Here is a 112,423-nt window from a genome sequence, read left to right as displayed (position 1 = left end):
GATCCTGACCATTAATTCTGCATATTTGCCTGAACTTTGAGCGGATCTTCGATGAGCAAAACGAACCCCCTGAAATACGCGGCCGTGGCCGACCTGATGGAACAGCACGAGCTGATGGCAACGGCTGTAGAGGCCCATGGCGTGATCTGCGGTCTGGTGTGCGGTGGTGTGGCTCTGGACGACAAGAGCTGGCTGCCCCATTTCAACGATCTGGTCAACGACGGTTTCGGTCTGCCGGCCCCGGTGCGCCAGGTGATGACCGATCTCTATCATGAGGTGATCGAGAGCCTGATGGCCCAGAAAGGGGTCGAGCTGCTGCTGCCAAGCGACGAAGCGCCCCTCGACGAGCGCATCGATTCGCTGGTGGACTGGTCCCAGGCCTTTCTGGCCGGTTTCGGCGTGGTGCAGCAAGAGCTCTCCAAGGCCTCCGAAGAGCTGCAGGAGATGATCCAGGACATCGCCAGCATCACCCAGGTCTCCGCCGAGTTCGATCAGGAAGATGAAGAGAACGAAGCCTCCTTCCTGGTGCTCTACGAACACGTGCGCCTCGGGGTCATGATGGCGTTTGAAGAGTTTGGCAAGCGGCCGGATGCTCCGAGCACCCCGCCGACCCTGCACTGAGTCGAGCAAGCTTGAAAAAGAGCGCCTGGTGGCGCTCTTTTTACATCTGGATGTTGCCCGCGCCGGCCGGCCGTGATGAGGCAAGTAACGACAGGGACTGCGCTTTTTTGCCCGTGGCTTCGCATCCCGACCCCACGCTTTGTGTTAGCATGACCCCACGTTTTCAGCTTTTCCCCTGATCTCATGTCTCAATCTGATCTGAACCACGTCGATGTGGCCATCGTCGGTGGTGGAATGAGCGGCGCCGTGCTGGCGCTCTCCCTCGCGGCCCTGCCAGGGCCCAAGCCCCTGCAGATCCTGCTGCTGGAGGCGAGCGCCCCCGAGCTCAATGCACACCCCGGCTTCGATGCCCGCGCCATCGCGCTCTCCGCCGGCACCTGCGAGGCGCTGGCCCGGCACGGGCTCTGGCCCCGCTTTGCCCCCCATTGCAGCCCCATCACCCGCATTCATGTGTCGGATCGGGGCCACTTCGGCCAGGCCGGATTGACGGCTGCCGAGTATGGCCTGTCTGCCCTCGGCCAGGTGATCGAGCTGTCGGCGGCGGGCATCGAGTTGCAACAGGCGATCGCCGCCTGCCCGCAGATCCGCATGCTGTGCCCGGCTCAGCTCGAACGGGTGGAGCCGCTGACGGAGGGGGTGAACTTGATCCTGGCGGACGGCGAGCGTTATCAGACCCGTCTGCTGGTAGCGGCCGATGGCGGCAACTCCTTCGTGCGCCAGCAGTGCAAGCTGGCGGTGAGCCGTCACGACTACGGCCAGAGCGCCATCATCGCCACCGTCAAGACGGCCGAGGATCCGGCCGGTCAGGCATTCGAGCGTTTCACCCAAGGGGGGCCGCTGGCGCTGCTGCCGATGCAGGGGGGGCTCTCCTCCCTGGTCTGGAGCGTGGCGCGGGATGAGGCGCCGGCCTTGATGGCGCTCGATGACGCCGCCTTTCTGGCCCGCCTGCAGCAGGCTTTCGGCTGGCGCCTCGGTCGCTTCCTGCAAACCGGCCAGCGCCACGTCTATCCGCTGGTGCTGACGGTGGCCGACTACCCGTTGGCCCAGCGCACCGTGCTGGTGGGCAACGCCGCCCATCTGCTGCATCCCATCGCCGGCCAGGGCTTCAACCTCGGCATGCGCGACCTGGACCTGCTCACCCGCGCCGTCGGTCAGGCCCTGGTGGCGGGGGAGGATATCGGCAGCTTCAAGGTGCTAAACGGTTACTGGCAGCAGCGCAAGGGGGATCAGGCGCAGACGGTCTGGCTTACCTCCTCGCTGGCCCAGCTCTTCTCCAATGATCACGCCCCGCTGGTGGCGGGCCGCAACCTGGCGCTCTCCCTGATGGGGCGGCTGGCTTGCCTCAAGGCGCCGCTGGCCTCCCGCACCCTGGGCTTTGTTGCCGACCTGTGCCGCCCCTGAGGCGGGTCACAGCTTGCGTATTGAAGGGGTCTGCCTGCGGGCGTGCCCTCGCTGATCCCGGCGATCAGCCCTGAAAGGATATAAAACGATGCAGATGCAAAACGTGGATGTGGTGATTGTGGGGGGCGGCATGGTGGGCCTGGGGCTCGCCGCTGCGCTCAAGGGGAGTGCGCTCAAGGTGGCCGTGGTCGAGGGCCAGTTGCCGGCCCCCGCGCTTGACGAGGCGCCGGACAACCGGGTCAGCGCCCTGAGTCTGGCCAGCCAGCGCATCCTGCAGCAGGTGGGGGCCTGGCGCGGCATTGAGGCCCGCCGCCTGCAGCCCTACGTGCAGATGGAGGTGTGGGAGCAGGACAGCTTTGGCCGGATTGCCTTCGATGCCGCCAGCCTGCGTCAGCCCGAGCTCGGCCACATCGCCGAGAACCGGGTCATCCAGCTGGCGCTGCTGGACGCTATCGAGGGGGCCAACAACATCCAGCTGCTGAGCCCAGCCCGGGCGAGCAGCCTGCAAAGCGGCGAGGCGGGCTCCCTGCTGCTGCTGGAAGATGGCCGCGCGCTGTCGGCCAAACTGGTGGTGGCGGCCGATGGCGCCCACTCCTGGGTCCGTCGGCAGGCCGACATTCCGCTCACCAGCTGGGATTACGGCCACCATGCCCTGGTGGCGACGGTGCGTTGTGCCGAGCCCCACGAGGCGGTGGCGCGTCAGATCTTCACCCCCGAGGGGCCGCTCGCCTTCCTGCCCCTGTGGCAACCAGATCTCTGCTCCATCGTCTGGTCGCTGCCGGCCGCTCGTGCCGAGGCGCTCTGTCAGTGTGACGACGAGCAGTTCAACCGCCAGCTCACCACCGCGTTCGACGGCCGCCTCGGCCTGTGCCAGGTGGAAGGGGCGCGCAGCGCCATCCCGCTCACCGCCCGCTATGCCCGTGACTTTGCCCGCGAGCGGCTGGTGCTGGTGGGGGATGCCGCTCACACCATACACCCGTTGGCGGGGCAGGGGGTCAACCTGGGGCTGCTGGACGCCGCCGCCCTGGCCGAGCAGATCCTGCGCAATCAGGCGGCGGGCAAGGATATCGGTCTGCTCGCCAACCTGCGCGGCTACGAGCGCTGGCGCAAGAGCGAGGCGGCCAGCATGCTGGCTGCGATGGAGGGGCTCAAGCGGCTGTTTGCCGGTGCCAACCCGCTCAAGAAGCTGGTGCGCGGGGCGGGCCTGTGCGCCTTCGACCTGTTGACGCCGCTCAAGCAAAGCGTGATCCGGGCCGCCATGGGGTTAGAGGGTGAGTTGCCGGCCTTGGCCAAGGGGAACAATTTGCCGACCCGGCCGAAGTAAGAGGATGATCCGGGCCGCCATGGGGCTGGAAGGAGAGCTGCCCGCGCTGGCCAAGGGTGAAAAAATCTAATAATACTCGGGTGTTTTCACAACAAAACTAATGTGAGGAGGCTGATGACCCGGTTTGGGCATCAGCCTTTAATCTGGGCTGGTGGCGAAACGTTTTTCTCCAAATTGTGACGAAACGGTAAAAATCGAAATTTAATATCGTCATTACCGAGTTTGGTCTGTTTTTATCACTGTTTTTACCTTAGTGTCTGGAGTCTGTTGACTGGCGGTGGATTAGTTTTTTTTGAGCGGCATGCGCGTCCGCTTGGCATATAATCCGCTGCGTTCAAGGAATCACTCCGGCCTTGTGGGCCGGAACGAGCACAGACTCAGGCACTCTCTGCTCTTGCTGCGACCCCGGTGAACCGCCGGAGGGCGGCCGGGCGGGGCGGATCGTGAGTGTTGTCGCGAACGCTTAAGGAAACACAGCGATGATCCAGACTACAGTACTGCATCCCAAGCACCTGGAAGCCGGCGCCAAGATGGTGGACTTCCACGGTTGGGAAATGCCCATCAACTACGGCTCACAGCTGGAAGAGCACCATCAGGTGCGCACCGATGCCGGCATGTTCGACGTCTCCCACATGACCATCGTCGATTTGACCGGCGAGCGGGTCAAAGCCTTCCTGCAACATCTGCTGGCCAACGACGTGGCCAAGCTCACCCTCTTCGGCAAGGCCCTCTACAGCGGCATGCTGACCCCGGAAGGCGGTGTCATCGATGACCTCATTACTTATTACCTTGGCGAGACCTTCTACCGCCTGGTGGTCAACTCCGCCACCCGCGAGAAGGATCTGGCCTGGATCCGCCACCATGCCCAGGACTTCGGGGTGACCGTGACCGAGCGCCCAGAGCTCGCCATGATCGCGGTGCAGGGGCCCAACGCCAAGGCCAAGGCGGCCAAGGTGTTCAGCGCCGAACAAAATGCCGCCGTGGAAGGCATGAAGCCCTTCTTCGGTGTGCAGGCCGGCGAGCTTTTCATCGCCACCACCGGCTACACAGGTGAAGACGGTTACGAGATCGTGGTGCCGCAAGAGCAGGCGTGCGATCTGTGGCAGGCGCTGCTGGACAACGGTGTGGCCCCCTGCGGCCTGGGTGCCCGTGACACCCTGCGCCTCGAGGCTGGCATGAACCTCTACGGCCAGGACATGGACGAAACCGTCTCTCCGCTGGCCGCCAACATGGCCTGGACCATCGCCTGGGAACCGAGCGATCGCCAGTTCATCGGCCGCGCCGCGCTGGAAGCCCAGAAAGCCGCCGGCAGCCAGCCCAAGCTGGTGGGCCTGGTGATGGAAGAGAAGGGCGTGCTGCGCAGCGGCATGTCGGTCACCTTCACCACCGCCGGTGGAGAAGAGCGGGAAGGTGTGATCACCTCCGGCTCTTTCTCGCCCACTCTGGGCTACAGTATTGCCCTGGCGCGGGTGCCCCGTGATATCGGCGAGCAGGCCTCGGTGGAGATCCGCAAGAAGCTGGTCACCGTGAAAGTGACCAAGCCGGCTTTCGTGCGCAACGGCCAGAAGCTGGTGTAACGACCCCATTGCGGCGAAGGGGTTGCCCTTCGCCAGACCCCCTTGCCCCGGCAACGCCTGTCGAACGCGCCGGGGACAAGTGATCCAAGTGAATAAAGGAAGCACAAATGAGCCATATCCCGAGCGAACTGAAATATGCCACCTCCCACGAGTGGATCCGTGTCGAAGCCAACGGCGAGGCCGTGGTCGGTATCACCGAGCACGCCCAGGAGCTGCTGGGTGACATGGTGTTCGTCGATCTGCCGGAAGTGGGCAAGCAGGTCGGTGCCGGTGATGACTGCGCAGTGGCCGAGTCGGTCAAGGCCGCCTCTGACATCTACAGCCCGGTGAGCGGCGAGATCCTGGCCGTCAACGAAGAGCTGGAAGGCAGCCCCGAGCTGGTCAACTCCGACCCCTACGGTGCCGGCTGGCTGTTCCGCATCAAGCTGGACGACGCGGGCGAGCTCGCCAACCTGCTGGATGCCGAAGGCTACCAGAACGTGGTGGACGAAGAGTAATGCCCCCGGGCCCTGCCAATCGCGCAGGGCCCGTTTGTATGCATGCCCGTCGGCCAGGAGGCCGGCCGGTGAGGGTGAAGTCGTCCGTCCCGGTTTGCCCACGGCCAACCGGACAGCCACAAGACGACCCCCTGTCGCTATGAGCGACATCCGGTGCCGGCAGGGGCCACCCTGCCAGCCGAACATGAGTGAAGCCGGCCGAGGCCGGCTGTCAGGCACTTAGTTATCAGGACTTTTTATCAGGAATAGGGAAATGACCCAGTCACTGTTTGAACTCGAGCAAAAAACCGATTTCATCCGCCGTCACATCGGGCCGGGTGAGGAAGATCTGCGCGCCCTGCTGGCCGTGGTGGGCGCCGAGAGCCTGGACGATCTGATTGAGCAGACGGTCCCCGCCGCCATTCGCCGGCCGGGCCCGCTCGGCATCGGTGCCTCCATGACCGAAGTGGAAGCGCTGGCCAAGCTCAAGGGCTATGCCGCCCAGAACAAGGTGGCCAAGAGCTACATCGGCATGGGCTATCACGACACCCACGTGCCCCACGTCATCCTGCGCAACGTGCTGGAAAATCCGGGCTGGTACACCGCCTACACCCCGTACCAGCCGGAGCTGGCACAGGGCCGTCTCGAAGCCCTGCTCAACTTCCAGCAGCTGACCCTGGATCTCACCGGCATGGATCTGGCCAGTGCCTCCCTGCTGGATGAGGCGACCGCCGCCGCCGAGGCGATGGCGCTGGCCAAGCGGATGGCCAAGTCCAAATCCCACCTCTTCTTCGTGGCCGACGACGTGCACCCGCAGGTGATCGACGTGGTCAAGGAGCGGGCGGTCCACTTCGGCTTTGACGTGGCAGTCGGCCCGGCCGAGCAGGCCTGCGCCGAAGAGGTGTTCGGTGCCCTGTTCCAGTACCCCACCACCACGGGGGAAGTGAAAGATCTGCGGGCGCTTATCGCCGCGGTGCAGGCCCAGAAAGGGCTGGCCTGCGTCAGTGCCGACCTGCTCTCCCTGCTGTTGCTCAAATCTCCGGGTGAGCTGGGTGCCGACGTGGTGCTGGGTTCGGCCCAGCGCTTCGGCGTGCCCATGGGCTACGGTGGCCCCCACGCCGCCTTCTTCGCCACCCGTGATGCCTACAAACGCTCCATGCCGGGCCGCATCATCGGCGTCTCCAAGGATGCCCGCGGCAAGGCCGCCCTGCGCATGGCGATGCAGACCCGCGAGCAGCATATCCGCCGCGAGAAGGCCAACTCCAACATCTGTACTGCTCAGGTGCTCTTGGCCAACATGGCGAGCTTCTACGCCGTCTACCACGGCCCGGTGGGGCTGAAAACCATCGCCTCCCGCGTGCACCGTCTGACCACCATTCTGGCGCTCGGTCTGAAGGCCAAGGGCGTGGCCCTCAAGCACGCCAGCTGGTTTGATACCCTGACCGTACAGACCGCCGAGAAGGCTGAGCTGATCGCCAAGGCCGAGGGGCTCGGCATCAACCTGCGCGCGGATCTGGATGGTGCGGTGGGTGTCTCCCTCTCCGAGACCACTACCCGTGGCGATGTGGCCGAGCTGTTCGAACTGTTCCTGGGCACAGGGCACGGTCTGGACATCGAGGCCCTCGACAAGGCGGCCCAGGCCCATCACGCCATCCCGCAGGATCTGCTGCGCACCGACGCCGTGCTGACCCACGAGGTGTTCAACAAGTACCACTCCGAGACCGAGATGCTGCGCTACATCCACCGTCTCGAAGCCAAAGATCTGGCCCTCAACTACGCCATGATTTCGCTCGGCTCCTGCACCATGAAGCTCAATGCCACCGCCGAGATGATCCCGGTGACCTGGCCCGAGTTCGGCAAGCTGCACCCGTTCGCCCCGCTGGCCCAGGCCAAGGGTTACCAGCTGCTGCTGGCCGACCTCGAGAACTGGCTGGTGAAGGTGACCGGCTACGATGCGGTCTGCATGCAGCCCAACTCCGGCGCCCAGGGCGAATACGCGGGCCTGCTCGCCATCAAGAAGTACCACGAGTCCCGCGGCGAGGGGCATCGCGACATCTGCCTCATTCCGGCGTCTGCGCACGGCACCAACCCGGCCTCCGCCCAGATGGCGGGCCTGCGGGTCATCGTGACCGCCTGTGACAAGTCGGGCAACGTGGATCTGGACGATCTGCGCGCCAAGGCCGCCGAGGCGGGGGATCAGCTTAGCTGCCTGATGGTGACCTACCCCTCCACCCACGGGGTGTACGAGGAGACCATCAAGGAGGTGTGCGACATCGTTCACCAGCGCGGTGGTCAGGTTTACCTCGACGGCGCCAACATGAACGCGCAAGTCGGGCTGACGGCGCCAGGCTTTATCGGGGCGGACGTTTCCCACCTCAACCTGCACAAGACCTTCGCCATTCCTCACGGCGGTGGCGGCCCGGGCATGGGCCCCATCGGCGTGAAGAAACACCTGGCGCCGTTCGTGGCCGGTCACGCCGTGGTCAAGACCGACAAGGAGAGCCGCAACAACGGCGCCGTGTCGGCGGCACCGTTCGGCTCGGCCAGCATCCTGCCCATCAGCTGGATGTACATCGCCATGCTGGGGGACGAGGGGCTGAAGAAATCCACTCAGGTGGCCATCCTCAACGCCAACTACCTGGCCAAGAAGCTGGGTGAATCCTTCCCCGTGCTCTACTCCGGTCGCAACGGTCGAGTGGCCCACGAGTGCATCCTGGATATCCGTCCGCTCAAAGAAGCCTCTGGCATCAGCGAGATGGATGTGGCCAAGCGCCTGATGGACTACGGCTTCCACGCGCCGACCATGAGCTTCCCGGTAGCGGGCACCCTGATGGTCGAGCCGACCGAGTCGGAATCCAAGCGTGAGCTGGACCGCTTCGTGGAGGCGATGACCGCCATCCGTGCCGAGATCGCCAAGGTGCAGGACGGCCACTGGAGCCTCACCGACAACCCGCTGGTGCATGCCCCGCATACCCAGGATGACGTGATGGACGCTGAGTGGAATCGTGGCTACAGCCGCGCCGAGGCAGTGTTCCCGTCGGACGCCGTGCGCGCCGCCAAGCTGTGGCCGTCGGTCAACCGCATCGACGACGTCTACGGCGATCGCAACCTGTTCTGCTCCTGCATCCCGACCGAGGACTACGCCAAGTAAGCGCAGGTGCTCAGCGTGATCTGGGAAACAATGACCTGGTAAAAGAGGCCCTGCATCGGCAGGGCCTGGTCGGGCAATAGGGCTGAGCAGAGCTATCAAGGTGTCAAAATCCGAAACCCGTTGGCGGGTTTCGGATTTTTTTATGGGCATTTGGCAGACCCGGAGCCGGGGCCTGCCGGCTTATCTGCCCTGCTGCTGCGTCGTCAACACCTGGGCTATGCCTGCCAGTATGGGGGCGGCATAGTCGAAGAAGTGCTTGATCCCGGGGCAGAGGTAGTTCAGGCCAAGCTCGCCATCCGGGGCCCTGACCAGGCGATTCTTGGGGCATTCGCCCCAGCAGATCGTCAGGTAGGGGCACTGGCGGCAATATTCGGGCAGGCTGTCCCGCTTGGACATGCCAAAGGCCTCCTGGCGGGTGGAGAAGGCCATGTGGCTCAAGGGGCGCTGTTTGATATCCCCCAGCCGGTACTCCGGATAGACGAAGTGATCGCAGGAGAAGACGCTGCCATCGTGCTCGATGGCCAGCGCCTTGCCGCAAAACTCGGCGGTGACGCAGAGCTGGGAGGGGTATCCCATGGTCTGGGCCACGGCGGTTTCGAACAGATTGACCAGTACGCGCCCCAGGTCGTTGTTGACCCACTCCTCGAACACGGTTGCCAGAAAGGTGCCCCAGTCATCGGGATCCACCGACCAGTCAGTGACGATCGACATGGGGTGGCCGGGTTTGCTCAGCTCACTGCCGACCAGGGGCAGCATGCTGTCGTTCCAGAATTGCGGGGCCGTGCGTTTGAAGTCGCTGGCCTCGACGCAGGGGGTGAACTGGATGTAGCTGGCCCCCAGCTCCCGGGTCAAAAAGCGATACACCTCGAGGGGATGTTTCGCATTGTGCCGGTTGATGACGGTCAGGGCATTGAAGGGAACCTGATGCTGGCGCAGCAGCGCGGCCGCCGCCATCACCAGATCGAAGGTGGGTTTGCCGCTGCGGGTTACCCGGTATTTGTCGTGCAGTGCGCGGGGCCCGTCGATGGAGAGACCGACCAGAAAGCCGTGCTCCTTGAGAAACCGGCACCACTCGTCATTGAGCAGGATGCCGTTGGTCTGCAGGTCGTTGCGGATGCTGACCCCGGGCGGGCAATGCTGTTGCTGCAGCGCCACTATCCGGCGAAAGTAGTCGATGCCGAGCAGGGTCGGTTCACCGCCCTGCCAGGAGAAGACGATCTCGTTGCCATCCTGCCCCTCTATGTAGCTGCGGATGAAGGTCTCCAGCGTCTCTTCATCCATCCTGGGTTGTCTCGGTTGATGGAGCAGCTCTTCCTTGTGCAGGTAGAAGCAATATTGGCAATCGATGTTGCACTTGGAGCCCCCCGGTTTTGCCATGACGTGGAAGCGGCGGGCATAGGCGCCGCTGCTGTCACGGCTGGCGGTTTTGAGCGGGGTGACGTCCAGGTGCGTGGTGTCACGGGTCCGGATCTTGTTCATCGTTACTCTGCTGGTGGCGGCGGGCGAGGTCGGTCCGGGGTGGGTGCCTGACGAGGTGCCCAGCTCTGCCGCATGAAGAAGATGGCGGAGGGATAACCCTCCGCCGCGTGGTTTACTGCTGAGTTTTCTGCATGGCTTCCTGAATGACCTTGGCCATGTCGAAGGTGGTACTCCCCTGAACCGGCGGATACTTGACCAGGGTGTTGACGTGCTCGCCGACCATCTCGCTGACCGGTGCCAGCATCCAGGACATCTTCTGCAACAAGTGGCCGTTGGCATCGACGGAGTCGTAACTCTCGAACGGATCGGCTCTCAGGTTGTAGAGCTTGGGCTTGGAGAGCGGGGTGAGGTTGTCATAGTAGTTTTCGGCCACCGCGAAGTGGAACTTCCAGGGGCCGACTCGCACCGCAGAGAGCTTGTCCTCAAAGTAGTAGAAGATGGAGTCGCGAGCCGACTCCTTGCTCTTGCCTTCCCAGTAGGCGAGGTTGTTGACGCCATCTATGTACTGTTTCTTCTCGTCCATCATCTTCTTGCTGACGTCAGGAACGCCAGCAGCCGCCGCCAGGGTGGTAAAGAGATCCTGGTGACCCTGGATACCGTTGAGCACGCCACCCGCCGGGATCTGGGCCGGCCAGCGCGCCATCATGGGCACCCGGACGCCCCCTTCATAGGTGGTCATCTTCTCGCCTCGAAACGGCGTGGTGGCGCCATAAGGCCAGGAGGAGTGTTCCGGACCGTTGTCGGTGGTATAGATGACGATGGTGTTCTCTTTCAGCCCCCGTTTTTCCAGCTCGTCGAGCAGATAGCCGATGTCGCTGTCGTGCTGCATCATGCCGCTGCCATGGTAGTCGTATTCGCTGGTGTACTGCTCGGCTGCGTAGCGCCACTTGTCGTTGAGACGGGTATAGAGGTGCATGCGGCTGGTGTTGACCCAGGTGAAGAAGGGCTTGTCTTCCTTGAGCGAGCCGTCGATGAACTTGAGGGCGGCCGGGATCATCTCGGCGCGGTCGAACTCCTTCATCCGCTCCTGACCCAGCGGGCCGGTATCAGTACATTTCTGTTTGCCGACTTCGCCGAAACGCGGGTCAACCGTCTTGTCTTCGGTCTCGGTGGCATAGCAGTGCAGGACGCCGCGGGTACCGAACTTCTTGCTGTACGCCTCGAGCGAGCCTGAATACTGCTTGGCAAAATTCTGGTAATCCCGTTGCTCGTGTTCTTCTTGGGTATTGAGGTGATAGAGGTTGCCGAAGAATTCGTCGAAGCCGTGGACGGTCGGCAGGGCAAAGTTGTGATCCCCCAGGTGGTTCTTGCCGAACTGGCCGGTCTTGTAGCCGACGGCTTTGAGCACTTCGGCCAGAGACGGGGACTCTTTCTTCAGGCCCAGGGCGCCACCTGGCATGGCCACCGTCGTCATGCCGGAACGAATGGGGTACTGGCCGGTCAGGAAGGCGGCGCGGCCCGCCGTCGAACTCGGCTGGGCGTAGTGATCGGTGAACTTGATCCCCTCCTTGGCGATCCGGTCGATGTTGGGGGTGGTGTAACCCATGGTGCCCATGCCATAGGCGCTGACGTTCTGCCAGCCGATGTCGTCACCGAAGATGACCACTATGTTCGGTTTATCCGTTTTTGCCATGACGCCGGCAGAGAGGATCATGCTCACCGCTGCCGATATTTTCCCTAGTTGCATCTTTTCGCTCCGTGTAGGCTCAGAAAAAACCTCGTTGGCCGAACGACTTGAGCATTCATGACACGGCGGCCCGTTGAGCCCGGGGGGCCCCATGCGAAGAATGACGCGGCAAGCCCCAGCTTATTACTTAACTGCCGACTAATAACCTGAATGTCAGTTGTGCCGTGTGCAGAGTGTGATGGCGATCTCATGTCGCCGAGCAGACCTGCGCGATCGAACAGTGCGTGACAGGGAAAGGGTGAGAGGCCTCTTTATTCCGGTGCAATGACAGGTCAATCTGGTCAGGTCGATGATGTGCCACCCGCTCAGAAGGAGGGGGGGCGCGTGGGTCTGTGCCCGCGCGGCGACCGGATGACCACGAGGTGCATCGGTATGGAGGCGCTGGCGAGCAGCGCCATCAGGTGGCGACATGGCAGGAGAGAGGAATGGACAATACCGAACGATTTTCAGCTCGCGTTGAGGCTTATGTGAAATACCGCCCCGGCTACCCGCCGGCCATGCTGGACTTTCTGGCCGATGAGCTGGCCATGGGACCCGCTAGCCAGGTGGCCGACATAGGAGCGGGCACCGGCATCCTGACGGCGCTGCTGGCCCCTCGGGTGGCGCGGGTCTGGGCAGTGGAGCCGAATCAGGAGATGCGCGAGGCGGCGCAGCAGTTGCTGGCCGGGGTTGCCAATGTCGGCTGGTCTGACGGCCGGGCCGAGGTCACCGGTCTGCCGGATGGCTGTGTGGATCTCATCACGGTGGCCCAGGCGTTTCACTGGTTCGATCGTCCTGCCTTCAAGCAGGAGTGTCGGCGGCTGCTGAGGCCAGGTGGCAAAGTGGCCCTTATCTGGAACGACAGGCTGACTGACACCCCGTTTCTCAAGGCCTACGAGGCGGGGCTGCGCACCTATTCGGGGGACTATGAGGAGGTCAATCATCGCAACCTGGGGGAGGTGGATTTTGCCGCCTTCTTCGAGGGAGATTACCGGCTCGAGCGCTTCGCCAACCGTCAGCTGTTCGATCTCGACGGGGTGCTGGGGCGGCTCAACTCCTCCTCCTATGCCCCGGTGGCCGGTTCGCAGGCCCATACCGGGTTGACGGCGCTGATTGCCCGGGAATTTGAGCGCCATGCCGTCAACGGTGTGATTGCCTTCAACTACAACACCCTGCTCTACAGCGGTCGGGTGTAGCCGGGTCAGATAAAAGCGGCCCCTCGCATCGGGGACGAGGGGCCGCAAGGGGGCAGTGCAATCGGCTCGCTGCCAGTGGATTGCCGCCGGGCTAACCCTTGTTCAGGCTCAGCATGGCCATCGCCTTGGCCAGAGTATCGACGGATTCCTGATGCTTGCCCGCATTGTGCAGTGCTTCGCCTTCGGCACGCAGTTTCTTCACCTGTGCCAGTTGCTCGGTGCTCAGCGGCGGGGACTTGGCCAGGGCATCGTCAATCTTCTTCATGTCGGCGGGACAGTGAAAGGCGAGCACGCTGCCGGTAAAGAGCAGGGTTAACAGAAACAGGGCTGGTTTCATCTTGATTACCTCACTGGTGGACATCTGCAAGGATAGACCTCACCGCCGCCCTTGTGTTGGCCGGCATCGCCACTCGATTCACTCGGCGAGAGGGGCTGAGTTCTGCCTCTCAGACGCGGCCAGGGGCGATGCGGGGAAAGGAGAGGGTAAAGCAGCTGCCTTTGCCCGGCGCCGAGCGAGCCGTCAGACCGCCACCCAGCACCGAGGTGGCGATGCGGCGGCAGATGGAGAGCCCCAGTCCGGAGCCCCCCTTGCCCAGGGTGGTGGTAAAGAAGGGATCGAAGATGTGGGCCAGTACGTTGGGCGCCATGCCGCGACCGTTGTCCAGCACCTCCAGATGGATGGATTGTTGGTCCTGATGAGCCCGGATCTCGATGCGTCCATCCTGGCGATCCCCGATGCCATGGAGGAGGGCGTTGTGGATCAGGTTGAGCAGCACCTGGCTCAGGGGGCCCGGGTAGCTGTCGCAGAGCAGCTCCTCGTCGATGAGATTGTGCAGCACGACCTGCTCAAACCCGGGACCGGCCTTGAGGTTGGCCAGGTTGTCGTCGATGAGGCGCCTGAGATCGAAGCTGCGCCGGCTCTCCGAGGTCTGCTCGATGGCCACCTGCTTGAAGCTGCTGATCAGCTTGGCCGACTGGGTGATGGCCTGCAGGGCCAGCTCGCTCATCTCCTGGCTGGCGTGCACAAACTCCTCCAGCGTGGTGCGACGGATAGTCTGAGCCCCCAGCTGGGCGGCCAGCTGCCGGGTTTGCTCCTGCAGGGCCGTGGTGGCGATCAGGGCGTTGCCGATGGGGGTGTTCAGCTCATGGGAGATGCCGGCCACCATGGCCCCCAGCGCCGCCAGGGTTTCGGTGTGGATGAGATCCTCCTGGGTTTTTTTCAGACTGTCGAGGGTGTGGGTCAACTGCGACTTGTGCTGTTCCAGCTCTTCTTGCGTCTCCTGCAGACGAATATTGTCGTAGAGGGTGTGCATGCCCTGCTGCACCGAATCACGAAACTGCAGGAGCAGTTGCCGGTAGAGGCCGCCGTAGTCGTTCTCCTCCCGGCTCAGCACGCAGATGGTGCCGAAGAGTCTGCCATCGGGCCAGCAGAGCGGCAGACCGCAATAGGAGATCATGCCGACTTTGATGTCCGGATTGTGCTGCCATTCGGGATCCTTGAGGGCATTGGGCACCAGAAGCTCCTGGCGGGTATCCATGACCCGTTCGCAATAGAGGCCGGAGTCGAGGTGTTCGCGGGCCCCGGCCGGATAGCAGTTGTCCGGCGTCTGGCTGGTGATGAACACTTCTATCTCGCGAGGGTGTACCCGCATGATGAGCCCGGCCGGCACGTGAAACAGCTCAGCCATCAGGTTGACGGTCTTCTGCCAGGAGAGACGCAGGGAGTCCGGGATCTCGAACTCGGGGGAGATCGGGTATTTGGATAGGCTCGCAGACATGAAGGCGTTCCTGTTTGCTGGGGCTGGGGTGAATGGACTGTATTCCCATTCTAGTTGTCCGGCGCGGGCCCTGCGTGTCATGCGTTGACTGATCCCGCGGGGTTGAAGCGAGCGGGAAGCAAACGGTACCATGACTGTTTTGCTCACAATTGCGCCAACCAGGGAGACCCCATGACACTCGCAAGGTTCCTCTCACCCCTGACCAGTCTGGTGATCTTCATTCTGGGTCACGGCATGTTCAACACCCTGCTGACGGTGCGCCTCTCTGCCGAGCAGGTATCGGCCCAGGCCATCGGCCTGGTCTCGGCCGCCTATTTCGGCGGTCTGGTGCTGGGGGCCTTCGTCAACGCCCGCCTCATCATCCGGGTGGGCCATATCCGGGCCTATGCGGCCTATGCCTCCCTGCTCTGCTTTCTGTTTCTGCTGCACGGCATGGTGGTGGAGCCGCTCAGTTGGGCGGCGCTGCGGCTGGTGGGGGGCTTTGCCACCGGCGGCCTGTTCGTGGTGCTGGAGTCCTGGATGCTGGTCTCCAGCACCCCGGCCAACCGGGGCCGGCTCATGTCCCTCTACATGATCCTGCTCTACGGCTCCCTGGCGCTGGGACAGCTGCTGCTCAAGTGGGTGGATCCCATGGTGCTGACCCCGTTCGCCCTGTGCGCCATGGCGGCGACCCTGTCGGTGATCCCGCTGGCTATCTCCCGGGTGGCGACCCCGGCCATGGTGGCGCCCCAGCCGGTCGGCGTCTTGGAACTGGTGCGGCTCACTCCGGCGGGGATGGGCAGCAGTTTTACCTCCGGTCTGGTGCTGGGGGCCATCTATGGCCTGTTGCCGCTCTATTTCACCGACAGCGGCTCGTCCCTCTCCCAGGTGGCGGAGATGATGGCGCTGGTGATCCTGGGGGGCATGTGCCTGCAGTACCCCATCGGTCGCCTCTCCGATCGCCACGACAGGCGAGGGGTGATCCTGCTGCTCGGCGCCATTTTGGCGCTGCTGGCCCTGTTGATGGTGCTGCTGCCGGATGCCTGGCGCGGCACCGCCGAGGGGGGGCTGGTGTTCCTGCTGGGAGGGATGGCGTTCTCCATCTATCCCCTGAGCCTCAGTCACGCCTGTGACGAGCTGCGCCCGGATCAGGTGCTGGGGGCCAATCAGGGGCTGCTGCTCGCTTACAGCCTGGGGGCCATGACCGGGCCGCTGCTGGCACCGTTTGTCATGGCGCAGTTCGGGCCAGAGGGGCTGTTCGTCTACTTTGCCCTCTGCGGTCTGCTGCTGGCGGGTTATCTCGGCTGGCGCAGGCGGCAGCGGGCACCCATCCCCTTGGCCGAGCACCAGGTCTTCATCCCGGTGCCGCCCAATACCCCCATGACGGCGGAGCTGGAACCGAGAACGGATCTGGACGGGGAGGCGGTGCCCGCCAGCTACGCCACGCCCGGGCCGGATGAGGGCCAACCGTCGAAAGCCGGCTGAGCCTTTTCGCACCAATAAAAAAAGCCGACTCTGTGAGTCGGCTTTTTGTCTATCTGGTCGCTATCAGGCGGTCACGGCGTCGGCCTTGGTCGCAGCGGCTTCTGGCGCCGGGTTGCGAATGAGGTAATCAAACGCCCCCAGCGCGGCGGTCGCCCCTGCGCCCATGGAGATGATGATCTGCTTGAACGGCACTGTGGTGGCATCCCCTGCGGCATAGACGCCGGGCAGGGAGGTGGCGCCCTTGGTGTCGATCTCTATTTCGCCGAAGCGGGTCAGGGCCACTTCGCTCCCTTTCAGGAACTCGGTGTTCGGCACCAGACCGATCTGCACGAAGATACCCGCCACCGCCAGATGCTTGATCTCGCCTGTGGTGCGATCTTCGTAATCCATGCCCACCACCTTGCTGCCGTCACCGATCACCTCGGTGGTGCGGGCGCTCATGATGATGTCGATGTTGCTCATGGAGCGGGCCTTCTTCTGCAGCACCTCGTCGGCACGCAGGGTATCGGCGAACTCCACTACGGTGACGTGTTCGACGATGCCAGCCAGATCGATGGCCGCCTCGATGCCGGAGTTGCCGCCACCGATCACCGCAACCCGCTTGCCCTTGAAGAAGGGGCCGTCACAGTGCGGGCAGTAGGCCACGCCCTTGGTGCGGTACTCGAGCTCGCCCGGCACGTTCAGATCGCGCCAGCGGGCACCGGTCGCCAGGATCACGGCGCGGCTCTTCAAGGTGGCGCCAGAGGCGAGATCCACGTTGACGTAGCCATCACGGCTGATGGCGGCGGCGCGCTGCTCGGTGATCACTTCCACGCCGTACTGCTTGACGTGCTGCTCCAGGCTGGCGGCCAGCTTGGGGCCTTCGGTGTAGGGCACGGAGATGAAGTTTTCGATGCCGACGGTGTCCATCACCTGGCCACCGAAACGCTCGGCGACGATGGCGGTGCGAATGCCTTTGCGAGCGGCATAGATGGCCGCTGCGGCACCGGCCGGGCCACCACCGACAACCAGCACGTCGTAGGGGGCCTTTTCGCTCAGCTCTTGCGCCTTGCGTTCGGCGGCGCCAGTGTCGAGCTTGGCGACGATCTCTTCCAGCGAAATGCGGCCCTGGCTGAACGGCTGACCGTTCAGGTAGACGTTCGGTACTGCCATGATCTGACGCTCGTTGACCTCGTCCTGGAACAGGGCGCCGTCGATCATGGTGTGGGTGATGCCGGGGTTCAGGGTCGCCATCAGGTTGAGGGCCTGCACCACGTCCGGGCAGTTGTGGCAAGAGAGCGAAATATAAGTCTCGAAGTGGAACTCGCCCTTCAGATTCTTGATCTGCTCCTGCACGGCCGCATCGGCCTTGGAGGGGTGACCGCCGCTTTGCAGCAGGGCAAGCACCAGGGAGGTAAATTCATGACCCATGGGGATGCCGGCAAAATGAACGCGCGGGGCTTGGCCCTTCGGCGCGACGCTCATGGAAGGCTTGCGGGCATTGGTGCCAGAGGTCTGGGTAATTTTGGGGGACATCTCGGCGATCTCGCTGGCCAATGCCAGCAGTTCGGCGGATTTGTCGCTGTCGTTGCCGGACACGCTGATCTCGATGGGATTGACGATGTACTGCAAGTAACCGTTGAGTTGTTGTTTGAGGTTGGTATCTAACATGGTCGAATTCCTTCTTGTTGAATGCGGGTCGGCGTTTTGTCAGGCCAGAAAGCAGACCGGCGCCTTTTCTGAGGTCCGTAAACAAAACCGGCCCTTGAACGGGCCGGTCTTCAGAGCGGGGAGGCTTAGATTTTGCCTACCAGATCCAGGGACGGGGCCAGGGTGGCGTCGCCTTCTTTCCACTTGGCCGGGCACACTTCACCCGGGTGAGCGGCAACGTACTGGGCAGCCTTGACCTTGCGCAGCAGCTCCAGAGCGTCACGGCCGATGCCGCCAGCGTTGATTTCAACGATCTGGATGATGCCCTGCGGGTCGATGACGAAAGTACCGCGGTCAGCCAGACCAGCTTCTTCGATCATCACGCCGAAGTTGCGGGTGATGGTGCCGGTGGGGTCGCCGATCATCGGGTACTGGATCTTCTGGATGGTGTCAGAAGTGTCGTGCCAGGCCTTGTGGGTGAAGTGGGTGTCGGTGGAGACGGCGTAGATCTCGACGCCCAGCTTCTGAAATTCGGCGTAGTTGTCAGCCAGGTCGCCCAGCTCGGTCGGGCAGACGAAGGTGAAATCAGCCGGGTAGAAGAACACCACGGACCACTTGCCTTTCAGGTCAGCGTCAGACACCTGAACGAATTTGCCATTGTGGTAGGCGGTGGCGTTGAACGGCTTGATTTCAGTGTTGATGTAGGTAGACATGTATTTGCTCCTTGGTGATGTACATGTGCTCGTCCGGTAGTGAAGAGTCGTGCCAGACGAGGCGTTTAACTTTCGATGGAGTCATCATAGGGGCTTTTCCTAATCGGTCAAAGCCGCAATTTTGAATCACTTAAATCGACTTATTAGATAAACCACCTCTGCTGTACCTAACATGAATATCGCCAGCATGCAGAGATAACTCCTTGTCGAGATTCAACATCTGTGCGCGACCTCGGCTTTTCAAGGGGGAGAGGGGAGAGTGCCGGCCAAGTCATGGCACAGAGGGGCGTCGGGGGTGAGCGAACGGGCGGCGAGAGCGTGCCAGGTGAAGGGGAGGGGGTAAAACGCGGATAAAAAAATCCCGGCGTCGTCGCAAGGACAAGGCCGGGTCATCAAACAAGGAATGGCTATATAAACAAAAGCTTTACAGCAAAGACTAACTACGGGGTGTGCAAACTTGCAGACAAATGAGAGGAAGAAGATGGGTGCACAATCCCTCGTCTCCCCCTCGGCAACTATTGCATGGCGGTCATGATAGTGTGATGCAGATCACAAAGCAAGCTAATGGTGTAATTTTTCAGTCAAAATGAAAGTGTTTCACTATTTATGCCGATAATTCAGGCTGAGAACGCTTTTATTGTAATTTAATTACATTCTTAGCAGATCAAAAGTCATCAGATGGCTCCTGCTCTTCCATCAGCTCCAGCAGATTGATGGCCACGGCAATGAAGTCCGACTCGGTGACTATGCCTACCAGCTTGTGCCCTTTGAGTACCGGCAGGCAGCCATATTTGTGGCGCTGCAGATAGAGGGCCGCCTCCTTGATGCCGGCATGGGGATCCACGCTCGCCACCTGGCGGGTCATGATCTCGTCGAGCTGTACGCTGTCGGTGAACTCCGCTTCCCGCTCCGGATTGATCAGCAGCAGCTTGGATTCGCGGGTGGCCAGGATATCGGAGAGGGTGACCAGGCCCAGCAGATGATGGTGGTCGTCAACGATGGGTATATGGCGGATCCGCTCTTGCTGCATCAGATCCATCGCCTGTTTGACGCTGTTTTCCGGACCCAGGGTGAAGGGGTGTTCAGTCATGATCTCGGATAGGGTCATCATGGTGGGCCTCCTTGTGTATCTGCTTTCACCCTAGCCCAGCCCCCCTCGGCAAAACATGATCAGGGTCAATACAAAACCTTAAAGGTTTCTTAACTGGCCCTGCTTCACATAATTGCTCGCTATCCCTTGTCTCTCTTGGGTTTTTGGTCTTTTGGGTTGCCTTGCAAGAGGGGGATAACTAGACTAGCCGCCGATTCCCCCGAGGTGAAAGATGCAAGTATCCGATTTTCATTTTGATCTGCCAGACGAGCTGATTGCCCGCTATCCGATGGCGGAGCGTACCGCCAGTCGTCTGCTGCAGCTCGACGGTCAAACCGGCGCCCTGCGCCACGGTCAATTTGTCGATGTGCTGGACCAGCTCAACCCCGGTGATCTGCTGGTGTTCAACAATACCCGGGTCATCCCCGCGCGCATGTTTGGCCAGAAGGCCAGCGGCGGCAAGCTGGAGGTGCTGGTGGAGCGCATCCTGGACGAGCACAGCGTGCTGGCGCATGTGCGCTCATCCAAGTCGCCCAAGCCAGGTACCCGCCTGATCCTGGATGCCGGTGCCGACGGTGTGCCCGTCGAGGCCGAGATGCGCGCCCGCCACGACGCCCTGTTCGAGATCCACTTCCTCGATCCGCGCCCGGTGCTGGAGATCCTGGAAGCCATCGGCCACATGCCGCTGCCCCCTTATATCGATCGTCCCGATGAGGATGCCGACAAGGAGCGCTACCAGACCGTCTACAACCAGAAGCCGGGCGCCGTGGCGGCGCCGACTGCCGGCCTGCACTTCGACGAGCCGCTGCTGGAGAAAATTCGTGCCAAGGGCGTGGAAACGGCCTTCGTCACCCTGCACGTGGGGGCGGGCACCTTCCAGCCGGTGCGGGTGGACAAGATTGAAGATCACCACATGCACTCGGAATACGCCGAAGTGCCGCAGGAGGTGGTGGACGCCATCGCGGCGACCCATGCCCGCGGCGGCCGGGTGATTGCGGTGGGGACCACCTCGGTACGTTCGCTCGAGAGCGCGGCCAAGGTGACCCTGGCCCAGGGCAAGCCGCTGGCGCCGTTTTTCAGCGATACCGACATCTTCATCTTCCCGGGTTACCAGTTCCAGGTGGTCGATGCCATGGTCACCAACTTCCATCTGCCCGAGTCGACCCTGATCATGCTGGTCAGCGCCTTTGCCGGCTATGACAACGTGATGGCCGCCTATCAGGCCGCCGTGGCCGAGCAGTATCGTTTCTTCAGCTACGGGGACGCCATGTTCGTTACCCGTCGCCGGGCAGCAGCTTAAGCGGCTGCCCTTCAGAAGCCGTTCAGGACCTGATCGTCAGGATCCCGGCCGGCTTCTTGTACCGGGCCGGTGCGGCCCTACTATTTGTCAGACTGTTTCTCTGACTGAAACCGAGGTAGCAATGAAATTTGAACTGAAAACCACCGACGGCCGTGCCCGTCGCGGTCAGCTGGTATTCGAGCGCGGCACCGTGCAGACCCCGGCCTTCATGCCGGTCGGCACCTACGGCACCGTCAAGGGGATGACCCCGGAAGAGGTACGTGAAACTGGTGCCCAGATCCTGCTTGGCAACACCTTCCACCTCTGGCTGCGCCCGGGTCAGGAAGTGATGCGCGCCCACGGCGATCTGCATGACTTCATGAACTGGCAGGGCCCGATCCTGACCGACTCCGGCGGTTTCCAGGTGTTCAGCCTGGGGCATATCCGCAAGATCACCGAGGCGGGGGTGCACTTCCGTCACCCCATCAACGGCGAGAAGATCTTCCTCGACCCCGAGAAGTCCATGGAGATCCAGTACGATCTGGGCTCCGACATCGTGATGATCTTCGACGAGTGCACGCCGTACCCGGCCACTTACGAAGAGGCGCGCAAGTCGATGGAGATGTCCCTGCGCTGGGGCAAGCGCTCGCGCGACAAGTTCGATGCGCTGGGCAACAAGAACGCCCTGTTCGGCATCATCCAGGGCTCCGTGTACGAAGATCTGCGGGATGTGTCGCTGGACGGTCTCTTGGAGATCGGTTTCGACGGCTACGCGGTCGGCGGTCTGGCGGTGGGTGAGCCCAAAGAGGACATGCATCGCATCCTCGAGCACGTCTGCCCGAAAATTCCGGCCGACAAGCCACGCTACCTGATGGGGGTGGGCAAGCCGGAAGATCTGGTGGAAGGGGTGCGCCGCGGCATCGACATGTTCGACTGCGTGATGCCGACCCGCAACGCCCGCAACGGTCACCTGTTCACCACCGACGGGGTGGTCAAGATCCGCAACGCCAAGTATCGCGAGGACACCAGCACCCTGGATGCGGACTGCGACTGCTACACCTGCAAGAACTACACCCGCAGTTATCTGTACCATCTGGACAAGTGCAACGAGATCCTCGGTGCCCGTCTGAACACCATTCACAACCTGCGTTATTACCAGCGTGTGATGCAGGGTTTGCGGGACGCGATCGAGCAGGGTAAATTAGACGACTTTGTAACTGAGTTTTACCGTCGGCAAGGGAAGCCCGTGCCTCCGTTAGCTGAAAATGACGTGAAATAACAACGATTTATAAGCTAGTTATCAAATTTACATCAATAAGAGGTTGTTAAATGAGCATTATCTCCAAGGCATATGCAGAAGGCGCGGCTCCGGCGGCACAGGGTGGTGGCATGGAAATGATCATCATGCTGGCCGTGTTCGGTCTCATCTTCTACTTCATGATCTATCGTCCCCAGGCCAAGCGTGCCAAGGATCACCGCAATCTGATGAGTTCCCTCTCCAAGGGTGACGAAGTGCTCACTTCCGGCGGCCTGGTCGGCAAGATCGCCAAGGTTTCCGCCGACAGCGAATACATTGTGCTGTCCCTGAACGATCAGACCCAGGTCACCATCAAGCGTGATTTCGTCTCTGCCGTTCTGCCCAAGGGTTCTATCCAGTCCCTCTAATCTCCCGAGGAGCACAGCGTGTTAAATCGCTATCCGCTGTGGAAATACCTGATGGTGATCGTGGTGATCGCCATCGGTTTTCTATATGCAGCCCCCAATCTTTACGGCGAAGACCCGGCCTTGCAGATCTCTGCCAGCCGGGGTGCCGAAGTCAAGCTTGATACCCTTGACCTGGTGAAAGCGACCCTCGACGAGGCGAAGATCCCGGTCAAGCATGCGGCGTTCGAACACGGCTTCATTCTGATTCGTTTCAAGAACACCGAAGAGCAGCTCAAGGCGCGCGATCTGGTCGCCAACAAGCTGGGTGACAACTTCATCACCGCACTCAACCTGGCGCCTTCCACTCCTGCCTGGCTCGAAGCCATTGGTGCCAACCCGCTCAAGCTGGGTCTGGACCTGCGTGGCGGCGTGCACTTCCTGATGGAAGTGGACATGGCCGAAGCGCTGGCCAAGCAGCAGGAGCAGATGGTGCAGGATTTCCGCTCCGAGCTGCGTACCCAGAAGATCCGTTACTCCGGCGTGCGCCGAGTCGGTGATCAGGTGCAGGTGGTCTTCCGTGATGAGGCCGACCAGAGCAAGGCGGTCTCCTTCCTGCGTCGTCAGAACCCGGATCTCACCTTCACCACCGAGCAGAAGGGAGACGAGTTCGTCCTGCTGGCCTCCTTAAGTGAAGCCAAGGTCAAGGAGGTGAAGAAGTACGCCCTCGAGCAGAACATCACCATCATCCGCAACCGGGTGAACGAACTGGGCGTCGCCGAGCCGCTGGTACAACAGCAGGGTGCCGAGCGCATCGTGGTGGAACTGCCTGGTATCCAGGACACCGCCCGTGCCAAGGAGATCCTGGGCGCGACCGCGACCCTGGAATTCCACATGGTCGATGAGACCGCCGACATCCAGGCTGCGGCCGACGGTCGCGTACCGCCGAGCTCCAAGGTCTACAACGACCGCAACGGTCGTCCGGTGGTGCTGCAAAAGCGCATCATCCTGACCGGTGACCACATCGTGGGTGCCCAGTCCGGTTTCGACGAATACAGCCGTCCCCAGGTCAACATCAAGCTCGATGGCCAGGGTGGCAACAAGATGGCCAACTTTACCAAGGACAACGTCGGTAAGGGCATGGCCACCGTATTCATCGAATACAAGCCGGTCGGTCAGCCGGGTCCGGACGGCAAGCGCAAGTTCCGCAAGCAGGAAGAGGTGATCAACGTCGCCACCATCCAGTCGCGCCTTGGCAGCCAGTTCCGCATCACCGGCATCGACAACGCCAACGAAGCCCACAACCTGGCGCTGCTGCTGCGTGCCGGTGCGCTGATCGCCCCGATCCAGATCGTGGAAGAGCGCACCATTGGCCCGAGCCTGGGTCAGCAGAACATCGACAGCGGTATGGAAGCCATCGGCTGGGCCATGCTGGTGATCGTGCTGTTCATGGGGATCTACTACCGTGCCTTCGGTTGGGTGGCCAACATTGCTCTCTCCATGAACCTGGTGCTGATCGTCGGCATCATGTCGATGATCCCGGGGGCCACCATGACCCTGCCGGGCATCGCCGGTATCGTGCTGACGCTGGGCATGGCGGTGGACGCCAACGTGCTGATCTACGAGCGCATTCGTGAAGAGATCCGCAACGGTCGCGGCGTGCAGCAGGCGATCCACCTGGGCTTTGATCGGGCATTCTCGACCATCGCCGACTCCAACATCACCTCGCTTATTACCTGTGTGATCCTGTTCGGTATCGGTACCGGCGCCATCAAGGGCTTCGCCCTGACGCTGGGGATTGGTCTGAGTGCGTCCATGTTTACCGCCATCACGGTATCCCGCGCCATCATCAACCTGGCCTGGGGTGGTCGGCGCCTCGACAAGCTGCCGATCTAAGGAAGAGACATGTTTCAGATTCTACATTTTGAAAAGCCCATCCCTTTCATGCGCTTTGCCAAGCCGGGTGTGGTCTTCTCTACCCTGCTGATGGTGATCTCCCTGTTCTTCCTGTTCGATCGGGGTCTGAACTGGGGTCTGGACTTTACCGGCGGCACCACCATCGAGGTGGGCTTCCAGCAGTCGGTGAGCCTGGAGAAGATGCACGAGGTGCTGGACGAGCAGAAGATTGAAGGGGCGACCCTGCAACACTTCGGCTCCAGCCGTGACGTGCTGGTGCGCCTGACCCCGAAAGAGGGGGTCAAGGTGGAGCAGCAGGGCAACGAGGTGCTGGCGGCCGCCAAGGTGATCGATCAGGGCGCCGTGCTCAAGCGCGTGGAGTTCGTCGGCCCCTCCGTGGGTGACGAGCTGGCGACGGACGGTGCGCTGGCCATGCTGGCCTCCATCATCTGCATCATGATCTACGTGGCGGTACGCTTCGAGTGGCGTCTGGCCATGGGCGGCATCCTCTCCCTAGTGCACGACGTGGTGATCACTCTGGGCGTCTTCGCCTACTTCCAGTACGAATTCGACCTGACCGTGCTGGCGGCCTTGATGACGCTCGTGGGTTACTCCTTGAACGACACCATAGTGGTGTTCGACCGCTTGCGGGAGAACTTTCGCAAGGTGCGCAAGGGGGATACCGAGTACATCCTGGATCTCTCCATGACCGAGACCCTGAGCCGGACCATCATCACCTCCGGCCTGACCTTCGTGGTGGTGCTGGCGCTGCTGCTCAAGGGCGGTCCGCTGATCCACGGTTTCTCGGTGGCCATGGTGATCGGTGTGGCGTTTGGTACCTACTCCTCCATCTATGTGGCGAGCTCGTTCGCCATGTTCTTCGGGGTTAAGCGGGAGCACATGCTGCCGACCCAGGTGGAGAAAGAGGGGGCGGATCAGCAAGAGATCCTGCCGTAAATGACAAGGGCGCCACGAGGCGCCCTTTCTCTTATCATCCGGGTGAGCCATTATGACGGTTTCACCCACGGCCATTGGCCAAGAGGCAAGGAGCAAGCCATGCAACACAATCCCCGTTTTCTGGCGCTGGTAGAGGCCATTCGCCCCCATGTGCAGGAGAGCGACGTGCACCAGATCAAGCGCTGGCAGGAGGAGGGGCGTACCTTTCACCTGGTCGACGTGCGGGAAGAGAGCGAGTGGGCCAGGGGCCATCTGCCGGGCGCGACCTACCTCGGGCGCGGGGTGATCGAGCGGGATATCGAGACCCGTTATCCGGATCCCGACACCGAGCTCTACCTCTATTGTGGTGGCGGTTTTCGCTCTATTCTGGTGGCGGAGAACCTGCAGAAGATGGGCTACGGCCGGGTGGTCAGCGTGGATGGTGGCTTTCGGGGCTGGTGTGATGCCGGATACCCTGTCGAATCCTGATTTATTTGAGGGAGAGAGGCTCAGCCACATGACAAAGTGTCGGCTGACCTTTACCATATGCCGGGTCAAGCGTAAGCGTCGGAGTGTTCATTGAACGTCAGGAAAGGGATTGGATACCTCCTTGGTATCCTGTTGCTGCTCCCCATGTGGGGTTGCAGCAGTAGCAGTCAGGTTCAAACGCCTCAAGTTCCCAAGCCGCAACCCGCTTCACTGGTATTGGCGACCCCCCTGCAGGTCTCTTACCAGAGCGAGTTGGCGTTGGCGCGACTCGGGCAGATGCTCAGTGAGATGGAATTGACCACCGAGCAACGGGCCGAACTGTTTTATGAGCGTGCTGTCGTGTTTGACCGGGTAGGCTTGCGCTCTCTGGCGCGGCTGGATTTCAACCGTGCCCTGCGGGAGAAGCCGGATTTCGCCGAAGCCTACAACTTCATCGGCGTCTATCTGGTGCAGCAGCAGAATTATGACGAAGCCTACGAGGCATTTGATTCCGCTCTCGAGCTGGCTCCCGATTATGACTATGCCTATCTGAACCGTGGTATTGCGCTCTATTACGGCAATCGCCCCGAGCTGGCCGCGGCCGATATGAAGCGCTTCTACGAGGCGCAGCCGGAAGATCCCTACCGGGTGATCTGGCTCTATCTGGCCGAGCAGAAGCTAAATGCCCCGGCCGCCATGAGCCGGATGCGCGAGCGGCTCAACAAGTATGACGACGACGCCTGGAACTGGGATCTGGTGCGCCTCTATACCGGTGAACTCAACGCCACCCAGTTGATGGGCAATGTGGTGAAAGGGGTGAAGGACAACCGGGAGCTCGCCGAGCGCCTGTGCGAAACCTACTTCTACCTCGGTAAGTTCGAGCTGGCCAGGGGCAATCGCAAGGAGGCCATCAGCTACTTCAAGCTGGCGCTGGCCAACAACGTGTATGACTTCATCGAGCACAGATATGCCCTGCTCGAGCTGGAGCTGATGGCGCGCAAACCCCTGCCGCCCGGCGCCCAGAGTGTCCAGGGCAAGAGCAGCAAGCAGGCATCCTGAATCTTGCTGGCTGTCGCCGCTTTGAACGATATGGAAAAGGCCTCATAGCGAGGCCTTTTTGCTGTTTGGGTGTCAGGCTTTACGGTGCCATTGCATCGGAATCGGCCAGTGACCACCGTGCCCGCCCGCCAGTAAGGCCGCAATTACTGCGCCAGCATCATGCCGGGGATCTGGCGCCAGTAGCCGTTGCAGTCCCGCTCTTGTTGCAGGGGCAGGGGGGCCTGACCCAGTTCATTGGCCTTGAAGCGATCCAGCATCGTCAGGGTATCCAACCCCTCAGGGGAGAGCCGTACCACATCCACCAGTCCTTCCATGCCGGCCAGATCGTTGCCCAGGTTGTAGCAGTAACCGGACTGGGTCTGGATGCCGTTGAGGTTGAACACCTTCTGCCCCTCGCGGCTGCTGGCGAGCCGGCCGGTGGGGTAGTCGATGCAGGCCAGTTCACAGTTGTCCTTGGGCCGATCGAGGGAGCGGGCGGTGAAGCAGCGCGCCGAATAGGCGAGCGGCAGGTGGCCGTAGGCGAACACCTCCACCTCGAACTGCTGGCGGACGCGGCCGAGATCCTGATTGAGCTGCACCAGCCAGTCGCGCGACAGCTCCACCGGCATCACCCAGCGCTGCATCCCCTGTTTGAGCAGCATGCGCAGCACGTCGGCGTTGTAGGCGTTGATGGCGGGGCCGCAGACGAACGGCAGCCCGGCCTCGTTGGCGAGCTGGACCGCGCCCAGATCGTTGGCCTCGATCATCAGCTCGCCATTGTCGACCAGCCGCTTCACCTCCTTGAGTTCGGACGGGGCGGAGATGAGCGCCAGGGTGGAGAGCACCGCCTGCTTGCCGGAGCCGGCCACCTGGCGGGCGAGGGCAATCCAGTCATCCGCTTTCAGTTCGCGGCGCTTGCTGCAGACGGTTTCCCCCAGATAGACGATGTCGGCCTGGCTTTGGGCGGCCGCCTGATAGAAGCCATGGGTGTCGGCCTTGGGCCAGTAGAAGAGCAGGGGGCCGAGAGAAAATTTCATGAACAGGGCTCCTTATTGCCACTGGCGATGATAGGCACCGAGGGTGGTCTGGCTCCCCTCGGAGACGCGGGCGAGCTGGGCATCCCACTCGGCCTTGACCCGATAGGCCTCGGGGTTGGCCTGATAGGCGTCGATGGCGGCGCGCCAGACCCGGGTCACCTGCTCCACGTAGGCGGGGCTGCGCTGGCGCCCCTCGATCTTGACCGACTGGATGCCGGTCTGGAACAGCTCGGGCAACAGACCCAGGGTGTTGAGGCTGGTGGGCTCCTCCAGCGCGTGGTAGGTCTGACCGTCTACCTCGAAGCGCCCCTTGCACAGGGTCGGGTAGCCGGCGTTCTCCCCCGGGCCGTAACGGTCGATGAGCACCTCGTTGAGGCGAGACTCGAGGCCGCTTGGGGTCTCCTCCCAGCGCACGAACTTGGCCGGTGAACAGGCACCGACGGTGTTGGGGCTCTCGCCGGTCATGTAGGAGGAGAGGTAGCAGCGCCCCTCCGCCATGATGCAGAGGCTGCCGAAGGCGAAGACTTCGAGGCCGACGTCGGTCTCGCGGGCCAGCTGTTTCACCTGGTGCATGGAGAGCACGCGCGGCAATACCACTCGTCCGACGTTGAAGTGCTGCTGGTAGAAGCGGATGGCGGCGGCGTTGGTGGCGCTGGCCTGCACCGAGACGTGCAGCTCCAGATCCGGGTAGCGGCGGCTGGCATAATCGAGCACGGCGAGATCGGCGATGATCAGGGCATCGGCACCCAGTGCGGCGCCCTTGTCCACCGCCTGCTGCCAGCGGGCATCGGAGCCCGGGTGGGCGAAGGTGTTGATGGCGATGTGCAGCTTGCGGCCATGTTGATGCACGTAGTCGACCGCTTTCTCCAGCTTGCTGTCGGTAAAGTTGAGCCCGGCGAAATGTCGGGCGTTGGTGTCATCCTTGAAGCCGATATAGACGGCATCGGCCCCGTTATCCACGGCTGTTTTCAGTGCCGGCAGACTGCCTGCCGGACAGAGTAATTCCATCGGTACGCTCCGAGAGGGCAAAAATGCAAAAAAGTGGCCCGATTGTATTCACCGGCGTCCTTCCACTTTTTGACCTGAGGCAGCTTTGTGTGGCTTTACCCTTCTTGAGGTAAGTGGGCACAAGTTTGATTTCCAACAGGATCATGGCGCTGACCCTGTGTTTGAATGCGCAAAAAACTGGGAGTTCATCGTGTTCAAACAACTGCAGCATCGCCTGGTCGAACAGGCCCCCCGCTTCTTGCGCCATCCCCTCAAGCTGGTGCCCTTTGCCCTGCAACAGCATTTGATGGAGCGCCTGCTGGCCAGCGTCTTCAAGGAGGCCATCGCCGATGGCGACTTTGCATTTCTGGCCGGCAAGTGGCTCAAGGTCGAGGTATCGGATCTCGAGCTCTGCTGGTTCATCAGCGAGCAGGAGGGCAAGCTGGTGGTGGCTCGTCACTGTGAACAGGCCGATGTCTGCTTTAGCGGCAGCAGCAACGATCTCATCCTGATCGCCGGTCGCAAGGAAGACCCCGATTCCCTCTTCTTCCAGCGCAAGCTGAAAATAGAAGGCAATACCGAGCTGGGACTGGAGGTAAAAAACCTGATGGACAGCCTGGATCTGGACGGGTTGCCGAGCCTGGTGCGCTATCCGCTGATGGATCTCGCCACCTTTATCGAGCAGGCCAGAGCCAGCTCAGCGCAAGAGGCGCATTCTGCGCCGGCGGGTGGGGTGGCGTCTCAGCTGTGAGGCTAGCCCCTCGGCATGATGGCGATAGTGGTTGCGGGCCCACAGGCAGCGCAGGGCCCAGAGGCAGGGCAGCAACGCCAGCAGGGCTCCGGCGCCTTGCTGGCGTGACAACAGCAGACCCAGCACCAGCCAGAGGAAAGGTTGGGCCTCATAGAGCCACTCCGGCTGCAGCCAGACCTTGTTTGGGAAGATGACCAGATCGGTGCGCCGATAGCTGGAGCGCATCATCCAGCTGGCGGCCCCGGCGACAAACAGCAGGCCTCCCGCCAGCCAGAGCAGCGGGGAGTGGCTGAGAGCGATGATGCCGATGGCTGCCAGCAGATAGCAGGCCGGCAGCTTCTCATAAAGCCAGCGCGGGCACATGTGGTCTCCTCTCTTTCACCTTCCCATCCTCCAAGTTTAGCCTGCCCTTATGCCCGCCTCATGCCGCTTTGTTCTACAAACCGGCGCGATAGTTGTGAAATGGAGCGCCATTTACGGTGCCAAAATAGCGATTGGCTATGTTACAATTGCGCGCCATTTTTGACTGAAGATTGACTGGGCATGTTGGATCAGATTCGTATCGTGTTGGTAAACACCTCTCACACCGGCAACATGGGGTCTGCGGCACGCGCCATGAAGACCATGGGCTTGAGTCAGATGGTGCTGGTTGATCCACAAGCCCTGCCTGATGGCAATGCCAATGCATTGGCCGCCGGTGCCAGCGACATCCTGGCCAATGCCCGTGTCGTGGCGACGCTGGATGAAGCCATCGCCGACTGCGGCCTGGTGATCGGCACCAGTGCACGTTCCCGCACCCTGAGCTGGCCCATGCTGGATCCCCGCGAAGCGGGCGAGAAGCTGGTGGCCGAGGGGATGCAGCATCCGGTGGCGCTGGTGTTTGGCCGTGAACGTACCGGCCTCACCAACGACGAGCTGCAAAAGTGCCACTACCACGTGGCCATCCCGGCCAATCCCGAGTACAGCTCCCTCAATCTGGCCATGGCGGTGCAGACCCTCTGCTATGAGGTGCGCATGCACTGGCTGCAGCGGCAAGAACAAGCAGGCGACAGCGGGATGGCAGTGGAGTACCCCAGTGCCGGGCAGCTGGAAGGTTTCTATCAGCATCTGGAGCAGACGCTGCTCAAGACCGGTTTCATCACCGATGACCACCCGGGGCAGGTGATGAACAAGTTGCGTCGCCTGTTCAACCGGGCGCGTCCGGAGGCGGTGGAGCTCAACATTCTGCGCGGCATTCTGACCTCGGTGCAAAAACCCAGGCCGCAGGATTAAACCCGACTGAATTACTCAACCATATACTTGACTGATTTAGTCGGGTATGTGACCATATGCCCATATTGATTGGTTCGCAAGACGGTAAGGCATATGAGACTGACCTCAAAAGGACGTTACGCTGTGACTGCCATGCTCGACGTGGCGTTGCATGCAGAGCAGGGGCCTGTGCCCCTGGCTGATATTTCAGAGCGCCAGGGCATCTCCTTGTCCTATCTGGAGCAACTGTTTGCCCGCCTGCGCAAGCATGGCCTGGTAAGCAGCGTGCGTGGCCCCGGTGGCGGCTATCGCCTCGGTCTGGCCCCGAATGCCATCTCGGTCGGTCAGGTGATCACTGCGGTGGATGAATCGGTGGATGCCACCAAGTGCCTCGGCAAGGGCGGCTGCCACGGCGGCACCCAGTGTCTTACTCACTCCTTGTGGCGAGACCTGAGCGAGCGGATCTCCAGCTTCCTGGGGGATATCACCCTGGCCGAGCTGGTTGATCAGGCGGATGTGCGCCGTATTGCCGGCAAGCAAGACGAACAGATGAAAACCGTGTTGTCCTTGGTTGATCGGGCAGAACGCGGCGATGTGAGCTTGAAAGTCCAACTATAAACAAACGTGCTTTCCACAGCCGGTCGATGTGTGACCCAGGCTGTAACGGAGAAAAACATGAAACTGCCTATTTACCTTGATTATTCGGCAACCTGTCCGGTGGACCCGCGTGTCGCAGAAAAAATGATGCAGTGTCTCACCATGGATGGCCTGTTCGGCAATCCAGCTTCCCGTTCCCACCGTTTCGGCTGGCAAGCCGAAGAGGCGGTCGACCTGGCCCGTAATCAAGTGGCAGAGCTGATCGGTGCCGACCCGCGCGAGATCGTCTTCACCTCCGGCGCCACCGAGTCCAACAACCTGGCCATCAAGGGCGTCGCCCACTTCTACGCCGGCAAGGGCAAGCACATCGTTACCTCCAAGACCGAGCACAAGGCGGTACTGGATACCTGCCGCCAGCTGGAGCGCGAAGGCTATGAGGTGACCTACCTCGAGCCGATGCCCAACGGCCTGTTCACTCTGGAGCAGATCGAAGGCGCATTGCGTGATGACACCATCCTGGTCAGCATCATGCACGTCAACAACGAGATCGGCGTGGTGCAGAACATCGCCGCCATCGGCGAGCTGTGTCGCTCCCGCAAGATCCTGCTGCACGTGGATGCAGTACAGAGCGTGGGTAAAATTCCGGTGGACGTGGAAGCGCTCAAGGTTGACCTGCTCTCCATGTCTGCTCACAAGGTATATGGCCCGAAAGGCATTGGTGCTCTCTACGTGCGCCGCAAGCCGCGTGTGCGCCTGGAAGCCCAGATGCACGGTGGTGGCCACGAGCGCGGCATGCGTTCCGGCACCCTGCCGACCCACCAGATCGTCGGCATGGGCGAAGCCTTCCGTATCGCCAAAGAAGAGATGGTGAGCGAAGGTCAACGCATCATGGCCCTGCGTCAGCGTCTGTGGGACGGCATCAAGGATATCGAAGAGGTCTACATCAACGGTGACCTGGAACAGCGTGTACCGGGCAACCTCAACGTCAGCTTCGCCTATGTGGAAGGGGAATCCCTGATCATGGCGCTCAAGGATCTGGCGGTCTCTTCCGGTTCTGCCTGTACCTCGGCCAGCCTGGAGCCCTCCTACGTGCTGCGCGCACTGGGCCTGAACGACGAGCTGGCGCACAGCTCCATCCGTTTCAGCATGGGTCGCTTCACCACCGAAGAAGAGATTGATTACGCAATCAAGCTTATCCGTGACTCCATCGGTCGTCTGCGCGAGATGTCTCCCCTGTGGGAGATGTACAAGGACGGCGTCGATCTGAACACGGTCGAATGGGCTCATCACTGATCCTTGCCAAGAGAGCAAGTGTTTGGTGAACAACGGAATTAGCAGGAGTTAGATATGGCTTACAGTGAAAAAGTAATCGACCACTACGAGAACCCCCGTAACGTAGGTGGCTTCGACAAGAACGATCCCAGCATCGCTACCGGCATGGTCGGTGCGCCGGCCTGTGGTGACGTGATGAAGCTGCAGCTGAAGATCAGCGACGACGGCATCATCGAAGATGCCAAGTTCAAGACCTATGGTTGTGGCTCCGCCATCGCCTCCAGCTCCCTGGTGACCGAGTGGGTCAAGGGCAAGACCCTGGACGAAGCAGCCGGCATCAAGAACACCGACATCGCCGAAGAGCTGGCGCTGCCGCCGGTGAAGATCCACTGCTCCATTCTGGCCGAGGATGCCATCAAGGCCGCCATTGCCGATTACAAGCAGAAGAAAGGTCTCTAAGGTCAGGAGCGCAGTATGGCCATTACCATGACAGATGCCGCAGCGGCACGGGTTTCCTCTTTTCTGGCCAACCGGGGCAAGGGCATCGGCCTGCGCCTCGGCGTCAAGACCACCGGCTGTTCCGGTCTTGCCTACGTGCTCGAATTTGTCGACGAGCTGGCGGATGAAGATCAGGTATTCGAGCAGGACGGCGTCAAGATCATCGTCGATGCCAAGAGCCTGATCCACCTGGATGGTACCCAGCTGGACTTCGTCAAGGAGGGCCTCAACGAGGGCTTCCAGTTCAACAACCCCAACGCCAAGGGCGAGTGTGGTTGCGGCGAAAGCTTCAGTGTCTGAGATGTTTGCTACACCTGATTACGCATGTGTTGAACCGGCCGGCCACGGCCAGTTCAACCACGCCGTCCCGTTTGCCGAGGGCGAGCAGGACGGCGGTCGCATCAGGGTCTAAGAGGTCTGCATGAATCATTTCGAGCTGTTTGGGCTGGTGGAAGGCTTCGAGCTCGATACCCGTCAGTTGGCGGATACCTACCGTCAGTTGCAAACCCAGTTCCATCCCGATCGTTTTGCCACGGCTTCCGAGCGGGAACAGCTGGCCGCGGTGCAACGTGCCGCCCAGATCAACGATGCCTTCACTACCCTCAAGGCGCCCCTGCGCCGAGCCGAGTACCTGCTCTCCCTGCGTGGTACCGATATCCGCGGCGAGCAGCAGACGCTGCAAGATCCCGCTTTTCTGATGCAGCAACTGGAGTGGCGCGAGCGGCTGGCCGATCTGAAAGGCGAAGCCGACCCTGAGCGGACCATCAAGGATTTTCGCCAGGAGATCAGGCATGATCACCAGCAGTTGATGCAGCAGCTGACCCTGAACCTCGCCACCGGCGATGATCAGAAGGCCGCTGACTGCGTTCGCAAGCTCAAGTTTGTCGACAAGCTCCTCGAGGAGCTGGAACGATTCGAAGACTCCCTGTTCGAGTCTTGATCCTTTAACGCTGGAAGTTTGATTACCCATGGCATTACTGCAAATCGCCGAGCCCGGCCAGAGCGCCGCACCTCATCAGCACAAGCGTGCCGTCGGCATCGACCTTGGCACTACCAACTCGCTGGTCGCCGCCGTGCGCAGCGGTCAGGCCGACACCCTCTGCGACGAGCAGGGGCGTGATCTGCTGCCCTCCGTCGTGCATTACCAGGCCGATACCATCCGGGTCGGCTTCGATGCCAAGCGCGAGGCCGCCCTCGATCCCCACAACACCATCGTCTCCGCCAAGCGGATGATGGGCAAGGCGCTGGCCGACATCGATACCCGCCAGCAGCCCTACGAATTCGTGGCGGCCGACAACGGCATGCCGCAGCTGCAGACCCGTCAGGGGTTGGTCAACCCGGTGCAGGTCTCGGCCGAGATCCTCAAAAAACTGGCCGAGCGGGGCGCCGCCGCCCTGGGTGGCGATCTCGACGGCGTGGTGATCACAGTGCCCGCCTATTTCGATGACGCCCAGCGTCAGGGCACCAAGGATGCGGCCAGACTGGCCGGTCTACACGTGCTGCGTCTGCTCAATGAACCGACCGCCGCCGCCATCGCCTATGGCCTCGACTCCGGTCAGGAAGGGGTGATCGCCGTCTATGACCTGGGTGGCGGTACCTTCGACATCTCCATTCTACGTCTGCATCGCGGGGTGTTTGAGGTGATGGCCACCGGCGGTGACTCGGCCCTCGGTGGCGATGATTTCGACCACCTGCTGGCGGACTGGCTCAAAGAGCAAGCCGGGTTGTCCGGTCAGCTCGATGCCCGAACCCAGCGCGAGCTGCTGGACGCTGCCGCCGCCGTCAAGCACGGCCTGACCGATGCCGATACCGTTGCCTGCGTCTTTGCCGGCTGGCAGGGCTCTGTCACCCGCAACCAGTTTGACGAGCTGATCCAGCCGCTGGTCAAGCGCACCCTGCTGGCCTGTCGCCGCGCCCTGCGCGATGCGGGTCTCGAACAGGAGGAGGTGTTGGAAGTGGTGATGGTCGGCGGCTCGACCCGGGTGCCGCTGGTGCGCGAGCTGGTGGGGGAGTTCTTCCTGCGCTCGCCATTGACCAGCATCGACCCGGACAAGGTGGTAGCCATCGGTGCCGCCATCCAGGCCGACATCCTGGTGGGCAACAAGCCCGATGCCGAGATGCTGCTGTTGGACGTCATTCCGCTCTCTCTTGGTCTTGAGACCATGGGGGGCCTCGCCGAGAAGGTGATCCCGCGCAACACCACCATTCCGGTGGCCCGCGCCCAGGAGTTCACCACCTTCAAGGATGGCCAGACTGCGATGGCGATCCACGTGGTGCAGGGCGAGCGGGAGCTGGTGGCGGATTGCCGCTCGCTGGCCCGCTTCACCCTGACCGGCATTCCGCCCATGGCGGCAGGGGCGGCCCATATTCGCGTCACCTTCCAGGTGGATGCGGACGGTCTGCTGTCGGTCAGCGCCATGGAGAAATCCTCCGGCGTGCAGGCCGAGATCCAGGTCAAGCCCTCCTACGGGCTGGGGGAAGACGACATCCTCAACATGCTGAGCGCCTCCATCGCCAATGCCCAGCAGGACATGGACGCCCGCATGCTGGCGGAGCAGCAGGTCGAGGCCGACCGGGTGGTCGAGAGCCTCAACGCCGCCCTGGCCACCGATGGCGAGGCGCTGTTGAGCGCCGCCGAGCGGGCCGAGCTGGATGCTGCCATCGCCTATCTGCTGACCATGCGCAGCACGGGTACCACCAACCAGATCAAAGAGGCCATCGAGGCGGCGGACGCTGCCAGTGGCGAATTTGCAGCCCGCCGGATGGATGCCTCCATCCGCAAGGTGCTGACCGGACAAAACGTCAACAAGGTGTAATATGCCAAAACTGATTATTCTGCCCCATCCCGAGCTCTGTCCGGACGGTGCGGCCCTCGAAGGCGCGACCGGTGAAACCATTCTGGACATCGCGCTGCGCAACGGCATCGAGATCGAACACGCCTGCGAGAAGTCCTGCGCCTGCACCACCTGCCACTGTGTGGTGCGGGAAGGGTTCGACTCCCTCGAGCCGAGCGACGAGCTGGAAGATGACATGCTGGACAAGGCGTGGGGACTGGAACCGGAATCCCGTCTCAGCTGCCAGGCCAGACTGGCGGACGAGGATCTGGTGGTGGAACTGCCCAAGTACACCCTGAATCTGGCGTCTGAGCGCCACTGATGACCCCTTAATTACACATGAGTGAATTGCGCGTGCAGCATCTCGTGGTGCAGTAATGATATGGTGAAGGCCGTGACCCTTGAGGGCGCGGCCTTTTTTGTGCCCGCGATCTCCCTATTCGTTGATGAAAGTGCCAATAAAAAGGAAGCAAGAGAACATGGCTGACATGATGAACGTACGGTTGTCTTCCCAGGCTGCTGCCGCCCACTGGGGCGAGGGTGCCCTGCTCAGTTTCAACGGCGACGAAGCCCATCTCCATCTGGGCAGCGGCGACCAGGAGAAGGAGGCGCTGCGCGCCATCCAGCGTGGGGCCAGACGCCTCGAGTCGAGCGGCATCAAGCGCGTCAAGCTGGTGGGTGAGGGCTGGGATCGGGAGCGTCGCTACGCCTTCGCCCAGGGCTTCTATGCCGCTAAGGGGGGGCGCGAGCTCGACTTTGGTGAGCAGTCAGCACAGGAGGCCCGTGAGCTGGAAGCCCTGCTCAAAGCGGCTCGCTGGGTGCGCGAGGTGACCAACGGCTGCCCGCAGGAGATCTATCCCATGAGCCTGGCGGAGTCCGCCCTGTTGCTCATTCGCAGCCTCGCCGGTGACAAGGTGACTGCCCGCATTACCGCCGGGGAGGCGCTGCAGGAGGCCGGTCACATCGGGATCTGGTCGGTGGGCCGTGGCAGCGAGCGCGAGCCGGTGCTGCTCGAGCTCGACTACAACCCGACCGGGGATGCCAACGCTCCCGTGCTGGCAGCGCTGGTGGGCAAGGGGATCACCTTCGATTCCGGTGGCTACTCCATGAAGTCCTCCGACAACATGCTGCCGATGAAATCCGACATGGGTGGCGCCGCCATGGTGACCGGCGCGCTGGCGCTGGCCATCAGCCGTGGCCTCGACAAACGGGTCAAGCTGATCCTCTGCTGCGCCGAGAACCTGGTCTCCGGCCACGCCTTCAAGCTCGGCGACATCCTCACCTATCGCAACGGCATCTCGGTCGAGATCCAGAACACCGACGCGGAAGGCCGTCTGGTGCTGGCCGATGGCCTGCTGGCCGCCAGCGAAAGCGGGGCAGCCTATATCCTCGACGCCGCTACCCTGACCGGCGCCGCCAAGACTGCGCTGGGTCGCGACTACAACGCCGTGTTCGCCCTCGATGAGGCCGAGCAGGCGCGCGCGCTGGCGGCCGCCAAAGCCGAAAACGAGCAGGCCTGGGCGCTGCCGCTGGAGCCCTGGCACGCGGGCCAGCTCACCTCTGCCTTTGCCGAGCTGGGCAACGTGGCCTCTGCCGAAGGCACCGCTGGCGCCACCACGGCAGCCGCCTTCCTGTCGCGCTTCGTGCGTGACGAAGGCAAGGGCTGGGTACACCTGGACTTGGCCGCCTCCTATCAAAAATCGGGCAACGATCTGTGGGCGACCGGGGCCAAGGGCCACGGTCTGCGCACGATTGCTCGCTGGTTGCAGGAGGTGGGCGCATGAACGTCTGGTTGAGCCGAGAGTTTGCGCCGGCCGAGTGGGGGGAGGGGGCGCTGCTCTCTCACCGCGCCGATGGCATGGTGATCCATCTGGTGACCGCCACCCCCTTGCTGGACATCCAGCAGGCGGCGCGGCGCCTGTGCAGCCAGGGGATCCAGAAGGTGGTGCTGGCCGGTCACTGGGAGCGCGAGCAGCAATGGGCCTTTGCCCAGGGGCTGCAGACACCCAAGGCGGAGGTGGCGCTGCAGTGGGCTACCTCGTCCGAGGAGGACAGGGAGGAGCTGGAAGCGCGCTGGCTGTGCGGGCGCTGGGTGCGAGAGATGACCAATGCCACTCCCGAGCAGCTGGGACCGCTGGAGCTGGCGGTCGAAGCTGCCGCCTTCCTCACCGAGCTGGCCCCCGACAAGATCAGCCATCGCATCCTCAAAGGGGAGGCGCTGCAACAGGCGGGCTGGGTCGGTCTCTACCAGGTCGGTCGTGGCAGCGAGCGCGAGCCCGTGATGCTGGAGCTGGGCTTCAATCCAGGCCGGGATCCCAAGGCCCCGGTGGCCGCGGCCCTGGTGGGCAAGGGGATCACCTTTGACTCCGGCGGCTACTCCATGAAGACCTCCCAGGGCATGCTGACCATGAAGCACGACATGGGGGGCGCCGCCATCGTCACCGGCGCGCTGGCGCTGGCCATCCTGCGCGGCCTCGACAAGCGGGTGAAGCTCATCCTCTGCTGCGCCGAGAACCTGGTCTCGGGTCACGCCTACAAGCTGGGTGACATCCTCACCTACAAGAACGGCACCACGGTGGAGATAGTCAACACCGACGCCGAGGGGCGCCTGGTGCTGGCCGACGGCCTGCAACTGGCCGGCGAATCCGGCGCGCCGCTGGTCATCGACGCCGCCACCCTGACCGGGGCGGCGGTGATGGCGCTGGGTGGACGCTACAACGCCCTGTTTGGCCTCGACAAGGGGCTGGTGAGCCGCGCCATGGCCTATGCGGATGCGGAGCAGGAGCCCGCCTGGCCGCTGCCGCTGGAGCCCTGGCACAGTCAGCAGTGTCCGTCCCACTATGCTGACACTGCCAACAGCCGCCCCGTGCCGGGCGGTGGCCCGGGCGGCGCCTCCAATGCGGCAGGTTTCCTCTCCCGCTTCGTGGGCAACGAAGGGCGAGGCTGGTTGCACGTGGATCTTGCTGCCTGCTTCAGCGACAACGGCGACAATCTGTGGGCTCCGGGGGCCAATACCCTGGGGATGCGCACCATCGCCCACACCCTGCTGGCGGAAACCCGCTGAGAGAACCACATCAAGGGCACCTGAGGGTGCCCTTTCCCATATTGCAGAAGATGGGCAATAGCCAATGTTTCAGGGGGTTAGCATGGTGATCGTGTGCAAGCGCACATTTTTTCCTGCCGGCCTGGGCCAAGATGAGTGGTGATGTTGTTTTAGGGATGGAATTGTTTAATAAAAAGTTGCTTTTCTGTGTGTTATTTCGGTTTTTGTTTACGTATAATCGCCGCCGAACATGGATTCTAACAATAAATCTCTGTAGTTAAGGAAAGATCTCAATGGCCATCGAACGTACCTTCTCCATCATCAAGCCGGACGCCGTCAGCAAGAACCTGATCGGTGCCATCTACAACCGTTTCGAGAGCGCTGGCCTGAAAGTCATCGCCGCCAAGATGCTGCACATGAGCAGCGAACAAGCCGCCGGTTTCTACGCCGAGCACCAGGGCAAGCCTTTCTATGACGGTCTGGTCAGCTTCATGACCTCCGGCCCCGTCATGATCCAGGTGCTGGAAGGCGAAGAAGCCATCCGTCGTCACCGTGAAATCATGGGCGCCACCAACCCGAAAGAGGCCCTGGCCGGCACCCTGCGCGCCTGCTACGCCGAGAGCATCGATCGCAACGCCGTGCACGGCTCCGATGCGCCGGCCTCTGCCGCTCGTGAAATCGCCTACTTCTTCTCTGACGCCGAGATCTGCCCGCGCGGTTGATTTTCGTCAGCAGAATCTCAAGGGAGCCTCGGCTCCCTTTTGTTTTTTGGTCATTCGGTCAATATCCCCTTATTCTCCAGGTGGAAAGCCGGACCCATAATTTGTACAATGCCGCCCCCTGACGTAGGTCAGCCGATAATTTATGAAGTGTGTGAGCTGAGGCCCTTGATGAGCGAAACAAAAACCAACCTGCTGGATCTCGATCGGGATGCCATGCGTGCCTTCTTCGTCGAACTGGGCGAGAAGCCGTTCCGGGCAGATCAGGTAATGAAGTGGATTTATCACTTTGGTTGTGATGATTTCGATCAGATGAACAACGTCAACAAGGTGCTGCGCGAGCGTCTCAAGGAGATCGCCGAGATCCGGGCGCCGGAAGTGAGCCGCGAACAGCGCTCCTCCGACGGTACCATCAAGTGGGCGCTGCAGGTTGGCGGCCAGGAGGTGGAGACCGTCTACATCCCCGAGGACGATCGGGCGACCCTGTGTGTCTCCTCCCAGGTGGGCTGCGCCCTGGAGTGCAAGTTCTGCTCCACTGCCCAGCAGGGCTTCAACCGCAACCTGAAAGTCTCCGAGATCATCGGTCAGGTGTGGCGCGCCGCCAAGATCGTCGGCGGCAAGCGTCCCATCACCAACGTGGTGATGATGGGCATGGGCGAGCCGCTGCTCAACCTCGCCAACGTGGTGCCGGCCATGCGCCTGATGATGGATGACTACGGCTACGGCATCTCCAAGCGCCGGGTCACCATCTCCACCTCCGGCGTGGTGCCGGCACTGGACATGCTGGGCGACCAGATCGACGTGGCGCTGGCCATCTCCCTGCACGCTCCCAACGACAAGCTGCGCTCCGAGATCATGCCGATCAACGACAAGTACAACATCGAAGCCTTCCTGGCCGGTGTGCGTCGCTACCTCGGCAAGTCCAACGCCAACGGCGGCCGGGTCACGGTGGAGTATGTGCTGCTCGATCACATCAATGACGACATGCAGCATGCCCATGAGCTGGCCAAGGTGCTCAAGGACACTCCGAGCAAGATCAACCTGATCCCGTTCAACCCCTTCCCGGGCAACCCCTACGGCAAGCCGAGCAACAGCCGCATCGACCGTTTCTCCAAGGTGCTGATGGAGTACGGCTTCACCGTCATCGTCCGCAAGACCCGTGGTGACGACATCGATGCCGCCTGCGGCCAGCTGGTGGGGGAGGTGATCGATCGCACCAAGCGCACCATGAAAAATCGGATGCAACAGGATGGGATTTCCGTCAAAATGGTTTAACTTGCTAAGCCATTGTATAGTCAGGGAATGGATACACGTACATTGATCGTAGTGGCAGCGCTCTGTGCGCTGCCAGGCTGTGTTACCGAGACCACTTACGCTGGCCAGAATTCCACCCAGCGTGAGGTCGGTCCCGACCTCAAGGCGGCAGCCCAGACCCGTCTGGATTTGGGCATCCAGTATCTGCAGCAGGGCAACGCCGAGCAGGCCAAGTTCAACCTTGATCGCGCCCTCCAGTACGACGCCGCCAATCCTCAGGTTTACATCGGTTTTGCCTACTTCTACCAGCAGGTGCAGGATTACAAGGCGGCCGAAGCCAGTTACCAGAAAGCCCTTGCCGTGGATCCGTCCAATGCTGACGCGATGAACAACTATGGCGCCTTCCTTTGCAATCGCGGTCGTTTCGACGAGGCGGAGAAAGCCTTCCTGCAGGCCGTCAGCCAGCCGAACTACATCAAGATCGCCGATACCTATGAAAACGCGGCACTTTGCGCCGCGCAAAATCGCAGAAATGATAAAGCAAGCGAGTACTATCGCTTGGCCTTGGGGTATAATCCCCGCAATCCAAGGTTATTGCTGGACATGGCAGAGCTTTCCATGAAAGATGGCAAGCTGCCTGATGTGCAGGCCTATCTCGCCCGTTTTGCCGATGTATCGGACGAGAACGAGAACAGTCTCTGGTTGAGATTGCGGCTGGCGCAGGCCATGGACAAACCGGCACTACTTCACCAATTCGGGACTGAGCTGGTAAGGCAATATCCCACTTCGCAACAAGCCAAGCGTTACTTAGCCAATGACTACTGAACAGCCACACGATTTCCAAGACGACTCCCAGGCAGTTGGCCCAGGCCAGCTGCTGCGCAACGCCCGTGAACAGCTCGGCTGGACGCGAGAACAGGTTGCGTCCCGCATTCACCTTCGTCTGACCCTGATTGCCGCGATTGAATCGGATACGTATGACAAACATACTTCCCATACCTTCATCCGCGGCTATCTGCGTACCTATGCCAAGCTGGTCGGTATTCCGGAAGAGACCATCCTCGCCGCTTATGACAGGCTGGGCCTGACGCCGCCCGACAACATCGACATGCAGAGCTTCTCCCGCCGCTCCCGCCAGCAGGTCAATGACAGTCGCCTCAAGGTGGTGACCTGGCTGGTGATCCTGGTGCTGATCGCCCTCTCCGTCGTCTGGTGGTGGCAGAGCACGGCGCGTCGCTCCGCCGGTGACGAGGCCCTGGCCGCGACCGAAATGGGCGCAGCCCGCAACACCAATACTCCGAGCGCTACCCCGGCCGTCGATGTTGCCGAGCCGGTACTGGCTCCTGCCGTTTCCGCCGCCGCAGATGCTGCCGTAACCCCCGTGGTGAGCGATGCCGCCGTGACCACTCTGCCGGCGGATGCCAGCAGCGCCGTGGCGACCACCACTGCCGAGACCTCTGCCGCTGCCGCCACGCAACCGGCTGACGACACCGCCGCGAGCGAGCCTGCCAAGGTGCCCCAGCTCAAGATGAGCTTCACCGCCGACTGCTGGCTGGACGTCAAGGATGCCAATGGCAAGACCCTGTTCAGCGGCCTCAAGAAGGCCAATGACGAACTGGTACTGGAAGGACCCGAGCCGCTCAAATTCATCATTGGTGCGCCCATGGCCATCAATATCGAATACAAGGGCAAGTCCATCGACATGAGCCGTTACAACAACGGCCGGACTGCTCGCCTCTCACTGCCGCAGGAGTAATCTGTCCGCCATGTCCGCTCACGAATCTCCCATCATTCGTCGTAAATCCAGGCAGATCATGGTCGGCAACGTACCGGTCGGGGGCGATGCCCCCATCACGGTACAGACCATGACCAACACCAAGACCACGGACGTGGCCGCCACCGTCGAGCAGATCCAGCGGATCGAGCGGGTCGGCGCCGACATCGTCCGGGTCTCCGTCCCCACCATGGAGGCGGCGGAAGCGTTCAAGCTCATCAAGCAGCAGACCCGCATCCCCATCGTGGCCGACATCCACTTCGACTACCGCATCGCCCTCAAAGTGGCCGAATACGGCGCCGATTGCCTGCGCATCAACCCGGGCAACATCGGCAACGAGGAGCGGGTGCGCGCCGTGGTGGACTGTGCCCGCCACTACAACATCCCGATCCGCATCGGCGTCAACGGCGGCTCGCTGGAGCGGGACATCCAGGAAAAATATGGCGAGCCCACCCCCGAGGCGCTGCTCGAGTCGGCCATGCGCCATGTGGATTATCTGGATCGCCTGAACTTCGACAACTTCAAGGTGAGCGTCAAGGCTTCCGACGTCTTCCTGGCGGTCGGCGCCTATCGCCTGCTGGCCAAGCAGATCGAGCAGCCACTGCATCTGGGCATCACAGAAGCGGGCGGTTTTCGCGCCGGCGCGGTGAAGTCTGCCATCGGTCTTGGCATGCTGCTGAGCGAAGGCATCGGCGACACCCTGCGCATCTCGCTGGCGGCCGATCCGGTGGAAGAGATCAAGGTGGGCTTCGACATCCTCAAGTCCCTGCGCATCCGTTCCCGCGGCATCAACTTCATCGCCTGTCCCTCCTGCTCCCGCCAGGAGTTCGACGTCATCGGCACCGTCAATGCGCTGGAAGAGCGGCTCGAAGACATCATCACCCCGATGGATGTCTCCATCATCGGCTGCGTGGTGAATGGTCCGGGGGAGGCGCTGGTCTCCGATCTTGGCCTCGCCGGCGCGGCCAACAAGAGCGCCTTCTATGAAGGGGGCCAGCGGGTCGACCGGCTCGACAACAAGGACCTCATTCCGACCCTGGAGCGCCGCATTCGCGCCCGGGCCGCCATGCTGGATCCGGCCAACCAGATCCAGGTGGACGAGGGTTGAGCAATCAAGGGCCACTCAGGGTGGCCCTGTCTTTAGGTTGCTGATTTTACATCCCGCATTGGAACACCCTGATTTTACCTCGGGGTCGAAAATCCCTATAATGCGGCCAAATTTTACCTCTTTTTCTCGAGTATCAACGTGGCAAAACAGATCCAAGCTATTCGCGGTATGAATGATTGCCTGCCGGAGCAGAGCCCGGTATGGCAGAAAGTAGAACAGATCCTGCGCCAGGTCGTGGCCAGCTATGGCTACAGCGAAGTGCGCATGCCGATTGTCGAGCAGACCCATCTGTTCAAGCGCGCCATCGGTGAAGTGACCGACGTGGTCGAAAAAGAGATGTACACCTTTGAAGACCGCAACGGCGACAGCCTGAGCCTGCGTCCGGAAGGGACCGCCAGCTGCGTGCGTGCCGGTATCGAGCACGGTCTGCTTTACAACCAGGAACGCCGGATGTGGTACATGGGCCCCATGTTCCGTCACGAGCGTCCCCAGAAGGGCCGTTATCGCCAGTTCCACCAGTTCGGGGTCGAGCTGTTTGGCATCAACGGGCCGGACATCGATGCCGAGCTCATCATGCTGACTCACCGCCTGTGGCGTCTGTTCGGCATCAGCGAACACGTGACCCTGCAGCTCAACACCCTCGGTCAGAGTGCCGAGCGTGCCGCCTATCGCGATGCGCTGGTCGCCTACCTGGAGCAGTACAAGAGCGAGCTGGACGAAGAGAGCCAGCGCCGCATGTACAGCAACCCGCTGCGAGTGCTCGACTCCAAGGACGAGAAGGTACAAGCCATCCTGGTGGGCGCGCCGCGTCTGTTCGATCACCTGGGCGAAGAGAGCCTGGCCCACTTCGAGGGGCTCAAGCGCCTGCTCGAGTCTGCCGGCATCAAGTACGAGGTGAACGAGCGTCTGGTGCGCGGCCTTGACTACTACAACCTCACCGTGTTCGAGTGGGTCACCAACAGCCTGGGTGCCCAGGGCACCGTCTGTGCCGGTGGCCGCTACGATGGCCTGGTGGAGCAGCTGGGCGGTCAGCCGACCCCGGCGGTGGGCTTTGCCATGGGCATGGAGCGTCTGGTGCTGATGCTGGAAACCCTCGAACTCAATGCCGATATCCGCCCGGCGGTGGATGTCTATCTCTGCATGGTGGGTGAGGGTACTGAACAGGCTGGTTTCCAGCTGGCCGAGCGGCTGCGTGATGCCCTGCCTGATTTGCGCCTGATGAGCCACTGCGGCGGCGGCAACTTCAAGAAACAACTCAAGCGTGCCGACAAGAGCGGCGCGGCCATTGCCCTGATCCTTGGCGAGACCGAGGTGCAAAACGGGGAGATCACCATCAAATATCTGCGTGGCCAGGCCGAGCAACAGACCGTCACGGTCGACGCCGCCATTGCCCTGCTGGCAGCGAAAGGAGAGTAAGCTGTGGAAGTTTATACCACCGAAGAACAACAGGTTGAGGTCATCAAGAACTGGTGGAAAGAGAACGGAACCTCGGTGATCGCAGGAACTGTTATCGGTCTGGTTGGACTCTTTGGCTGGCGCTACTACAACGAGCATCAGCAGACCACCCAGGAAGCCGCCTCCCAGGCTTACAACGAGATGAGCGCCCAGCTGGCCAAGGGTGACGCGGCCGGCTTCGAGCAGGCACAAAGCTTCATCAGCGCCCACAAGGGCGACTCCTACGCCGAGCTGGCGGCGCTGCAACTGGCGGCGGCCGCGGTCAAGGCGGACAAGCTGGATCTGGCGGTCGAGCAGCTGACCCAGGTGGCTACCAGTGGTGACGAGAGCATTCGTCCCATCGCCGCCCTGCGTCTGGTCCGGGTGCTGAACGATCAGGGCAAGGCCGATGAAGCGCTGGCCCAGCTTGGCAAGATCAACAACGACGCCTTCAAGGCCCAGGTGGCCGAAGTGCGCGGCGACATCCTGCAAAAGCAGGGCAAGAGCGAAGAGGCTCGCGATGCCTATCAGGCGGCGGCCGATGCCGGCGGTCTGCAGAGCAGCGCCGAGCTTAAGCTGAAGATGGACGATCTGGCGTTGCCAGCGGTGACCACGGGTGAGGCTCCGGATGCGTAATCTGTTCAAGATGGTGGCGTTGGGGGCTGCGGTCTCCTTCGCCCTGCAGGGTTGCTCCCTGTTCAGTTCGGAAGAGGATCTCAACCCCATGGCTCCGCTGCCCAAGGTCGAGTCCGCGTTCACCGCCGATACCGCCTGGTCCTCCTCGGTGGGTGACGGCATCGGTGACTTCTACTCCCAGCTCAAGCCGGTGGTGGAAGAGGAGCGCATCTATGCGGCGGCCCGCGACGGTGACGTCACCGCCTTTGACCGCGAAAGCGGCAAGGAGCTGTGGAGCGTCGATCTGGCGGATCTGCCAATCAACGCCGACAAGCGCAGCGCCCGCCTCTCCGGTGGTCTGGTTTCCCGCTACGGCAAGCTGTTCCTGGGCTCCGAGAACGGGGTGGTCTACGCCCTGAACGAAGAGAACGGGGAAGTGCTGTGGCAGACCACGGTACCGGGTGAAGTGGTGGCGAGCCCCGCCGTCGAGGATGGCCGGGTGGTGGTACTGACCACCTCGGGTCGCCTGGTGGCGCTCGATACCGACGAGGGCAAGCTGCAGTGGACCCTGGCGGAAGAGCAGCCGCCGCTGACCCTGCGCAGCGCCGGTGCCCCCATCATCACCAACGGTGCCGTGCTGTACGGCCGCGCCGATGGCAAGGTGGGCATCGCCCTGCTGAGCAACGGCCAGCCGGTGCGCCAGTCCAAGGTGGCCGACCCGCGCGGCGCCACCGAGCTCGACCGCATGGTGGACGTGGATGCCACGCCGCTCATCGCCGGCGATGAGCTCTATGCCATCGCGTATAATGGCCAGTTGATGGCGCGCAAGCTGATGAGCGGTGACGAAGTGTGGAAGCGCAAGTATTCCGGCTACCGCGACATGGCGGTGACCGGCAATGCCATCGTGCTGACCGACAGCCGCAGCCATCTGTTTGCGGTCGACCGTCGCAACGGTCTCGAGCTGTGGTCCAACACCCAGCTGGAAAACCGCACCGTGACCGCCCCCGTCATCATGGGTGACTATGTGGTGGTCGGCGATGTGGAAGGTTACCTGTATTGGCTGGATCGGACCGACGGGTCCATCAAGGCCATGCAGCAGCTCGACAGCAGTGGTCTGTACGCCGCCCCCCTGGTGGACGGGGACACCCTGTATGTGCAGAGCCGTGGCGGCAAGCTGTACGCTGTCAAGCGTCCCTGATCGCCCGATAATGTGAATATCCGGCTCCTGGTCTTCGGACCCGGAGCCTTTGTCGTCTTGAGAATGAGGCTTTTATGACTCCTGTAGTAGCCCTGGTGGGCCGCCCCAACGTGGGGAAATCCACCCTGTTTAACCGCCTGACCCGTACCCGGGACGCCCTGGTGGCCGACTTCCCCGGTCTGACCCGGGACCGCAAATATGGCCAGGCGAAGCTGGGCGAGCTGGAATTTATCGTGGTGGATACCGGTGGTATCGACGGCACCGAAGAGGGGATCGAGCTGAAGATGGCCGAGCAGTCCCTGCTGGCCATCGAAGAGGCCGATGTGGTGCTGTTCATGGTGGATGCCCGCGCCGGTCTGACCGCGGCGGATCAGGCCATCGCCGAGCACCTGCGCAAGACCCACAAGAAGGTGTTTCTGGTGGCCAACAAGACCGACGGCATCGACGGCGACTCTGCCGTCTCCGAGTTCTACGGTCTGGCCCTGGGCGAGGTCTACCAGATGGCGGCCGCCCACGGTCGCGGCGTATTGAGCCTGCTTGAGCTGGCGCTGGCCCCCCATCTGGAGACTCTGGTCGAAGCCGCCGGCGAAGAAGCCGAGCTGGATGAAGAAGAGGAAGACTTCGACGAAGAGGCCCTGCTGCGCATGGTGGCGGCCGGTGAACTCGACACCAAGGAAGACACCAAGGAGACGCCGTTCGCCGACCTGCCCATCAAGTTCGCCATCGTCGGTCGTCCCAACGTCGGCAAGTCGACCCTGACCAACCGCATGCTGGGTGAAGATCGGGTCATCGTCTATGACATGCCGGGCACCACCCGCGACTCCGTCTACATCCCGATGGAACGCGACGAGCAGAAGTACGTCATCATCGACACCGCCGGCGTGCGTCGTCGCGGCAAGGTGCACGAGACGGTGGAGAAGTTCTCCGTCATCAAGACCCTCAAGGCGATTGAAGATGCCAACGTCTGCCTGCTGGTGATCGACGCCCAGGAGACCATCACCGATCAGGATCTCAGCATCCTCGGTTTCGTGCTCAACACCGGCCGCTCCGTGGTGCTGGTGGTGAACAAGTGGGACGGTCTGGATCAGAAGGTGAAAGAGGACGTCAAGAACGAGCTCGATCGCCGTCTGGGCTTCATCGACTTCGCCCGCGTGCACTTCATCTCCGCCCTGCACGGCAGCGGCGTCGGCCACCTGTTCGAATCCATCCAGGAGGCCTACCAGTCCGCCACCCGCCGTACCAGCACCGCCATGCTGACCCGCATCATGCAGATGGCCCAGGAAGACCACCAGCCGCCCATGGTGAACGGTCGCCGGGTCAAGCTGAAGTACGCCCACGCCGGTGGCTACAACCCGCCGCGCATCGTGATCCACGGCAACCAGCTCAACGACCTGCCGGACTCCTACAAGCGCTACCTCATCAACTACTTCCGCAAGTCGTTGAAGATCATGGGGACGCCGGTTCGAGTCGAGTTCCAGGAGTCGGTCAACCCGTTCGAGGGCAAGAAGAACACCCTGACCCTGAGCCAGGAGCGCCAGCGCAAGCGCCTGCTCAAGGCCAAAGCCAAGAAATAAGGCCCAGCGGCTGCCCTCACCGGCAGCCGTTTTTCTAGTGGTCTTGAAGGGGAGGGGAATGTGCAGTGGGGCCGCCCAGTGCACATTCACTTTGCAAGGAGCCAACCATGAGTCAACTTGTCTGCCCTGCCTGCCGGGGCGAGCTGGACAGCCGCAGCCGCGAGACCACCTGTGGTCAATGCCAGGCCCGTTACCAGATCCGGGCGCTCTGCCCGACCTGCCGGCAGGAGCTGGAGCGGCTCAAGGCCTGCGGTGCGGTGGATTACTTCTGCAACCACTGCAACAGCCTGGTGTCGAAGCGGGCAGTGCTCTTCGAGGTGAGCCCGCTGACGGAAAATTAAGGCAATAAAAAACCCGGCGAATGCCGGGTTTATGCTGTGTGCTCTGCTATCAGCAAGGTGAAGGAGCGGTTTCGGCGCCATATCTTGCGTTTGATCTCGTTGAGCTTGAGCTTGCGTCTGGGGCTCCAGCCGCACCTTGTTTTCTTGACCAGTGTCGTTCTTCTGCGAGCTCGCATCTTGGTCTCCTCCCATGGGGTGGCCATCCCGGCCTTGGGTGATGATGAGAGCCTATCTGAAAGTGCTGTCATCCGAGTGCAAGTGGATGAAATGGCGCGATAAAAACAGATTCGGATAGGCTCCGGTATGGTCGGATGGTAACAGAGAAACCACCCGAAAAACAAACCTGTCAACAGGGATCAGCGCAGGGTGATCTGCTTGACCACCTCGGCAATGACGGTGGGACGTTCGGCACTGGTCGGCTCGCTGCTGTCATCCTCATCCAGCTCTTCGCGGCGATGGGCCTTCTGCTGCTCGTTGTCGAGCCAAAGCAGGCTCTGGTAGTACTGGCGCACGTTGTTGACGTAGTTGCGCGCCTCGCCGCCGCGGGCATAGCCGTAGCGCACCTTGCGATGCCAGCGCGACTGCTGCAGCAGCGGCAAAACTTCTTTCACGTCGCTCCAGGCGTCCGGATTCTTGCCGAGCTCCTTGGTCAGACGGCGGGCATCCATCATGTGGCCGTAGCCGATGTTGTAGGCGGTGAGGGCAAACCACACCTTCTCGTCATCGGGCACCGAGGCGGGCACCTTCGCCATCATCTGCTCGAGATAACGGGCGCCCCCCTTGATGCTCTCCTCCGGGTGCAGCCGGTTGTTGACCCCCATCGCCTTGGCGGTGGGTTCGGTCAGCATCATCATGCCACGCACCCCTGTGTAGGAGCGGGCCTCCGGATCCCAGTGGGACTCCTGATAGCTGATAGCGGCCAGCAGGCGCCAGTCCACCAGCTTGGCGTGGGTCTTGAACAGATCCTGGTACTTGGGCAGCAGGCTCTTGGCCCGCTGCAGGAAGGTGCGGGTGTCGACGAAGTCGAAATTCTGCACGTGGCCGAAGTACTTCTCGTCGAGCTTGGCGATGGCGCCATCCATGAAGCGCTGGCCGAAGAAGTCGATGATGCTGGCGTAGAGGCTGTCGTCCGGCAGCTTGGTCATGGCCCAGGCCACGGTCTGGTTCTTGGCCAGCGTCATCCCCTCGGTGAGTTCGGGGTAGTAGCGCTGGGTACGGGCCAGCACGGTATCCTGCACTACCGTGTAGTCAATCTTGCCGTCGGCCACCTGCTTGAGCAGCTCCTCCACGTCGGCGTCCCGGTTGGTGCTCCACTTGAGGTTGGGGTGCTGCTTGGCCAGCTCCTTGAGCAGATCCTCCCCGGTGGAGCCGGCAGGCACCACTATGTTGCCCTTGAGATCGCCGATGTCCCTGGGCTTGGGGGAGCCGTTGCGATAGACCAGCTTGGGCGAGACCTGGTAGAAGCCGGGGCCGAAGCGAAACAGCTGGCGCCGCTCCGGGGTGATGACGATGGCGGCCGCGGCCAGATCGAGCTTGCCCTTCTTGAGCAGGTCCACCAGCTCGGCGGTGGAGTAGACAGGCACTATGGTCAGCTTGACCCCCAGCCAGTCGGCATAGCTTTTCGCCAGCTCGTAATCGAACCCCTGGGCGGTGTCGTCACGCTGGTAATAAGAGGTGGGGCCGTAGATGGTGCCAACCCGGATCTCGCCCCGCTGGCGGATCTGCTCCAGCTGGCTGGAGGGGGTGTAGAAGTCGCAACCGACCAGGGTCAGCAGCAACATCAGCCCGATAAACAGTCGAAAAATGCAGCGCAAGTAGGTGAGTACCCTTGTTGAAAAAATCGGCATTTGTCAAAAAAGAGGCACCTTTATACCAGAGAGTGTGGACCGAGTCACACTTGGCAAAACAAGAAAAACGTTTGTCCGCCGTCGGCCTGATCCCTATAATACGCGCGTCTCAATTCCCCCCCACTTCAACACTTGGTGAGAAAGGTCATATGGATATCTTGCGTGGTGCCCCCGCACTGTCTGAGTTTCGTGTCCAAAAACTGCTGCAACGCTTCGCGCAGATGAAACAGGAGAGAGGAGTAGAGATAGAGGATGTCTATGCCGAATTTGTGCACTTCGCCGAGCTCTCGAGCCCGCTGTCGCCCCCGGAGCGAGCGACCTTGGGCCAGCTCCTGCGCTACGGCCCGACCATCCCCGAACACACCCCCAGCGGTCAGCTGTTTCTCGTTACCCCCCGCCCCGGCACTATCTCCCCCTGGTCTTCCAAAGCAACCGACATCGCCCACAACTGCGGCCTGACCCAGGTCAAGCGGCTCGAGCGCGGCATCGCCTATTACGTGCAGGCCAAGGGTGAGCTGAGCGCTGCCCAACGCGCCGACGTGGCCGCCGTGCTGCACGACCGCATGATGGAGACGGTGTTTGGCGAGATGAACGAGGCCGCCGCCCTGTTTGCCCATCAGGAGCCGCGCCCCTTCACCCAGGTAGATGTGCTGGGTGGTGGTCGCGCCGCCCTGGCCGAGGCCAACGTGGCACTGGGTCTGGCGCTGGCCGACGACGAGATCGACTATCTGGTGGAGAACTTCACCCGGCTGGGTCGCAATCCCAACGACATCGAGCTCTACATGTTTGCCCAGGCAAACTCCGAGCACTGTCGCCACAAGATCTTCAACGCCGACTGGACCATCGACGGTGAGCAGCAGCCCAAGTCGCTGTTCAAGATGATCAAGAACACCTTCGAGCAGACGCCGGATCATGTCCTGTCTGCCTATAAAGACAACGCCGCCGTGATGGAAGGGAGCCAGGGTGGCCGCTTCTTCCCGAGCCCCGCCAACGGCGAATACCAGTACCACCAGGAGCAGGTCGACATCCTGATGAAGGTGGAGACCCACAACCACCCGACCGCCATCTCCCCCTTCCCGGGCGCCGCTACCGGCTCCGGCGGCGAAATCCGCGACGAGGGTGCGACAGGCCGTGGCGCCAAGCCCAAGGCGGGCCTGGTGGGCTTCTCCGTCTCCAACCTGCGCATCCCCGGTTTCGAACAGCCCTGGGAGCAGGATTTCGGCAAGCCGAGCCGCATCGTCAGCGCCTTTGACATCATGCAGGAGGGGCCGCTTGGCGGCGCCGCCTTCAACAACGAGTTCGGCCGTCCGGCTATTCTCGGTTACTTCCGTACCTTCGAAGAGGAGGTGCCGAGCCACAATGGGGTCGAGGTGCGTGGCTACCACAAACCCATCATGCTGGCGGGCGGCATCGGCAACATCCGCAGCGAACACGTCCAGAAAGGGGAGATCCCGGTAGGGGCTGCCCTCATCGTGCTGGGTGGCCCGGCCATGAACATCGGTCTGGGCGGCGGCGCCGCATCCTCCATGGCCTCCGGTCAGTCGGCCGAGGACCTCGACTTTGCCTCGGTGCAGCGTGACAACCCCGAGATGGAGCGCCGCTGCCAGGAGGTGATCGATCGCTGCTGGCAGCTGGGGGACGACAACCCTATCGTCTTCATTCACGACGTGGGGGCCGGTGGCCTTTCCAACGCCATGCCGGAGCTGGTGAGCGACGGCGATCGCGGTGGTCGTTTCGACCTGCGCGCCATTCCGAACGACGAGCCGGGCATGAGCCCGCTGGAGATCTGGTGCAACGAATCCCAGGAGCGCTACGTACTGGCGGTGGCCAAAGAGAAGCTGCCGCTGTTCAAGGCGCTGTGCGAGCGTGAGCGTGCACCTTATGCCGTCATCGGCAGCGCCACCGAAGAGAAACACCTGACCCTCTCCGACCAGCACTTTGACAATCACCCCATCGATCTGCCGCTGGACGTGCTGCTGGGCAAGACCCCCAAGATGCACCGCGACGTAGCGAGCCTGCCCGCCCAGGGCAAGGCACTGCAACTGGATGGCATCACCCTCGGCGACGCCGCCGAGCGGGTATTGCGTCTGCCGACCGTGGCGGAGAAATCCTTCCTCATCACCATCGGCGATCGCAGCGTGACCGGTCTGGTCAACCGCGACCAGATGGTCGGCCCCTGGCAGATCCCGGTGGCTGACTGCGCCGTCACCGCAGCCACCTACGACAGCTACCACGGTGAAGCCATGTCCATGGGCGAGCGCACCCCGGTGGCGCTGCTCTCTCATGCGGCTTCCGCCCGTATGGCGGTGGCCGAGGCCCTGACCAACCTGGCGCCGGCCCACATCGGATCGCTCAAGCGGGTCAAGCTCTCCGCCAACTGGATGGCCGCAGCCGGTCACCCGGGCGAAGATGCCGGTCTCTACGAGGCGGTCAAGGCGGTGGGCGAGGAGCTCTGCCCGGCCCTTGGCATCACCATCCCGGTGGGCAAGGACTCCATGTCCATGAAGACCCGCTGGCAGCAGGATGGCAAGGAGCAAAGCGTCACCTCGCCGCTCTCCCTGCTCATCTCTGCCTTTGCCCGGGTCGAGGACGTGCGCAATACCGTCACCCCGCAACTGCGCAGCGATCTCGGTGAAACCGACCTTATCCTCATCGACCTTGGCAACGGCAAGCAGCGCCTCGGCGCCTCCGCCCTGGCCCAGGTCTATCGCCAGCTGGGTGACAAGGCGCCGGATCTGGACAACCCGGTTCAGCTCAAGGGCTTCTTCAACGCCATCCAGGCGCTGGTGGCAGATCGCAAGCTGATCGCCTATCACGATCGCTCCGACGGCGGCCTCTTCGTCACCCTGGTGGAGATGGCCTTCGCCGGTCACTGCGGTCTCGACCTGCAGCTGGATCGCATCGGTGGCGAGTTGCTGCCGGCCCTGTTCAACGAGGAGCTGGGCGCCGTCATCCAGGTGCGTCGTGAAGACAAGGAGGCGGTGATGACCCTGCTGGCCGGTCACGGTCTGGCGGCTTGCTCCCACGTGCTCGGCACGGTGCGCGAGGGGGATCTCATTACCCTGCAGCGGGCCGGTCAGGAGGTCTATCGCGCCAGCCGCACTGCCCTGCGCACCATCTGGGGCGAGACCAGCTGGCAGATGCAGCGTCTGCGCGACAACCCCGAGTGCGCGGATCAGGAGCATGCCGCCCGTCAGGACGCAGCCGATCCGGGCCTGCAGGCCAAGCTCTGCTACAACCCGTCCGAAGATGTGGCGGCGCCCTATATCGCCAAGGGGGTCTCCCCCCGTCTGGCGGTGCTGCGCGAGCAGGGGGTCAACTCCCACGTGGAGATGGCGGCGGCGTTTGACCGTGCCGGCTTCACCGCCGTCGACGTACACATGAGCGACATCCTCGAAGGCCGTATCAAGCTGGAGCAGTTCCAGACCCTGGTGGCCTGTGGCGGCTTCTCCTATGGCGACGTGCTGGGGGCGGGCGAAGGCTGGGCCAAGTCCATCCTGTTCAACGAGGGGGCCCGCGAGCAGTTCCAGCGCTTCTTCGAGCACGGCGATACCCTGTCGCTCGGTGTCTGCAACGGCTGCCAGATGATGTCCAACCTGCGCGAGCTGATCCCGGGCGCCGATCTGTGGCCGCGTTTCGTGCGCAACCGCTCCGAGCGCTTCGAGGCCCGCTTCAGCCTGGTGGAAGTACAGGACTCCCCGTCCGCCTTCTTCGCTGGCATGGCGGGCTCTATGATGCCGATCGCCGTTTCCCACGGGGAAGGGCGGGTGGAGGTGCGCGATGCCGCCCACCTGGCGGCGCTGCAAGCCAGCGGACTGGTGGGGCTGCGTTTCGTGGATAACCGTGGTCAGGTGACCGAGCAGTATCCTGCCAACCCGAACGGCTCGCCGGACGGCATCACCGCCGTGACCACCACGGATGGCCGCGCCACTATCATGATGCCGCACCCGGAGCGGGTGTTCCGCACCGTCGCCAACTCCTGGCACCCGGACAACTGGGGCGAGGATGGCGCCTGGATGCGGATGTTCCGCAATGCCCGGGTTCGTCTGGGCTAAGCCTGCGACGCAAACAAAAACCGGCCCCTGTGGCCGGTTTTTTTATGGCGACGTTCCCGCTAGGGGCGGCCGTGACCCAGTTCGTGGGGGATGAAGTCACCGCGATCGAGAATGCGCAGGCAGGCGTCCACGACGGCTTCATCCAGCCGGGTGCCGCGCAGCTGGATGATATGGGCCCTGGCCTGGGGAATGCCGAGGGCGGCGCGGTAGGGGCGATCGGAGGACATGGACTCCACTATGTCGGCCACCGTGAGGATGCGGGCCTCCAGCAGGATCTGCTCGCCCTTGAGCCCGGCCGGGTAGCCGGAGCCGTCGATGTACTCGTGGTGCTGGTGGATCATCTGGGCGATGGGCCAGGGCAGGGCGATGTCCTTGAGCACCTGATAGCCGGCGCCCGGGTGCTCCTTGACCAGGTTGAACTCCTGCGGGGTCAGCCGCCCCGGCTTGGTGAGGATGTCGACCGGTACCTGGATCTTGCCGATGTCGTGCACCATGGCCCCCAGATAGAGCCCTCGCAATCGCTTGTCGTCCAGCTGCAGCTCGCGACCGATGGCCAGCGCCAGGGTGGCGACGTGCTTCTGGTGGCCGGCGGTGTAGGGATCGCGCTGCTCCAGCACGGCGGCTATGGCGCCGAGGGCATCTTCCAGCGCCAGCTCCAGCTGACGGGCATGCAGCATCTTGTCGCGCTGGGCGGTGAGGTAGGCCTGCTGGGTGCTGCGGGCCTGCAGGCCATAGGCAAGGTAGTCCGCCAGCTGGCTGAAAAGGTGCACCTCCTCGTCGGTGAAGGGGCGGGCCTGCTCGCTGTGAATGAGCAGGCCGCCACGCCCGCCGGTGTGCCACTGCAGCGGCAGCAGCAGGCGGGCGCGCAGGGTGGCCGAATGATGTACCAGCTCGCAGGGGAGCGCCTCGTTGCACGGCATCTCTGTGCTGATGGCCTGGTGCAGGGCGGGATCCCGGGTGAGCCATTCGTCGCTGGCAAACCAGGTTGCGTTGCCCGCCTGCGCCAGCACCTGCAGGGTGTGCTGGTCAGGTTTTTCCTGCAGCACGGTGACGAGGGGGAAACGGCCGTCGAAGGTGATGGCGTCGCAGATCTCCTGCAGCAGCGTCTGCTCGTCGTCCGGTCTGAGCATGGCGTGATGGGCGCGGCCGATGGCCTCCAGGGTCCAGGTGTACTGCTGCAGCTGCTCTTGCTGCTGCTTCTTCTCGGTGATGTCATCGAAGAAGACCCCGACGCCGACCACCTGACCCAGCTCGTCGTGCAGGGGAAACTTGGTGGTGCTGAGCCAGCGGGCCTCGCCTCCCTTGAGATAAGGCTCCTGGTGGCGCTGGGTGGTGCCGCTGGTCATGACCCTGAGATCGTCGTCCCGATAGCGCTGGGCCAGCTCGGCCGGGAAGAAGTCGGCATCGCACTTGCCGACCAGCTCGGCCGGGGTGAGGGCGAGATCGTCTGCCAGCAGCCGGTTGCAGGCGATGAAGAGGGAGCGGGTATCCTTGAGCAGCACCCGGTAGGGCAGCTGATCCATCACCTGACCAAGCAGGGCGGCCGTGGACAGCGGGGTAAAGGGCGGTGCGGGCTTTGAACTCATCGTCATCCAGCCTCGGTCAAAGAGGGGCGAAGCGGTAGCCCGCCTGCCAGACGGCGAAGCAGGCGCTGACTACCTGTTCGTCGTAGTGGACACCGGCATAGCGGGTCAGCTCGGCGAAGGCATCGGTGAAGGAGAGGGCCCGCCGAAACGGACGGTGGGCAGTCATGGCGGCCAGGGAGTCGGCCACCCGGATGATGCGCGCCTCCAGGCAGATGGCATCCCCCTGCAATCCCTGCGGATAGCCGCTGCCGTCCATGTTCTCATGGTGCTGCTGCACTATGGTGGCGATGGGCCAGGGGAAGTCTATCTGCTGCAGAATTTCACAGCCCGCCTGCGGGTGCAGCTTGATGAGCTCGAACTCCACCTCCCGCAATTCGCGGGGGCGGGTGAGGATCTCCGCCGGGATCTGCAGCAGGCCGATGTTGTGCACCATGGCGGCGAGGCCCAGTCCATCCAGCCGATCCTGCGCGAGTTGCAGATGCTGGCCGATGGCCAGCGCCAGATCGTGCACGCGCCGCTCGTGGCCCGCAGTGCTGGGATCCTTGTGGGCGATGGCGGAGGAGAGCGCCGCTATGGTCTGGAACAGCAGGGTACGTTGCTGCTGTTCACTCTCCTTGATGTGGGTGATGTCGACCAGCGCGCCTATGATGCCGGCCACCTCGCCCTGATGGTCGTAGAAGAGATCCTTGAAGTTGAGCACCTGATAGCGGCGGCCCTCCCGGTCAAACAGGGTGTGCTCGAAATATTGCGGCTGCCTGCTGCGCAGCACTTCCAGGTCGCGCTGGGTGTATTCGTCGGCCATCTCGGGGGGGAGGAGCTCGTCCACCCGCTTGCCCTGCAGCTCGGCCTTGCTGATGCCGGTGATCTGGGTGAAGGTCGGGTTGCAGCTGATGAAACGCCCCTCGACATCCTTGTAAAACACCGGGATGGGGATTGCCCTTAACAGGGATTCGTTGAAGCGCTGCATGTCGACCAGCTCCGCCTGCTGGCGCAGGGCCAGCTGCTCGCTGTCCCGGCACAGCTGGATGGCGCGGGCCAGGTTGCCGAGGATGGGGCTGAACAGGTGACAGAGCCGCTCCCCCTGCTGCTCCGGGTTGGGGGAGAGCAGCAGCATCAGGTAACCCCCCTCGATCCGCAGCCGGTAGGCAAAGGGGTAGGGGCGTGCAGCGGGCAGCGGCAGCGGGGCGCGCAGGATGCACTGCTCGCCGTCGCCGACCCAGTGGGGCAGCGCGAGCGGCTCCCCCTGATGGCTGACCAGCTGCTCATCCCCAATCGCCTTGATGATCTTGTACTCACCCTGTGGCAACTGCTGCAGCACCAGCCCGACCGGGCAGGCACAGTGAAACAGAAAACGCTGCAGCACCTTGGTCAACAGGGCGTCCAGAGTGACCTCGCGACCGATGCAGAGAGCGAGATCGCAGACGATGGCCATGGCGTGGTCGTTGTTCATCGCCGTCCCTCCCCGTTGCAGAGAATGGCACCGTTGTGAAACAGCGGATACTCCCCCGGTCGCAGGCTGCCAATCTCGCCAAGGGAGAGGGCGCCCACCAGCTCGTGGGCGCCGCTGTGGCTGAAGAGGGTCTTCAGCTCCAGGGTGCTCTGCTCGCCGAAGTGCTGCTGACGGCCGGCGCAGTAGTAGATCTCGAGGCGTTCAGGGGCGCCGTGCCGGCTCAGCTTTTCGGCCAGTTCGATGGCGTGGGCGGTCGGGCTCTGCGGCGCCTTGAGCAGGGTGAGGATGCTGTGATCCGGCACCTCCCCGACGCAGAGCAGGGCCCCCTCTTCGGTGACGGCGACCGGGATGCGTACGATGACGTCGCCGTTGGCCCGCAGCAGCCCGAGCGGCAGGTGGACGCCGTACTGGTAGAACTGATCCGGCGTCAAGCGCTGCTGGAACTGTTGCTGGACCAGGGACTGGTAGCGACTGAAGGCCGGCTCCCAGTCGATGAAGGCAATCTTGTTGCCCTCGCTGCTGGTGGCCAGCATGGTCTGGGCGGTGAGCTGATAGCCGTGCTCGAGCAGCGGGTAGCTGTGGTGGGGCTGCAGGGTGCAGCAGACCGCCTGCGCCAGCAATCTGTGATTGTCGAACAGGCAGGGCATGGGGCGGAATTGGCCGCTGCCGGCATTGACGCCGGCATAATTGACCCTGTCAGCGAGATGCAGATAGATCCCCTCGAGGAGGGAGGCGATGTTGGGGATCATGGCATCGAAGGTCAGAAAGAGGGTAGGTACGCCCGCGCCCTCTGGCCACTGCGCAAGCTGGGGGAGCAGCGCATCGCAAAGGGTGCTGGTCTGCTGGTCGGTGCTGGCGGCGGGATCGAGCGGGATGAGCAGAGGGGCGTGAGAGACCGGGCGCGGCAGCAGCCAGGCACCGTGCTCATGAAAGCCGTGGCGGCTGATGAGGCGGGGAAAGAGTGCGCCGCTGAGCTGAATATCGAGCCGCCGGCACTGCTGCTGCAACTCGGCCACGTGCCCGGCATCCTGCTCGGCCAGCAAGAGATCGAGCCGCTCCCCGCGATAGGGCTGCAGTGCATCGGCCAGTGGTTGCGCATCGAATGAAAGAAAAGCGGGCTGCATCATCCCTCGGAACTCCTTTCCTGCCAATGGCCAATATATCAGCAAGGCGGGTGAGGTGGATACCCGGTCGTGTCCGATAAGCGCTTATAAGCCGTTATAAAGGCAGATAAATTTGAGATGGCTGGCCAGGCATCCAGCTTTGGGCAGATAAAAAAACCGGCCACCTGGGCCGGTTTTTTGGGGGAGTGAAATCAGCGCAGTACCACGTTCTGGAAGCCCTGTACCAGGCTGATGACCGGCTGGGGATAGAGACCCAATGCCACCACCAGCGCGGCGGAGAGCAGCACCACCAGACCACCGGAGGTGATGGCCCAGTCCCCCTTGGCGTCGCGCAGCTGCATGCCGGGCTCGCGCAGGTAGAGGGTGACCATGACCCGCAGGTAGTAATAGAGACCCAGGGCACTGCCGAGCACGATGGCGCCGGAGAGCCACCACAGCTTGGCATCGACGGTCACCCCGATGAGGTAGAACTTGCCGATGAAGCCGAGCGTCATGGGGATACCGGCCAGCGAGAGCATCATCACGGTCAGCACGGCGGTCAGGTAGGGACGACGCCAGAACAGGCCGCGGTAGCTGTGCAGGGAGTCCGCATCCTTGCCGCGATAGGGGCTGGACATCATGCTGATGACGCCGAAGGCCCCCAGGCTGGTGAACAGATACATCAGCAGATAGACGCCGGCCGCTTCCACCGGCATCTGGCCGAGACGGCTCGCCACGATCACCGCCAGCAGGTAACCGAAGTGAGAGATGGAGGAGTAACCCATCATCCGCTTGATGTTGGTCTGCAGCAGGGCCAGCAGGTTGCCGATGACGATGGAGACCACCGCCATGGCGGCCAGCAGCCAGTGGATCATGGGATCCGCGGCGGCGGGCACCGCCAGGTAGAAGCGCAGCAGCACGCAGAACACCGCGATCTTGCTGACGGTGGCGAGGAAGGTGGCCACCGGGGCCGGCGCCCCTTCGTACACGTCCGGAGTCCAGAGGTGGAACGGCGCCAGGGAGAGCTTGAAGGCAAAGCCGACCAGCATCAGACCCAGACCGCCCATCAGCAGCGGATGGTGAGCCGGGGTGGTGGCCAGAGTCAGCCCCAGATCGCTGAAGCTCAGGCTGCCGGCCTGGGCATAGAGCAACGCCATGCCGAACAGCAGGAAGGCGGTGGCGGCGGCGGAGAGCACCATGTACTTGATGCTGGCCTCCAGCGAGTGGCGCTCGCGATAGGCGTAGCCCACCAGACCGAACATCGGCAGGGTCAGCATCTCGATCCCGATGAACAGGGAGGCGAGGTGACGGGAGCCGGCCAGCACCAGGCCACCGGCGGTGGCGATCAGCAGCAGCAGGTAGAACTCTTCCCGGTTGTCCGGATAGCCCTTGAGCCAGGAGCGGCCGAAGGTACAGGTGGCCAGGGCGCCGATGAGCACCAGGCCCATGTAGAAGACGGCGTAGCCATCGATCTGCAGCAGCGGGGTGACCCCCTGATCGCCTTGCGCCATCACGATGGGCAGGGAGAAGAGCGCCAGGTTGAGACCGGCGATGGTGACCACGAAGGCAGTGTCATCGCACCGTTTCCAGGCGATGGCCAGCATCAGGGCCACCATGGCCCCGGTTGTCAGCAACAGGGGCAGCAGGGCCAGCAGTTGCGAAGCGGTGAAGGTCATTGCAGTGCTCCTGTAAGGGACAAGGAAGGCAACAGGGCCAGCGGTTTAACAGCGGTCACTCTCATTGCAATGCTCCTGCGAAGGGCAGGGCGTACCAGTGCAGCACGCTCAGCAGGCTGTTGCCCGCGGTGTCGAGCACAGGTTGGGGATAGACACCGAGCAGCACCAAAAGACCGGCGATGGTCATCATCATCACCAGCTCGCGGCTGTCGAGCCCCTTGAGCACGCTCTCGTCCTTGGGGGTACCGAAGCAGGCGCGCTGCAGCATGATGAGGGAGTAGACCGAGGCCAGTACCAGCCCGAAGGTGGCGATGATGGTGAGCACGGGGGCAACCTGGAAGCTGCCGATGAGGATCAGGAACTCGCCGACGAAGTTGCCGGTGCCCGGCATCCCCAGAGAGGCGACCGAGAAGAACAACATCACGCCGGGCAGGTAGCGCAGGCGACCCCACAGCCCGCCCATAAGGCGCAGGTCCCGGGTGTGCAGACGCTCGTAGAGCTGACCGCACAGGATGAAGAGGCCGGCGGCGGAGAGACCGTGGGCGATCATCTGTACCACGGCGCCCTGCAGGGCCAGCTCGCTACCGGAGTAGATGGCGATCATCACGAAGCCCATGTGAGAGATGCTGGTGTAGGCCACCAGCCGCTTGATGTCGGTCTGGGCGAACGCCACGATGGCGCCGTAGACGATGCCGATGAGGCCCAGCACCATGGCGTAGGGGGCAAATTCGGCGGACGCCTCGGGGAAGAGCGGCAGGGCGAAGCGCAGCAGGCCGTAGGCGGCGGTTTTGAGCAGGATCCCCGCCAAGTCCACGGAACCCGCGGTCGGCGCCTGGCTGTGGGCATCCGGCAGCCAGCCGTGCAGCGGCACCAGCGGCATCTTGACCGCGAAGGCGATGAAGAAGCCCAGCATCAGCAGCCACTGCACCCCCTCGCTCATCGGAGTGTTCAGCAACTCCTGATAGTTGAAGGTGAACACGCCGGTGGCGCCGTGGTGAGTCAGCACCAGGCCCAGGATGGCGACCAGCATGATGAGGCCGCTGACCTGGGTGTAGATGAAGAACTTGGTGGCGGCGTTGATCCTGGATTTGCCGTCGGTGACCGAGTGGCCCCACAGCGCAATCAGGAAGTACATGGGCACCAGCATCATCTCCCAGAAGAAGAAGAAGAGGAACAGGTCCAGCGCCATGAAGACGCCGAGCACGCCACCCAAAATCCACAGCAGGTTGAGGTGGAAGAAGCCGATGCGCTGCACGATTTCCTTCCAGGAACAGAGGATGGCCAGCACGCCGATGAAGCAGGTGAGGATCACCATCAGCAGCGACAAGCCATCCACCGCCAGGTGCAGTGAGATGCCGAAGCGGGGGATCCAGGGCAGTTGCAGTTCGGCGGCCCAGACGGGCACGCCGCCCTGGACTGCCAGGGTGAAGTCGCCGCTCCACCAGATGGCGCAGGAGAGCAGCAGGCAGGCGCTCATCGACAGCAGGGCGACCCAGCGTACGAAGTACTCGCCGAATCGCTCGGTCTGCCAACAGAGCAGACCGCCGATGAAGGGTATTAACAAGATCCAGAGTAAGGTCACGATATCAGCTCTCGTCTATGTTCTAGTCACTGTGCAGGCACGTGGGCTTGCTGCGAGTTCAGGGGCTGCATCACGGGATCAGCCGAGCAGCAGCAGGGCCAGGATCAGGGCGGCGCCCATCCCCATGGAGGCTGCATACCAGCGCAACTTGCCGGAAACGGTCCAGGCCAGCAGCTGGTGGCCGCTCTGGGCCAGCCAGGCCGGCAGGTTCATCATCCAGTCCAGCGGATCCTTGCCGAGCAACCGGGTCGCCAGCAGATACGGTTTGACCCACAGCTGATCGTAAAGCCAGTCAAAGCCCCAGGCATTGAACCAGAGAGTGCTGAGCAACTTGCCCGGCGCGCTGTTGGCTATGCTGCTGGCCAGGCGGCGCTCACCCAGGAACAGGAAGGCAGCCAGGGCGATACCGGCGATGGCGATGACGGCGGAGGTGATCTCCAACGCGTGGCGCCCCTCTTCGATGTGATCCCCCGGACCCGCCGGCAGTACCCCCGCCAGCGGCGGCACGATCAGGGCGCCGATGCCGGTGGAGAGCACCAGCAGCACCAGCAGCGGCAGCTGGTGGGCCAGACCGTGACCGGCGTGAGCCTCGGTCTTCGCCTCGCCGTGGAAGGCGATGAAAATGAGGCGGAAGGTGTAGAGGGAGGTGAGGAAGGCACCGCCAAGGCCAGCCCACAGCAGGGCGCTCTGGCCGCTGGCCTGCACCTGCCACAGGATGGCGTCTTTACTGTAGAAACCGGCGGTCACCAGCGGCAGCGCGGCCAAGGCCGAGCCCCCTACCAGGAAGCAGGCATAGACCAGCGGCAGGCTCTTGCGCAAGCCCCCCATCTTGAAGATGTTCTGCTCGTGGTGGGTGGCGACGATCACGGCACCGGCGGAGAGGAACAACAGCGCCTTGAAGAAGGCGTGGGTCATCAGGTGGAAGATGGCCCCTTCCCAGGCACCAACGCCGAGGGCCAGGAACATGTAGCCGATCTGGCTCATGGTGGAGTAGGCCAGGATCCGCTTGATGTCGGTTTGCACCAGGGCCGCAAAGCCCGCCAGCACCAGGGTAATGGCCCCGACCAGCGCCACCAGATGCAGGATCTCGGGGGCTAGCAGGAACAGACCGTGGGTGCGGGCGATGAGATAGACACCGGCGGTCACCATGGTGGCCGCGTGGATCAGTGCCGAGACCGGGGTCGGGCCCGCCATGGCATCCGCCAGCCAGGTCTGCAGCGGCAGCTGGGCCGATTTGCCGACGGCGCCGCCGAGCAGCATCAGGCAGGCCAGCGACAGGGCGGGGGAGCCTTCGGCAAACAGGGTGGGGGCGCGCACCAGCAGCTCATGGATGTTGAGAGTGCCGAGCTCGCGATAGAGGATGAACAGGCCGATGGCGAGGAAGACGTCGCCGACCCGGGTCACCACGAACGCCTTGAGGGCGGCGGCGCCGTTGTTGCGATCCTTGTAGTAGAAGCCGATCAGCAGGTAGCTGCACAGACCCACCCCTTCCCAGCCCAGATAGACGAACAGCAGGTCATCGGCCAGCACCAGGAACAGCATGCTGGCGATGAACAGGTTGGTGTAGGTGAAGAAGCGCGAATAGCCCTCTTCCCCGCGCATGTACCAGGAGGCGAACAGGTGGATGAAGAAACCCACCCCGGTCACCACCCCCAGCATGGTCAGCGACAGGCCGTCCAGTGCCAGGCGGAAGCTGGGACTGAAGCTGCCCACCGAGATCCACTGCCACAGGGTCTGGGTATAGACGCCGCCCACCGGCATGGTGTTGAGAAAATCGATGCCGACCCACAGGGTAGTGAGGGCCGACAACCCTATGCTGCCGACGCCGATGAGCGCCGAGGTGCGCTCGCCGAAACGACCGAGGGAGAAGGCCAGCACCAGCCATCCCAGCAGCGGAAACAGAAAAGTCAGGTATAGGAGGCTCATCCGCGCATCTCGCTCACAGTGTCCACGTTGAGGGTGTGGTAACGACGATAGAGCAGCAGTAACAGGGCGAGGCCGATACTGGCCTCCGCTGCCGCCAGAGAAATCACCAGTATGTACATGATCTGGCCATCGGCCTGGGCCCAGCGGCTGCCAGCCACCACGAATGCCAGTGCCGAGGCGTTCATCATGATCTCGATACTCATGAGGATAAACAGCAAGTTGCGGCGGATCAGCAGGCCGCACAGGCCGATGCAGAACAGCACGGCGGCGAGCAGCAGTCCGTGCTCCATGGGGATGCCATTCATTGCTGACCTCCTTCTTGTGATGGACGGGCCGGGGTGCGGGGCACCGAGAGTACCTCGCCGCTCTTGTCTTCGCGGCCAAGGTGATAGGCGGTGACCAGACCCGCCAGCAGCAGGATGGAGGCAAGCTCCACCGCCAGCACGTAAGGGCCGAACAGGGCGATGCCGACCGCTTTGGCACTGACGTCGGTCAGACCGAGTTCACCGCCGGTGACCCCGAGAATGCCGTAGGCCAGAAAACCCAGCAGAATGAGCGAAAGCAGGCCCGGGCCCACCCAGGTGGTGGGAGTGAGCCAGTGCTTCTCCTGATCCTGGGCCGAGCCCAGGTTCAGCATCATCACCACGAACACGAACAGCACCATGATGGCGCCCGCGTAGACGATCACCTGCAGGGCGCCTGCGAAGGCGGCGCCCAGGCAGAAGAAGATCATGGCCACGGCGATGAGGGAGATGATGAGATTGAGCAGCGCGTGCATCGGATTGCTGGTGCTGATCACCCGCAGCGTGCTGTAAACGGCGACCAGGGCCGCGGCATAGAATGCCAGTTCCATGATTGACTCCTCAGGGCAGCAGGCTCTTGACATCGATGGGCTTGGCTTCGTTCTCGGCATCCCCTTTCGGCTTGCCGTCGATGGCCATCCCGCTCATGCGATAGAAGTTGTAATCCGGGTACTTGCCGGGCCCGCTTATCAGCAGATCCTCCTTCTCGTACACCAGGTCCTGGCGGCGATACTCGCCCATCTCGAAATCCGGCGTCAGCTGGATGGCAGTGGTGGGGCAGGCCTCTTCGCACAGGCCGCAGAAGATGCAGCGGGAGAAGTTGATGCGAAAGAACTCAGGGTACCAGCGACCATCTTCCCGCTCGGATTTTTGCAGCGAGATGCAGCCGACCGGGCAGGCCACCGCACACAGGTTGCAGGCCACGCAGCGCTCGTCGCCGTCCGGGTCGCGGGTCAGCACGATGCGGCCGCGATAGCGGGGCGCCGCATAGACGGCCTGCTCCGGGTAATTGAGGGTCTCGCGGGGGCGCCAGGCATGGGAGAACACCATCCCCAGGCTGCGTAACTGGGTGCCGACACCCTTGATGATGTTAATAATTTTCATAGTCGTGCCTCACTGCACATTCATCAGCACCACAGCCCGTACCGGCTGCATCCCGTGCGGGATGCAGGACGGCGGGCAAGCAGACGTTCCAGCCAAACGGCATCACAAATTTTCTGTCCATCGGGGCCTCACTGCGCATTCATCAGCACCACGGCGCCGGTGACCAGCATGTTGAGCAGGGTCAGCGGCAGGCAGACTTTCCAGCCAAACGACATCACCTGGTCAAAGCGCGGGCGGGGCAGGGAGGCCCGCAGCAGGATGAAGAACACCATGAAACAGGCGGTCTTCAGGGCAAACCAGATGAAGGGCGGCAGCCAGGGGCCGTGCCAGCCACCGAAGAACAGGGTCACGATGAGCGAAGAGATCAGCACGATGCCGATGTACTCACCCACGAAGAAGAGACCCCACTTCATGCCCGCATACTCGATGTGATAACCGTCGGCGAGCTCCTGCTCGGCTTCCGGCTGGTCAAACGGATGGCGGTGGGTGACGGCGACGCCGGCAAACAGGAAGGTGATGAAGCCCAGGAACTGAGGGATGATGTTCCACAATCCAGCTTGCGCTTCCACGATATCCCGCAGGTTGAAGCTGCCGGTCTGGATGACGATGCCCATCAAGGAGAGGCCGAGGAACACCTCGTAGGAGAGTGTCTGGGCCGAGGCGCGCAGGCTGCCGAGCAAGGAGTACTTGTTGTTGCTCGACCAGCCGGCGAACAGCACGGCATAGACCGCCAGCCCCGCGATGGCCAGGATGTAGAGCAGCCCCACGTTGAGATCCGCCACGCCCCAGGTGGGGGTGATCGGCACCACCGCAAACGCCAGAATGAAGGCGGTAAAGGCGATGATGGGGGCCAGCACGAAGATCCGGCGATCGGCGAAGGGCGGGATCCAGTCCTCTTTGAAGAACATCTTGATCATGTCGGCCGCCAGCTGCAGCAGGCCGAAGGGGCCTACCCGGTTGGGGCCGTAACGATCCTGCCACAGCGCCAGCAAACGGCGCTCGATGAAGCTCATGAAGGCGCCGGCCCCCACGATCCCCACCAGCACGATCAATGCCTTGCCGATCTCCAGCAACAGATCGATCAGAGAGTCGCTCATGCGATGGCCTCCTGCAGGTTGGCGAGATATTGCTGGTGCAGGGCGGTCGGCAGACCGTTGACACCAAGCGGCAGGCCCACCAGACCCGCGGTCAGATGCTTGCTCAGACGCAGGGTTAGCCGCCAGTGGTGGCCACCCCAGGAGAAGGCGACCTGGCTGCCGGCACTGAGGGCAAGACGGTTGGCGTCGGCCGGGTTCAGCACCAGCACGGGCTCGCTCATGCGGGCCTGGATGACCGGGCTTCTGGCAGAGAGCTCTTCGCTGCCAAACAGCTGGTCATAGCTCACCACCTGCAGCGCCTCTTTGGCGTTGAACGGGGCGGGAATGGTGTCGAACCAGCCGAGGCTATCCTCACCTGCTTCCAGCAGACGGCGACCGGGATCCCCGGCGCGCAGGTTGCCACCCACTTCATCCTGGAACTTGTTCCAGGCGGAGGGGGAGTTCCAGCCCGGCGCCCAGGCAAATGGTACCTGTTGCAGCGGCTGGCGGGCACCGGCGTAGCCTTCCATGGAGAAGTTGAAGGGGGAGTCGGGATCCTGGGCGACTCTGGGCTCGCTCACGTTCTGATCCGCCAGCATGGAGGTGCGGCCGCTGTAGCGGTGCGGCTCGCGGGCGAGTTTCATGCCGCGGATACGCAGACCTGCATTGGGCGCGGCTTCGCGCATGCTGGTCAGCAGCGGAGCGCTGGCGGCGCAGGCACTGCTCACCTCGTCGAAGTTGTTCCAGCGCAGCGGTTTGCGATCCAGCGCCCCTTGCAGGGCGGCCAGCCAGCGCCAGCTCTCGCGCACCTGGATGTCGGCGTTGTAGAAGGCGGGGGCATAGACCTGGAAGAAGCGTTGGGCGCGGCCTTCCATGTTGATGAGGGTACCGTCGGCCTCGGCGAAGCTGGCGGCAGGCAGCACCAGGTCCGCCTTCTGGGCGGTGCCGGTGTCCTGATGGTCGACCACCAGCAGGTGCTGCAGACGGTCGATGGCAGCATCGATGCGGCTGCGCGGTGCGCGGCGGTAGAGATCGTTCTCGAGCATCACCAGCGCTAGCTTCTCTTCTCCTTCGATGCGCTCGAGGGCGGCCTCCAGCGGGGCAGCATTGCCGGCCAGCATGGCCAGCCCCAGGCTGTTGGTCTCCTGAGCGACCAGGGCGAGCTCCACGGCCTGGCCACGGCCCTTGAGGGCACGGGCGATGTTGCTGGCCGCCTCAAGCAGCGCCTGGCTGCGGGCACCGGTGCCGGCGATGATGAGCGGCTTCTTGGCGTTGCCGAGCAGTGCGGCCCAGCTGGCGGCCAGGGCCTGTTGCTCGGGGGCGAGATCGGTCAGGGCAGGGGCGCTGCCATCGAGCAGATGGGCGATGGCGAAGCCGAGGCGCGCCTGATCCGCGTGGGGGGCGTGCAGGGTGCCGCTCGCCACGTCGTCCAGTCGGGTGGTGTCGAGACTGGTGATCAGCAGCGGGTAGCGCTCGTTCTGGGCCAGGGTCTGCACCGCGGCGACCTGCCACAGATCCACCTTCAGCTTGCGGGCGATTTCACGGCCCTTGCCCTTGACTGCCTGACGCAGGGCCAGGGCGATGCGGGCGGCGGTCTGGGTGACATCCTCACCGAGCACCAGCACGGCATCGGCCTCTTCCATGTCACGCAGGCTGGGGGTGCGCACGCCACCGTGCTGCAGGATCTGCAGCATCTTCTGCAGGCATTCCCATTCGCTTTGCTCGACGCCGCTGTAGAAGTTGGCGGCGCCCACCAGTTCGCGCAGGGCGAAGTTGCTCTCAAGCGACGCCCGCGGCGAGCCGATGCCAATGACGCCACTGGCGGTGCGCAGGGCGTCGGCGGCCCGGTTGAGGGCACCGTCCACCGTGATGGCCAGCTTGTCACTGCCATCCTGCAGCAGGGGCTGGCGCGGGCGGTCGGTCAGATTGACGTGGCCGTAGCCGAAGCGGCCGCGGTCGCACAGGAAGTAGTGGTTCAGGGCGCCGTGATAGCGGTTCTCGATGCGGCGCAGCTCGCCATAACGCTCACCCGGGCTGATGTTGCAGCCGACCGAGCACCCCTGGCAGATGCTGGGGGCGAACTGCATGTCCCACTTGCGGTTGTAGCGCTCGGAGTGGGTCTTGTCGGTGAACACGCCGGTGGGGCAGACCTCCACCAGGTTGCCGGAAAACTCGCTCTCTAGGGTGCCATCCTCGACCCGGCCGAAGTAGACGTTGTCGTGGGCGCCGTAGACCCCGAGATCCTCGCCACCGGCGTAATCCTTGTAGTAGCGCACGCAGCGATAGCAGGCGATGCAGCGGTTCATCTCGTGGTTGATGAAGGGGCCCAGATCCTGATTCTGGTGGGTGCGCTTGGTGAAACGGTAGCGCCGGCTGTTGTGGCCGGTCATCACCGTCATGTCCTGCAGGTGGCAGGCGCCGCCCTCTTCGCACACCGGGCAGTCGTGGGGGTGGTTGGTCATCTGCCACTCCACCACCGTCTTGCGGAACTCCTTCGCCTCCTCATCCTCGATGGAGATATAGGTGCCATCGGTGGAGGGCGTCATGCAGGACATGACCAGGCGGCCGCGCTTGTCGTCGGCATTCTGATACTGCTTCACCGCACACTGGCGGCAGGCGCCGACGCTACCGAGCGCCGGGTGCCAGCAAAAATAGGGGACGTCCAGCCCAAGGGAGAGACAGGCTTGCAGCAGGTTATCTGCCCCGTCTACCTCGAACTCTTTACCGTCTACATGAATGGTGGCCATACAACTTCCCTGACTTCAATGAAATAAATTCTGTGGCTCGCGCCGGTTCTGCGGGCGCACTGGGCGCCTTACCAGCGCTCGCCCAGCAGGTTGGGCTGGATACCCTTGAGCTGCTTGTGACTATCCTGCGGCGCCTTGACGCCAGCCTCGAATTCGGACCGGAAATACTTCATCGCACTGCCCAGCGGCTCGATGGCGCCAGGGGCATGGGCACAGAAGGTCTTGCCCGGGCCGAGGAAGCTGACCAGCTGCTCCAGGGTGGCGAGATCCCCTGGCTGACCCTCGCCCCGCTCCAGCGCGCGCAGCAGCTTGACGCTCCAGGGCAGGCCGTCGCGGCAGGGGGTGCACCAGCCGCAGGACTCGCGGGCGAAGAACTCTTCCATGTTGCGCAGCAGGGAGACCATGTTGATGCTGTCATCCACCGCCATGGCAAGGCCCGTGCCCATCCGGGTGCCGACCTTGCCGATGCCGCCGGCGTACATCTGGGCATCCAGGTGCTCGGGCAGCAGGAAGCCGGTACCGGCGCCGCCCGGTTGCCAGGCTTTCAGGCGATAGCCGGGCTTCATGCCGCCGGCGTAGTTCTCGAACAGCTCGCGGGCGGTGATGCCGAACGGCAGCTCCCACAGGCCGGGGTTGTTGACCTTGCCGGAGAAGCCCATCAGCTTGGTGCCGTGATCTTCCGAACCCGGCAGCGCCAGCCCCTGATACCAGGTCACACCGTTGCCGATGATGGCGGGCACGTTGCACAGGGTCTCGACGTTGTTGACGCAGGTGGGCTTGCCCCAGACGCCGGAAACGGCGGGGAAGGGGGGCTTGGCGCGCGGGTTGGCGCGGCGCCCTTCCAGGGAGTTGATGAGCGCCGTCTCTTCGCCGCAGATGTAACGACCGGCGCCGGTGTGGACGAACAGCTCGAAGTCAAAGCCCGAGCCCAGGATGTTCTTGCCAAGGAGCCCAGCGGCCTTGGCCTCGATCACCGCCCGGCGCAGGTTGGTGGCGGCATCGACGTACTCGCCGCGCAGGAAGATGTAGCCACGGTAGGCCTTGAGGGCCTTGGCCGAGATGATCATCCCCTCGATCAGCAGGTGGGGCAGTTGCTCCATCAACAGCCGATCCTTGTAGGTGTTCGGCTCCATCTCGTCGGCGTTGCAGAGCAGGTAACGGATGTTCATGCTCTCGTCTTTGGGCATCAGGCCCCACTTCACGCCGGTGGAGAAGCCGGCGCCGCCGCGACCCTTGAGGCCGGCATCCTTGACGGTGCCGACGATTTCATCAGGGCTCATCTGGCCCAGCGCCTTGCGGGCCGCATCGTAACCCTGCTTGCTCTGGTATTCATCCAGCCAGACCGGCTGGCCGTCGTCGCGCAGCCGCCAGGTGAGGGGATGGGTCTCGGCCGCGCGGGCGATGCGGTTGGCGGTACCAAGGGATGCCAGACTCATGGGTAAGCCTCCAGGGTCTTGAGCAGGCTGATGGCGTCGAGCCCACCGTAGGTGTCGTCGTCGATCATCAGGGCCGGCCCCTTGTCGCAGTTGCCGAGGCAGCAGACCGGCAGCAGGGTGAAGCGGCCGTCGGCGGAGGTCTGGCCGGGGGCCAGGTTCATCACCTCTTTCAGGCCGGCCAGCAGTTGCTCGTGGCCGTTGATGTAGCAGACCATGCTGTCGCAGACGCGGATGATGTGGCGACCGACCGGCTGGCGGAAGATCTGGCTGTAGAAGGTGGCGACCCCCTCCACGTCGCTGGCGGGGATACCGAGCTCGGCGGCGATGGCGTGGATGGCACCGTCAGGAACCCAGCCGCGGGCCTGCTGCACTATCTTGAGCGCTTCGATACTGGCGGCGCGGGGATCTTCGTAGTGGTGTTTCTCATGCTCGATGGCATCGCGTTCTGCCTGGCTCAGGACGAAATCCTTCCCCTTGCCCTGGCATGAACTCTGTCCCTGCGGGGACGGATTGTGTTGGCACTGACATTGCTGGCTCATGGCATAACCTTTTGTGGCTTGTTCTTGTTGTCGTGTAACGGCGCTTGGTAACAGCCGTTACTCAACGGTCCACATCCGACATAACGAAATCGATACTGCCCAGATAGACGATGAGGTCCGACACCATCTGGCCACGGATCACCGAGGGGATCTGTTGCAGGTGAGCAAAGCTCGGGGTGCGGATCCGGGTCCGGTAGCTCATGGTGGAGCCGTCGCTGGTCAGGTAATAACTGTTGATCCCCTTGGTCGCCTCGATCATCTGGAAGGACTCGGCGGCCGGCATGACCGGGCCCCACGACACTTGCAGGAAGTGGGTGATCAGGGTTTCGATGTCCTGCAGGGTGCGCTCTTTGGGCGGCGGCGTGGTGAGCGGGTGATCCGCCTTGAACGGCCCCTCCGGCATGTTCTTCATGCACTGCTCTATGATGCGCATGCTCTGGCGCATCTCCTCGATGCGCACCAGGGCGCGATCGTAGGCATCGCCGTTGGCACCCACCGGTACCTCGAATTCGAACTGATCGTAGCCGGAGTAGGGGCGCCACTTGCGCACGTCGAAGTTGAGGCCGGTGGCGCGCAGACCGCCGCCCGTGGTGCCCCAGGCCAGCGCCTGCTCTGTGTTGTAGGCGGCGACGCCTATGGTGCGGCCACGCAGTATGCTGTTGCGCATGGCGGCCTTCTCATAGTCCATCAGCCGCTTGGGCAGCCAGCTCAGCAGGTTGTCCTGCACCAGTCGCTGCCAGCCGACGGGCAGATCGTGGGCCACGCCGCCGATGCGGAACCAGGCCGGATGCATGCGGGCGCCGGTGATGGCTTCGATGATGGTGTAAATCCGCTGCCGGTCGGTGAAGGTGAAGAAGACCGGGGTCATGGCGCCCACGTCCTGGATATAGGTACCGATGAACAGCAGGTGACTCTGGATGCGGAACAGCTCTGCCAGCATCACCCGGATCATGTCGACCCGCTGTGGCACCTTGATGCCGGCCAGCTTCTCGACCGCCAGCACGTAGGGCAGGTTGTTCATCACGCCCCCTAGGTACTCGACCCGGTCGGTGTAGGGGATGTAGCTGTGCCAGGACTGGCGCTCGCCCATCTTCTCGGCACCGCGGTGGTGATAGCCGATGTCGGGCACGCAGTCACGGATCTCCTCGCCATCGAGCTGCAGTACCAGGCGGAAGGCGCCGTGGGCGGAGGGGTGGTTGGGGCCCAGGTTCAAGAACATGTAGTCCTCGTTCTCGTTGCCCCGGCTCATGCCCCACTCTTCCGGTTTGAACATCAGGTTGCCCTGCTCCATGTCCTGCTTGGCGGCATCGAGCATGAAGGGATCGAATTCGGTGGCGCGCGCCGGATAATCCTTGCGCAGCGGGTGACCCTGCCAGCTCTTGGGCATCATGATGCGGGTCAGGTGCGGGTGACCGTCGAAGTTGATGCCCATCAGATCCCACACTTCCCGTTCATACCAGTTGGCGTTGGGGAAGTGGCGGCTGACGGTGGGCAGCGTCAGATCCCCCTCCTTGAGCGGCACCTTCAACATCAGGTCGGCGTTGCGATCGATGGAGATGAGGTGATAGAAGACGGTGAAGTCGCTGTCGGGCAGGTCGTGACGATGGCTGCGCATCCGCTCGTCGGTGGCGCTCAAGTCAAACAGCATCACGAACGGGGAGGGCAGCTTTTTAAGGAACCCCATCACATCCAGCAGCAGCTCGCGGGAGAGCCAGACCACCGGCACGCCGGTGCGGGTATTCTGGATGGTGAAGCGTTCGGCACCGAAATGGGCAAACAGCTCGCCGACCACCTGAGCGTCTTTGTGATCACTCGGTTGCCACTGGGCCATGGCGTAGTTGCTGGGAAATTCTCGAGTCAGTTTCATGGTCAGATCTCATCCGGCGTGCGCAGGTTGGTGACGTTGATCCGCTCGCCACGCTTGCGGTCCTTCTCGGCAGGCATCTGGGGGCGATAGATGCCCTGATCGCCCACCACCCAGGAGAGCGGACGGCGCTCCTTGCCGATGGAGTCCTGCAGCAACATCAAGGCCTGCAGGAATGCCTCGGGACGGGGCGGGCAGCCCGGAATGTAGACGTCGACCGGCAGGAACTTGTCGACGCCCTGAACGACCGAGTAGATGTCATACATGCCGCCCGAGTTGGCGCAGGCCCCCATGGAGATGACCCACTTGGGTTCGAGCAGCTGTTCGTACAGGCGCTGGATGACCGGGGCCATTTTGATGAAGGGGGTGCCGGCGATAACCATGAAATCGGCCTGGCGCGGTGAGGCCCGGATGACTTCGGCGCCGAAGCGGGCCACGTCGTGAGGGGAGGTGAAGGCGGTACACATCTCCACGTAGCAGCAGGAGATGCCGAAGTTGTAGGGCCAGAGGGAGTTCTTGCGGCCCCAGTTGACCGTGTCCTGCAGCACCTCTTCTAGGCGCCCGATCATGATGCCGCGTGAGGCCTCTTGAGCCAGGGGATCCTCGACGGTCTGGCGCTGTTCCTGGGGGTAGCGCTCAACCGGCGCATCCGGGTCAATCCGGGTCAGGGTGTACTTCATGGTGCAACCTCAAAGGGATAATCAGTAATTCAGTCTGGCTTCTTGTCGGTCAGGACGCGTTTTTTCGGTGCCCAGTCGAGGGCGCCAATACGCCACAGGTAGATGAGTCCTACCAGCAGCAAGGAGATGAAGATGGTGGCCTCGATGAAGCCGACCCAGCCGCTCTCCCGAACGGAGACGGACCAGGCAAAGAGATAGAGCGCTTCCACGTCGAAGATGACGAAGAACATGGCAACCAGATAGAACTTGGCGGAGAAGCGCAGACGGGCATTGCCCACGGAGTCTACGCCTGATTCGAAGGGCTTGTTTTTGGCTCGGCCGTAGGCGCGGCCTCCCAGCAGGGCTGCCAGGCCGATCATGATCAGGCAGATACAGATGGCCCCAACTACATAGACAGCAAAAGCCCAATGCTGGACAGCAATATCAGCAAACATAGGAGTTTTCCCTAACCAAATTAATCACGAGACTTAACAAGGATGTTACGTATTATGCCACCTTGATACTGATTTACATGTCATTTCAGGGGATTAATTATTAATCAGCGGGAGGAAAATCGTATTTTGCAAGCGGGGTCAATGTTCCTATTTGAGAATCATTTTCACTCGCTTTTGTAATGGGGGGAAAATCGCAGGGCAGTTCGAAAAATAAACTAATCGAGAAAAACAAGACCCCGCCGGGCGGGGTCTGCTGGATCAGGGTTTGAGGACGGGGAGGGACTCTTCGGCGGCCTTGCCCTGGGAGAGGGTGATCTCGACCCGGCGGTTGGCCTGCCGGTGTTCCGGGGTGTCGTTGGGATAGCGGGGCTGGGCATCTGCCACCCCCTGTGCGATGACCCGAGAGGCATCGAGCTTGGGGTTGGTGAGCAGGGTGTGCACGATGGAAGCCGAACGCAGCACCGACAGCTCCCAGTTGCTGCGATAGAGCTCCACCGGCGCCTGGGTGTTGTCGGTGTGGCCTGTGACCACCACCTTGCCCGGGATATCCGCCAGAATGCCGGAGATCTTGTTGACCAGCGGAATGAACTGGGGCTGCAGGAAGGCGGAATCGGCCGGGAACAGCGCCTTCTCACCGATGCGGATCACCAGCTGGCTGCCCAGTTGTTCCACCTCCAGATCCTTGGATTCAATCTGTGCCTTGAGCTGCTGCTCCAGCTTCTTCTTGGTGACCTGCACCCACTCCTGCTCCTGGGTCTTGTGAGGCCAGGACTCCGTCGCGCTCGGCTTCTCAGAGGCGCCTATGGTCTCGTTGAAGGGATCCGAGGCTGCCGTGGGGGCATCTTTCTCCAGCACCGTCTCCTTCTCGGGGCTGCTCGGGGTGGTCTTGGATTCCGGCTCAAGAATGCCGGTCCCCCCTTGCATGACCGGTGAACCCGCAGGTGGGGAGATCAGGCCTATTTTACCCAGCGATTCGATGAAGCCCTGGATCAGTACCCGGGTTTCAGACTGCTTGGCCATCGCAAAGGAGTAGAGCACCACGAACAGGGCGAACAGCAGGGTCATGAAGTCGGCATAGGAGACCAGCCAGCGTTCGTGGTTCTCCGGCGCCTCAGCCTTTTTCTTTTTTGCCACCGTGGCCTCCTAAGTAGGGTTCGAGGGTGACTTGCAGACGTTGTTGGGATTCGCCGTCCACGATGCAGAGGATGCCGGTCAGGGTCATCTCCTTGTAGTGGCGGATCTGGTGGGCAAAGGCTTTGTAGCGGTTGCCGAAGGGCAGGAAGATGAGGTTGGCGGCCGATACCCCGTAGATGGTGGCGATGAAGGCCACCGCAATGGCGCCCCCCAGCTTGTCCGGGGCATCCAGCAGGCCCATGGCGTGAATGAGGCCAAATACCGCCCCCACGATCCCCATGGTCGGGCAATAACCCCCCATGGCCTCATAGAACTTGACGGTCTGCTCGAGATCTTCCTGCTCGAACTCGATCTCGTTCTCCAGCACCTCGTGGATCTTGGTCTTCTCGTAGCCGTCGACCATCATCTGCACCCCCTTTTGCAGGAAGGGGTCCTTGATGTCGTCGATCATCCCTTCCAGGGCCAGCATGCCGCTGCGCCTGGCGTTGCCCGCCAGGTTCTCCAGCAGCTCGGCCTGCTCCTGCATGTCGAGTTTGAGAGGGGTCAGCAACCACTTGAAACGCTTGAGGGTGCTGCCGACAACGGAGAAGGGGAACTGGGTCAGAGCGGCACCGACAGTACCACCGATCACGATGAGGAAGGCGGGCAGATCGAGCAGGGCGCTGGGGTGGCCGCCCTCGATCATGTTGCCGCCCAGAATGGCGATCAATGCCAGAACCAGGCCGATTAAGCTCATTTATTACGCATCCCTGAAGATTGATAATGGCTAGTGTAGCTACTTAAGTATCAGTTTTTCAAAATGATATCCAATCGGTGAGCAATAACGCGCGTCAGCGTCAGCTGCCGCCTGGGAGAGGTGTTTTCCGGATGGAAAGGGGTGTGCCACCAAGGTGGACGTTGCTGCCAGCAGAGGGAATTTGGCGGTGCTGTGGTCTTGCGTCTGAGATGCTTGGCTGCAGAGGCTAGCTGGCAACCAGCCATCAGGCTAGTCGTTCAAATGGGCGGTGAGATCGGTGCGCCATGGAGTGGATCATTGCCAGCAGAACTGCCTGGAGAATAGAGAGTGGCTGCCGGCCTGCTCGACACTGGGTGAGGGGTTCGCTTTCGTCGGAGCCTGAAAGCAAAAAACCGACCATCAGGTCGGTTCTTTAAGATTTGGCGGTGAGGGAGGGATGATTCGCCACTGCGTGGCTCACCCCTTCGGGGCGGCCTGCGGCCGTTCATCGCAGCAAGCTGCTCTGCTCGAACCCGGCGAGGGTTCTCACCCTCCCTCTTCGACATGAGCTGATAATTCTTCCCCAAAGCAAAAAACCGACCATCAGGTCGGTTCTTTAAAATTTGGCGGTGAGGGAGGGATTCGAACCCTCGATACGTTGCCGTATACACACTTTCCAGGCGTGCTCCTTCAGCCACTCGGACACCTCACCAAATTTTGGTCTGTTGTTTAACGTGCTCAGCCAGCACGTCGTTCGTTGCGCCGTTGCGCTGGAACGGGGCGTAATTTAGGGGAAAGGGCTGCCGGGGTCAACCACTTTTCCCCTTATTTTTCATAATCTTTATCGAATGCCTATCCCTTGAACAGAATGCCGGTTTTTTAATCCTGTTCAGGGCTTGTCGAGGATGATCAGACTGTCCGGCAGCTCGTTCTGGTCCCGGGTAGCGGGGAAGGCGTCGGTCAGAATGGCGCTGGTCCGCTCGATGCACTCGAGGAAACCCTGTTCCACCTCCTTGTTGCGCACCCGGCGGGTGAAGTCATCGATGATCTCCTGCCACTGACCGTTGTCGATGTGCTGGGCGATGCCGTCATCCACTAGGATCTCCACGTAGTGCTCGGCCACCGAGACGAAGATCAGCACCCCGAGCCGATCCCGGGTGCGGTGCAGCCCTTGCTCGACAAACTGCAGGCGTGCCATCAGGGCGGCCCTGTGCTGGCGCACCTGTTTCGGGATCAGGTACATCTTGATGGGGGTCCAGTGGAACAGGATGCTCAGTACCAGCCAGACCGACCACTGCACCAGCAGGATCTCGTACCAGCCGAGCCAGAAGCCGAGCTCGAACACCAGCAGCGGTGTCAGCATGGCCAGCAGGGCCGCCCACAGGGTGGGGATGTAGCGATAGCCGTCGCTGGCGGGGGCCAGCACGGTCACCAGCTCGGCATCGGTTGCCTGCTCCGCCTGTTTGACCCTGGCCTGCAACGTGTGAAAGAACTGTTTCGAAATCATGTGTCGTCTCTTAATCCCTGTTACCAACCACCGGAGGCACCGCCGCCACCAAAACTGCCGCCCCCTCCGCTGAAACCACCGCCATCACCAAAGCCGCCGCCGGAGCGACCGGCACCGAAGCCACCGGTGAGGTAAGCTGCACGACGCCGGCCACCTCGACCACCGCCGCCACCGCCACGCAGGTTGTGCAGCACGATCATCACAATCACCATCAGGATGAACAGCCAGGGGCCGCCCAGCTTGTCCTTGCTGGCGTTGTCTACCGGTTTGTACTCGCCCGCCAAGGCCTGCATGATCGCCTGGCTGCCAGCCACCACCCCGGCCACCATGTCGCCGCGTTTGAACGCGGGCAGGATCCGGGTCTGGATGATGTTGGCGGCGATGGCGTCGGGCAGGGCCCCTTCCAGTCCGTAGCCCACTTCGATGCGCACCTTGCGCTCATCCTGGGCGATCAAGAGCAGTACGCCGTTGTCTTTGCCTTTCTGACCGATCCCCCAGTGGCGGCCGAGCTGATAGCCGTACTCTTCGATGGTGTCACCCGCCAGCGTGTCAATAGAGACCACCACCAGCTGGATACCGCTGCGCTTCTCGAACGCCGCCAGCTGCTGGGTGAGCTGGTGGGCCTGCTTGCGGGACATCAGGTTGGCCTCGTCCACCACCCGTCCGCTCAGGGCGGGGAAGGTGGGGGCGGCGGACACCACCGCCGTCCACAGCAGCAGACAGGGCAGCAGGGCACGGATCACGAGGTTCATTGGAAGCTGACCTTGGGCGCCTCATCGGCACCGGACTTGGCGCTGAACGTGGGTTTGGCCTCCAGATCCGAGTAGAGCAGCTTGGACCAGATGACACCCGGGAAGGTGCGGATCTCGGTATTGAACTGGCGCACTGCCTCTATGTAGTCGCGCCGCGCCACCGAGATGCGGTTCTCGGTGCCTTCCAGCTGGGCCTGCAGGGTGAGGAACTGCTGATCGGCCTTGAGCTCGGGATAGCGCTCGACCACCACCATCAAGCGGGAGAGGGCGCCGGAGAGCTGGTTCTGGGCCGCTTCAAACTCCTTGAGCTGGGCTGGATCGCTCACCTGCAGGCTGCCGACCCGGGCTCTGGCATCGGTCACCGCCTTGAGGGTCTCCTGCTCGTGGCTGGCGTAGCCCTTGACGGTGGCCACCAGATTGGGGACCAGATCGGCACGGCGCTGATACTGGTTCTCGACCTGGCCCCAGCTCGCCTTGACCTGCTCATCCAGGGTGGGAATGTTGTTCATGCCGCAACCGGTCAGGCCCAGCAGCAGCGTCAGGGTCAACAGGGCGCGGTTTGCCCGTTGCCAGAGTGAAGTGCCCATCTTGTTGTTCTCCATTGATATTTTTTGCAGATAACGGCTCACCATAGCAGCTTGTGGTCAACCGCCACAACGGGCGGGCAGCCTGGGTTTGTGATAAGCCATCGAAACCTTGGGCAGTTGCGGCTTGTCCTTGAGCCAGGAGGCCAGCTCGGCGCCGCAGCCGTTGCCGGGCGGGATCGGGGTCTGGGGTTGGCAATCCGGGCTGTCGGCCGGGCAGCGCAGGCGCACATGAAAGTGGCTGAAGTGGCCGACCCAGGGACGCAGCTTGCCGACCCAGGGCTCATCGGCCGCCCGTTTGCATACCTCGGCCTTGAGCACAGGGTTGATGAAGATGCGGGCCACCTCGGGCTTGCTGGCCGCCAGGCGCAGCAGATTGAGCTGCTGGGGGCCGAAGCGTCCGGGCTGCACCCGGTAGCTGGGTTCGTCGATCAGCGCCCACTCCTTGGGGGCATCCTGCTCCCAGCGAGAGATGGGTTGGTTGGCCATGCGAAACCAGATGTCGGCATCGAGGCCGGTCTGATGGCTGCGATGGCCGGAGGTGAACGGGCCGCCGCGGGCCATGGCGAGATCGGCGATGTAGAGATCCGGCATGCCGGCCATGCGGGTCTGGTTGGCCAGGGTGGTGAGGTAGGCGATGAGTTCGGGGTGGCCGTAGTAGCGCAGTCGTTTGGTGCGGATCACCTGATAGCCGGGGCCGCTCAGCGGCAGCGCTACTCCATTTTTGAGGCAGCCGGCGGCGTAGCCGCCAATGGCCTCGGCCTGGCGGGGGTGAGGTTCGGCAAGAAAGGCACTGGCCATGAAAAGCAGGGTGGTGGCAAGCATGAGACTCCCGACAAGCGTGCAAATGGACTCAGATGGAGGGAATCATATCAAGAGTGCGGCGAAGCCGTCATCCAGCTGGCGGCACGGGTTGCATCCTGCGGGGCGGCTCGCGCACAATGCGCGACAAAAATGGCGCGCCCAAGCGTCTATGAATAAGGAGAGATGAATGAAGGTCAGTGAGCTGGTGAACAAAACGGGGCTGGTCTGGCTGATGCCCCCCGCCCGCCGTTTCTATCCGGTGATGGCGGTTTTGCTGCTGGCGAGCCTGCTCACCGTGCTGGCCGCCATCGGTCTGGGTTACCCACAGATGGGGCTGCTGCCCTGGGTCGGGCTGGTGTTCGGCGGTATCGTACTGCTGATGATGGTGCTGCCTCGCAGCTGGCAGCGCTGGCGGCTGGCGGAGCTGGCTTGGGACGAGACCCACCTCTATCTGCTCAATGGCAGCAACGATCAGGCGCTGGCGCTGCCCAGGGCGGCATTGGTCGGGGTCGAGCGGGATCGCAAGGTGGGCCACGATGGCCAGTGGCTGGCCTTCAGTCTGGATCTGGCGCTCGATGAAGAGCAACTGGCCGCCGCCACCGCGCTGATGGGACTCGGCCGCGAGGGAACCCACGCCGTGGCGCCCGGCATCTACCGTTTCGGCTTTAAGCGGGCCTGGCATGGCCGGCGTACGCTGCAGGGGCTGCTGGACACCCTGCTCCCCATATGAGCTGACTATTTTCTCGACAATCCTTGCCAAAGCTCAGATACTGCCAGTGACTCGAATTGATCTTGTCCGCTCTGTTCGCCCAACAGATCAATGAGTTGAGTAAACGGAGCGGGGAAGTGCCCGGACACGACGTCCCGGCAGGTCCGGCATGGGGGGTGTGCCCTTACCTTTGTGTTGGTGATTGGATAGAGAAGGCACCTTGAATCGAGAGTGGATGGCATGAAGATTTACGTAGGTAATCTGTCGTACCGGATGACGGCCGACGAACTGAAAAGCGTGTTCAGCCAATTTGGGCAGGTAGACAAGGTCGATATCATCATCGATCGCGATACCGGTCAGTCCAAGGGGTTTGGCTTCATTGAAATGCCTGTCAATGGCGAGGCTGAAAAAGCCATCGCCGGTTTGCATGGCACCGAGATTGGTGGCCGTACCATTACGGTCAACCAGGCCAAACCGAAGACAGATGCACCACGTGGTCGCCCCCAGCGTCATCGCTGAGCAGCCTCGATAACGCAAAACGGCATGGGTTTCCCCCATGCCGTTTTTGTTTGCGCCCTTGGCCGGTTCGTCAGGGCACGTCGTAACCGAGCGCCGCCTTGCGGATGCGGAACCACTGCTGGCGGCTGAGGACGATGGACTGGGAGGCCACGGCGGCGGCGATCCGCTCCCGCTTGCCGGAGCCTATCAGCGGCAGTGGCTGGCTTGGCAGCATCATGACCCAGGCATAGACCACCTGCTCGATCTGCTCGGCGCCCACCTCATGGCGGATCTGCTCGAGCTCGGCGCGCAGCGGGGCATATTCGGGGGCCTGGAACAGGCGTCCCCCCCCGAGGCAGGACCAGGCCATCGGCTTGATGCGCAGCTGCTGGCACTGATCCAGGGTGCCGTCCAGGGTGGTGCTCTGATTGAGCGGCGAGATCTCCAGCTGGTTGGTCACCAGCGGGAAGGGCAGGCGTGACTGCAGCAGCTCGAACTGGCGGGCTGTGAAGTTGGAAACGCCGGCATGCTTGATCTTGCCCGCCTGCTTGAGGGTGATGAAGGCGTCGGCTACCTCGTCGGCATCCATCAGGGGATCCGGGCGGTGGATCAGCAGCAGATCCAGGTGATCGGTGCCGAGCTTTTGCAGAGAGGCCTCGGCGCTGGCGATGATGTGCGCCTTGCCGGTGTTGTAGTGATTCAGCGCGTGTTCCGGCTTGGCGGTGAGGGCGATGCCGCACTTGCTGACGATCTCCATCCGGTTGCGCAGGGAGGGGTCAAGGCGCAGCGCCTCGCCGAAGGCCTGCTCGCACTGGTAGCCGCCATAGATGTCGGCGTGATCGATGGTGGTGACCCCCAGATCCAGGTGGTACTTCATCAGATCCAGCAGGGCGCTCGGGGAGAGCTGCCACTCCATCAGGCGCCAGTAGCCCATGATGAGACGGGAGAAGGTCGGGCCCTCGGGATGGAGGGGGAGGCGAGATACGGACATGGAGGCTCCTTGGCTCATAAGGGTAAAAAGATGCTGCCCGCATCTTGGTCTCTTCTGGTGGGCAAGGCAATAATGCGGCTTCTGTTAATTCGAACTTTGGTTCTGAGGGAGAGGAAATGGACGGTTTTGCCGAACGCTTGCAGAGCTTGATCGGAACGGGCAGCGTCAGCGCCTTTGCCCGCAAGGTGGGGTTGAGCGAGGCTCTGATCCGCAAATATCTGAAGGGTGCTGAACCCGGGCTTGGCAAGGCGAACCAGATTGCCATGGCCGCCAACTGCTCGCTGGAGTGGCTCGCCACCGGCTGTGGCTACCTCTATCGGCAGGCGGAGGTGGTGGATCGGGAAGCCCTGGAGGCGGCCGGCAGCCTGTTGCAGGAGCAGAAGCCCGGATTGTCGCTGCCGGAAGCAGACGCGCAGGTGATCCTGCTCGCCTATTACCAGTTCTTGCGCAGCCACAAGCAGGCTGACGGGTTTCTCGATCTGGCGCGGGCCCGCGAATTTGGCAGGCACCTGCATGAGGCATAAGCCCGGATGGGGATGGCCCGGCTACGGACGGGGATTATTCTGATACCCTCTAAACAGATGAGGGCAGCGGGGAGAGGGCGATGGGCTATCTGATCTTGGGCAGCGGCGGCTTGGGCACGGCACTGGTACATGAGTTGTCCGCTCGCGGCGAGGAGCTGGTGCTGGCCGGTCGGCAACTGCCAAAAGGGGTGGATCCCGCCTGTTATTTCCCGCTGCAGGAGGTGGACGCCCTCTCCTTCGATGCCCTGTTCACCCTCTATGACACGGCGGCGTTGCCGAGCGTGGTGATCAACACCATAGGTCTGCTGCACGACATCAACTTCATGCCGGAGCGGCGGGTGGAGGAGGTCAACCCCAGGTGGCTGTGCGACAGCCTGCTGGCCAATGCCTGGCCGCACCTGGCTCTGGCCGCCTGCCTGAGCCGGCGCATGACGCCGGATGCCCGCCTCTGGCTCTGCACTCTCTCCGATCTGGCCGGCAGTCTCGGGGCCAACGAGACGGGCAGCCGTTACAGCTACCGGATGAGCAAGGCGGCGCTTAACATGGGGGCGAAAACGCTGGCCCACGAGTGGCGCGAACGCTTTCCCGCCGCCGGGGTGATCACCGTCCATCCCGGGCTGATGGATACCCCCATGAATCAACCCTTCCTGCATGAGCTGGCGACCGAGACCCTGCAGGATCCGGCGCTGGTGGCGCCGCGTCTGCTTGATCTTCTCAACCAGTTGTCGCCGGCCCAGTCCGGCAGCTTCCTCGACTTGCAGGGCCAGCTGCTACCCTGGTAAGCCGTCACCGGCTTCACATTCCGGAAACGGTCCGCTTGCCAAGCCAGCCATGGCTGGCTAACGTCATGCTCCAGCTTCAGGAGGGATGTCATGCGCTATATCGATTTACGAAGTGATACGGTCACCCAGCCCACGGATGCCATGCGCCAGAGCATGCTGCATGCCGAGGTGGGGGATGATGTCTACGGGGAAGATCCCGGCGTCAATGCACTGGAGGCCCGCGGGGCCGAGCTGCTGGGCAAGGAGGCCGCGCTGTTTGTCCCCTCCGGCACCATGTCCAACCTGTTGGCGGTGATGAGCCACTGTCAGCGCGGGGAGGGGGCCATCGTGGGCCAAGGGGCCCACATCTATCGTTATGAAGCTCAGGGGAGCGCCGTGCTGGGCTCGGTCGCACTGCAGGCGGTGCCCATGCAGGCTGACGGTTCGCTGGCGGTGGCCGATGTGGCCGCGGCCATCGCCCCTGACGATGCCCATTTTGTGCAGACCCGGCTGGTCTGCCTCGAAAACACCCACAATGGCAAGGTGCTGCCGCTTCACTACCTGCAGGCGATGCGCGAGTTCGTCGACGAGCGCGGGCTGCAGCTGCATCTGGACGGGGCGCGTCTGTTCAACGCCGCCGTGGCGAGCGGTCACGGGGTACACGAACTGGCTGCTCCCTTTGACAGCATCTCCATCTGCCTCTCCAAGGGGCTGGGGGCACCGGTGGGATCGCTGCTGGTGGGCTCTCGCGCCTTCATTGCCCGCGCCAGACGGCTGCGCAAGATGCTGGGGGGCGGCATGCGTCAGGCGGGGATCCTGGCCCAGGCCGGTCTGTTTGCCCTCGAACAGCACGTCGCCCGCCTGGCGGACGATCACCGCCGGGCCAGACGCCTGGCCGAGGGGTTGGCTGCCTTGCCCGGCATCACCCTGGATCTGGCCCAGGTGCAGACCAACATGGTCTTCCTGCAGCTGGCAAAAGAGCAGAGCGGCCCCCTGCTTGCCTTCATGAAGGAGCGGGGGATCCTCTTCTCCGGTTACGGCGAGATGCGGCTGGTGACCCATCTGCAGATCACCGATGACGACATCGACGAGGTGATCGACGCCTTCACCGAGTACCTCGGGGCCCGCTGAGCGCCTCACCACAAAACAGGGCGCCAAGGCGCCCTGTTTTCATTGTGCTGCAAAGAGTCTTCATGCCTGGCGCTGGCCGCTCATCAGCATGGCCTCGTCGGTGGCGTCGTAGATCATCACGGCGATGTGGGTTACCTGACCGCCAAAATCGGCCAGCGGCACCAGGGTCAGGTTCTGGAACATATGGGGCGCTGAGCCCGTGATGGGGCGGTAGTTGGAGAAGCGCAGCAGATAGGGTTTCTGCTCCCAGGTGCTGAAGGCGCGGTTGTTGAGCTTGAACACCATGTTGGCCTTGCGTTCGAACCAGGCGCGATCCACGTCGGGGAAGAGATCGAACAGCACGCCATCGCGCACCTCGCCGGCCAGCCGGCCGCTGTGGCTCTCCATGAAGCCGTTCCACACCTGTACCCTGTACTCCTTGTCGAGCACGACCAGCCCCACGTCCAGGTTCTGGACTATGTTCATCAGCCAATGAAATTCACGGATTTCCATGGTCACTCCTAGAGCATGTGCATGATTTTGTTGTTCATGGTGGCGATGGAATCTTCGGTAAACAGCAGCAGCAGATCGCACTGCACCGCGTAATCCTGGACCCGGTAGTTGATCTCGATGGCCAGCGTGCGGCGCCAGCGACTCTTGTTGGTGTTGATGAGCTCGTTGATGGGCCTGTGCTGGCCGAGCACCACGGGATGACCCTGACTGAAGGGGGTATCGAGCTGGCTGGCGTAGCCGCGCAGGAAGGCGCCGATCAGCACGTTGGCGGTGTCCATCAAGAGCTCCAGCTCGGCGTTGCGATCGAGCGTGCCCTGATGGTTCATCAGCCGGGCCAGATCCTTGAAGCTGGAGTCGTGAAACAGGATCAGCGCCTCGCCGGCGATGCCGGCGCCGATGAAACCCTGGCAGACGGCGGAGAGGGTATCCGAGTCGGCGGCGGCCGAGAGGGCCATGTGCAGCTCGGACACCTCCAGCACGTTGACGTTGGGGATGGGCAGCACCACGAAGGCGTTGAGCAGGCGGGCCAGCAGGTCGGCGGCCTGACCCATGGAGACGTTGGCGAGCTCCTGATAGGCATCGCGCACTTCGGGGCTGATCTTGATGCCGGTATCGACGCTGCCGGCATCGACCTGCGCCTGAGCTGCGGGGCTGGCGGCTTCCGGTACGGCGCTGCCCTTGGCCTGCCACAGATCATGCTGCTTCAACAGGGCGCTGAGGGTCTCCGGGGCGGCCGGTTTCTTGATGAAGTCGAGCGCCCCCAGCCCCATCACCCGCTGATAGGCTTCCGGCTGGATGTCGCCTGAGACCACGATCACCTTGTTGCGCAGCCCTTCGCGCTTGAGGGTCTCCAGTACGCCGTAGCCGTCCATCTCCGGCATGGTCAGATCCAGAAAGATCAGATCCCCATGCCCCATCAGAACCTGCTCTATCCCTTCCAGCCCGTTGGCGGCGTAGTGGAGCGTCACGTCCCAGTCGGCGGGGAGGGCGCGGGCCAGCTGTTTACGGGCGAATCCTGAGTCATCACATATCAATACATTCATAGTGTTAGGCCGGCCTAGTCAACGAGGATTGCTATAAGTGTGGCCCGCCAACGGTCAGATGCAATGAGACAGGCTGGTCGCCGGTGAAAATTGGTTGTCCCACTGCAGGCTCCGGTAGCGCGCTGAATATTTTTCAACAAAATCAGCGAACATCTTAACACGCAACGGGGCAAACTGAGGCTGGCAACGCAACATGTAGAAGGGGCGGTTGCCGGTTTTCCAGTCGGGCAGCACCGCGACCAGCTGCTCATCCTGCAGGAAGGGGTGTACGTAGTGGAGCGGGGCGTTGACGATCCCCAGGTGCCGTCTGGCCGCGCGAACGGCGGCCTGGGTCTGGTTGACGGTGAGTCTGGCGGCCCGCTTGATCTGCACCGTCTGCTCCTCCCGGTCGGTCAGTTGCCAGTGCTGATGGGGCCAGCAGTAGATGAGCGCATGCTCCTCCAGCTGGCCCGGATGGGAGGGGGTGCCCATCTTCTCCAGATAGAGGGGGGAGGCAAACAGGCCGTATTCGATGTGACCGAGGCAGAGCGCATTGGGCAGGGACTGGGGGAGCTCGCCGTTGAAAAACACCAGATCCCTATCGTTGTCGAACAGGTGTTGATGATCGTTGGTCTGGGTGATGTCGAACTGCACCTCGGGGTAGCGCAGGCCAAAGTCCGCCAGCATGTCGACCAGGATGGTGTTGGAGAGGGCGATGGGGGCCGCCAGGCGAATTACGCCGTTGAGGTCGGCCTCTTTGCCCTGGATCTCGCCGGTGGCCTGCTCGATTTCACCGAGCGGAGTGCACAGGCGCTCGTAGTAGCGCAGTCCTTCATCGGTCAGGCGGAGTTTGCGGGTGGATCTGTGTAGCAAGGAGCAGCCGAGCTGCTCTTCCAGCTGAGAAATACGTCGACTGATGGTGCCGGTGGGCATGCCCAGTGCGGCGGCCGCGTGGGAGAAGCCTCCCTCTTGTACCACCTTGACGAACAGATAGAACTCTTCGATGTACTTCATAAGCGGTGTTCTGGGTGTAACAAGGCAGTGACCTTAAGAAGTGCGGCCAGCCTTGGCAAGCTCAATCCGGCGTTTAATTGATCTGGATTAGATTCGACTCTCGCTGATACTGGTGCAAAAGTCGGACAAATTCGGCCGGATCCCGGTCCAGACTGTTGTCCGGCACCAGCAGATCGTAGCCGAGCAGATCGCGCAGCCGGGTCATGCGGTTGGCCAGCATGGCGATCACCCCCTCATAGCGTTGACCGGAGGGGGAGCGAAAGTGACTCTCCTCCAGCAAGCCTTCCCCCTGAAAGGGGTCGCCGCAGCCCCCGCCGATGCATTCGGGTTGCTCACTGCGCAGTGCCTGCAACAGGACGCCACGCTGCTCGGTCAGCAGGCGCACTGCCAATCTGGGTGTGATCAATGTCAAAAAATCGTCGTAATCTTTGATCTTCAAACCTATGTAGGGCAGGGGGACCAGATCCCAGCCCAGATGAATGCGTGGCTGGTCGATTCGCTGAATATTTCTCCATTTCAGGATCCAACCGCCGTATTTGTGGTGATATTGCAGACAATCGTGACAGAGCGACAGGCTGAAATGGGGCTCGACCAGCTTCAATGAGCCGATAAAGATCATCATCAGACCCGCCAACAGGCCGGAGACTGGGGGGATTAGTGGTTGTTCACCGAGTAAAAAAAGTATAAAAATCATAGCAATGCTTACTATGATGCCCAACAATACCAACGTGAGTCCGTTTTTCCTGACCATGGGTTTCACATGTAGCGTTTTCATATGAAGTCAGCCCCTTGCGCATGCTTGTTTCCATTATGGGCTGGATCCGATTTTGTACCAGCATCGGTTGCCCGGGAGGGCTCTCCGCCGCTGGGTTTCCCAGTGATCACATACCATGAATCACCATATTAGATGAATACGCTAGACGAACGGTTATTGAACGGGATGGATGTGTTGCATACCCCAATCTGGGTGTATGACATCCGGCATCACCATATCTATTGGGCCAATCGCGCCGCCTTGAACGTGTGGGAAGCCAGCTCGCTGGACGAACTGCAGTCGCGCGATTTCTCGGCCGACATGGCACAGGCCATCGATCTGCTGTTGCAGCGCTACCTCGGGGACTTTCAGCAGGGGCGCAGCTACAGCGAGTGGTGGACCCTCTCCCCAAAGGGGGTAAAGAAACAGGTTTATTTGCGCCTCTCCGGTATCCAGCTGGCGGGGCGGCTGATGATGATGACCGAGGCGGTCATCGATGCCGACACCCTCTATCAGGAGTCCTCCCTCGCCACCGGCGATACCCTGGCCTGCCTGTTTGACAACCTGGGCCGCCTCGAGAGCGGCAATCACCACTTCGAGATGTGCTTCGGTGATGAGGTACATCACCTCTCCCAGCTCTTCTCCGGCAATGACGACGCCTTCTATCAGAAGCTCTCCCGGCTCGATGAAGTGGTGGCAGAGGGGGAGTGCCGCACCCTCAAGGGGATGCGCTGGTTTCAGTACCAGTTTCGTCACATCCAGCAGGGGGCCCAGATCCTGCTCACCATGCGTGACATCACCGACCGCAAGCTGGAGGAGCTGGAGCATCGCCACCTGGCCTGGCACGACTCGCTGACCGGCCTGCTCAATCGCTATGGCTTGATGAAATCGCTGGAAGCCTATTGCGGGCTGGGCGGGCGTTTCGCCCTGGTGTTCATGGACCTGGACAACTTCAAGCTGGTCAACGACAACTACGGCCACAAGGCTGGTGACCGGCTGCTGGAGCGGGTCGCCGGCCGGCTCAAGCAGATCTGTCCGCGCGATGTGGAGCTGGCCCGGCTCGGTGGCGACGAATTTACCGCGCTGGTGCCGCTCAGCCACTCCAGCGATCGGGCGCAGGAGGTGGCCGACCTCATGCTTTCCCAGATGACCAAGCCGTTGCAGCTGAGCGGGGTGCCCGAGGTGACCATCGGCGGCAGCATCGGCATCGCCATCTATCCGGATGATGCGGACGACGGCGACAACCTCATCACCCGCGCCGACATGGCCATGTATCAGGCCAAGCAGATGGGGCGGCTGCGCTGGCAGCGTTTCACCCCCAGCATGCAGCAGACCCTGCATCGCAAGCTGACCCTGAAGCAGTTCCTGGCCAAGGCCATCGGGCGGGGGGAGCTGAGCCTCTGCTACCAACCCCAGGTGGATGTGGCAAAAGGCAGGTTGCTCGGGTATGAGGCGCTGCTGCGCTGGCACAATCCCGTATTGGGCCATGTCTCGCCGGTGGAATTCATCCCGCTGGCGGAAGAGATGGGGCTCATCCGCGAGATAGGTGGCTGGGTGTTGTCGACGGCGCTGGCCCAGATGGCCCACTGGCAGAAGGAGTGGCGGGTGAGCGTGCCGGTGTCGGTCAATCTCTCCGGCTTTCAGCTCTCGTCCTCCCTGCCGGAGCTGGTGGCCCAGCAGCTCAAGGAGTTTGGCGTGGATGCCGGCCTGCTCACGCTGGAGCTGACCGAGACGGTATTGATGCTGGACATGAAGGGGTGCATCGAGATCCTCGATGGCCTGAGCGAGCAAGGGATCAAGATTGCCATCGACGATTTCGGTACCGGCTACTCGTCGCTGGCCTATCTCAACCGGCTGCCCATCGACACCATCAAGCTGGATCGCTCCTTCGTGGTGGGGCTCAACCTGCCGGTGATCCGGGCCACCGTCGCCATGGCCACCAGCCTGGGCCTTGGCATCATGGCCGAAGGGGTGGAGGACGAACACGAACTGGCCGCCCTGCGCACCCAGGGCTGCCACGTGTTTCAGGGATTCTTGTTCAGCAAGCCGATGTCGGTGGCGCAGGTGGAAGAGAGCGGCTTCGTGGTCAGCTGCAAGGCGGGCAACTATCCGCTGGCCGGTTAGCCGGTCGTGCTGTGACGCGAGCGCGGGGGGCCTTGGGCCCCCCGCTGTTTTTGGGTAGAGTGTGGGCTTCTTCATATGGAGGCAACATGAACCCGACTCTCGACCTTATTCTTGCCCATCGCTCCATTCGTCAATTCACCGCCGACCCCATCAGCGAGGCCCAGCTCGACCAGATCCTGAGTGCGGCACAGGCCGCCTCCAGCTCCAGCTTTCTGCAGGCCAACAGCATCATCCGGGTGACCGACAAGGCCCTGCGCAGCCAGCTTGCCGAACTGGCGGGGCATCAAGCCTATGTAGCCCAGGCGGCCGAGTTCCTGCTCTTTTGCGCCGATTATCATCGCCACTGCGAGGTGGTACCGGATGCCCAGACCGGCTTTGTCGAGCAGTTGCTGATCGGCGCCATCGACGGCGCTCTGATGGCCCAGAATGCCCTGCTGGCAGCCCAATCCATGGGGCTTGGCGGTGTCTACATCGGCGGGATCCGCAACAACCCGGCTGCGGTGAGTGAGGCGGTGGGTCTGCCGCATCAGGTGATCCCGCTGTTCGGGCTCTGTCTCGGCCATCCGGCTCAGGCGCCTGAGCAAAAACCCCGCTTGCCCCGCGCTCTGGTGGTGCATGAAAATCGCTATCAGGCCGAACTGGATCGGGAGCTGCTTGCCAGCTATGACCGGCAGATCGAGGCTTATTACCAGTCCCGCAGCAGCAACAACAAGCAGCAGAGCTGGAGCGGCCAGATCCGGGGCATTCTTGGCAAGGAGGCGCGGCCCTTCATGCAGGATTTCCTGCGATCCCGGGGCTTCAGCCTCAAGTAATGAGCCTGATGGGCGATACTAAGGGGTAATGGCGGTGTCGCCAGCGCCGCGTGATCCCGGTTTTCCCCCGTTTTTACGCCCACCTTGCGGCATAAATCGGGGGCAAGCCTTGCGGTGCGGACTACCTTAACTAGGTAAGCTGTTGTAGGATCACGCAATTGAATTGGGACAGGAGTTTGGACTTCCTATGATTTTAACCTTGGTATTGCTGTCTATTGGCGCACTCCTGTTTCTGGTCATCGCCTATAACGTGATGCAGCAATATAAGCAGAAGGCAGAGGCCGACAAGCGTCACGCCATCGCCCGCTACAAGTCGGTGGTGGATGAAACCGAAGAGATGCTGCTCAACGTCAACCTGGTGCCCTTCTCCAAGAACATAGTGCTGCTGTTGCAGCACAGGATCCTCGATGCCTATCGCGCCATCGCCCTGGTGATGCCCAATGCCCAGATCAAGCAGCGCATTGTCGACGTGCAGACCCAGATCAAGAACGTGCAGGAGAACTACAGCAGCCAGGATGAGGGGCATTTCAAGACCCCCGAATCGGATCGTCAGGCCATCCAGATGTTGCAGCTGGTCAAGAAGATGCGGGCCGTGCTGCGGGTCGAGCACAACAAGGGCAAGATAGATCCGCAGGGCTTTGCCCAGGAGGATCGCCGCCTCGAGCTGATGCAGCTCAAGGTCAACATCGCCAACCTGGTGAAGCGGGCCATGGATGCCCAGATCCAGGGGCAATACGGCACCTGTCGCCAGCTCTACACCAAGGGGCTCTCCGCCCTGGCCAGCGTCGCGGATAAAGATCCCTACCTGATGGCGCGGGAAGAGGACATGCGCCAGGGGCTGGCTGGACTCGACGCCCATCTGCAAGAGCACAGCGAAAAAGAGCTGCAAAACATCAAGGACAAAGAGGCGGACGAACTGGACGTCTTGTTCCAACCCAAGAAGAAATGGTGATCATGTCACATCCACTCGATACCACACTGGGGCCGATGGCCCCATTTGTTTGCCAGCTGTTGACCGAGCTGGACGCACTTGCCATCCATCCCGCCGCCATCGAGGTCGACCACCTCTGCTATCGGGCCGCCACACTGGTGGAGTACCTGACCCTGAAGGGGCTGCTGGCAACCCATGGCGACCTGCTGGTGGAGGGGATGATCGGCGGACGGCCCATCGCCACCTACCGCCTGCATCAACCAGTGCCCCATGCCCATGGCAGCGTGCCCTGCATCGAGCTGGCGGCGCCCAAACCCGGTCGCAGCCATCAGGCCGGGCTGGAACATATCGAGCTGGTGGTGCCTTCGCTGGATGCCTTGCTGGCTGCCCATCCCGAGGTGGCCTTCAAGACCGGCAACCTGAATGATGAACGCAATCCCGATGTGGCGGTGATGTTGGCCTCTGGGCAGATCAAATTTCATCTGCGCACCTTGGCCGAGGTGATCGAAGAAGAGGTGGCGAGCGGCGCCGTGGTGCCGGTGCCTGCCGGGTACTACGACCAGGCTTGATGAGACGGGGCCGCTTGACCGGCCCCGTTTAATAGCCGAGATAGCATCAAGGATGGCAGATGCGGGGGCGGGCGGGGCGTCCCTTCAAGTGGCCGAGCCAGAGGCTCAATCCCGCCGTGACCGCCAGTACCAGTTCGATGCCGAGCACCAATCCCCCGAGTCCTCCCTGCTCCCAGAAGGGGTGAAGATAAAGTCCACCCAGACTGGCCCCCAGATAGTAACCCACCAGATAGAGCGATGAGGCAAGCGCTCGGTTGTGCTCCACGTGCTGGCCGACCCAGGCGCTGGCACAGGCGTGGGCCAGAAAAAAGCCGAAACTCGAGATGAGCAGGCCGGACAGGATGGCCCCGAGCGAGCCACACAGCAGCAGGGCGCTGCCGAACGCCATCAGGGCTATGCCGATCAGCAGCAGACGCTGTGCCCCCCAGCGATGGGCACCGCGCCCGCTGAGGGAGGAGGCCACCGTCCCCGACAGATAGGTCAGAAACAACATGCCGAGCCACTGGGTCGGCAAGGAGAAGGGGGGGCTGGCCAGCAGGAAGGTGAGGTAGCTGTATTGGTTCAGAAACACCATGAAGTTGAGGCCGCCGATGAGGTAGGCCCCCACCAGCAGCGGGTTGCCGAGGTGGCTGGCGATGGTTTGGCGAAACTGGCCCGGCTTGGCGATGACGGGCACGAAGCGGGTCTGGGCCGGCAGCAGCCAGATGACGAGGGGCAGCAGCGCCAGGCTGATGAGGCCGATGCCGAGAAAGGTGTGTTGCCAGTCGCCAAACCAGCCGGCCAGCAGACCGCCGACCACCCGACCGGCGATACCCCCCAGCGAGTTGGCGGCTATGTAGACGCCGACGGCGGAGAGCAGGGCCCGCTTGCTGAACTCTTCCCCCATGTAGGCGATGGCGGTGGCGGGCAGCCCTGCCAGCAGCACCCCCTGCAGGATCCGCAACAGCAACAGCTGTTCAAACTGGCTGACCAGGCTGATGAGCAGGGAGATCAGGATGGCACAGGCCAGGCTCCACAACATGATCCGGCGCCGGCCGAAGCGATCCGCCAGCCGGGCGCAGACGAGCAGCGAGATAGCGAGCCCTGCGGTGCAGCCGGCCAGAGTCCAGCCGGCCGACAGCGAGCTGACGGAAAATACCTCGGCCAGCAGCGGCAGCAGGGGGTGGGTTTGATAGAGATTGAGAAACACCAGGAAGGAGCCCAGGCTGAGAGCCAGGGTGGCGCGGATCCATTCACGACTACCGACTTCGATCATATGCAATTGTCCTGACAGCTTTGTTGCAGGTTAGTGCGCGCCAGAACATAAATATAATATATTTCAGTTATCCATCTGATAAACCAAATTGATATGGACCTCAAACAGCTCACCTATCTGCTGGCGGTGCGGGATGCCGGCTCCTTTACCAAGGCGGCCAACGGGCTGCACGTGGCACAGCCCGCCATCAGCATGGCCATCGCCAAGCTGGAGCAACAGCTCGATCTGCGCCTGTTCGACCGCCAGGATCGCAACGTGCGGCTCACCCCGGAAGGGGAGGTGCTCTGCCGCCATGCCGAGCGCCTGCTGCGCCAGATGCACCAGGCCGAGGCCGAGATGGCCGAACTCAAGGGACTGGAGCGCGGAGAAGTGCGCATCGGCATCCCCTACATGATGGGCTCCTATTACTTCCCGCCGATCCTGATGGCCTTCAAGCACCGCTACCCCGGCCTCAAGATCCGGGTGGAGGAGGCGGGTACCCGCGAGCTGTTGAGCCGGATGGTGGACGGTTCGCTGGATCTCGCCATCCTCATCACCAGCGATCTGCCGCCGGCGCTGGAAGGGGCCCAGCTGCTACGTGAAGAGATGCTGGTGGTGGTGGGGGAGGAGCATCCGCTGCGTCAGGCCAGGAGTGTGTCGCTGAGCGAGTTTTTCAGTCAGGAGCTGGCGATGTTTCGCCGCGGTTTCTATCACCGCGAGCACATGGAAGCGCTGGCTCAGGGACTGGGCTGCGAGCCCGACATCGCCTTTGAGAGCAATCTCATCCCGCTGCTCAAGGCGGTGGTAAAGCAGGGTTTTGCGGTGACCACCTTCTTGCGGATGGCGCTGGACGAAGAGCCGGCCCTGACCGGGATCCCGTTCGCGCCCCCGATCTTTCTCGATCTCTGCGTGGCGTGGCGGCGGGGGGATCCGCTCTCCATGGCCAACCGGGCTTTGCGGGATTTTCTGCTGGCGCAGGCACAGCCATAAATGGCCAAGAAGGAAAGGCTATCAGGCAAAAGTTTGTTAGTATTAGTTCAAGTCGCCTTTAGAGCCTAACATCATGAAACTCCAACAATTGCGTTATATCGTTGAGGTTGCCAACCACAGACTGAACGTGTCGGCAACGGCAGAGAGTCTCTATACCTCTCAGCCAGGGATCAGCAAGCAGGTGCGCATGCTGGAAGATGAGCTGGGGATCCAGATTTTCGAGCGCAGCGGCAAACACCTGACCCAGATCACCCCGGCTGGACGGGACGTGATCAAGATTGCCAACGAGATCCTGGGCAAGGTGGAGAGCATCAAGTCGGTGGCGAGTCAGCACACTCACCCCGAACAGGGCACGCTCCATATCGCGACGACCCACACCCAGGCCCGTTATGCACTGCCTGACGTGATAAAAGGCTTCATCAAGCGCTTTCCCAAGGTCTCCCTGCACATGCATCAGGGCACGCCGACCCAGATCAGCGAAGCCGTGGTCAAGGGACAGGCCGACTTTGCCATCGCCACCGAGGCGCTGCACCTGTACGAAGATCTCATCATGCTGCCCTGCTATCACTGGAACCGCAGCGTGATCGTCCCCAAGGGCCACCCGCTGACCCAGGTCGGCAAGCTCTCCATTGCCGACATCGCCCGCTTCCCGCTGGTGACCTATGTGTTCGGCTTTACCGGCCGCTCCGAGCTCGATACTGCCTTCAACCGGGCCGGTTTCGAGCCCAACATCGTCTTCACCGCCACCGATGCGGACGTGATCAAGACCTATGTCCGGCTGGGGGTGGGGATCGGCGTGATGGCGACCATGGCGCTGGATCCCCAGGTCGATACCGATCTGGTGGCGCTCGATGCCAGCCACCTGTTTGCCCACAGCACCACCAAGATCGGCTTTCGCAAGGGCTCCTTCCTGCGTACCTACATGTATGACTTCATGACCCGTTTTGCCCCGCATCTGACCCGGGACGTGGTGGAGCGTGCCATCGCGCTGCGCTCCAGCGATGACGTGGATGCCATGTTTGCCGATATCGAGCTGCCCATCCGCTAGCGCCGCGGCGATACGAGAGCAACAAAAAACGCCTCCCGATGGGAGGCGTTTTTCATGGCAACGAGCGGCGAGGCGGGATCACTTCTTGAACATGTGATCCAGCTTGTTGGCCTTGGTCGAGAGGTAGAACTCGTTGTGGGGATTGCGCCCTTCCTGCAGGGGCACCCGCTCCGCCACCGGAATGCCGAAGGATTCCATCGCCTTCATCTTGCGCGGGTTGTTGGTCATCAGCTTGAGGGATTTCACCTCCAGCTGCTTGAGCATGTCGGCGCAGATGGTGTAGTCGCGCATGTCGGCGGCAAAGCCGAGCGCTACGTTGGCTTCAACGGTGTCGGCGCCCTGATCCTGCAGATGATAGGCCCGGATCTTGTTGAGCAGACCGATGCCACGTCCTTCCTGACGCACGTACAGCAAGACGCCACGGCCTGCCTTGGCGATGTTTTCCAGTGCGGCCTGCAGCTGGAAGCCGCAGTCGCAACGCAGACTGAACAGGGCATCGCCGGTCAGGCATTCGGAGTGAATTCGGCCCAGCACCGGCTCATCACCCGTGATATCGCCCATCACCAGCGCGGCGTGATCCTTGCCGGTGCCGGTTTCCTGAAAGCCGACCAGCGTGAAGGTGCCCCAAGGGGTTGGCAACTTGGATTTGGCCACGAGGGTAACGCTGCTCATAGGTTGCTCCTTACTACAGCTGCTTAAAAAAGGGCGGCCAGTTTAGCGCGCCTTGTCCGGAACAACCATAAGAACAAAACCTTGCACTGTTTAATGGCTTGCCCCGTTGTACACAAAGAGGACAGTTGCGACCGGTTTTGCGCAATTGTGTGTGCTGGCGACTGCCAGGCTCGGCACATTTGGGTATAATCGGCGCCCATTACCCCATCCCTTCCGGGATGTGTGCAACAAGTGTGCAGGAGAGACGTTATGCCGCAGATGGCCCCCGTGATGACAATTGATGGCCCAAGTGGTGCCGGCAAGGGCACCCTGTGCCAGTTGCTGGCTGAAAAACTGGGTTGGCACCTGCTCGACTCCGGCGCCATCTACCGGGTGCTGGCCCTGGCGGCCTTGCATCACGATGTCGAGCTCGATTCAGAAGCCGCGCTGGTTCCCCTGGCAGCCAATCTGGACGTGCAGTTCCAGGTCGATGCCGAGCAGGTGAAGGTTGTGCTGGAAGGGGAGGATGTTTCCCGTACCATTCGTACCGAGGAAGTGGGCAATGCCGCGAGCAAGATTGCCGCCTTCCCGCGGGTGCGCGAAGCTTTGCTGCGCCGTCAGCGCGCTTTTCGCCAGGCCCCCGGCCTCATCGCCGACGGTCGCGACATGGGCACAGTGGTTTTCCCCGAGGCGGAAGTGAAGATTTTCCTCGACGCCAGCGCCGAAGAACGGGCGGCTCGCCGCTATAAGCAGTTGCAAGATAAGGGCTTTGATGTTAACTTTGAGCGTCTTTTAACCGAGATTCGGGAGCGTGACGATCGCGACAGAAATCGCGCCGTTGCTCCCCTGAAACCGGCAGAAGATGCTCTCGTGGTGGATTCAACCGCCATGTCCATAGACGAAGTGCTGGCAACGGTGCTCGCCTATGCGGAGCAACAACTCGGCGATGCCAGCGCAAGCTGACATCCGGTCGTCTGCACCATGGATGGCGCAGATTATTTAAAACAACCCCGCTTGTGCTGGATGACAAGTGGATGTTTCATTTGTGACATAAACAATGATCGAATCTTTTGCTCAACTCTTTGAAGAGTCCCTGAATGCCGTTGAAACCCGTCAAGGTTCCATCGTCAAGGGTACTGTCGTTGCTATCGAAAATGGTTTCGTACTGGTTGACGCCGGTCTGAAATCCGAGTCCGCTATCCCGGCTGAAGAATTCAAGAACGCCATGGGCGAGCTGGAAATCAACGTAGGCGACTCCGTTGACGTGGCTCTGGACTCTATCGAAGATGGTTTCGGCGAAACCAAGCTGTCCCGCGAAAAAGCCAAGCGCCACGAAGCCTGGCTGCAGCTTGAAAAAGCTTACGAAGAGCAAGCTACCGTTATCGGTATCATCAACGGCAAGGTCAAGGGTGGTTTCACCGTTGAACTGAACGGCATCCGTGCCTTCCTGCCGGGTTCTCTGGTTGACGTGCGTCCGATCCGTGACACCGCTCACCTGGAAAACAAAGAACTCGAGTTCAAAGTCATCAAGCTGGACCAGAAGCGCAACAACGTTGTTGTTTCCCGTCGTGCCGTGATCGAGACCGAGAACACCTCCGAGCGCGAAAGCCTGCTGGCTAACCTGCAAGAAGGTCAAGAAGTTAAGGGTATCGTCAAGAACCTGACCGACTACGGTGCATTCGTAGATCTGGGCGGTGTTGACGGTCTGCTGCACATCACCGACATGGCGTGGAAGCGCGTTAAGCATCCTTCCGAAATCGTCAACGTTGGCGACGAGATCGCAGTCAAGGTTCTGAAGTTCGACCGCGAGCGTACCCGTGTATCCCTGGGTCTGAAGCAGCTGGGCGAAGATCCCTGGGTTGCTATCGCCAAGCGTTACCCGGAGACCACCCGTCTGTCTGGCCGCGTAACCAACCTGACCGACTACGGCTGCTTCGTTGAAATCGAAGAAGGCGTTGAAGGCCTGGTACACGTATCCGAGATGGATTGGACCAACAAGAACATCCACCCGTCCAAGGTTGTTAACGTTGGCGACGTGGTTGACGTGATGGTTCTGGACATCGACGAAGAGCGTCGTCGTATCTCCCTGGGTCTGAAGCAGTGCAAATCCAACCCGTGGCAGCTGTTTGCCGAAACCCACGCCAAGGGCGACCGTGTTTCCGGCAAGATCAAGTCCATCACTGACTTCGGTATCTTCATCGGTCTGGACGGCGGCATCGACGGCCTGGTTCACCTGTCTGACATCTCCTGGAACAACCAGGGTGAAGAAGCAGTTCGTGAATTCAAGAAAGGCGACGAAATCGAAGCCGTTGTTCTGCAAGTTGACCCGGAGCGTGAGCGCATCTCCCTGGGCGTCAAGCAGATCGAAGAAGACCCGTTCAATAAGTACCTGTCTGACAACAAGAAAGGTGCTATTGTGAAGGGTAAGGTTACCGAGGTTGATGCCAAGGGTGCCGTGATCGAACTGGCTGATGGCGTAGAAGGCTACCTGCGTGCCTCCGACGCTGCTCGTGACCGCGTAGAAGACGCCACTCTGGTGCTGTCTGTTGGTGACGAAGTTGAAGCTAAATTCATGGGCGTTGATCGCAAGAACCGCACCGTGAGCCTGTCTGTCCGCGCCAAGGACGAGGCTGACGAGCGTGTTGCCATCGACAACCTGAACCAACAAGAAGAAGTTGTGTTCAGCAATGCCATGGCTGAAGCGTTCAAAGCCGCCAAGGGTGAATAATCCTTGATGCAAGAAAAGGGCGGCGTGTCACGCCGCCCTTTTTTATCTTGGCGTAATGAATATTGCATGTGATCGGGGAAGGAGATTTAACGTTATGACCAAATCAGATCTCATCGAACAATTGGCTGCCAGCCGCATGCATATGCCGGCCAAAGATGTCGAAGCCGCCATCAAGGAGATCCTTGAGCAGATGGCGTCGACTTTGCAAAACGGCGACCGGATTGAAATCCGCGGATTTGGAAGTTTTTCACTGCACTATCGTGCACCCCGTGTGGGCCGCAACCCCAAGACCGGGGACAAGGTTGAATTGACCGGGAAATATGTTCCGCATTTCAAGCCCGGCAAAGAGTTACGCGAGCGCGTGAACATCATCGAATAATGCAGAAAATGGCATACCTGGGTATGCCTTTTTTGTTTTTACGGTTTCTATTGTGGCAATTGTCCGGTTTTGCCAAGTCTTTTCCCATTCGCTCTAGAGTCTGCCGGTGATTTTAAGGATAATCAGCCTCTCATTAGCTACTGACAGGGAGCTCCTATGAAGCGTATCTTGGCCCTCATTCCACTGGTGCTGGTGTTTATCCTGACGCTGGCCATCGGTTCGCAAAATGGCCAGCTGGTGCAGTTCAATTATCTGATTGCCCAAGGGGAGTTCTCGCTCTCCATGTTGCTGGGATTCTTCTTTGGTGGTGGCTTCCTGCTGGGCTGGCTGGTCTTCGGTTTGCTGTTCTTGCGCCTCAAGATGCAAAATCGCACCCTCAATCGCACCATGCGCCGTCAATCCCGTGAATTGGAGCTGGCCCGAACGGCTGCCAAGGAATAATGTCCCTCGATGCTTGAACTGCTTTTCCTGCTGTTGCCCATTGCCGCCGGCTACGGCTGGTATATGGGGCGCAGGAGTGTTCGCCAGGACACCCAGAAACAGAGTAACCAGTTTTCCCGCCAGTATGTGGCGGGTCTCAATTATTTGCTGTCCGACGAATCCGACAAGGCGGTGGATCTCTTTATCCAGCTGCTGGAAGTGGACAGCGAGACCATCGAAACCCACCTCTCTCTCGGCAACCTGTTCCGTCAACGGGGTGAGGTAGACCGGGCCATCAAGATCCACCAGAACCTCATTACCCGCCAGCTCACCATGGAGCAGCGTCAGCTCGCCCTGCAGGAGCTGGCGCGGGACTTCCTCGCCGCCGGCCTGCTCGATCGGGCCGAGAAGTTGTGGCTCGAGCTCACCGAAGACGGGGACTATGAGGAGACGGCGCTGGCCCAGTTGCAGCTCATTTACCAGCAGTTGCGTGATTGGGAGAAGGCGATCGCGGTGAGCGAGCGGCTGCAAAAATTCCAGGGCAAGAAGCTGGCTCCCACCATCGCCCATTACCAGTGCGAGCTGGCCGACATGGCCCTGCGCGAAGAGAATCGCAAGCAGGCCCAGCTGCGTTTTCGCAAGGCCCTGACTGCCGATGGCAACTGCGTGCGTGCCTCGCTCGGCCTCGGCTGGCTGGCCAAGGGGGAGGGCGATCCGCGCCAGGCTGCCCGCGAGTTTGAGCGGGTGCTGACCCAGGACATCGATTTCGCGAGCGAAGTGCTGGAACCCCTGTGCGAGAGCCTGGAGCTGTGCGGCGAGGAGGCGCGTATCCCCGAGCTGCTCGGCCAGGCCCAGGAGGCGCGGGCCGGCTTCCCGGTCACCTTGCGGCTGGCCGATTATGTGGAGCGCCACAACGGGCGCGAGGCAGCCTCCGAGCTGGTGCTGCGCCAGCTGCGGCGCACGCCGTCGCTACGCGGCTTCCAGCACCTGATGGCACTGCAGTTGCGTGGTGCTGAAGAGGGGCAGGCCAAGGAGAGCCTGACCATGCTCAAGGCGCTGGTCGACGAGCAGATCAAGATCAAGTCCACCCACAAGTGCCGGCAGTGCGGGTTTGCCACCCACTCCCTGTTCTGGCAGTGCCCCTCCTGCCGCCAGTGGGGAGCCATCAAGCCAATCCGCGGTCTGGACGGGGAGTAAGAGCCACAACAATGTCATCAACCAGGCCCCTGTGGCCTGGTTTTTTCAGGCCGGGCCGGACTCGTTCCGGACGGCGCATAACCATCGATAGGAAGTGAGATGCTAGATCCCAAAGTACTGGTTGCGCTGGATTATCAGCACGAGGCCGATGCCTTCGCCTTCATTGAACGTATCTCCCCGGCCCAGTGCCGTCTCAAGGTAGGCAAGGAGATGTTTACCCTGTTTGGCCCCCAGTTCGTGCGTCAGCTGGTTGCCAAGGGGTTCGATGTCTTTCTGGATCTGAAGTTTCACGACATTCCCAACACCGTCGCCAAGGCAGTCGCCGCCAGTGCCGAACTCGGCGTCTGGATGGTGAACGTGCACGCCAGCGGTGGCGAGCGGATGATGCGGGCCGCCAAGGAGGCGCTGCTGCCTTATGGTGACAAGGCGCCGTTGCTTATCGGGGTGACCGTGCTGACCAGCATGGAGCAGTCCGACATGGCGCCGCTCGGTCTTGATGTGACGCCGGCTGAGCAGGTGATCCGGCTGGCCAAATTGACCAGGGACGCCGGGTTGGACGGGGTGGTCTGCTCCGCCAACGAAGCACACGAGCTCAAGGCGCTGCTCGGTGACGAGTTCAAACTGGTGACGCCGGGGATCCGCCCCACCGGTTCGGCCGCCGGGGATCAGCGCCGGGTCATGACGCCGCTGGCGGCGGTGGAGGCGGGTGCCGACTATCTGGTGATTGGCCGCCCCATCACCCAGGCGGCTGATCCTGCCGCCATGCTGGCCGGCATCAACGCAGAGCTGGCGGGTCGCTGATAAAAAAAGAGAATGCCGGCCCGATGGGGCCGGCATTGCATCCGGTGCAGGCTCACTCCTTGACGGCGTGGGGGCGCAAGGTGACCGGCAGCAGGCCGAGCAACAGGCCGGCGCCCGAGCCAATCAGATGTGATTCAATGTGTACCCTGGCCCCGATGAGGGCGGACACCGGACTTTCCCCCGCACTGTAGAAATCCACCCCAAGCTTGATCGCTACCCCTGCCAGCATCAACCAGCCGGAGTGGCGGCGATAGCGGATATCCTGCAGCGCGCCCCACACGAACAGGCCGTGCAGCGCTCCCGACAGCCCCATGTACCACTGGGTCTGCGGACACCACCACCAGATGCCGAGCCCGACGGCGCTCCCCAGCAACAGCAGCAGCAGCGGCAGCAGCGGCAGGCGACAGCCTGTCAGGTATTCGCGAAACAGGCTGTAGAGCACGCACAGCCCGCTCAGGTTGAGCAGCAGGTGCCACAGATTGGTGTGGGCCAGATTGCCTGTTATGATGCGCCACCCTTCACCCTGGGCTATCAGGGTGCGATCGAAGGAGAGCTGGTGATTCGGCACGGTGAAAAAGAGCAGCAAACTGGCGAGTGAAAGCGTGATGACCCAGAGCAATCCTGATTTTTCTGACAACATGAAACAGTCCGACGACAACAAGAGTCGATACTGTACACGTTGCACCAGAGCCCTCAAAGCCTGTCTGTGCGATTATATTCGGCCGGTTTCACCCCATGCGCCCCTGCACATCCTGCAGCATCCGGGGGAGGTGCGTCATCCCAAGGGGACCGCCGTCCTTTTGGCCGCCTCGCTGGCGCAGGCCCGTCTGCATGTGGGTGAACAGGTAGCCGACGTTCCCGAGCTGGCGGCCTTGTTGGCCGATCCCGCGCTGCAGTGTTATCTGCTGTGGCCGGATGAGGAGGCCATCACCCTTGCCGAGGTGAGAGAGAGGGAGACGGCTGAGCCGGCTCGCCGAGTCTGTTTTCTGCTGCTCGATGGCACCTGGCGCAAGGCCTACCGGATGCTGCACAGCAACCCCGAGTTGCAGCAGTTGCCGCGAATTGGGCTGGATGCCGTCGCGGGGCAATATTCCATTCGCAAGAAGCCGTTTCCTGAGGCGCTCTCGACCCTGGAAGCGGGCTACCATCTGTTGTCCCAGTGGGAGGGCGCACCCGATCGCTTCGCCCCGCTGATGACCCTTTTTACCCATTTGAACCGGCAGTGGCATGATTTTGCCCAGGGCCGACGCAGTTGAACTGCCCAGAGGAGTGACATACGTGAAAAAAGCCGTCGTGGTATTCAGTGGTGGTCAGGACAGTACCACCTGCCTGGTCCAGGCCTTGTCCCGTTATGACGAGGTGCACGCCATCACCTTCGATTATGGCCAGCGCCATAGTGAAGAGATCGAGACGGCGCGCCGTCTGGCCAGCCGGCTCGGCATCGCCGCCCACAAGGTGATGGACGTGACCATGCTGGGGGAGCTTGCCATCTCGGCCCTGACCCGGGACGAGATCCCGGTGAGCTTCGAGCTGCAGGACAACGGCCTGCCCAATACCTTCGTGCCGGGCCGTAACATCCTGTTCCTCACCCTGGCCGCCATCTACGCCTATCAGGTGGGCGCCGAGGCGGTGATCACCGGGGTGTGCGAGACCGATTTCTCTGGTTATCCCGATTGCCGCGACGAGTTCGTCAAGGCGCTCAATCAGGCCGTCTCCCTGGGGCTGGATCGTGCCATCCGCTTCGAGACCCCGCTGATGTGGCTCGACAAGGCCGAGACCTGGGCGCTGGCGGATCACTACGGCCACCTCGATACCGTGCGCCAGCAGACGCTCACCTGCTACAACGGCATTGCCGGCGATGGTTGCGGAGCTTGTCCTGCCTGCGATCTGCGCAGCCGCGGCCTGCAGCAGTACCTGGCCGACAAGGCGGGCGTGCTGGCGCGTCTGCACCAAAAAACCGGGCTAGGTGAGAAAAGCGGATGCTGAGCCTGCGTCTCGGCCATGCTTGGGGTATAATCCGCGACTTTTGCAACCAGCCGTGACCAAGATGCATTACCCAATCAACGAGATATTCCAGACCATCCAGGGGGAGGGGGTCTTCACCGGCCTGCCCGCCATTTTCGTTCGCCTGCAGGGTTGCCCGGTGGGATGCCCCTGGTGCGATACCCGTCATACCTGGGTGGTCGATCCTGCTCGTGAAGTGGGCGTGCAGGCGGTGCTCGATTGCTCCAACGAATCCGATGGCTGGAGCAAGATGAGCACGGAGCAGATTCTGGCCAGCTTCCAGCAACTTGGCTATCAGGCGCGTCACGTGGTGATCACCGGGGGCGAACCCTGCCTCTATGACCTGCAGGATCTCTCTACCGCCCTCATTGCGGCAGGCTATCAGGTGCAGATTGAAACCAGTGGTACCAGCGAGATCAAAACCCATGAGCAGACCTGGGTCACCGTATCCCCCAAGATCAATATGAAGGGGGGCCTGCCGGTGCTGGTCTCGGCCCTTGAGCGCGCCAACGAGATCAAGCATCCGGTAGCCACCGAGCGCCACGTGGAGGAGCTGGATGCGCTGCTGGCCACCGCTCGTCTGCGCGACGACGTGGTGATTGCACTGCAACCCATCAGCCAGAAACCCAGGGCGACCCAGCTGGCCATGGCAACCTGCATTGCCCGCAATTGGCGACTCTCCATCCAGACCCACAAATATCTGGATATTGATTGAAATGGAGTGGTTGTCCGACGAGCGGGTCTTGCTGTCTCTGGCCAACAAGATGCCGTACGGCAAATATCGGGGGCGGCGCATCATCGATATTCCGGAGCCTTATCTGGTGTGGCTGGCCCGTACCGGTTTCCCGGCCGGCTCGCTTGGTCAAACGCTGGCGCTTGCCTATGAAATCAAGCTCAACGGGCTGGAATCCATGATTGTTCCCATTATTAACAGGATGTCGGTATGAGAATATATACGAGGCAGGGCGACAAGGGCATGACTCGGCTGGCCGATGGTGTGCAACTGGCCAAAGACGATATGCGGGTGGAGACCTATGGCTATATCGATGAATTAAATTCTCATATAGGTCTTCTTATTGCCGAGGTGCCCGCAGCGGAAACCGGATTATTGGCAGACCTGTTATTGCTGCAACAGGAATTGTTCGATCTTGGCGGGGAACTGGCATTTTCCAGTGACGCTCAGGAGGCCGCCATCTGGCAGGTGAATAACGAGTGGACCCTGCGACTGGAACAACAGATCGATGCTTACAGCGCCAATTTGCCGCTGCTGCGCAATTTCATTCTGCCCAGCGGCTCCCGAGCGGCGGCGCAAGCCCATGTGGTGCGCACCCTGACCCGGCGCTGCGAGCGTCTGCTGCTGACTTTGGGCCGTAGCGAACAGCTCAACCCGGCCATTCTGCCCTACATGAACCGGCTGAGTGACTGGTTCTTCACCATAGCCCGCTACCTGCTGGCCTGTACCGCGACGCCCGAAGTGCTCTGGGTCAAGGCGGCAGAGCGGGGCTGACGGCAGGCCGCAGGCAATAAAAAACCTCGCAAGGCGAGGTTTTTTATTGGGCCAATGCTGTTTTATCAGATGGCAAAGTCTTCGACGGATTTACCTTCGGCGACCGCCTTGGCAATCACGGACGGCATGCGACCCTGACCGGTCCAGGTTTTTTCCACGCCGTTGTCCATATAGCGATATTTGGCCGGACGAGGGGCACGTTTGCTCTTGGTCGCCTTGGCCGGTTCGGCTGCGACTGTGCCAACCAGTTCAGCCGGATCAATACCGGCGGCTTTCAGCATTTCGGCATATTCATTAATTTTGCGCTGATGTTCTTCACGAGCCTGACGCTCGGCGGCTTCATCCTGCTGGCGTTCGCCGACAATCGCGGAGAGCTTTTCCAGGCCTTCTTCCAATTGTTCCAGCGTCAGCTCACGGCAAGCGGCGCGCAGGCTACGGATATTCAGCAGTACTTTCAAAAATTCGTTCATAGTGTTCACCACGCGAGCAAAAGAGTGAATTAAATAAAAATAGTTATTTTGGCTAATTTATACGGCCGTTCGGGATTAAGTCAAGCGAGTCGAATTAATAAATTCATGCCTGGAATTAAGTAATGCAATTGAATTCAGGCCCGATTCAGCAATATTGGCCAGTGGCATACTCGACTGAGTTCCAAGTAGATGAAAATAGCGACAAAATCATAATGTTTGCACCATTTGACTACCTCTTTGCCCTTTTGATCTGGCTTGCTTGGGGATTTAATCAAAAAACTTGCTATAACGTGTCGGCACGATAAAATGTGCCTCGAATACCTTTAAGTAGAGGCGCGCTGCCTATGACTACTTGTGCGGAGGGTGATGCCGATGATGCACAAGGAAAGGAGTCAGCGCCGAAGTGGCCAGGCCATCATACCGGGCTGCTGGTTCTGCATCTAATAGGTGCAGGACTGCCATAGTCATCCACTATGGAGCGCTACCTGAAGGGGCTGAGGAGTATTACCTCCCCATGGGTTTTGTTTCTTTATCCTCTCGGTAGATCTCCACCTGCTGTCTTTAGGTGCAAAGAGATCATGGACATCGTTCACTACGCCGACTCCGGTTGGTCAATCATTCCCCCTCTGCTGGCCGTCGCACTGGCGATCCTCACCCGCCGTGTGCTGCTGTCGCTTGGCGTCGGTATCGTTACCGGCAGCCTGCTGCTGAACCAGTTTTCCCTCCTCGACTCCCTGCATTACATGTTGAACACAGTGCTCAAGATCTTCTGGGTCGACGGGGCGCTTAACCGTGACAACATCAATATGCTGCTGTTCATGCTGCTGCTGGGCGGCCTCATCAGCCTGATGAGCGTCTCCGGTGCGACCCGGGCGTTTGCCGAGTGGGCTGCCAAGCGTGCCAGGACCCGCAAGGGGGCCAAGGCGCTCACCGGCATGATGGTGTTTGCCTTCTTCATCGACGACTTCTTCCACAGTCTGTCGGTGGGGGCTATCTGCCGTCCGGTTACCGACCGCTTCCAGATCTCCCGCGCCAAGCTGGCCTACTTGCTGGACTCCACCGCGGCGCCGGTCTGCGTGCTGATGCCCATCTCCTCCTGGGGGGCTTACATCATCGCTCTGGTGGGCGGCATCATGACGGCTCACGGCATCACCGGGCAGAGCCCCATCTCCGCCTTCGTCGAGATGATCCCGATGAACCTCTATGCGGTGTTTACCCTCATCATGGTGCTGGTGGTGATCGCGTTTCAGCTCGACATCGGTCCGATGCGCCAGCACGAGCAGTGGGCGCTGGAAGGCAAGCTGTGGGATGAGTCCAAAGGCCGCCCCATCGGTCTGGACATGGAAAGCCCGGAGGAGAGCAACGGTGGCATGATCGACATGGTGCTGCCGATCCTGACCCTGACCGCGGCCACCGTCTACTTCATGATCGACTCCGGTGCCGCCGTGCTGGCCGCCAATGGCGAGCCGTTCAGCGTGCTCGGTTCGTTTGAGAATACCAACGTGGGTTCCTCCCTGGTCTACGGTGCCCTGTGCAGTCTGGTGGTCTCCATCGGTCTGGCCATGCGTCTGAAGCTCGGTGCCAAGAACTGGCTCAAGGCCGCGCCGCAAGGGGTGATGGCCATGCTGCCGGCCATCAACATCCTGCTGTTTGCCTGGACCATTGGCGCCGTGGTGCGCGATGTGGAGACCGGCAAGTACCTGGCTTCCCTTGCCAACGGCAATCTGCCGGTGGAAGTGTTGCCGGCCGTGGTGTTCGTGCTCTCCTGCGCCATGGCGTTTGCCACCGGCACCAGCTGGGGCACCTTCGGCATCATGCTGCCGCTGGCGGGTGACATGGCGGCTGCCAGCGATGCGGCCCTGATGTTGCCGATGCTGGCCGCCGTGCTGGCGGGGTCGGTGTTCGGGGATCACAGCTCGCCCATCTCCAGCACCAGTATTCTGTCGGCTACCGGCGCCGGTTGCCATCACATCGATCACGTGATGACCCAGCTGCCCTATGCCCTGGCCATCGCCTTTGGCGCTGCCCTCGGGTATCTGGTGATGGGGCTGATGCACTCGGTGCTGGCAGGCTTCAGCGTCAGTGCCCTCTGGTTCGTCATCTTCTCCAGCTACCATTTGCGCAAGGCAAGGTCCCAGGCGGACCTGGCAGTTGCTTAAAACGTACAAGGGGCCGCAAGGCCCCTTGGTTTTGTTGGGGGCTTTGGTTAGCATGCGCCCCATAAATTCAGTTTCGGAACAGTATCATGGCTTCACTGCACTACAAGTTTGCCACCATGAATTCAGGCAAATCGACCCAGCTCATTCAGGCGCACTTCAACTATCTGGAGCGGGGCATGCATCCCTTGGCCATGACACCCGCCATCGACGACCGCTTCGGGGTCGGGGTGATCAGCGCCCGGGTGGGGTTGGAGCTGAGAGTAGAAGTGTTCAGAGAGCGCTGTGATCTGTTCGAGATGGTGAAAGCCCGTCATGCCGAGAAGCGTATCGATGTGTTCATCGTCGATGAGGCCCAGTTCCTGACCAGGGAGCAGGTCTATCAGCTGGCCCGTATCGTCGACGAGCAGGACATTCCGGTGATCGCCTACGGCCTCAAGACCGATTTTCGCGGCGAGCTGTTTCCTGGTTCCTACCACCTGCTCTGCCTGGCCGACAAGTTCGAGGAGCTCAAAAGTATCTGCTGGTGCGGCAACAAGGCGCACATGAACTCCCGGGTCAACGAAGCAGGCCAGGTGATGCGAGATGGCGAGCAGGTGGAGATCGGCGGCAACGATCGCTATGTCTCCCTGTGCCGCAAGCACTACCTGGAAGGGCGGGCTTTCAAATAACCCGCGGCTGATGGGGATAACATGAACAAGCAAGGCGCCAATCAGGCGCCTTGCTTGTTTCTGGCGGTTCAGTCGATCTCGATATCGACGGGGGCTATGATGGGATCGGCCACCGGCAGGCGGTGGAACAGCTGGCGAAAGTGCTGCTGCACCCGGCCGATATCCACCAGCGACATGCCGGAGGCGAAGCCGAACCAGACGTAGAGGCCGGTGAGATCGCGAAACATGGGGGGCAGATAACGGGGCGCACTGATGAGCCCCTCCAGATAGTGCTGATAGAGCACGGGGATGTCGTCCAGGGTCACCTTGCCGACAAACAGCATGGGCAGGATCTCGGGGACTCCCTCCAGCACGGTGCTGCGGATGAAGTTGACCGTCTCCACATAACCCTTCACATAGGAGAGATCCTTGGTGAAGCAGGAGCCTCCCTCGACCATGCCGCCGCGAAACACCCGCTGGGTGATCTTGTAGGCGTCGTGTTCGCTGGCACCCTGATCGACGAAATGCCGGAACACCTCGATGAAGTCGGCGCCGCGCTCCGCCATATCGATGGCCATCACCCGATCCGAGATGCGCTTGGCCCTGTCCGGAAAGGAGCTGAAGGTGAGGGTCTCTATCAGTACCGCCAGCCCCTCCTGGCAGGCGGTGATGCGCGGCGAGCCGGCACTGAGCCAGGTGGCATAGGGTTGCTGGCGACCGTTGAGGGTAGTGCCCACATGCACCCAGCCCTCATGGACCTCCAGCACCTGCAGGTCGAGCTCGGAGAAGCGGGCGTGGGAGTTGAGCTTGATGTAATCGCCGCCGGCCGCGGCATCCGAGACGATGCCATCGCTCAGCTTGACCTGCACTGTGCCGTCACTGAAGTAGTTCGACAGCTTGCCCTGCAACCTGGCCACCGCCGCTTCCCCCTCGAACTCCTTGGGGTAGGGGCGCACCAGGTGGCGAGCGCCGGGCAGGGAGAAGATGTCGCACAGTCTGGCCCCCAGCTCCTTGAGGGTCTTGCGATCGCCGCGCAGGTGATCGCCGGCCGAGCCGTAGAGCAGCCGGCTGTAGCGCAGAAAGTCCGGTTGCCCGCGCTGGCGCAGCATCTCGATGACCACCATGTATTGATCCACCGTCTCCTGCAGGATGCGGCCAAGCTCATCCTGGGGACCGAGCCGGCGCCGGATCCTGTCCCGCAGCTCCTTGAGCTCCAGGTACTTGTTGCGGGGATCGAAGCCGAGGGGAAGGCCATCATAGAAGGCCTTGTCGACGGCTGGCAGCGTGCGCCCTCCGCTGGCCAGAAAGTCGGCCTGCAGGTGACGGGGCCATTTGATGGCATCCAGAATGCGGATGGGCTTTTGCAGGATCAATAGTTCATCCGAGAGGGATTTCAGATGCAGACGGTACTTTTCTTGGATGGTCATTTAGCCCCCTGTGGGGCGAGTGTGGCGCTGGAATGGGCTGAGTATATGCAGGCTGCTTGCCAAAAAGAAGCGAGGGCCGTGCTTATCCGGCCAGTGCGCTTTTGGTTGCCTGAAAATTGGTTTAGACTGCGCCCCTTGATCCCAATTGTGTCGTGGAAATGATGAATATCCCCAGCTCCGAAATGATAATGCGTTGGTTGCAGCAGGCTCGTATCGAGCACTATGTCTGTGATCAGTGCCATGGTATCCACATCGTCTCCCTGCAGTCCGTCGAGGGCATCCAGGAGAGCCGGATCTTCGTTGAAGAGGAAGGGGTGCTGTTTTCATCCGAGCTGGAGGTGCGTCCCTCCGCCTTGCTGCCGCTGGTGGCCGAGCTGGGTCGCCTCAACATGCAGTACCCGTCGCTCAAGGTGTTCCTCGACATCATCGATGACAACCTGCCGCGGCTGGTGGTGGGCCATACCGTCTTTACCAAGGCGGGGCTCTCCGTCGAGCAGTTCCTGCTGTTTGTCGAGAGCACCATAGCCGCGACCCATGAAGTGGTCTCCGAATGCGAGCGGTTGGGCTTCCTGAATCTGCCGGAAATCCAGGTCGCACCGGAGTCTGTGCACTGATTTGTGCGTTAAATGTGCGAACGTTTCGCCTGATGCAAAAAGCCGTTGACGCCGGCGGGGCTTTCCCCTAAATTACGCCCCGTTCCAGCGCAACAGCGCAACGAACGACGTGCTGGCTGAACACGTTAAACAACAGACCATAATTTGGTGAGGTGACCGAGAGGCTGCCCACCGACGAAGTCGGCAAGATGCACGCGCAGTGTGCTCCGAAAGCCACTTCAAGAAGTAAAAATTTGGTGAGGTGTCCGAGTGGCTGAAGGAGCACGCCTGGAAAGTGTGTATACGGCAACGTATCGAGGGTTCGAATCCCTCCCTCACCGCCAAATAAAGCAAAAGGCCCCGTCGCAAGACGGGGCCTTTTGCTTTATCCGATAACGTGCGGCTCGGTTCGGCCCTGGTTTGACAGGTGGGCAGGAAAGCCCACCTGGACGGCCAAAGGCCGCCCGCAGGGCGAGAGCCAGGGATGGTGCGAGTCGATCTTGACCCAGCGTACAGATTGAAAAGCCGAGCCGATGGTCGGTTTCTTGCTTTACAGGACCGGTTATCGCTTCCTGCTATCTCCGCAGTTTCTCCATCGTCCATAACCTGGTTGTATCGACGGGCAGCCGGGCCCCCGGTGTTGGCCATTGTCAACGCACGGCTCAGTCGCTATCACGCCCGCGCGGGTTATTAGGTTGAAATAAGTTCTGACTTGCGCAATGCATTGCGGAATTTTCAGTTTCTTATTCTGCACATGCAATTTTATCTGGATGAATATCTCGAATGAGCAACTTGTTGCGTTATTGCGATGATGGCTTGATTGGTGATTGATTCAACCTATTGTTTTAAAACAATAAAATTAATTGGCATGGTCACTGCTAACGGATTTGGTCGAGTGTCATTACCGTTCAACCAATCAGGAGCAATTCCATGCCAACTCCATGTTATATCAGCATCGAAGGTAAAACTCAGGGCAACATCACCGCCGGTGCTTTCACCTCCGATTCCGTCGGCAACATCTTCGTGCAGGGCCACGAAGACGAGATGCTGGTGCAAGAGTTCCAGCACGTCGTGACCGTACCGACCGATCCGCAATCCGGTCAGCCTGCTGGCCAGCGTGTCCACAAGCCGTTCAAGTTCACCGTTGCGCTGAACAAGGCCGTGCCGCTGATGTACAACGCGCTGGCTTCCGGCGAGATGCTGCCGAAAGTGACCCTGAAGTGGTACCGCACCTCCGTCGAGGGCAAGCAGGAGCACTTCTTCTCTACCGTGCTGACCGACGCCACCATTGTCGATATCGACTGCCAGATGCCGCACTGCCAGGATCCGGCGAAGTCTGACTTCACCCAGCTGATCCAGGTCTCCATGGCCTATCGCAAGATCGATTGGGAGCACACCGTTGCCGGTACCTCCGGTGCGGACGACTGGCGCGCGCCGATCGAAGCGTAATTCTCAGTCAAAGGGCACTGCTTGCGGTGCCCTTTTGCCGTTTCTGGCATTTCCCGCACCGTTTCAGTACACGCGTTTTTTCTTTTGCCCGTTTGCCTGAGGTGAGGGGGCACAAGAAAAAATCCGAGTTTACGTCTTGCCGCACGCCGTCAAGGGCGTGCGGTAGCCATGGTGTCAGAAAAACCGGGGCGAAGGCGGATCTCTCACACGGCTTGAAGTGCCCCGCCTGATGGGGCTGCACGATATCTCAGGGGCGAGTAACGATGGCAGACAGCACAGGATTACAATTTACCGTCAAGGTGGGGGCCCTGCCCGAGAGTACCTTTGTGGTGGCCGAGTTTGCACTGGATGAAGCGCTCAACCGGCCGTTCAAC

107 protein-coding genes, 2 tRNA genes, 1 other RNA gene and 1 riboswitch are annotated in these 112,423 nt (G+C 61.8%); of the genes, 65 read left to right on the top strand and 45 right to left on the bottom strand.

Annotated features, from left to right (window positions below; genetic code table 11):
* The first annotated feature begins 51 nt into the window (after nucleotides 1-51).
* The 6 genes from ACB031_RS09400 (at nucleotide 52) to gcvP (ending at nucleotide 8,550) form a co-directional block, all read left to right on the top strand.
* The gene (locus tag ACB031_RS09400) at nucleotides 52-621 is read left to right on the top strand and encodes a UPF0149 family protein (RefSeq protein ID WP_005299696.1); all 570 of its coding nucleotides are present in this window, start codon (nucleotides 52-54) and stop codon (nucleotides 619-621) included.
* Nucleotides 622-804: 183 nt separating this feature from the next.
* Nucleotides 805-2,022 carry a 2-octaprenyl-6-methoxyphenyl hydroxylase gene (ubiH, locus tag ACB031_RS09395; protein ID WP_371139439.1) on the top strand — a complete coding sequence of 406 codons (1,218 nt, stop codon included), beginning with the start codon at nucleotides 805-807 and terminating at the stop codon, nucleotides 2,020-2,022.
* A gap of 88 nt (nucleotides 2,023-2,110) precedes the next feature.
* Nucleotides 2,111-3,346: an FAD-dependent 2-octaprenylphenol hydroxylase gene (locus ACB031_RS09390; protein ID WP_025201845.1), complete on the top strand. Its 1,236-nt coding sequence runs from the start codon at nucleotides 2,111-2,113 to the stop codon at nucleotides 3,344-3,346.
* 479 nt (nucleotides 3,347-3,825) lie between these two features.
* The gene (gene gcvT / locus ACB031_RS09385; protein ID WP_324039094.1) at nucleotides 3,826-4,923 is read left to right on the top strand and encodes a glycine cleavage system aminomethyltransferase GcvT; all 1,098 of its coding nucleotides are present in this window, start codon (nucleotides 3,826-3,828) and stop codon (nucleotides 4,921-4,923) included.
* Nucleotides 4,924-5,030: 107 nt separating this feature from the next.
* Nucleotides 5,031-5,420, top strand: a complete 390-nt coding sequence (gene gcvH, locus ACB031_RS09380; protein WP_010634317.1) for a glycine cleavage system protein GcvH — start codon at nucleotides 5,031-5,033, stop codon at nucleotides 5,418-5,420.
* Between the two features lie 253 nt (nucleotides 5,421-5,673).
* Nucleotides 5,674-8,550: an aminomethyl-transferring glycine dehydrogenase gene (gene gcvP, locus ACB031_RS09375; RefSeq protein ID WP_371139438.1), complete on the top strand. Its 2,877-nt coding sequence runs from the start codon at nucleotides 5,674-5,676 to the stop codon at nucleotides 8,548-8,550.
* Between the two features lie 180 nt (nucleotides 8,551-8,730).
* Here gcvP and ACB031_RS09370 read toward each other — a convergent pair whose 3' ends face one another.
* Both ACB031_RS09370 and ACB031_RS09365 read right to left on the bottom strand, forming a co-directional pair.
* Nucleotides 8,731-10,029: an anaerobic sulfatase maturase gene (locus tag ACB031_RS09370; protein ID WP_371139437.1), complete on the bottom strand. Its 1,299-nt coding sequence runs from the start codon at nucleotides 10,027-10,029 to the stop codon at nucleotides 8,731-8,733.
* A 112-nt stretch (nucleotides 10,030-10,141) separates the two neighbouring features.
* Nucleotides 10,142-11,683 carry an arylsulfatase gene (locus ACB031_RS09365; protein ID WP_371139672.1) on the bottom strand — a complete coding sequence of 514 codons (1,542 nt, stop codon included), beginning with the start codon at nucleotides 11,681-11,683 and terminating at the stop codon, nucleotides 10,142-10,144.
* 458 nt (nucleotides 11,684-12,141) lie between these two features.
* On the opposite strand from ACB031_RS09365, the gene ACB031_RS09360 reads away from it, so the two are divergent.
* Entirely contained in the window at nucleotides 12,142-12,891 is a 750-nt protein-coding gene (locus ACB031_RS09360) for a class I SAM-dependent methyltransferase (RefSeq protein ID WP_371139436.1), read from the top strand.
* Nucleotides 12,892-12,982: 91 nt separating this feature from the next.
* Here ACB031_RS09360 and ACB031_RS09355 read toward each other — a convergent pair whose 3' ends face one another.
* Both ACB031_RS09355 and ACB031_RS09350 read right to left on the bottom strand, forming a co-directional pair.
* Nucleotides 12,983-13,228 (bottom strand): hypothetical protein, encoded by a 246-nt coding sequence (locus ACB031_RS09355; protein WP_371139435.1) that lies wholly within the window; start codon nucleotides 13,226-13,228, stop codon nucleotides 12,983-12,985.
* Between the two features lie 109 nt (nucleotides 13,229-13,337).
* Entirely contained in the window at nucleotides 13,338-14,669 is a 1,332-nt protein-coding gene (locus ACB031_RS09350; protein WP_371139434.1) for an ATP-binding protein, read from the bottom strand.
* 171 nt (nucleotides 14,670-14,840) lie between these two features.
* Between ACB031_RS09350 and ACB031_RS09345 the strand changes: the two genes are divergently transcribed.
* Nucleotides 14,841-16,133, top strand: a complete 1,293-nt coding sequence (locus ACB031_RS09345; protein ID WP_371139433.1) for an MFS transporter — start codon at nucleotides 14,841-14,843, stop codon at nucleotides 16,131-16,133.
* A 63-nt stretch (nucleotides 16,134-16,196) separates the two neighbouring features.
* Here ACB031_RS09345 and ahpF read toward each other — a convergent pair whose 3' ends face one another.
* From ahpF to ACB031_RS09330, 3 genes are all read right to left on the bottom strand, one after another.
* Nucleotides 16,197-17,783, bottom strand: coding sequence for an alkyl hydroperoxide reductase subunit F (gene ahpF / locus ACB031_RS09340; protein WP_211050799.1), 1,587 nt, complete (start codon nucleotides 17,781-17,783; stop codon nucleotides 16,197-16,199).
* A 125-nt stretch (nucleotides 17,784-17,908) separates the two neighbouring features.
* Nucleotides 17,909-18,475 carry an alkyl hydroperoxide reductase subunit C gene (gene ahpC / locus ACB031_RS09335; RefSeq protein ID WP_005299724.1) on the bottom strand — a complete coding sequence of 189 codons (567 nt, stop codon included), beginning with the start codon at nucleotides 18,473-18,475 and terminating at the stop codon, nucleotides 17,909-17,911.
* A gap of 664 nt (nucleotides 18,476-19,139) precedes the next feature.
* The gene (locus tag ACB031_RS09330) at nucleotides 19,140-19,586 is read right to left on the bottom strand and encodes a CBS domain-containing protein (RefSeq protein ID WP_017765922.1); all 447 of its coding nucleotides are present in this window, start codon (nucleotides 19,584-19,586) and stop codon (nucleotides 19,140-19,142) included.
* A 211-nt stretch (nucleotides 19,587-19,797) separates the two neighbouring features.
* Between ACB031_RS09330 and queA the strand changes: the two genes are divergently transcribed.
* From queA to nlpI, 7 genes are all read left to right on the top strand, one after another.
* Nucleotides 19,798-20,865: a tRNA preQ1(34) S-adenosylmethionine ribosyltransferase-isomerase QueA gene (gene queA, locus ACB031_RS09325; protein ID WP_242764749.1), complete on the top strand. Its 1,068-nt coding sequence runs from the start codon at nucleotides 19,798-19,800 to the stop codon at nucleotides 20,863-20,865.
* A 121-nt stretch (nucleotides 20,866-20,986) separates the two neighbouring features.
* Complete coding sequence (gene tgt / locus ACB031_RS09320; protein ID WP_010634306.1) at nucleotides 20,987-22,123, top strand: tRNA guanosine(34) transglycosylase Tgt; 1,137 nt, start codon at nucleotides 20,987-20,989, stop codon at nucleotides 22,121-22,123.
* Nucleotides 22,124-22,173: 50 nt separating this feature from the next.
* Entirely contained in the window at nucleotides 22,174-22,509 is a 336-nt protein-coding gene (gene yajC, locus ACB031_RS09315) for a preprotein translocase subunit YajC (RefSeq protein ID WP_005299732.1), read from the top strand.
* A gap of 18 nt (nucleotides 22,510-22,527) precedes the next feature.
* Nucleotides 22,528-24,381 (top strand): protein translocase subunit SecD, encoded by a 1,854-nt coding sequence (secD, locus tag ACB031_RS09310; RefSeq protein ID WP_005299734.1) that lies wholly within the window; start codon nucleotides 22,528-22,530, stop codon nucleotides 24,379-24,381.
* Between the two features lie 9 nt (nucleotides 24,382-24,390).
* Nucleotides 24,391-25,338: a protein translocase subunit SecF gene (gene secF / locus ACB031_RS09305; RefSeq protein WP_005299746.1), complete on the top strand. Its 948-nt coding sequence runs from the start codon at nucleotides 24,391-24,393 to the stop codon at nucleotides 25,336-25,338.
* 99 nt (nucleotides 25,339-25,437) lie between these two features.
* Entirely contained in the window at nucleotides 25,438-25,806 is a 369-nt protein-coding gene (locus tag ACB031_RS09300; protein ID WP_371139432.1) for a rhodanese-like domain-containing protein, read from the top strand.
* Nucleotides 25,807-25,896: 90 nt separating this feature from the next.
* Entirely contained in the window at nucleotides 25,897-26,844 is a 948-nt protein-coding gene (nlpI, locus tag ACB031_RS09295) for a lipoprotein NlpI (protein WP_371139431.1), read from the top strand.
* A 143-nt stretch (nucleotides 26,845-26,987) separates the two neighbouring features.
* On the opposite strand, the gene ACB031_RS09290 is transcribed toward nlpI, so the two are convergent.
* Both ACB031_RS09290 and ACB031_RS09285 read right to left on the bottom strand, forming a co-directional pair.
* Nucleotides 26,988-27,860, bottom strand: a complete 873-nt coding sequence (locus ACB031_RS09290; RefSeq protein ID WP_371139430.1) for a U32 family peptidase — start codon at nucleotides 27,858-27,860, stop codon at nucleotides 26,988-26,990.
* A gap of 12 nt (nucleotides 27,861-27,872) precedes the next feature.
* The gene (locus ACB031_RS09285) at nucleotides 27,873-28,868 is read right to left on the bottom strand and encodes a peptidase U32 family protein (RefSeq protein WP_005299752.1); all 996 of its coding nucleotides are present in this window, start codon (nucleotides 28,866-28,868) and stop codon (nucleotides 27,873-27,875) included.
* A gap of 190 nt (nucleotides 28,869-29,058) precedes the next feature.
* On the opposite strand from ACB031_RS09285, the gene ACB031_RS09280 reads away from it, so the two are divergent.
* On the top strand, nucleotides 29,059-29,598 hold the full coding sequence (locus tag ACB031_RS09280) for an SCP2 domain-containing protein (protein ID WP_025201837.1): 540 nt from the start codon (nucleotides 29,059-29,061) through the stop codon (nucleotides 29,596-29,598).
* Here ACB031_RS09280 and ACB031_RS09275 read toward each other — a convergent pair.
* Nucleotides 29,545-29,961, bottom strand: a complete 417-nt coding sequence (locus ACB031_RS09275) for a hypothetical protein (protein ID WP_010634300.1) — start codon at nucleotides 29,959-29,961, stop codon at nucleotides 29,545-29,547. The two genes, ACB031_RS09280 and ACB031_RS09275, sit on opposite strands and share 54 nt — an antisense overlap.
* 180 nt (nucleotides 29,962-30,141) lie before the next feature.
* On the opposite strand from ACB031_RS09275, the gene trmJ reads away from it, so the two are divergent.
* The 21 genes from trmJ to ACB031_RS09170 all read left to right on the top strand — a co-directional run bounded on the left by trmJ (nucleotide 30,142) and on the right by ACB031_RS09170 (nucleotide 49,389).
* Nucleotides 30,142-30,870 carry a tRNA (cytosine(32)/uridine(32)-2'-O)-methyltransferase TrmJ gene (trmJ, locus tag ACB031_RS09270; RefSeq protein ID WP_244365100.1) on the top strand — a complete coding sequence of 243 codons (729 nt, stop codon included), beginning with the start codon at nucleotides 30,142-30,144 and terminating at the stop codon, nucleotides 30,868-30,870.
* Between the two features lie 93 nt (nucleotides 30,871-30,963).
* On the top strand, nucleotides 30,964-31,467 hold the full coding sequence (gene iscR / locus ACB031_RS09265) for a Fe-S cluster assembly transcriptional regulator IscR (RefSeq protein ID WP_011705634.1): 504 nt from the start codon (nucleotides 30,964-30,966) through the stop codon (nucleotides 31,465-31,467).
* 57 nt (nucleotides 31,468-31,524) lie between these two features.
* Nucleotides 31,525-32,739, top strand: coding sequence for an IscS subfamily cysteine desulfurase (locus ACB031_RS09260; protein ID WP_005299763.1), 1,215 nt, complete (start codon nucleotides 31,525-31,527; stop codon nucleotides 32,737-32,739).
* 54 nt (nucleotides 32,740-32,793) lie between these two features.
* Nucleotides 32,794-33,177: a Fe-S cluster assembly scaffold IscU gene (gene iscU, locus ACB031_RS09255; RefSeq protein ID WP_005299770.1), complete on the top strand. Its 384-nt coding sequence runs from the start codon at nucleotides 32,794-32,796 to the stop codon at nucleotides 33,175-33,177.
* A 15-nt stretch (nucleotides 33,178-33,192) separates the two neighbouring features.
* A complete protein-coding gene (gene iscA / locus ACB031_RS09250; RefSeq protein WP_005299772.1) occupies nucleotides 33,193-33,516 on the top strand; it encodes an iron-sulfur cluster assembly protein IscA in 324 nt (107 codons plus the stop codon).
* Between the two features lie 121 nt (nucleotides 33,517-33,637).
* Nucleotides 33,638-34,156, top strand: a complete 519-nt coding sequence (gene hscB / locus ACB031_RS09245; protein WP_244365101.1) for a co-chaperone HscB — start codon at nucleotides 33,638-33,640, stop codon at nucleotides 34,154-34,156.
* 28 nt (nucleotides 34,157-34,184) lie between these two features.
* A complete protein-coding gene (hscA, locus tag ACB031_RS09240) occupies nucleotides 34,185-36,032 on the top strand; it encodes a Fe-S protein assembly chaperone HscA (protein WP_244365102.1) in 1,848 nt (615 codons plus the stop codon).
* 1 nt (nucleotide 36,033) lies between these two features.
* Nucleotides 36,034-36,372, top strand: a complete 339-nt coding sequence (gene fdx / locus ACB031_RS09235) for an ISC system 2Fe-2S type ferredoxin (protein ID WP_005299781.1) — start codon at nucleotides 36,034-36,036, stop codon at nucleotides 36,370-36,372.
* Between the two features lie 157 nt (nucleotides 36,373-36,529).
* Complete coding sequence (gene pepB, locus ACB031_RS09230) at nucleotides 36,530-37,834, top strand: aminopeptidase PepB (protein WP_371139429.1); 1,305 nt, start codon at nucleotides 36,530-36,532, stop codon at nucleotides 37,832-37,834.
* Nucleotides 37,831-39,114: an aminopeptidase PepB gene (pepB, locus tag ACB031_RS09225; protein WP_371139428.1), complete on the top strand. Its 1,284-nt coding sequence runs from the start codon at nucleotides 37,831-37,833 to the stop codon at nucleotides 39,112-39,114. Before pepB (ACB031_RS09230) ends, pepB (ACB031_RS09225) begins: the two co-directional genes overlap by 4 nt.
* Nucleotides 39,115-39,386: 272 nt before the next feature.
* A complete protein-coding gene (ndk, locus tag ACB031_RS09220) occupies nucleotides 39,387-39,815 on the top strand; it encodes a nucleoside-diphosphate kinase (protein ID WP_005299787.1) in 429 nt (142 codons plus the stop codon).
* A gap of 168 nt (nucleotides 39,816-39,983) precedes the next feature.
* On the top strand, nucleotides 39,984-41,087 hold the full coding sequence (locus ACB031_RS09215) for a bifunctional tRNA (adenosine(37)-C2)-methyltransferase TrmG/ribosomal RNA large subunit methyltransferase RlmN (protein ID WP_005299790.1): 1,104 nt from the start codon (nucleotides 39,984-39,986) through the stop codon (nucleotides 41,085-41,087).
* 12 nt (nucleotides 41,088-41,099) lie between these two features.
* Nucleotides 41,100-41,891, top strand: a complete 792-nt coding sequence (tapF, locus tag ACB031_RS09210) for a PilW family type IVa pilus biogenesis/stability lipoprotein TapF (protein ID WP_017765910.1) — start codon at nucleotides 41,100-41,102, stop codon at nucleotides 41,889-41,891.
* The gene (locus ACB031_RS09205) at nucleotides 41,881-42,822 is read left to right on the top strand and encodes a RodZ domain-containing protein (RefSeq protein ID WP_371139427.1); all 942 of its coding nucleotides are present in this window, start codon (nucleotides 41,881-41,883) and stop codon (nucleotides 42,820-42,822) included. Before tapF ends, ACB031_RS09205 begins: the two co-directional genes overlap by 11 nt.
* Before the next feature lie 10 nt (nucleotides 42,823-42,832).
* Complete coding sequence (gene ispG / locus ACB031_RS09200) at nucleotides 42,833-43,948, top strand: flavodoxin-dependent (E)-4-hydroxy-3-methylbut-2-enyl-diphosphate synthase (protein WP_010634291.1); 1,116 nt, start codon at nucleotides 42,833-42,835, stop codon at nucleotides 43,946-43,948.
* Nucleotides 43,949-44,086: 138 nt separating this feature from the next.
* Entirely contained in the window at nucleotides 44,087-45,364 is a 1,278-nt protein-coding gene (gene hisS / locus ACB031_RS09195; protein WP_017765907.1) for a histidine--tRNA ligase, read from the top strand.
* A 3-nt stretch (nucleotides 45,365-45,367) separates the two neighbouring features.
* Nucleotides 45,368-46,018: a YfgM family protein gene (locus tag ACB031_RS09190; protein ID WP_371139426.1), complete on the top strand. Its 651-nt coding sequence runs from the start codon at nucleotides 45,368-45,370 to the stop codon at nucleotides 46,016-46,018.
* Nucleotides 46,011-47,195 (top strand): outer membrane protein assembly factor BamB, encoded by a 1,185-nt coding sequence (gene bamB, locus ACB031_RS09185; RefSeq protein ID WP_010634288.1) that lies wholly within the window; start codon nucleotides 46,011-46,013, stop codon nucleotides 47,193-47,195. The genes ACB031_RS09190 and bamB overlap by 8 nt, the downstream gene beginning before the upstream one ends.
* Before the next feature lie 74 nt (nucleotides 47,196-47,269).
* Nucleotides 47,270-48,769 (top strand): ribosome biogenesis GTPase Der, encoded by a 1,500-nt coding sequence (gene der / locus ACB031_RS09180; RefSeq protein WP_005299803.1) that lies wholly within the window; start codon nucleotides 47,270-47,272, stop codon nucleotides 48,767-48,769.
* Nucleotides 48,770-48,876: 107 nt separating this feature from the next.
* The gene (locus tag ACB031_RS09175) at nucleotides 48,877-49,110 is read left to right on the top strand and encodes a zinc ribbon domain-containing protein (RefSeq protein WP_371139425.1); all 234 of its coding nucleotides are present in this window, start codon (nucleotides 48,877-48,879) and stop codon (nucleotides 49,108-49,110) included.
* A 90-nt stretch (nucleotides 49,111-49,200) separates the two neighbouring features.
* Nucleotides 49,201-49,389, top strand: a complete 189-nt coding sequence (locus ACB031_RS09170) for a hypothetical protein (RefSeq protein WP_371139671.1) — start codon at nucleotides 49,201-49,203, stop codon at nucleotides 49,387-49,389.
* Between the two features lie 77 nt (nucleotides 49,390-49,466).
* Here ACB031_RS09170 and mltF read toward each other — a convergent pair whose 3' ends face one another.
* Entirely contained in the window at nucleotides 49,467-50,957 is a 1,491-nt protein-coding gene (gene mltF, locus ACB031_RS09165) for a membrane-bound lytic murein transglycosylase MltF (RefSeq protein ID WP_065018560.1), read from the bottom strand.
* Between the two features lie 149 nt (nucleotides 50,958-51,106).
* Between mltF and purL the strand changes: the two genes are divergently transcribed.
* Nucleotides 51,107-55,012 (top strand): phosphoribosylformylglycinamidine synthase, encoded by a 3,906-nt coding sequence (gene purL, locus ACB031_RS09160; RefSeq protein ID WP_371139424.1) that lies wholly within the window; start codon nucleotides 51,107-51,109, stop codon nucleotides 55,010-55,012.
* A gap of 59 nt (nucleotides 55,013-55,071) precedes the next feature.
* On the opposite strand, the gene ACB031_RS09155 is transcribed toward purL, so the two are convergent.
* The 24 genes from ACB031_RS09155 to mepA form a co-directional block, all read right to left on the bottom strand.
* Complete coding sequence (locus ACB031_RS09155; RefSeq protein ID WP_371139423.1) at nucleotides 55,072-56,598, bottom strand: HD domain-containing phosphohydrolase; 1,527 nt, start codon at nucleotides 56,596-56,598, stop codon at nucleotides 55,072-55,074.
* Nucleotides 56,599-56,614: 16 nt separating this feature from the next.
* The gene (locus ACB031_RS09150) at nucleotides 56,615-58,048 is read right to left on the bottom strand and encodes an HD domain-containing phosphohydrolase (RefSeq protein ID WP_215269349.1); all 1,434 of its coding nucleotides are present in this window, start codon (nucleotides 58,046-58,048) and stop codon (nucleotides 56,615-56,617) included.
* On the bottom strand, nucleotides 58,045-59,175 hold the full coding sequence (locus ACB031_RS09145; RefSeq protein ID WP_371139422.1) for an FIST signal transduction protein: 1,131 nt from the start codon (nucleotides 59,173-59,175) through the stop codon (nucleotides 58,045-58,047). The genes ACB031_RS09150 and ACB031_RS09145 overlap by 4 nt, the downstream gene beginning before the upstream one ends.
* Before the next feature lie 188 nt (nucleotides 59,176-59,363).
* The gene (gene nuoN, locus ACB031_RS09140; RefSeq protein WP_010634280.1) at nucleotides 59,364-60,827 is read right to left on the bottom strand and encodes an NADH-quinone oxidoreductase subunit NuoN; all 1,464 of its coding nucleotides are present in this window, start codon (nucleotides 60,825-60,827) and stop codon (nucleotides 59,364-59,366) included.
* Between the two features lie 61 nt (nucleotides 60,828-60,888).
* Nucleotides 60,889-62,409 carry an NADH-quinone oxidoreductase subunit M gene (gene nuoM, locus ACB031_RS09135; RefSeq protein ID WP_371139421.1) on the bottom strand — a complete coding sequence of 507 codons (1,521 nt, stop codon included), beginning with the start codon at nucleotides 62,407-62,409 and terminating at the stop codon, nucleotides 60,889-60,891.
* Nucleotides 62,410-62,487: 78 nt separating this feature from the next.
* Nucleotides 62,488-64,335: an NADH-quinone oxidoreductase subunit L gene (nuoL, locus tag ACB031_RS09130; protein WP_362818609.1), complete on the bottom strand. Its 1,848-nt coding sequence runs from the start codon at nucleotides 64,333-64,335 to the stop codon at nucleotides 62,488-62,490.
* Entirely contained in the window at nucleotides 64,332-64,640 is a 309-nt protein-coding gene (nuoK, locus tag ACB031_RS09125) for an NADH-quinone oxidoreductase subunit NuoK (RefSeq protein ID WP_005299823.1), read from the bottom strand. Before nuoK ends, nuoL begins: the two co-directional genes overlap by 4 nt.
* The gene (gene nuoJ, locus ACB031_RS09120) at nucleotides 64,637-65,188 is read right to left on the bottom strand and encodes an NADH-quinone oxidoreductase subunit J (protein ID WP_005299825.1); all 552 of its coding nucleotides are present in this window, start codon (nucleotides 65,186-65,188) and stop codon (nucleotides 64,637-64,639) included. The genes nuoK and nuoJ overlap by 4 nt, the downstream gene beginning before the upstream one ends.
* A 10-nt stretch (nucleotides 65,189-65,198) precedes the next feature.
* Nucleotides 65,199-65,741 (bottom strand): NADH-quinone oxidoreductase subunit NuoI, encoded by a 543-nt coding sequence (nuoI, locus tag ACB031_RS09115; RefSeq protein WP_005299827.1) that lies wholly within the window; start codon nucleotides 65,739-65,741, stop codon nucleotides 65,199-65,201.
* A gap of 128 nt (nucleotides 65,742-65,869) precedes the next feature.
* A complete protein-coding gene (gene nuoH, locus ACB031_RS09110) occupies nucleotides 65,870-66,838 on the bottom strand; it encodes an NADH-quinone oxidoreductase subunit NuoH (protein WP_005299829.1) in 969 nt (322 codons plus the stop codon).
* Nucleotides 66,835-69,564 carry an NADH-quinone oxidoreductase subunit NuoG gene (gene nuoG / locus ACB031_RS09105; RefSeq protein ID WP_371139420.1) on the bottom strand — a complete coding sequence of 910 codons (2,730 nt, stop codon included), beginning with the start codon at nucleotides 69,562-69,564 and terminating at the stop codon, nucleotides 66,835-66,837. The genes nuoH and nuoG overlap by 4 nt, the downstream gene beginning before the upstream one ends.
* Before the next feature lie 68 nt (nucleotides 69,565-69,632).
* Nucleotides 69,633-71,000: an NADH-quinone oxidoreductase subunit NuoF gene (gene nuoF / locus ACB031_RS09100; protein WP_371139419.1), complete on the bottom strand. Its 1,368-nt coding sequence runs from the start codon at nucleotides 70,998-71,000 to the stop codon at nucleotides 69,633-69,635.
* Nucleotides 70,997-71,539 carry an NADH-quinone oxidoreductase subunit NuoE gene (gene nuoE / locus ACB031_RS09095; RefSeq protein WP_371139418.1) on the bottom strand — a complete coding sequence of 181 codons (543 nt, stop codon included), beginning with the start codon at nucleotides 71,537-71,539 and terminating at the stop codon, nucleotides 70,997-70,999. Before nuoE ends, nuoF begins: the two co-directional genes overlap by 4 nt.
* Before the next feature lie 61 nt (nucleotides 71,540-71,600).
* Complete coding sequence (nuoC, locus tag ACB031_RS09090) at nucleotides 71,601-73,406, bottom strand: NADH-quinone oxidoreductase subunit C/D (protein ID WP_017780025.1); 1,806 nt, start codon at nucleotides 73,404-73,406, stop codon at nucleotides 71,601-71,603.
* A gap of 2 nt (nucleotides 73,407-73,408) precedes the next feature.
* Nucleotides 73,409-74,083, bottom strand: a complete 675-nt coding sequence (locus ACB031_RS09085; protein WP_005299840.1) for an NADH-quinone oxidoreductase subunit B family protein — start codon at nucleotides 74,081-74,083, stop codon at nucleotides 73,409-73,411.
* Nucleotides 74,084-74,112: 29 nt separating this feature from the next.
* Nucleotides 74,113-74,517, bottom strand: a complete 405-nt coding sequence (locus ACB031_RS09080; RefSeq protein WP_005299842.1) for an NADH-quinone oxidoreductase subunit A — start codon at nucleotides 74,515-74,517, stop codon at nucleotides 74,113-74,115.
* Nucleotides 74,518-74,775: 258 nt separating this feature from the next.
* Complete coding sequence (locus tag ACB031_RS09075; RefSeq protein WP_017787235.1) at nucleotides 74,776-75,651, bottom strand: flagellar motor protein MotB; 876 nt, start codon at nucleotides 75,649-75,651, stop codon at nucleotides 74,776-74,778.
* Entirely contained in the window at nucleotides 75,629-76,387 is a 759-nt protein-coding gene (locus tag ACB031_RS09070; RefSeq protein WP_005299846.1) for a flagellar motor protein, read from the bottom strand. The genes ACB031_RS09075 and ACB031_RS09070 overlap by 23 nt, the downstream gene beginning before the upstream one ends.
* A gap of 420 nt (nucleotides 76,388-76,807) precedes the next feature.
* A non-coding RNA gene (locus ACB031_RS09065) (RtT sRNA) lies at nucleotides 76,808-76,936 on the bottom strand.
* A 54-nt stretch (nucleotides 76,937-76,990) separates the two neighbouring features.
* Nucleotides 76,991-77,078: transfer RNA gene (locus ACB031_RS09060), tRNA-Ser, on the bottom strand.
* 177 nt (nucleotides 77,079-77,255) lie between these two features.
* The gene (locus tag ACB031_RS09055; RefSeq protein ID WP_054545085.1) at nucleotides 77,256-77,873 is read right to left on the bottom strand and encodes a TPM domain-containing protein; all 618 of its coding nucleotides are present in this window, start codon (nucleotides 77,871-77,873) and stop codon (nucleotides 77,256-77,258) included.
* A gap of 20 nt (nucleotides 77,874-77,893) precedes the next feature.
* Complete coding sequence (locus tag ACB031_RS09050) at nucleotides 77,894-78,625, bottom strand: YgcG family protein (protein WP_371139417.1); 732 nt, start codon at nucleotides 78,623-78,625, stop codon at nucleotides 77,894-77,896.
* On the bottom strand, nucleotides 78,622-79,227 hold the full coding sequence (locus ACB031_RS09045) for a LemA family protein (protein WP_371139416.1): 606 nt from the start codon (nucleotides 79,225-79,227) through the stop codon (nucleotides 78,622-78,624). Before ACB031_RS09045 ends, ACB031_RS09050 begins: the two co-directional genes overlap by 4 nt.
* A 42-nt stretch (nucleotides 79,228-79,269) precedes the next feature.
* Complete coding sequence (gene mepA / locus ACB031_RS09040; RefSeq protein WP_371139415.1) at nucleotides 79,270-80,034, bottom strand: penicillin-insensitive murein endopeptidase; 765 nt, start codon at nucleotides 80,032-80,034, stop codon at nucleotides 79,270-79,272.
* A 166-nt stretch (nucleotides 80,035-80,200) separates the two neighbouring features.
* On the opposite strand from mepA, the gene ACB031_RS09035 reads away from it, so the two are divergent.
* Together ACB031_RS09035 and ACB031_RS09030 are read left to right on the top strand one after the other, a co-directional pair.
* Nucleotides 80,201-80,743, top strand: coding sequence for a hypothetical protein (locus tag ACB031_RS09035; protein ID WP_371139414.1), 543 nt, complete (start codon nucleotides 80,201-80,203; stop codon nucleotides 80,741-80,743).
* Nucleotides 80,744-80,962: 219 nt separating this feature from the next.
* Nucleotides 80,963-81,241, top strand: a complete 279-nt coding sequence (locus tag ACB031_RS09030) for an RNA-binding protein (protein ID WP_026141388.1) — start codon at nucleotides 80,963-80,965, stop codon at nucleotides 81,239-81,241.
* Nucleotides 81,242-81,311: 70 nt separating this feature from the next.
* Here ACB031_RS09030 and ACB031_RS09025 read toward each other — a convergent pair whose 3' ends face one another.
* Nucleotides 81,312-82,211: an aldo/keto reductase family oxidoreductase gene (locus tag ACB031_RS09025; RefSeq protein ID WP_005299866.1), complete on the bottom strand. Its 900-nt coding sequence runs from the start codon at nucleotides 82,209-82,211 to the stop codon at nucleotides 81,312-81,314.
* A gap of 116 nt (nucleotides 82,212-82,327) precedes the next feature.
* Between ACB031_RS09025 and ACB031_RS09020 the strand changes: the two genes are divergently transcribed.
* From ACB031_RS09020 to ltaE, 3 genes are all read left to right on the top strand, one after another.
* On the top strand, nucleotides 82,328-82,735 hold the full coding sequence (locus ACB031_RS09020) for a helix-turn-helix transcriptional regulator (protein WP_010634263.1): 408 nt from the start codon (nucleotides 82,328-82,330) through the stop codon (nucleotides 82,733-82,735).
* An 80-nt stretch (nucleotides 82,736-82,815) separates the two neighbouring features.
* Nucleotides 82,816-83,517, top strand: coding sequence for a short-chain dehydrogenase (locus ACB031_RS09015; RefSeq protein WP_371139413.1), 702 nt, complete (start codon nucleotides 82,816-82,818; stop codon nucleotides 83,515-83,517).
* Between the two features lie 90 nt (nucleotides 83,518-83,607).
* The gene (gene ltaE, locus ACB031_RS09010; RefSeq protein ID WP_139398367.1) at nucleotides 83,608-84,627 is read left to right on the top strand and encodes a low-specificity L-threonine aldolase; all 1,020 of its coding nucleotides are present in this window, start codon (nucleotides 83,608-83,610) and stop codon (nucleotides 84,625-84,627) included.
* A 60-nt stretch (nucleotides 84,628-84,687) separates the two neighbouring features.
* On the opposite strand, the gene ACB031_RS09005 is transcribed toward ltaE, so the two are convergent.
* The 4 genes from ACB031_RS09005 to ACB031_RS08990 all read right to left on the bottom strand — a co-directional run bounded on the left by ACB031_RS09005 (nucleotide 84,688) and on the right by ACB031_RS08990 (nucleotide 87,930).
* Complete coding sequence (locus tag ACB031_RS09005; protein WP_005299876.1) at nucleotides 84,688-85,119, bottom strand: PAS domain-containing protein; 432 nt, start codon at nucleotides 85,117-85,119, stop codon at nucleotides 84,688-84,690.
* 8 nt (nucleotides 85,120-85,127) lie between these two features.
* Nucleotides 85,128-86,162, bottom strand: a complete 1,035-nt coding sequence (locus tag ACB031_RS09000; RefSeq protein WP_139432469.1) for a response regulator — start codon at nucleotides 86,160-86,162, stop codon at nucleotides 85,128-85,130.
* Nucleotides 86,163-86,216: 54 nt separating this feature from the next.
* Entirely contained in the window at nucleotides 86,217-87,155 is a 939-nt protein-coding gene (locus ACB031_RS08995; RefSeq protein WP_005299884.1) for a LysR family transcriptional regulator, read from the bottom strand.
* Nucleotides 87,156-87,228: 73 nt separating this feature from the next.
* Nucleotides 87,229-87,930 (bottom strand): DUF2982 domain-containing protein, encoded by a 702-nt coding sequence (locus tag ACB031_RS08990; protein ID WP_005299887.1) that lies wholly within the window; start codon nucleotides 87,928-87,930, stop codon nucleotides 87,229-87,231.
* Between the two features lie 165 nt (nucleotides 87,931-88,095).
* Between ACB031_RS08990 and ACB031_RS08985 the strand changes: the two genes are divergently transcribed.
* The 4 genes from ACB031_RS08985 to ACB031_RS08970 all read left to right on the top strand — a co-directional run bounded on the left by ACB031_RS08985 (nucleotide 88,096) and on the right by ACB031_RS08970 (nucleotide 92,345).
* Entirely contained in the window at nucleotides 88,096-90,033 is a 1,938-nt protein-coding gene (locus ACB031_RS08985) for a bifunctional diguanylate cyclase/phosphodiesterase (RefSeq protein WP_010634259.1), read from the top strand.
* 86 nt (nucleotides 90,034-90,119) lie between these two features.
* The gene (gene nfsA, locus ACB031_RS08980) at nucleotides 90,120-90,845 is read left to right on the top strand and encodes an oxygen-insensitive NADPH nitroreductase (RefSeq protein WP_042008172.1); all 726 of its coding nucleotides are present in this window, start codon (nucleotides 90,120-90,122) and stop codon (nucleotides 90,843-90,845) included.
* Nucleotides 90,846-91,032: 187 nt separating this feature from the next.
* The gene (locus ACB031_RS08975; RefSeq protein WP_005299895.1) at nucleotides 91,033-91,797 is read left to right on the top strand and encodes a hypothetical protein; all 765 of its coding nucleotides are present in this window, start codon (nucleotides 91,033-91,035) and stop codon (nucleotides 91,795-91,797) included.
* A complete protein-coding gene (locus tag ACB031_RS08970) occupies nucleotides 91,791-92,345 on the top strand; it encodes a VOC family protein (protein ID WP_206219873.1) in 555 nt (184 codons plus the stop codon). The genes ACB031_RS08975 and ACB031_RS08970 overlap by 7 nt, the downstream gene beginning before the upstream one ends.
* A gap of 46 nt (nucleotides 92,346-92,391) precedes the next feature.
* Here the strand turns inward: ACB031_RS08970 and ACB031_RS08965 are convergent, their stop codons facing one another.
* Nucleotides 92,392-93,600, bottom strand: coding sequence for an MFS transporter (locus tag ACB031_RS08965; protein ID WP_371139412.1), 1,209 nt, complete (start codon nucleotides 93,598-93,600; stop codon nucleotides 92,392-92,394).
* 93 nt (nucleotides 93,601-93,693) lie between these two features.
* Between ACB031_RS08965 and ACB031_RS08960 the strand changes: the two genes are divergently transcribed.
* The gene (locus ACB031_RS08960) at nucleotides 93,694-94,569 is read left to right on the top strand and encodes a LysR family transcriptional regulator (protein ID WP_139724662.1); all 876 of its coding nucleotides are present in this window, start codon (nucleotides 93,694-93,696) and stop codon (nucleotides 94,567-94,569) included.
* A 73-nt stretch (nucleotides 94,570-94,642) separates the two neighbouring features.
* Nucleotides 94,643-95,617, top strand: coding sequence for an HTH-type transcriptional regulator CysB (cysB, locus tag ACB031_RS08955; protein ID WP_010634254.1), 975 nt, complete (start codon nucleotides 94,643-94,645; stop codon nucleotides 95,615-95,617).
* Nucleotides 95,618-95,695: 78 nt separating this feature from the next.
* Here the strand turns inward: cysB and ribA are convergent, their stop codons facing one another.
* Entirely contained in the window at nucleotides 95,696-96,289 is a 594-nt protein-coding gene (gene ribA / locus ACB031_RS08950) for a GTP cyclohydrolase II (RefSeq protein ID WP_010634253.1), read from the bottom strand.
* 249 nt (nucleotides 96,290-96,538) lie between these two features.
* Between ribA and cmk the strand changes: the two genes are divergently transcribed.
* The 6 genes from cmk (at nucleotide 96,539) to pyrF (ending at nucleotide 101,793) form a co-directional block, all read left to right on the top strand.
* Entirely contained in the window at nucleotides 96,539-97,231 is a 693-nt protein-coding gene (gene cmk / locus ACB031_RS08945; protein ID WP_010634252.1) for a (d)CMP kinase, read from the top strand.
* A gap of 94 nt (nucleotides 97,232-97,325) precedes the next feature.
* Nucleotides 97,326-98,996 carry a 30S ribosomal protein S1 gene (gene rpsA / locus ACB031_RS08940; RefSeq protein WP_005299919.1) on the top strand — a complete coding sequence of 557 codons (1,671 nt, stop codon included), beginning with the start codon at nucleotides 97,326-97,328 and terminating at the stop codon, nucleotides 98,994-98,996.
* A gap of 94 nt (nucleotides 98,997-99,090) precedes the next feature.
* Nucleotides 99,091-99,375, top strand: coding sequence for an integration host factor subunit beta (ihfB, locus tag ACB031_RS08935; RefSeq protein WP_005299934.1), 285 nt, complete (start codon nucleotides 99,091-99,093; stop codon nucleotides 99,373-99,375).
* Between the two features lie 156 nt (nucleotides 99,376-99,531).
* Entirely contained in the window at nucleotides 99,532-99,816 is a 285-nt protein-coding gene (locus ACB031_RS08930) for a LapA family protein (protein ID WP_005299936.1), read from the top strand.
* A 9-nt stretch (nucleotides 99,817-99,825) separates the two neighbouring features.
* Nucleotides 99,826-100,992, top strand: a complete 1,167-nt coding sequence (gene lapB / locus ACB031_RS08925) for a lipopolysaccharide assembly protein LapB (protein WP_017765879.1) — start codon at nucleotides 99,826-99,828, stop codon at nucleotides 100,990-100,992.
* A gap of 99 nt (nucleotides 100,993-101,091) precedes the next feature.
* A complete protein-coding gene (gene pyrF, locus ACB031_RS08920; RefSeq protein WP_017780009.1) occupies nucleotides 101,092-101,793 on the top strand; it encodes an orotidine-5'-phosphate decarboxylase in 702 nt (233 codons plus the stop codon).
* A 52-nt stretch (nucleotides 101,794-101,845) separates the two neighbouring features.
* On the opposite strand, the gene rrtA is transcribed toward pyrF, so the two are convergent.
* The gene (rrtA, locus tag ACB031_RS08915) at nucleotides 101,846-102,433 is read right to left on the bottom strand and encodes a rhombosortase (RefSeq protein WP_371139411.1); all 588 of its coding nucleotides are present in this window, start codon (nucleotides 102,431-102,433) and stop codon (nucleotides 101,846-101,848) included.
* Here rrtA and ACB031_RS08910 point away from each other — a divergent pair.
* From ACB031_RS08910 to ACB031_RS08890, 5 genes are all read left to right on the top strand, one after another.
* A complete protein-coding gene (locus ACB031_RS08910; RefSeq protein ID WP_371139410.1) occupies nucleotides 102,363-103,049 on the top strand; it encodes a tRNA-uridine aminocarboxypropyltransferase in 687 nt (228 codons plus the stop codon). The genes rrtA and ACB031_RS08910 overlap by 71 nt on opposite strands.
* 22 nt (nucleotides 103,050-103,071) lie before the next feature.
* Nucleotides 103,072-103,779: a 7-cyano-7-deazaguanine synthase QueC gene (gene queC, locus ACB031_RS08905; RefSeq protein WP_371139409.1), complete on the top strand. Its 708-nt coding sequence runs from the start codon at nucleotides 103,072-103,074 to the stop codon at nucleotides 103,777-103,779.
* A gap of 61 nt (nucleotides 103,780-103,840) precedes the next feature.
* Complete coding sequence (queE, locus tag ACB031_RS08900) at nucleotides 103,841-104,512, top strand: 7-carboxy-7-deazaguanine synthase QueE (protein ID WP_042008264.1); 672 nt, start codon at nucleotides 103,841-103,843, stop codon at nucleotides 104,510-104,512.
* Between the two features lies 1 nt (nucleotide 104,513).
* The gene (locus tag ACB031_RS08895) at nucleotides 104,514-104,744 is read left to right on the top strand and encodes a DUF3820 family protein (protein ID WP_005299948.1); all 231 of its coding nucleotides are present in this window, start codon (nucleotides 104,514-104,516) and stop codon (nucleotides 104,742-104,744) included.
* Entirely contained in the window at nucleotides 104,741-105,304 is a 564-nt protein-coding gene (locus ACB031_RS08890; protein ID WP_005299950.1) for a cob(I)yrinic acid a,c-diamide adenosyltransferase, read from the top strand. The genes ACB031_RS08895 and ACB031_RS08890 overlap by 4 nt, the downstream gene beginning before the upstream one ends.
* A 65-nt stretch (nucleotides 105,305-105,369) precedes the next feature.
* On the opposite strand, the gene ACB031_RS08885 is transcribed toward ACB031_RS08890, so the two are convergent.
* Entirely contained in the window at nucleotides 105,370-105,774 is a 405-nt protein-coding gene (locus ACB031_RS08885; RefSeq protein ID WP_005299952.1) for an H-NS family nucleoid-associated regulatory protein, read from the bottom strand.
* 320 nt (nucleotides 105,775-106,094) lie between these two features.
* Nucleotides 106,095-106,266, top strand: a riboswitch (Lysine riboswitch).
* Nucleotides 106,267-106,352: 86 nt separating this feature from the next.
* Between ACB031_RS08885 and ACB031_RS08880 the strand changes: the two genes are divergently transcribed.
* Nucleotides 106,353-107,933, top strand: a complete 1,581-nt coding sequence (locus ACB031_RS08880) for a Na+/H+ antiporter NhaC family protein (RefSeq protein WP_371139408.1) — start codon at nucleotides 106,353-106,355, stop codon at nucleotides 107,931-107,933.
* Between the two features lie 86 nt (nucleotides 107,934-108,019).
* Nucleotides 108,020-108,601 (top strand): thymidine kinase, encoded by a 582-nt coding sequence (locus ACB031_RS08875; RefSeq protein ID WP_017781652.1) that lies wholly within the window; start codon nucleotides 108,020-108,022, stop codon nucleotides 108,599-108,601.
* A 68-nt stretch (nucleotides 108,602-108,669) separates the two neighbouring features.
* Here ACB031_RS08875 and ACB031_RS08870 read toward each other — a convergent pair whose 3' ends face one another.
* Nucleotides 108,670-110,007, bottom strand: coding sequence for a flavohemoglobin expression-modulating QEGLA motif protein (locus ACB031_RS08870; RefSeq protein ID WP_371139407.1), 1,338 nt, complete (start codon nucleotides 110,005-110,007; stop codon nucleotides 108,670-108,672).
* 158 nt (nucleotides 110,008-110,165) lie between these two features.
* Here ACB031_RS08870 and ACB031_RS08865 point away from each other — a divergent pair, with 158 nt between their 5' ends.
* The 3 genes from ACB031_RS08865 (at nucleotide 110,166) to hcp1 (ending at nucleotide 112,049) form a co-directional block, all read left to right on the top strand.
* Entirely contained in the window at nucleotides 110,166-110,621 is a 456-nt protein-coding gene (locus ACB031_RS08865; protein ID WP_005299960.1) for a YbjN domain-containing protein, read from the top strand.
* A 235-nt stretch (nucleotides 110,622-110,856) separates the two neighbouring features.
* A tRNA-Ser gene (locus ACB031_RS08860) sits at nucleotides 110,857-110,944 on the top strand.
* Nucleotides 110,945-111,530: 586 nt separating this feature from the next.
* Nucleotides 111,531-112,049 (top strand): type VI secretion system effector Hcp1, encoded by a 519-nt coding sequence (gene hcp1, locus ACB031_RS08855; RefSeq protein ID WP_010634242.1) that lies wholly within the window; start codon nucleotides 111,531-111,533, stop codon nucleotides 112,047-112,049.
* Nucleotides 112,050-112,423: the final 374 nt, after the last annotated feature.

Source organism: Aeromonas sp. S8(2024) (assembly GCF_041403085.1).
Lineage (GTDB): Bacteria > Pseudomonadota > Gammaproteobacteria > Enterobacterales > Aeromonadaceae > Aeromonas > Aeromonas dhakensis.
Note: the sequence above shows the minus strand (reverse complement) of the source record. Positions and strands in the feature narration are given on the sequence as shown.

Bases quoted from the DNA above. Each gene is read 5' to 3' on its own strand.
- nuoF (WP_371139419.1), bottom strand. From the start codon at position 71,000: ATGAGTCTGGCATCCCTTGGTACCGCCAACCGCATCGCCCGCGCGGCC.
- ACB031_RS08895 (WP_005299948.1), top strand. From the start codon at position 104,514: ATGGAGTGGTTGTCCGACGAGCGGGTCTTGCTGTCTCTGGCCAACAAG.
- ACB031_RS09205 (WP_371139427.1), top strand. From the start codon at position 41,881: ATGACTACTGAACAGCCACACGATTTCCAAGACGACTCCCAGGCAGTT.
- ACB031_RS09260 (WP_005299763.1), top strand. From the start codon at position 31,525: ATGAAACTGCCTATTTACCTTGATTATTCGGCAACCTGTCCGGTGGAC.
- ACB031_RS09355 (WP_371139435.1), bottom strand. From the start codon at position 13,228: ATGAAACCAGCCCTGTTTCTGTTAACCCTGCTCTTTACCGGCAGCGTG.
- ahpF (WP_211050799.1), bottom strand. From the start codon at position 17,783: ATGTTAGATACCAACCTCAAACAACAACTCAACGGTTACTTGCAGTAC.
- gcvH (WP_010634317.1), top strand. From the start codon at position 5,031: ATGAGCCATATCCCGAGCGAACTGAAATATGCCACCTCCCACGAGTGG.
- ACB031_RS09020 (WP_010634263.1), top strand. From the start codon at position 82,328: ATGGACGGTTTTGCCGAACGCTTGCAGAGCTTGATCGGAACGGGCAGC.
- ACB031_RS09030 (WP_026141388.1), top strand. From the start codon at position 80,963: ATGAAGATTTACGTAGGTAATCTGTCGTACCGGATGACGGCCGACGAA.
- ACB031_RS09290 (WP_371139430.1), bottom strand. From the start codon at position 27,860: ATGAAATTTTCTCTCGGCCCCCTGCTCTTCTACTGGCCCAAGGCCGAC.
- ACB031_RS09050 (WP_371139417.1), bottom strand. From the start codon at position 78,625: ATGAACCTCGTGATCCGTGCCCTGCTGCCCTGTCTGCTGCTGTGGACG.
- ispG (WP_010634291.1), top strand. From the start codon at position 42,833: ATGTCCGCTCACGAATCTCCCATCATTCGTCGTAAATCCAGGCAGATC.
- ACB031_RS09150 (WP_215269349.1), bottom strand. From the start codon at position 58,048: ATGAACAACGACCACGCCATGGCCATCGTCTGCGATCTCGCTCTCTGC.
- ACB031_RS09175 (WP_371139425.1), top strand. From the start codon at position 48,877: ATGAGTCAACTTGTCTGCCCTGCCTGCCGGGGCGAGCTGGACAGCCGC.
- ACB031_RS09000 (WP_139432469.1), bottom strand. From the start codon at position 86,162: ATGAATGTATTGATATGTGATGACTCAGGATTCGCCCGTAAACAGCTG.
- gcvP (WP_371139438.1), top strand. From the start codon at position 5,674: ATGACCCAGTCACTGTTTGAACTCGAGCAAAAAACCGATTTCATCCGC.
- ACB031_RS08970 (WP_206219873.1), top strand. From the start codon at position 91,791: ATGGTGATCATGTCACATCCACTCGATACCACACTGGGGCCGATGGCC.
- yajC (WP_005299732.1), top strand. From the start codon at position 22,174: ATGAGCATTATCTCCAAGGCATATGCAGAAGGCGCGGCTCCGGCGGCA.
- ACB031_RS09145 (WP_371139422.1), bottom strand. From the start codon at position 59,175: ATGATGCAGCCCGCTTTTCTTTCATTCGATGCGCAACCACTGGCCGAT.
- ndk (WP_005299787.1), top strand. From the start codon at position 39,387: ATGGCCATCGAACGTACCTTCTCCATCATCAAGCCGGACGCCGTCAGC.
- ACB031_RS08880 (WP_371139408.1), top strand. From the start codon at position 106,353: ATGGACATCGTTCACTACGCCGACTCCGGTTGGTCAATCATTCCCCCT.
- ACB031_RS09005 (WP_005299876.1), bottom strand. From the start codon at position 85,119: ATGGAAATCCGTGAATTTCATTGGCTGATGAACATAGTCCAGAACCTG.
- lapB (WP_017765879.1), top strand. From the start codon at position 99,826: ATGCTTGAACTGCTTTTCCTGCTGTTGCCCATTGCCGCCGGCTACGGC.
- ACB031_RS08990 (WP_005299887.1), bottom strand. From the start codon at position 87,930: ATGAAAACGCTACATGTGAAACCCATGGTCAGGAAAAACGGACTCACG.
- ACB031_RS09080 (WP_005299842.1), bottom strand. From the start codon at position 74,517: ATGTTTGCTGATATTGCTGTCCAGCATTGGGCTTTTGCTGTCTATGTA.
- pyrF (WP_017780009.1), top strand. From the start codon at position 101,092: ATGCTAGATCCCAAAGTACTGGTTGCGCTGGATTATCAGCACGAGGCC.
- mepA (WP_371139415.1), bottom strand. From the start codon at position 80,034: ATGCTTGCCACCACCCTGCTTTTCATGGCCAGTGCCTTTCTTGCCGAA.
- purL (WP_371139424.1), top strand. From the start codon at position 51,107: ATGGATATCTTGCGTGGTGCCCCCGCACTGTCTGAGTTTCGTGTCCAA.
- trmJ (WP_244365100.1), top strand. From the start codon at position 30,142: ATGTTGGATCAGATTCGTATCGTGTTGGTAAACACCTCTCACACCGGC.
- ACB031_RS08890 (WP_005299950.1), top strand. From the start codon at position 104,741: ATGAGAATATATACGAGGCAGGGCGACAAGGGCATGACTCGGCTGGCC.
- fdx (WP_005299781.1), top strand. From the start codon at position 36,034: ATGCCAAAACTGATTATTCTGCCCCATCCCGAGCTCTGTCCGGACGGT.
- nuoC (WP_017780025.1), bottom strand. From the start codon at position 73,406: ATGAAACTGACTCGAGAATTTCCCAGCAACTACGCCATGGCCCAGTGG.
- queE (WP_042008264.1), top strand. From the start codon at position 103,841: ATGCATTACCCAATCAACGAGATATTCCAGACCATCCAGGGGGAGGGG.
- ACB031_RS09365 (WP_371139672.1), bottom strand. From the start codon at position 11,683: ATGATCCTCTCTGCCGGCGTCATGGCAAAAACGGATAAACCGAACATA.
- nuoJ (WP_005299825.1), bottom strand. From the start codon at position 65,188: ATGGAACTGGCATTCTATGCCGCGGCCCTGGTCGCCGTTTACAGCACG.
- ubiH (WP_371139439.1), top strand. From the start codon at position 805: ATGTCTCAATCTGATCTGAACCACGTCGATGTGGCCATCGTCGGTGGT.
- ACB031_RS08965 (WP_371139412.1), bottom strand. From the start codon at position 93,600: ATGATCGAAGTCGGTAGTCGTGAATGGATCCGCGCCACCCTGGCTCTC.
- cmk (WP_010634252.1), top strand. From the start codon at position 96,539: ATGCCGCAGATGGCCCCCGTGATGACAATTGATGGCCCAAGTGGTGCC.
- tgt (WP_010634306.1), top strand. From the start codon at position 20,987: ATGAAATTTGAACTGAAAACCACCGACGGCCGTGCCCGTCGCGGTCAG.
- nuoG (WP_371139420.1), bottom strand. From the start codon at position 69,564: ATGGCCACCATTCATGTAGACGGTAAAGAGTTCGAGGTAGACGGGGCA.
- ACB031_RS09300 (WP_371139432.1), top strand. From the start codon at position 25,438: ATGCAACACAATCCCCGTTTTCTGGCGCTGGTAGAGGCCATTCGCCCC.
- nuoH (WP_005299829.1), bottom strand. From the start codon at position 66,838: ATGAGCGACTCTCTGATCGATCTGTTGCTGGAGATCGGCAAGGCATTG.
- gcvT (WP_324039094.1), top strand. From the start codon at position 3,826: ATGATCCAGACTACAGTACTGCATCCCAAGCACCTGGAAGCCGGCGCC.
- nuoI (WP_005299827.1), bottom strand. From the start codon at position 65,741: ATGAAAATTATTAACATCATCAAGGGTGTCGGCACCCAGTTACGCAGC.
- queA (WP_242764749.1), top strand. From the start codon at position 19,798: ATGCAAGTATCCGATTTTCATTTTGATCTGCCAGACGAGCTGATTGCC.
- ribA (WP_010634253.1), bottom strand. From the start codon at position 96,289: ATGAGCAGCGTTACCCTCGTGGCCAAATCCAAGTTGCCAACCCCTTGG.
- iscA (WP_005299772.1), top strand. From the start codon at position 33,193: ATGGCCATTACCATGACAGATGCCGCAGCGGCACGGGTTTCCTCTTTT.
- mltF (WP_065018560.1), bottom strand. From the start codon at position 50,957: ATGCCGATTTTTTCAACAAGGGTACTCACCTACTTGCGCTGCATTTTT.
- ACB031_RS09035 (WP_371139414.1), top strand. From the start codon at position 80,201: ATGAAGGTCAGTGAGCTGGTGAACAAAACGGGGCTGGTCTGGCTGATG.
- ACB031_RS09275 (WP_010634300.1), bottom strand. From the start codon at position 29,961: ATGTGCCCGCGCTGGCTTTATGAGAAGCTGCCGGCCTGCTATCTGCTG.
- hcp1 (WP_010634242.1), top strand. From the start codon at position 111,531: ATGCCAACTCCATGTTATATCAGCATCGAAGGTAAAACTCAGGGCAAC.
- ACB031_RS08885 (WP_005299952.1), bottom strand. From the start codon at position 105,774: ATGAACGAATTTTTGAAAGTACTGCTGAATATCCGTAGCCTGCGCGCC.
- ACB031_RS09370 (WP_371139437.1), bottom strand. From the start codon at position 10,029: ATGAACAAGATCCGGACCCGTGACACCACGCACCTGGACGTCACCCCG.
- ACB031_RS09070 (WP_005299846.1), bottom strand. From the start codon at position 76,387: ATGAGCTTAATCGGCCTGGTTCTGGCATTGATCGCCATTCTGGGCGGC.
- pepB (WP_371139429.1), top strand. From the start codon at position 36,530: ATGGCTGACATGATGAACGTACGGTTGTCTTCCCAGGCTGCTGCCGCC.
- nuoN (WP_010634280.1), bottom strand. From the start codon at position 60,827: ATGACCTTCACCGCTTCGCAACTGCTGGCCCTGCTGCCCCTGTTGCTG.
- hscB (WP_244365101.1), top strand. From the start codon at position 33,638: ATGAATCATTTCGAGCTGTTTGGGCTGGTGGAAGGCTTCGAGCTCGAT.
- pepB (WP_371139428.1), top strand. From the start codon at position 37,831: ATGAACGTCTGGTTGAGCCGAGAGTTTGCGCCGGCCGAGTGGGGGGAG.
- nfsA (WP_042008172.1), top strand. From the start codon at position 90,120: ATGAACCCGACTCTCGACCTTATTCTTGCCCATCGCTCCATTCGTCAA.
- rpsA (WP_005299919.1), top strand. From the start codon at position 97,326: ATGATCGAATCTTTTGCTCAACTCTTTGAAGAGTCCCTGAATGCCGTT.
- ACB031_RS09350 (WP_371139434.1), bottom strand. From the start codon at position 14,669: ATGTCTGCGAGCCTATCCAAATACCCGATCTCCCCCGAGTTCGAGATC.
- ACB031_RS09360 (WP_371139436.1), top strand. From the start codon at position 12,142: ATGGACAATACCGAACGATTTTCAGCTCGCGTTGAGGCTTATGTGAAA.
- ACB031_RS08985 (WP_010634259.1), top strand. From the start codon at position 88,096: ATGGATGTGTTGCATACCCCAATCTGGGTGTATGACATCCGGCATCAC.
- hscA (WP_244365102.1), top strand. From the start codon at position 34,185: ATGGCATTACTGCAAATCGCCGAGCCCGGCCAGAGCGCCGCACCTCAT.
- ACB031_RS09400 (WP_005299696.1), top strand. From the start codon at position 52: ATGAGCAAAACGAACCCCCTGAAATACGCGGCCGTGGCCGACCTGATG.
- ACB031_RS08870 (WP_371139407.1), bottom strand. From the start codon at position 110,007: ATGACCATCCAAGAAAAGTACCGTCTGCATCTGAAATCCCTCTCGGAT.
- ACB031_RS09045 (WP_371139416.1), bottom strand. From the start codon at position 79,227: ATGGAGAACAACAAGATGGGCACTTCACTCTGGCAACGGGCAAACCGC.
- secF (WP_005299746.1), top strand. From the start codon at position 24,391: ATGTTTCAGATTCTACATTTTGAAAAGCCCATCCCTTTCATGCGCTTT.
- iscU (WP_005299770.1), top strand. From the start codon at position 32,794: ATGGCTTACAGTGAAAAAGTAATCGACCACTACGAGAACCCCCGTAAC.
- ACB031_RS09330 (WP_017765922.1), bottom strand. From the start codon at position 19,586: ATGATGACCCTATCCGAGATCATGACTGAACACCCCTTCACCCTGGGT.
- ACB031_RS08975 (WP_005299895.1), top strand. From the start codon at position 91,033: ATGATTTTAACCTTGGTATTGCTGTCTATTGGCGCACTCCTGTTTCTG.
- ACB031_RS08960 (WP_139724662.1), top strand. From the start codon at position 93,694: ATGGACCTCAAACAGCTCACCTATCTGCTGGCGGTGCGGGATGCCGGC.
- der (WP_005299803.1), top strand. From the start codon at position 47,270: ATGACTCCTGTAGTAGCCCTGGTGGGCCGCCCCAACGTGGGGAAATCC.
- ACB031_RS09215 (WP_005299790.1), top strand. From the start codon at position 39,984: ATGAGCGAAACAAAAACCAACCTGCTGGATCTCGATCGGGATGCCATG.
- ahpC (WP_005299724.1), bottom strand. From the start codon at position 18,475: ATGTCTACCTACATCAACACTGAAATCAAGCCGTTCAACGCCACCGCC.
- iscR (WP_011705634.1), top strand. From the start codon at position 30,964: ATGAGACTGACCTCAAAAGGACGTTACGCTGTGACTGCCATGCTCGAC.
- ACB031_RS09285 (WP_005299752.1), bottom strand. From the start codon at position 28,868: ATGGAATTACTCTGTCCGGCAGGCAGTCTGCCGGCACTGAAAACAGCC.
- ACB031_RS09390 (WP_025201845.1), top strand. From the start codon at position 2,111: ATGCAGATGCAAAACGTGGATGTGGTGATTGTGGGGGGCGGCATGGTG.
- ACB031_RS08875 (WP_017781652.1), top strand. From the start codon at position 108,020: ATGGCTTCACTGCACTACAAGTTTGCCACCATGAATTCAGGCAAATCG.
- nuoL (WP_362818609.1), bottom strand. From the start codon at position 64,335: ATGAGCCTCCTATACCTGACTTTTCTGTTTCCGCTGCTGGGATGGCTG.
- bamB (WP_010634288.1), top strand. From the start codon at position 46,011: ATGCGTAATCTGTTCAAGATGGTGGCGTTGGGGGCTGCGGTCTCCTTC.
- rrtA (WP_371139411.1), bottom strand. From the start codon at position 102,433: ATGTTGTCAGAAAAATCAGGATTGCTCTGGGTCATCACGCTTTCACTC.
- nuoK (WP_005299823.1), bottom strand. From the start codon at position 64,640: ATGAATGGCATCCCCATGGAGCACGGACTGCTGCTCGCCGCCGTGCTG.
- nuoE (WP_371139418.1), bottom strand. From the start codon at position 71,539: ATGAGCCAGCAATGTCAGTGCCAACACAATCCGTCCCCGCAGGGACAG.
- ACB031_RS08930 (WP_005299936.1), top strand. From the start codon at position 99,532: ATGAAGCGTATCTTGGCCCTCATTCCACTGGTGCTGGTGTTTATCCTG.
- ACB031_RS08865 (WP_005299960.1), top strand. From the start codon at position 110,166: ATGATGAATATCCCCAGCTCCGAAATGATAATGCGTTGGTTGCAGCAG.
- ACB031_RS09085 (WP_005299840.1), bottom strand. From the start codon at position 74,083: ATGAAGTACACCCTGACCCGGATTGACCCGGATGCGCCGGTTGAGCGC.
- ACB031_RS09345 (WP_371139433.1), top strand. From the start codon at position 14,841: ATGACACTCGCAAGGTTCCTCTCACCCCTGACCAGTCTGGTGATCTTC.
- cysB (WP_010634254.1), top strand. From the start codon at position 94,643: ATGAAACTCCAACAATTGCGTTATATCGTTGAGGTTGCCAACCACAGA.
- ltaE (WP_139398367.1), top strand. From the start codon at position 83,608: ATGCGCTATATCGATTTACGAAGTGATACGGTCACCCAGCCCACGGAT.
- ACB031_RS09055 (WP_054545085.1), bottom strand. From the start codon at position 77,873: ATGATTTCGAAACAGTTCTTTCACACGTTGCAGGCCAGGGTCAAACAG.
- ACB031_RS09025 (WP_005299866.1), bottom strand. From the start codon at position 82,211: ATGTCCGTATCTCGCCTCCCCCTCCATCCCGAGGGCCCGACCTTCTCC.
- ACB031_RS09155 (WP_371139423.1), bottom strand. From the start codon at position 56,598: ATGAGTTCAAAGCCCGCACCGCCCTTTACCCCGCTGTCCACGGCCGCC.
- ACB031_RS08995 (WP_005299884.1), bottom strand. From the start codon at position 87,155: ATGAAGTACATCGAAGAGTTCTATCTGTTCGTCAAGGTGGTACAAGAG.
- ihfB (WP_005299934.1), top strand. From the start codon at position 99,091: ATGACCAAATCAGATCTCATCGAACAATTGGCTGCCAGCCGCATGCAT.
- ACB031_RS09015 (WP_371139413.1), top strand. From the start codon at position 82,816: ATGGGCTATCTGATCTTGGGCAGCGGCGGCTTGGGCACGGCACTGGTA.